Origin of the sequence: Citrobacter sp. Cpo074 (assembly GCF_030332745.1) — a bacterium.
GTDB lineage: Bacteria > Pseudomonadota > Gammaproteobacteria > Enterobacterales > Enterobacteriaceae > Citrobacter > Citrobacter portucalensis.
Genome location: NZ_JAOWHG010000034.1, coordinates 6215 through 121557, shown reverse-complemented (window position 1 = coordinate 121557; position 115343 = coordinate 6215). Strand labels below are relative to the sequence as shown.

At 52.5% G+C, this 115343-nt stretch carries 92 protein-coding genes, 3 tRNA genes and 1 CRISPR repeat array; of the genes, 67 read left to right on the top strand and 28 right to left on the bottom strand.

The window, feature by feature from the left end; translation table 11 throughout:
• The first annotated feature begins 441 nt into the window (after positions 1 to 441).
• The 12 genes from rppH (at position 442) to recD (ending at position 18831) form a co-directional block, all read left to right on the top strand.
• Positions 442 to 972 carry an RNA pyrophosphohydrolase gene (gene rppH / locus OGX83_RS18725; protein WP_003825602.1) on the top strand — a complete coding sequence of 177 codons (531 nt, stop codon included), beginning with the start codon at positions 442 to 444 and terminating at the stop codon, positions 970 to 972.
• Between the two features lie 12 nt (positions 973 to 984).
• Positions 985 to 3231, top strand: coding sequence for a phosphoenolpyruvate--protein phosphotransferase (gene ptsP / locus OGX83_RS18720; protein WP_003825604.1), 2247 nt, complete (start codon positions 985 to 987; stop codon positions 3229 to 3231).
• Between the two features lie 190 nt (positions 3232 to 3421).
• Positions 3422 to 4297, top strand: coding sequence for a prolipoprotein diacylglyceryl transferase (lgt, locus tag OGX83_RS18715; RefSeq protein ID WP_100271949.1), 876 nt, complete (start codon positions 3422 to 3424; stop codon positions 4295 to 4297).
• Between the two features lie 6 nt (positions 4298 to 4303).
• A complete protein-coding gene (thyA, locus tag OGX83_RS18710) occupies positions 4304 to 5098 on the top strand; it encodes a thymidylate synthase (protein ID WP_003033990.1) in 795 nt (264 codons plus the stop codon).
• A gap of 183 nt (positions 5099 to 5281) precedes the next feature.
• Positions 5282 to 5752 carry a prepilin peptidase-dependent protein gene (locus tag OGX83_RS18705; protein ID WP_286588884.1) on the top strand — a complete coding sequence of 157 codons (471 nt, stop codon included), beginning with the start codon at positions 5282 to 5284 and terminating at the stop codon, positions 5750 to 5752.
• Positions 5743 to 6306, top strand: a complete 564-nt coding sequence (locus OGX83_RS18700; RefSeq protein ID WP_153686798.1) for a prepilin peptidase-dependent protein — start codon at positions 5743 to 5745, stop codon at positions 6304 to 6306. The genes OGX83_RS18705 and OGX83_RS18700 overlap by 10 nt, the downstream gene beginning before the upstream one ends.
• On the top strand, positions 6303 to 6710 hold the full coding sequence (locus OGX83_RS18695) for a DUF2509 family protein (RefSeq protein WP_286588881.1): 408 nt from the start codon (positions 6303 to 6305) through the stop codon (positions 6708 to 6710). Before OGX83_RS18700 ends, OGX83_RS18695 begins: the two co-directional genes overlap by 4 nt.
• On the top strand, positions 6695 to 7018 hold the full coding sequence (locus tag OGX83_RS18690; protein ID WP_008785708.1) for a prepilin-type N-terminal cleavage/methylation domain-containing protein: 324 nt from the start codon (positions 6695 to 6697) through the stop codon (positions 7016 to 7018). The genes OGX83_RS18695 and OGX83_RS18690 overlap by 16 nt, the downstream gene beginning before the upstream one ends.
• Positions 7019 to 7030: 12 nt before the next feature.
• Positions 7031 to 10399 (top strand): exodeoxyribonuclease V subunit gamma, encoded by a 3369-nt coding sequence (recC, locus tag OGX83_RS18685; RefSeq protein ID WP_286588879.1) that lies wholly within the window; start codon positions 7031 to 7033, stop codon positions 10397 to 10399.
• Between the two features lie 179 nt (positions 10400 to 10578).
• Complete coding sequence (ptrA, locus tag OGX83_RS18680; protein WP_286588877.1) at positions 10579 to 13467, top strand: pitrilysin; 2889 nt, start codon at positions 10579 to 10581, stop codon at positions 13465 to 13467.
• Positions 13460 to 17005, top strand: coding sequence for an exodeoxyribonuclease V subunit beta (gene recB / locus OGX83_RS18675; RefSeq protein WP_286588875.1), 3546 nt, complete (start codon positions 13460 to 13462; stop codon positions 17003 to 17005). The genes ptrA and recB overlap by 8 nt, the downstream gene beginning before the upstream one ends.
• Positions 17002 to 18831: an exodeoxyribonuclease V subunit alpha gene (gene recD / locus OGX83_RS18670; RefSeq protein ID WP_153752328.1), complete on the top strand. Its 1830-nt coding sequence runs from the start codon at positions 17002 to 17004 to the stop codon at positions 18829 to 18831. The genes recB and recD overlap by 4 nt, the downstream gene beginning before the upstream one ends.
• A 97-nt stretch (positions 18832 to 18928) precedes the next feature.
• On the opposite strand, the gene argA is transcribed toward recD, so the two are convergent.
• Positions 18929 to 20260, bottom strand: a complete 1332-nt coding sequence (gene argA / locus OGX83_RS18665; RefSeq protein WP_079934181.1) for an amino-acid N-acetyltransferase — start codon at positions 20258 to 20260, stop codon at positions 18929 to 18931.
• A gap of 235 nt (positions 20261 to 20495) precedes the next feature.
• On the opposite strand from argA, the gene amiC reads away from it, so the two are divergent.
• Positions 20496 to 21749, top strand: a complete 1254-nt coding sequence (amiC, locus tag OGX83_RS18660) for an N-acetylmuramoyl-L-alanine amidase AmiC (protein WP_048215635.1) — start codon at positions 20496 to 20498, stop codon at positions 21747 to 21749.
• Between the two features lie 74 nt (positions 21750 to 21823).
• On the opposite strand, the gene OGX83_RS18655 is transcribed toward amiC, so the two are convergent.
• The 3 genes from OGX83_RS18655 to OGX83_RS18645 all read right to left on the bottom strand — a co-directional run bounded on the left by OGX83_RS18655 (position 21824) and on the right by OGX83_RS18645 (position 22239).
• Positions 21824 to 21900: transfer RNA gene (locus OGX83_RS18655), tRNA-Met, on the bottom strand.
• A 33-nt stretch (positions 21901 to 21933) separates the two neighbouring features.
• Positions 21934 to 22010 (bottom strand) — tRNA-Met (locus OGX83_RS18650).
• A 152-nt stretch (positions 22011 to 22162) separates the two neighbouring features.
• Positions 22163 to 22239, bottom strand: a tRNA-Met gene (locus OGX83_RS18645).
• Positions 22240 to 22444: 205 nt separating this feature from the next.
• On the opposite strand from OGX83_RS18645, the gene mltA reads away from it, so the two are divergent.
• Positions 22445 to 23542, top strand: a complete 1098-nt coding sequence (gene mltA, locus OGX83_RS18640; RefSeq protein WP_008785702.1) for a murein transglycosylase A — start codon at positions 22445 to 22447, stop codon at positions 23540 to 23542.
• A 108-nt stretch (positions 23543 to 23650) separates the two neighbouring features.
• A complete protein-coding gene (gene tcdA / locus OGX83_RS18635) occupies positions 23651 to 24457 on the top strand; it encodes a tRNA cyclic N6-threonylcarbamoyladenosine(37) synthase TcdA (RefSeq protein ID WP_286588871.1) in 807 nt (268 codons plus the stop codon).
• A 77-nt stretch (positions 24458 to 24534) separates the two neighbouring features.
• Here the strand turns inward: tcdA and csdE are convergent, their stop codons facing one another.
• Both csdE and csdA read right to left on the bottom strand, forming a co-directional pair.
• On the bottom strand, positions 24535 to 24981 hold the full coding sequence (csdE, locus tag OGX83_RS18630; protein ID WP_048236692.1) for a cysteine desulfurase sulfur acceptor subunit CsdE: 447 nt from the start codon (positions 24979 to 24981) through the stop codon (positions 24535 to 24537).
• Positions 24981 to 26186, bottom strand: a complete 1206-nt coding sequence (gene csdA / locus OGX83_RS18625; RefSeq protein ID WP_239605546.1) for a cysteine desulfurase CsdA — start codon at positions 26184 to 26186, stop codon at positions 24981 to 24983. Before csdA ends, csdE begins: the two co-directional genes overlap by 1 nt.
• Positions 26187 to 26378: 192 nt before the next feature.
• Between csdA and OGX83_RS18620 the strand changes: the two genes are divergently transcribed.
• The 4 genes from OGX83_RS18620 to rlmM all read left to right on the top strand — a co-directional run bounded on the left by OGX83_RS18620 (position 26379) and on the right by rlmM (position 29396).
• Positions 26379 to 26606: a YgdI/YgdR family lipoprotein gene (locus OGX83_RS18620; protein WP_003825635.1), complete on the top strand. Its 228-nt coding sequence runs from the start codon at positions 26379 to 26381 to the stop codon at positions 26604 to 26606.
• Positions 26607 to 26971: 365 nt separating this feature from the next.
• Positions 26972 to 27889 carry a glycine cleavage system transcriptional regulator GcvA gene (gene gcvA / locus OGX83_RS18615; RefSeq protein ID WP_003034035.1) on the top strand — a complete coding sequence of 306 codons (918 nt, stop codon included), beginning with the start codon at positions 26972 to 26974 and terminating at the stop codon, positions 27887 to 27889.
• An 18-nt stretch (positions 27890 to 27907) separates the two neighbouring features.
• Entirely contained in the window at positions 27908 to 28303 is a 396-nt protein-coding gene (locus OGX83_RS18610) for a DUF423 domain-containing protein (protein ID WP_003034037.1), read from the top strand.
• Positions 28296 to 29396 (top strand): 23S rRNA (cytidine(2498)-2'-O)-methyltransferase RlmM, encoded by a 1101-nt coding sequence (rlmM, locus tag OGX83_RS18605; RefSeq protein ID WP_003034040.1) that lies wholly within the window; start codon positions 28296 to 28298, stop codon positions 29394 to 29396. Before OGX83_RS18610 ends, rlmM begins: the two co-directional genes overlap by 8 nt.
• 35 nt (positions 29397 to 29431) lie before the next feature.
• On the opposite strand, the gene fucR is transcribed toward rlmM, so the two are convergent.
• The 5 genes from fucR to fucP form a co-directional block, all read right to left on the bottom strand.
• On the bottom strand, positions 29432 to 30160 hold the full coding sequence (gene fucR / locus OGX83_RS18600; RefSeq protein WP_003825642.1) for an L-fucose operon activator: 729 nt from the start codon (positions 30158 to 30160) through the stop codon (positions 29432 to 29434).
• A 57-nt stretch (positions 30161 to 30217) separates the two neighbouring features.
• Positions 30218 to 30640 (bottom strand): L-fucose mutarotase, encoded by a 423-nt coding sequence (fucU, locus tag OGX83_RS18595; protein ID WP_008785698.1) that lies wholly within the window; start codon positions 30638 to 30640, stop codon positions 30218 to 30220.
• 1 nt (position 30641) lies between these two features.
• Positions 30642 to 32060: an L-fuculokinase gene (gene fucK, locus OGX83_RS18590; RefSeq protein WP_008785697.1), complete on the bottom strand. Its 1419-nt coding sequence runs from the start codon at positions 32058 to 32060 to the stop codon at positions 30642 to 30644.
• 107 nt (positions 32061 to 32167) lie between these two features.
• On the bottom strand, positions 32168 to 33943 hold the full coding sequence (gene fucI / locus OGX83_RS18585) for an L-fucose isomerase (RefSeq protein WP_003825648.1): 1776 nt from the start codon (positions 33941 to 33943) through the stop codon (positions 32168 to 32170).
• Positions 33944 to 33974: 31 nt separating this feature from the next.
• Complete coding sequence (gene fucP / locus OGX83_RS18580; protein ID WP_008785696.1) at positions 33975 to 35285, bottom strand: L-fucose:H+ symporter permease; 1311 nt, start codon at positions 35283 to 35285, stop codon at positions 33975 to 33977.
• Positions 35286 to 35848: 563 nt separating this feature from the next.
• Here fucP and fucA point away from each other — a divergent pair.
• Together fucA and fucO are read left to right on the top strand one after the other, a co-directional pair.
• The gene (gene fucA / locus OGX83_RS18575) at positions 35849 to 36496 is read left to right on the top strand and encodes an L-fuculose-phosphate aldolase (protein ID WP_003825656.1); all 648 of its coding nucleotides are present in this window, start codon (positions 35849 to 35851) and stop codon (positions 36494 to 36496) included.
• A gap of 11 nt (positions 36497 to 36507) precedes the next feature.
• On the top strand, positions 36508 to 37656 hold the full coding sequence (gene fucO / locus OGX83_RS18570) for a lactaldehyde reductase (RefSeq protein WP_032944838.1): 1149 nt from the start codon (positions 36508 to 36510) through the stop codon (positions 37654 to 37656).
• Between the two features lie 76 nt (positions 37657 to 37732).
• Here fucO and xni read toward each other — a convergent pair whose 3' ends face one another.
• From xni to queF, 5 genes are all read right to left on the bottom strand, one after another.
• A complete protein-coding gene (gene xni, locus OGX83_RS18565) occupies positions 37733 to 38488 on the bottom strand; it encodes a flap endonuclease Xni (protein WP_286573841.1) in 756 nt (251 codons plus the stop codon).
• Between the two features lie 169 nt (positions 38489 to 38657).
• The gene (locus OGX83_RS18560) at positions 38658 to 40025 is read right to left on the bottom strand and encodes an L-serine ammonia-lyase (RefSeq protein ID WP_003034070.1); all 1368 of its coding nucleotides are present in this window, start codon (positions 40023 to 40025) and stop codon (positions 38658 to 38660) included.
• Positions 40026 to 40078: 53 nt separating this feature from the next.
• A complete protein-coding gene (locus OGX83_RS18555) occupies positions 40079 to 41368 on the bottom strand; it encodes an HAAAP family serine/threonine permease (RefSeq protein WP_003034073.1) in 1290 nt (429 codons plus the stop codon).
• 560 nt (positions 41369 to 41928) lie between these two features.
• Positions 41929 to 43293 carry a nucleotide 5'-monophosphate nucleosidase PpnN gene (gene ppnN / locus OGX83_RS18550; RefSeq protein ID WP_003034076.1) on the bottom strand — a complete coding sequence of 455 codons (1365 nt, stop codon included), beginning with the start codon at positions 43291 to 43293 and terminating at the stop codon, positions 41929 to 41931.
• Positions 43294 to 43406: 113 nt separating this feature from the next.
• Positions 43407 to 44255 carry an NADPH-dependent 7-cyano-7-deazaguanine reductase QueF gene (gene queF / locus OGX83_RS18545; RefSeq protein WP_003825665.1) on the bottom strand — a complete coding sequence of 283 codons (849 nt, stop codon included), beginning with the start codon at positions 44253 to 44255 and terminating at the stop codon, positions 43407 to 43409.
• 68 nt (positions 44256 to 44323) lie between these two features.
• Between queF and syd the strand changes: the two genes are divergently transcribed.
• From syd to OGX83_RS18505, 8 genes are all read left to right on the top strand, one after another.
• Positions 44324 to 44869, top strand: coding sequence for a SecY-interacting protein (syd, locus tag OGX83_RS18540; RefSeq protein WP_032944836.1), 546 nt, complete (start codon positions 44324 to 44326; stop codon positions 44867 to 44869).
• Between the two features lie 632 nt (positions 44870 to 45501).
• Positions 45502 to 45831, top strand: coding sequence for a YqcC family protein (locus OGX83_RS18535; RefSeq protein ID WP_003825670.1), 330 nt, complete (start codon positions 45502 to 45504; stop codon positions 45829 to 45831).
• A complete protein-coding gene (truC, locus tag OGX83_RS18530) occupies positions 45831 to 46613 on the top strand; it encodes a tRNA pseudouridine(65) synthase TruC (RefSeq protein ID WP_003825671.1) in 783 nt (260 codons plus the stop codon). The genes OGX83_RS18535 and truC overlap by 1 nt, the downstream gene beginning before the upstream one ends.
• Positions 46614 to 46632: 19 nt before the next feature.
• Positions 46633 to 47082 (top strand): flavodoxin, encoded by a 450-nt coding sequence (locus tag OGX83_RS18525; RefSeq protein ID WP_003825676.1) that lies wholly within the window; start codon positions 46633 to 46635, stop codon positions 47080 to 47082.
• 343 nt (positions 47083 to 47425) lie between these two features.
• A complete protein-coding gene (gene gudP, locus OGX83_RS18520) occupies positions 47426 to 48778 on the top strand; it encodes a galactarate/glucarate/glycerate transporter GudP (protein WP_048215647.1) in 1353 nt (450 codons plus the stop codon).
• A 2-nt stretch (positions 48779 to 48780) separates the two neighbouring features.
• Positions 48781 to 50121, top strand: a complete 1341-nt coding sequence (locus tag OGX83_RS18515; RefSeq protein WP_286588868.1) for an enolase C-terminal domain-like protein — start codon at positions 48781 to 48783, stop codon at positions 50119 to 50121.
• Between the two features lie 20 nt (positions 50122 to 50141).
• Positions 50142 to 51482, top strand: a complete 1341-nt coding sequence (gene gudD, locus OGX83_RS18510; protein ID WP_008785687.1) for a glucarate dehydratase — start codon at positions 50142 to 50144, stop codon at positions 51480 to 51482.
• 82 nt (positions 51483 to 51564) lie between these two features.
• Positions 51565 to 52707: a glycerate kinase gene (locus OGX83_RS18505; protein WP_286588866.1), complete on the top strand. Its 1143-nt coding sequence runs from the start codon at positions 51565 to 51567 to the stop codon at positions 52705 to 52707.
• 196 nt (positions 52708 to 52903) lie between these two features.
• Here the strand turns inward: OGX83_RS18505 and barA are convergent, their stop codons facing one another.
• On the bottom strand, positions 52904 to 55660 hold the full coding sequence (gene barA, locus OGX83_RS18500; protein WP_008785685.1) for a two-component sensor histidine kinase BarA: 2757 nt from the start codon (positions 55658 to 55660) through the stop codon (positions 52904 to 52906).
• Positions 55661 to 55717: 57 nt separating this feature from the next.
• Here barA and rlmD point away from each other — a divergent pair, with 57 nt between their 5' ends.
• The 8 genes from rlmD to OGX83_RS18460 all read left to right on the top strand — a co-directional run bounded on the left by rlmD (position 55718) and on the right by OGX83_RS18460 (position 65237).
• The gene (gene rlmD, locus OGX83_RS18495) at positions 55718 to 57016 is read left to right on the top strand and encodes a 23S rRNA (uracil(1939)-C(5))-methyltransferase RlmD (protein WP_008785684.1); all 1299 of its coding nucleotides are present in this window, start codon (positions 55718 to 55720) and stop codon (positions 57014 to 57016) included.
• A 100-nt stretch (positions 57017 to 57116) separates the two neighbouring features.
• A complete protein-coding gene (gene relA / locus OGX83_RS18490) occupies positions 57117 to 59351 on the top strand; it encodes a GTP diphosphokinase (protein WP_003825690.1) in 2235 nt (744 codons plus the stop codon).
• A 130-nt stretch (positions 59352 to 59481) separates the two neighbouring features.
• On the top strand, positions 59482 to 60273 hold the full coding sequence (gene mazG / locus OGX83_RS18485; protein WP_003825693.1) for a nucleoside triphosphate pyrophosphohydrolase: 792 nt from the start codon (positions 59482 to 59484) through the stop codon (positions 60271 to 60273).
• Positions 60274 to 60622: 349 nt separating this feature from the next.
• The gene (pyrG, locus tag OGX83_RS18480) at positions 60623 to 62260 is read left to right on the top strand and encodes a glutamine hydrolyzing CTP synthase (RefSeq protein WP_003034127.1); all 1638 of its coding nucleotides are present in this window, start codon (positions 60623 to 60625) and stop codon (positions 62258 to 62260) included.
• An 87-nt stretch (positions 62261 to 62347) separates the two neighbouring features.
• Positions 62348 to 63646 carry a phosphopyruvate hydratase gene (eno, locus tag OGX83_RS18475; RefSeq protein ID WP_003034129.1) on the top strand — a complete coding sequence of 433 codons (1299 nt, stop codon included), beginning with the start codon at positions 62348 to 62350 and terminating at the stop codon, positions 63644 to 63646.
• 195 nt (positions 63647 to 63841) lie between these two features.
• Positions 63842 to 64156 carry a hypothetical protein gene (locus OGX83_RS18470; protein WP_071445298.1) on the top strand — a complete coding sequence of 105 codons (315 nt, stop codon included), beginning with the start codon at positions 63842 to 63844 and terminating at the stop codon, positions 64154 to 64156.
• 12 nt (positions 64157 to 64168) lie between these two features.
• Positions 64169 to 64954 carry a DUF4225 domain-containing protein gene (locus OGX83_RS18465; protein WP_071445300.1) on the top strand — a complete coding sequence of 262 codons (786 nt, stop codon included), beginning with the start codon at positions 64169 to 64171 and terminating at the stop codon, positions 64952 to 64954.
• Between the two features lie 4 nt (positions 64955 to 64958).
• Positions 64959 to 65237 (top strand): hypothetical protein, encoded by a 279-nt coding sequence (locus OGX83_RS18460; protein WP_286588863.1) that lies wholly within the window; start codon positions 64959 to 64961, stop codon positions 65235 to 65237.
• Between the two features lie 286 nt (positions 65238 to 65523).
• On the opposite strand, the gene OGX83_RS18455 is transcribed toward OGX83_RS18460, so the two are convergent.
• Positions 65524 to 66348, bottom strand: coding sequence for a MurR/RpiR family transcriptional regulator (locus OGX83_RS18455; RefSeq protein ID WP_250671765.1), 825 nt, complete (start codon positions 66346 to 66348; stop codon positions 65524 to 65526).
• Between the two features lie 165 nt (positions 66349 to 66513).
• On the opposite strand from OGX83_RS18455, the gene OGX83_RS18450 reads away from it, so the two are divergent.
• The 3 genes from OGX83_RS18450 to queE all read left to right on the top strand — a co-directional run bounded on the left by OGX83_RS18450 (position 66514) and on the right by queE (position 69502).
• Positions 66514 to 68070 carry a maltose/glucose-specific PTS transporter subunit IIC gene (locus OGX83_RS18450; protein ID WP_048236901.1) on the top strand — a complete coding sequence of 519 codons (1557 nt, stop codon included), beginning with the start codon at positions 66514 to 66516 and terminating at the stop codon, positions 68068 to 68070.
• Positions 68070 to 68759, top strand: a complete 690-nt coding sequence (locus OGX83_RS18445; RefSeq protein ID WP_032944829.1) for an N-acetylmannosamine-6-phosphate 2-epimerase — start codon at positions 68070 to 68072, stop codon at positions 68757 to 68759. The genes OGX83_RS18450 and OGX83_RS18445 overlap by 1 nt, the downstream gene beginning before the upstream one ends.
• Before the next feature lie 71 nt (positions 68760 to 68830).
• Positions 68831 to 69502, top strand: coding sequence for a 7-carboxy-7-deazaguanine synthase QueE (queE, locus tag OGX83_RS18440; protein ID WP_003034139.1), 672 nt, complete (start codon positions 68831 to 68833; stop codon positions 69500 to 69502).
• Between the two features lie 91 nt (positions 69503 to 69593).
• Here queE and queD read toward each other — a convergent pair whose 3' ends face one another.
• Positions 69594 to 69956, bottom strand: coding sequence for a 6-carboxytetrahydropterin synthase QueD (queD, locus tag OGX83_RS18435; RefSeq protein WP_003825707.1), 363 nt, complete (start codon positions 69954 to 69956; stop codon positions 69594 to 69596).
• A gap of 429 nt (positions 69957 to 70385) precedes the next feature.
• Between queD and cysJ the strand changes: the two genes are divergently transcribed.
• The 3 genes from cysJ (at position 70386) to cysH (ending at position 74715) form a co-directional block, all read left to right on the top strand.
• Entirely contained in the window at positions 70386 to 72185 is a 1800-nt protein-coding gene (cysJ, locus tag OGX83_RS18430; RefSeq protein WP_286588860.1) for an NADPH-dependent assimilatory sulfite reductase flavoprotein subunit, read from the top strand.
• Positions 72185 to 73897 carry an assimilatory sulfite reductase (NADPH) hemoprotein subunit gene (gene cysI / locus OGX83_RS18425; RefSeq protein ID WP_191215451.1) on the top strand — a complete coding sequence of 571 codons (1713 nt, stop codon included), beginning with the start codon at positions 72185 to 72187 and terminating at the stop codon, positions 73895 to 73897. Before cysJ ends, cysI begins: the two co-directional genes overlap by 1 nt.
• Before the next feature lie 83 nt (positions 73898 to 73980).
• On the top strand, positions 73981 to 74715 hold the full coding sequence (cysH, locus tag OGX83_RS18420; protein ID WP_286588858.1) for a phosphoadenosine phosphosulfate reductase: 735 nt from the start codon (positions 73981 to 73983) through the stop codon (positions 74713 to 74715).
• Between the two features lie 44 nt (positions 74716 to 74759).
• Here cysH and cas3 read toward each other — a convergent pair whose 3' ends face one another.
• Entirely contained in the window at positions 74760 to 77459 is a 2700-nt protein-coding gene (gene cas3 / locus OGX83_RS18415; protein ID WP_286588855.1) for a CRISPR-associated helicase Cas3', read from the bottom strand.
• A 355-nt stretch (positions 77460 to 77814) separates the two neighbouring features.
• Between cas3 and casA the strand changes: the two genes are divergently transcribed.
• The 7 genes from casA to cas2e are packed head-to-tail and all read left to right on the top strand — an operon-like array spanning position 77815 to position 83701.
• Positions 77815 to 79350 (top strand): type I-E CRISPR-associated protein Cse1/CasA, encoded by a 1536-nt coding sequence (gene casA / locus OGX83_RS18410; protein WP_267452501.1) that lies wholly within the window; start codon positions 77815 to 77817, stop codon positions 79348 to 79350.
• A gap of 15 nt (positions 79351 to 79365) precedes the next feature.
• On the top strand, positions 79366 to 79968 hold the full coding sequence (gene casB / locus OGX83_RS18405; RefSeq protein ID WP_267452500.1) for a type I-E CRISPR-associated protein Cse2/CasB: 603 nt from the start codon (positions 79366 to 79368) through the stop codon (positions 79966 to 79968).
• Between the two features lie 22 nt (positions 79969 to 79990).
• Positions 79991 to 81049 carry a type I-E CRISPR-associated protein Cas7/Cse4/CasC gene (gene cas7e / locus OGX83_RS18400; RefSeq protein WP_267452499.1) on the top strand — a complete coding sequence of 353 codons (1059 nt, stop codon included), beginning with the start codon at positions 79991 to 79993 and terminating at the stop codon, positions 81047 to 81049.
• 9 nt (positions 81050 to 81058) lie between these two features.
• On the top strand, positions 81059 to 81784 hold the full coding sequence (gene cas5e, locus OGX83_RS18395; RefSeq protein WP_286588851.1) for a type I-E CRISPR-associated protein Cas5/CasD: 726 nt from the start codon (positions 81059 to 81061) through the stop codon (positions 81782 to 81784).
• Entirely contained in the window at positions 81784 to 82488 is a 705-nt protein-coding gene (gene cas6e / locus OGX83_RS18390) for a type I-E CRISPR-associated protein Cas6/Cse3/CasE (RefSeq protein WP_103284783.1), read from the top strand. The genes cas5e and cas6e overlap by 1 nt, the downstream gene beginning before the upstream one ends.
• Positions 82488 to 83405, top strand: a complete 918-nt coding sequence (cas1e, locus tag OGX83_RS18385; protein ID WP_103284784.1) for a type I-E CRISPR-associated endonuclease Cas1e — start codon at positions 82488 to 82490, stop codon at positions 83403 to 83405. Before cas6e ends, cas1e begins: the two co-directional genes overlap by 1 nt.
• Positions 83406 to 83407: 2 nt before the next feature.
• Entirely contained in the window at positions 83408 to 83701 is a 294-nt protein-coding gene (gene cas2e / locus OGX83_RS18380) for a type I-E CRISPR-associated endoribonuclease Cas2e (protein ID WP_286588848.1), read from the top strand.
• A gap of 84 nt (positions 83702 to 83785) precedes the next feature.
• Positions 83786 to 85280: a CRISPR direct-repeat array (repeat unit 29 nt; unit sequence GTGTTCCCCGCGCCAGCGGGGATAAACCG).
• A 91-nt stretch (positions 85281 to 85371) separates the two neighbouring features.
• Here the strand turns inward: cas2e and OGX83_RS18375 are convergent.
• Positions 85372 to 86418 carry an aminopeptidase gene (locus OGX83_RS18375; RefSeq protein ID WP_286588846.1) on the bottom strand — a complete coding sequence of 349 codons (1047 nt, stop codon included), beginning with the start codon at positions 86416 to 86418 and terminating at the stop codon, positions 85372 to 85374.
• A 254-nt stretch (positions 86419 to 86672) separates the two neighbouring features.
• Between OGX83_RS18375 and cysD the strand changes: the two genes are divergently transcribed.
• The 12 genes from cysD (at position 86673) to rpoS (ending at position 96499) form a co-directional block, all read left to right on the top strand.
• Entirely contained in the window at positions 86673 to 87581 is a 909-nt protein-coding gene (gene cysD / locus OGX83_RS18370) for a sulfate adenylyltransferase subunit CysD (protein WP_003034152.1), read from the top strand.
• Between the two features lie 9 nt (positions 87582 to 87590).
• Positions 87591 to 89018: a sulfate adenylyltransferase subunit CysN gene (gene cysN / locus OGX83_RS18365; protein WP_008785677.1), complete on the top strand. Its 1428-nt coding sequence runs from the start codon at positions 87591 to 87593 to the stop codon at positions 89016 to 89018.
• Positions 89018 to 89623 (top strand): adenylyl-sulfate kinase, encoded by a 606-nt coding sequence (gene cysC, locus OGX83_RS18360; RefSeq protein WP_003034157.1) that lies wholly within the window; start codon positions 89018 to 89020, stop codon positions 89621 to 89623. The genes cysN and cysC overlap by 1 nt, the downstream gene beginning before the upstream one ends.
• Before the next feature lie 47 nt (positions 89624 to 89670).
• Positions 89671 to 89994, top strand: a complete 324-nt coding sequence (locus OGX83_RS18355) for a DUF3561 family protein (RefSeq protein WP_286588844.1) — start codon at positions 89671 to 89673, stop codon at positions 89992 to 89994.
• A gap of 214 nt (positions 89995 to 90208) precedes the next feature.
• Complete coding sequence (ftsB, locus tag OGX83_RS18350) at positions 90209 to 90520, top strand: cell division protein FtsB (protein WP_003034163.1); 312 nt, start codon at positions 90209 to 90211, stop codon at positions 90518 to 90520.
• 18 nt (positions 90521 to 90538) lie between these two features.
• On the top strand, positions 90539 to 91234 hold the full coding sequence (gene ispD / locus OGX83_RS18345; RefSeq protein WP_008785675.1) for a 2-C-methyl-D-erythritol 4-phosphate cytidylyltransferase: 696 nt from the start codon (positions 90539 to 90541) through the stop codon (positions 91232 to 91234).
• A gap of 55 nt (positions 91235 to 91289) precedes the next feature.
• Positions 91290 to 91769 (top strand): 2-C-methyl-D-erythritol 2,4-cyclodiphosphate synthase, encoded by a 480-nt coding sequence (gene ispF, locus OGX83_RS18340; RefSeq protein ID WP_020996297.1) that lies wholly within the window; start codon positions 91290 to 91292, stop codon positions 91767 to 91769.
• Positions 91766 to 92815, top strand: coding sequence for a tRNA pseudouridine(13) synthase TruD (gene truD, locus OGX83_RS18335; RefSeq protein WP_286588842.1), 1050 nt, complete (start codon positions 91766 to 91768; stop codon positions 92813 to 92815). Before ispF ends, truD begins: the two co-directional genes overlap by 4 nt.
• Entirely contained in the window at positions 92796 to 93557 is a 762-nt protein-coding gene (gene surE, locus OGX83_RS18330) for a 5'/3'-nucleotidase SurE (RefSeq protein ID WP_003825728.1), read from the top strand. The genes truD and surE overlap by 20 nt, the downstream gene beginning before the upstream one ends.
• Positions 93551 to 94177: a protein-L-isoaspartate(D-aspartate) O-methyltransferase gene (locus tag OGX83_RS18325; RefSeq protein WP_003034172.1), complete on the top strand. Its 627-nt coding sequence runs from the start codon at positions 93551 to 93553 to the stop codon at positions 94175 to 94177. The genes surE and OGX83_RS18325 overlap by 7 nt, the downstream gene beginning before the upstream one ends.
• Before the next feature lie 184 nt (positions 94178 to 94361).
• Positions 94362 to 95444: a murein hydrolase activator NlpD gene (gene nlpD / locus OGX83_RS18320; RefSeq protein ID WP_223849051.1), complete on the top strand. Its 1083-nt coding sequence runs from the start codon at positions 94362 to 94364 to the stop codon at positions 95442 to 95444.
• A 62-nt stretch (positions 95445 to 95506) separates the two neighbouring features.
• Positions 95507 to 96499: an RNA polymerase sigma factor RpoS gene (rpoS, locus tag OGX83_RS18315; protein ID WP_000081498.1), complete on the top strand. Its 993-nt coding sequence runs from the start codon at positions 95507 to 95509 to the stop codon at positions 96497 to 96499.
• Positions 96500 to 96641: 142 nt separating this feature from the next.
• Here rpoS and OGX83_RS18310 read toward each other — a convergent pair whose 3' ends face one another.
• Positions 96642 to 97046, bottom strand: coding sequence for a MarR family winged helix-turn-helix transcriptional regulator (locus OGX83_RS18310; protein ID WP_079934204.1), 405 nt, complete (start codon positions 97044 to 97046; stop codon positions 96642 to 96644).
• A 160-nt stretch (positions 97047 to 97206) separates the two neighbouring features.
• Here OGX83_RS18310 and OGX83_RS18305 point away from each other — a divergent pair, with 160 nt between their 5' ends.
• Genes OGX83_RS18305 through OGX83_RS18295 form a run of 3 tightly spaced genes read left to right on the top strand, consistent with a single transcriptional unit; the run spans position 97207 to position 99474 of the window.
• Positions 97207 to 97800: a non-oxidative hydroxyarylic acid decarboxylases subunit B gene (locus OGX83_RS18305; RefSeq protein WP_048236666.1), complete on the top strand. Its 594-nt coding sequence runs from the start codon at positions 97207 to 97209 to the stop codon at positions 97798 to 97800.
• Complete coding sequence (locus OGX83_RS18300) at positions 97800 to 99227, top strand: non-oxidative hydroxyarylic acid decarboxylases subunit C (protein ID WP_003825816.1); 1428 nt, start codon at positions 97800 to 97802, stop codon at positions 99225 to 99227. Before OGX83_RS18305 ends, OGX83_RS18300 begins: the two co-directional genes overlap by 1 nt.
• A 10-nt stretch (positions 99228 to 99237) precedes the next feature.
• On the top strand, positions 99238 to 99474 hold the full coding sequence (locus OGX83_RS18295; RefSeq protein WP_032944812.1) for a non-oxidative hydroxyarylic acid decarboxylases subunit D: 237 nt from the start codon (positions 99238 to 99240) through the stop codon (positions 99472 to 99474).
• Between the two features lie 92 nt (positions 99475 to 99566).
• Here OGX83_RS18295 and mutS read toward each other — a convergent pair whose 3' ends face one another.
• The 3 genes from mutS to OGX83_RS18280 form a co-directional block, all read right to left on the bottom strand.
• Complete coding sequence (gene mutS, locus OGX83_RS18290; protein WP_286588838.1) at positions 99567 to 102134, bottom strand: DNA mismatch repair protein MutS; 2568 nt, start codon at positions 102132 to 102134, stop codon at positions 99567 to 99569.
• 206 nt (positions 102135 to 102340) lie between these two features.
• On the bottom strand, positions 102341 to 102853 hold the full coding sequence (locus tag OGX83_RS18285) for a YqeJ family protein (protein ID WP_286588836.1): 513 nt from the start codon (positions 102851 to 102853) through the stop codon (positions 102341 to 102343).
• On the bottom strand, positions 102853 to 103638 hold the full coding sequence (locus OGX83_RS18280) for a winged helix-turn-helix domain-containing protein (RefSeq protein ID WP_286588834.1): 786 nt from the start codon (positions 103636 to 103638) through the stop codon (positions 102853 to 102855). Before OGX83_RS18280 ends, OGX83_RS18285 begins: the two co-directional genes overlap by 1 nt.
• A gap of 455 nt (positions 103639 to 104093) precedes the next feature.
• Between OGX83_RS18280 and OGX83_RS18275 the strand changes: the two genes are divergently transcribed.
• The gene (locus tag OGX83_RS18275) at positions 104094 to 104699 is read left to right on the top strand and encodes a helix-turn-helix domain-containing protein (protein ID WP_008785664.1); all 606 of its coding nucleotides are present in this window, start codon (positions 104094 to 104096) and stop codon (positions 104697 to 104699) included.
• A gap of 41 nt (positions 104700 to 104740) precedes the next feature.
• Here the strand turns inward: OGX83_RS18275 and OGX83_RS18270 are convergent, their stop codons facing one another.
• From OGX83_RS18270 to OGX83_RS18260, 3 genes are all read right to left on the bottom strand, one after another.
• Positions 104741 to 106114: an HlyD family type I secretion periplasmic adaptor subunit gene (locus OGX83_RS18270; RefSeq protein ID WP_053069349.1), complete on the bottom strand. Its 1374-nt coding sequence runs from the start codon at positions 106112 to 106114 to the stop codon at positions 104741 to 104743.
• A complete protein-coding gene (locus OGX83_RS18265; protein WP_233899583.1) occupies positions 106101 to 108293 on the bottom strand; it encodes a type I secretion system permease/ATPase in 2193 nt (730 codons plus the stop codon). Before OGX83_RS18265 ends, OGX83_RS18270 begins: the two co-directional genes overlap by 14 nt.
• 89 nt (positions 108294 to 108382) lie before the next feature.
• Positions 108383 to 109726 (bottom strand): TolC family outer membrane protein, encoded by a 1344-nt coding sequence (locus OGX83_RS18260; protein WP_057068072.1) that lies wholly within the window; start codon positions 109724 to 109726, stop codon positions 108383 to 108385.
• A gap of 332 nt (positions 109727 to 110058) precedes the next feature.
• On the opposite strand from OGX83_RS18260, the gene OGX83_RS18255 reads away from it, so the two are divergent.
• Positions 110059 to 115343: retention module-containing protein (locus OGX83_RS18255; protein WP_286588827.1), on the top strand; the 5285-nt coding region annotated here is incomplete at its 3' end.

Genomic DNA, 115343 nt, shown 5'->3' with positions numbered 1-115343 from the left:
ACAGCCTTGACGTGCGACGAAAATCGAATTTTCACACAAATTGTGCCTAACTTATTGGCATAATCTGTGGATAAAACCAACGCTGGTCGATCTTTCATCAGCGTGAAGATCGTATGCGTGATGCACATCACATTTCTGTGTGTTTATCTGCGTGGATCGGTTTTAACTTTATGAATGTATAAGAGTATTTTTGATATGTGACGAATGTCTTATTCGGACTGTTCTGGGTTTTCCCATAGTAATTCCGTACTTCTTCACAACTATATCCACAGAAAAGGTGAATAAAATCGCCTTGCTTGCCCTTCTTCTGTTTATAACTCGGCCTTTAACTGTGAGTTATTCAATTGTTATTAGAATATCGCACCCTTAACAGAGTGGTTTACCGCCCCTCAGGAGTGTGAAACAATCGTTTGTATATAAGGTTTATGTTGAGGTAGTCCGGTGATTGATGACGATGGCTACCGCCCGAATGTAGGGATAGTAATTTGTAACCGCCAGGGGCAGGTCATGTGGGCCCGGCGATTTGGTCAGCACTCCTGGCAATTCCCACAAGGTGGGATCAACGCAGGAGAGACAGCAGAGCAGGCGATGTACCGGGAACTCTTTGAAGAAGTGGGTCTCAGTCGTAAAGATGTACGGATCCTTGCTTCTACTCGTAACTGGTTGCGTTACAAGTTACCGAAACGTTTGGTGCGTTGGGACACGAAGCCGGTTTGTATCGGCCAGAAACAAAAATGGTTTCTTCTGCAATTGGTCAGCAGCGATGCTGAAATCAATATGCAAACCAGCAGTACACCTGAGTTCGACGGCTGGCGCTGGGTGAGTTACTGGTATCCGGTTCGACAAGTGGTGTCATTTAAACGCGATGTCTATCGCAGGGTGATGAAAGAATTCGCAAGTGTTGTCATGGCGCTTCAGGAGAGCACTCCTAAACCGCAAAGCGCACCTGCGTACAGACGTAAAAGAGGTTAAGCTACGCAAATTATGCTCACCCGCCTGCGCGAAATAGTCGAAAAGGTGGCCAGTGCTCCGCGTCTGAACGAAGCGCTGAATATACTGGTTACCGACATCTGTCTTGCGATGGATACAGAGGTCTGTTCGGTTTATCTGGCCGATCACGATCGACGTTGTTATTACCTCATGGCGACCCGGGGACTAAAAAAACCACGTGGTCGCACTGTCGCACTCGCGTTTGATGAAGGTATCGTTGGCCTGGTTGGCAGGCTGGCGGAACCTATCAACCTCGCCGATGCGCAAAAACATCCCAGCTTCAAATACATTCCTTCGGTAAAAGAAGAGCGTTTTCGTGCATTCTTAGGCGTACCGATCATTCAGCGTCGCCAGCTTTTAGGTGTGCTGGTGGTGCAGCAGCGTGAACTGCGTCAGTACGATGAAAGTGAAGAGTCTTTCCTCGTCACGCTCGCCACGCAAATGGCGGCCATACTTTCGCAGTCGCAGCTAAACGCGCTGTTCGGCCAGTACCGTCAAACGCGCATCCGTGCGCTGCCTGCCGCTCCCGGTGTGGCAATAGCCGAAGGTTGGCAGGATGCGACGCTGCCGTTGATGGAACAGGTCTACCAGGCTTCAACGCTGGATCCTGTGCTTGAACGCGAGCGACTGACCGGTGCGCTGGAAGAGGCGGCGAACGAATTCCGCCGCTACAGCAAGCGTTTTACCGCTGGGGCGCAGAAAGAAACGGCGGCGATCTTTGATCTTTACTCGCACTTGCTTTCCGATACCCGTCTGCGCCGCGAGCTGTTTGCGGAAGTGGATAACGGTTCGGTGGCCGAGTGGGCGGTTAAAACGATCATTGAAAAGTTTGCCGAACAGTTCGCCGCGCTGAGCGATAACTACCTCAAAGAGCGGGCCGGAGATTTACGCGCGCTGGGCCAGCGTCTGCTGTTCCACCTTGATGACTCTATCCAGGGGCCGAATGCCTGGCCGGAACGCTTTGTGCTGGTGGCGGATGAACTTTCAGCAACCACGCTGGCGGAGCTTCCTCAGGACCGGTTAGTTGGCGTGGTTGTCCGGGACGGCGCAGCCAACTCTCATGCGGCAATTATGGTGCGTGCGCTGGGTATCCCTACCGTCATGGGGGCCGATATCCAGCCGTCGGTGCTGCATCGCCGTACGCTGGTGGTGGACGGTTATCGCGGTGAACTGCTGGTCGATCCGGAACCGGTATTAATCCAGGAATACCAGCGTCTTATCAGTGAAGAAATTGAGCTGAGCCGCCTGGCGGAAGACGACGTCAACCAGCCAGCACAGCTGAAAAGCGGCGAGCGCGTGAAGGTGATGCTCAATGCGGGCCTCAGCCCGGAACATGAAGAAAAGCTGGGTAGCCGAATCGACGGCATTGGCCTCTATCGCACCGAAATCCCGTTCATGCTGCAAAGCGGATTTCCTTCGGAAGAAGAACAGGTTGCGCAGTATCAGGGTATGCTGCAAATGTTTAACGACAAGCCGGTGACCCTGCGTACGCTGGATGTCGGCGCCGATAAACAGCTGCCCTACATGCCGATCAGTGAAGAGAACCCGTGCCTTGGCTGGCGAGGGATCCGCATAACGCTCGATCAGCCGGAGATCTTTTTGATCCAGGTTCGCGCTATGCTGCGTGCGAATGCGGCAACCGGAAACTTGAGCATTTTGCTGCCGATGGTAACCAGCATCGATGAAGTGGACGAAGCGCGACGTTTGATTGAACGCGCCGGACGCGAAGTGGAGGAGATGATCGGTTACGAGATCCCGAAACCGCGCATTGGCATCATGCTGGAAGTTCCGTCGATGGTGTTCATGCTGCCGCATCTGACAAACCGGATAGACTTTATCTCGGTCGGAACCAACGACCTTACCCAGTACATACTGGCCGTCGATCGTAACAACACACGGGTAGCCAGCATTTATGACAGCCTGCATCCGGGGATGTTGCGTGCGCTGGCGATGATTGCGCAGGAAGCCGAAAGAAGCGGTATCGATTTGCGCCTGTGTGGTGAAATGGCGGGCGACCCGATGTGTGTGGCTATTCTGATCGGTCTCGGTTTCCGTCATTTGTCGATGAACGGTCGTTCTGTCGCTCGCGTAAAATATCTGCTGCGTCATATCGATTTTGATGAGGCGCAAACGCTGGCGCAGCGCAGCCTGGAGGCACAGATGGCAACAGAAGTACGCCATCAGGTAGCGGCCTTCATGGAGCGTCGTGGCATGGGGGGCTTGATTCGCGGGGGATTGTAGGTCTGATAAGCGTAGCGCTATCAGGTATTACGGGGGATAGAGATTACCTATACAGATCTTTTACATCTTCCCGGCATCCGCTTCTAACCCCTTGTGCTATCATTCGCACCTTTGGAGCGCCTGCATTATGCAGGCGCGCTTATCAATTGCTGTCTGACTTCAGCGAAATAACAAGAACTTGTGGTGACAGATGACCAGTAGCTATCTGCATTTTCCGGATTTCGATCCGGTCATTTTCTCAATCGGACCCGTCGCGCTTCACTGGTACGGCTTAATGTATTTGGTGGGGTTTATTTTCGCGATGTGGCTGGCGACGCGCCGCGCGAATCGTCCGGGCAGTGGCTGGACCAAAAATGAAGTAGAAAACTTACTGTATGCGGGCTTCCTCGGGGTTTTCCTCGGTGGGCGTATTGGTTACGTACTGTTCTATAACTTCTCGTTATTCCTCGATAATCCCCTGTATCTGTTCCGCGTCTGGGACGGCGGTATGTCCTTCCACGGTGGACTTATCGGTGTGATCCTGGTGATGATCATCTTCGCCAAACGCACTAAGCGTTCGTTCTTCCAGGTTTCTGATTTCATTGCCCCGCTGATTCCGTTTGGCCTGGGTGCAGGGCGTCTGGGCAACTTTATCAACGGTGAGCTGTGGGGACGCGTTGACCCGAACTTCAAGTACGCCATGCTGTTCCCGGGCTCCCGTACCGAAGATATTTTACTGCTGCAAACTAACCCGCAATGGCAGTCTATTTTTGATACCTACGGCTCGCTGCCACGCCACGCCTCACAGCTTTATGAGATGGCGTTGGAAGGCGTTGTGCTGTTTATCATTCTGAACTTGTACATTCGCAAACCGCGCCCGATGGGTTCGGTATCCGGTCTGTTCCTGATTGGTTATGGCGCGTTTCGTATTATTGTTGAATTCTTCCGCCAGCCGGATGCGCAGTTTACCGGCACCTGGGTACAGTACATCAGCATGGGGCAGATCCTCTCTATCCCGATGATTGTCGCAGGCATTATTATGATGGTTTGGGCGTACCGCCGCAGCCCACAGCAACACGTTTCCTGAGGAACCATGAAACAGTATTTAGAACTGATGCAAAAAGTGCTGGATGAAGGCACACAGAAAAACGACCGTACCGGAACCGGAACGCTTTCCATTTTTGGTCATCAGATGCGTTTTAATCTGCAGGAAGGGTTCCCGCTGGTTACGACTAAACGCTGCCATTTACGCTCGATCATTCATGAGCTGCTGTGGTTCTTGCAGGGCGATACTAACGTTGCCTACCTGCATGAAAACAACGTCTCAATCTGGGACGAATGGGCGGATGAAAACGGTAATTTAGGCCCGGTTTATGGCAAACAATGGCGCGCTTGGCCTACGCCAGATGGTCGCCATATTGACCAGATCACCACCGTGCTAAACCAACTGAAAAATGATCCGGACTCTCGCCGCATCATCGTTTCCGCATGGAACGTCGGTGAGCTGGATAAAATGGCGCTGGCACCGTGCCATGCGTTCTTCCAGTTCTACGTGGCGGATGGCAAGCTCTCCTGCCAGCTGTATCAGCGTTCGTGCGATGTGTTCCTCGGCCTGCCGTTTAACATTGCCAGCTACGCTTTGCTGGTACACATGATGGCGCAGCAGTGCGATCTGGAAGTGGGTGATTTTGTCTGGACCGGCGGCGACACGCACCTGTACAGCAACCATATGGATCAAACGCATCTGCAGCTTAGCCGTGAACCGCGCGCGCTGCCGAAACTGGTTATCAAACGTAAGCCTGAATCAATCTTTGACTATCGCTTCGAAGACTTCGAAATTGAAGGCTACGATCCGCACCCGGGTATTAAAGCACCGGTAGCTATCTAACCTGTTTCATGCTGTCACAACCGACGCCCATGTGCGTCGGTTTTTTTTGTCTCAAATCGCGTTCTTCGGCGCGGATTCCTGAAATATTGCAACGGCCTGTAACGCGCTAAATATTCCCCATAGCTCGCCGTAGAAACCGAATTTCCCGCTCGTTATTCATTTTCCTCACGCCATACTGGCGACATGAAAAAACAACAAGGTTACACGCTTCTCGAAACCCTGATTGCGATGCTGATTGTCGCGGCGCTTGGTGCATCTGGGCTGTATGGTTGGCAGCGCTGGCAGCAGCAACAGCGGCTGTGGCAGACCGCCTGCCAGGTGCGGGACTACCTGGTGCAACTGCGTGAAGATGCTAACTGGCGTAACCGCGATCATGTGATAAGCGTGATTCGGGATGGCACATCATGGTGTTTTGTCAGCTCTGCGGCTTCGCAAACCACGTGTCGACCCGCTTCGTCTTTGGTTTTTACATCGCCCTGGGACGACGTCGAAATGGCAGAGATAACACCTTCACTGGCCTTTTTTGGACAGCGCAATACGGCATGGGCCGGACATATACGCCTGAAAAATGCGACTGGGGAATGGCGCGTGGTGGTGTCTGGCTGGGGGCGAATCAGGCTTTGCGAGCGCGATGAGGCCAGATTATGTCAGTAAACGAACGGGGATTTTCACTGCTGGAGATGCTCATTGCCATGGCGATTAGCAGTATTTTATTGCTTAGCTCAGCACGATTTTTACCGGCGCTACAGCGAGAGATTCTGCGTAACACGTGCCAGTTAGTACTGGAAGATGAAATATGGCAGCGGGTCTACACCGTGGCGAAGCATCTTCAGCGGGCGGGGTATTGCCGGGGAAACTGTGTCGGAGAGGGACTGGTGATATCGGCTAAGGGAGACTGTGTTATTGCCCGCTGGGATGCCAACAGCAATGGCGTTTGGGAAAGCGGTCCCGTGAAAGAGGCTGATTCTATTGGGTTTCGTTTACAGGACAAGGTGTTGGAAACCGTGCGTGGAGCCACCGGCTGCACTGGCAAAGGATGGGACAAAATGACCGATCCGGCCACGATGCAGATTGAGGCATTCCAGGTTGAAAGGCTGAATTTCAGCGGATATTCCCCGCTTCTTACGCTACGTTTGCGTGGAGTGAGCAATGACCAACCACAAAAAGTTGTTGAAGCGGTCTACAGCGTTACGGGATTCAACCTTTGAACCGTGAGCGAGGCGTATCTTCTCTGGCAATGGTCCTGTTGCTGCTGGTGCTCGGTAGTCTGCTGCTGCAAGGCGTTAGCAGACAGGAGGCCAGTTTTGCTGCGCGTGTGGCTACACAAAGTCAGGCGCTGCAGCGTCAGGCGGTAGTGCAATCCGCGATGGAATGGGGGCGTACGCAGCCCTGGCGCTTACAACCCGCCGTACAGTGTCGGCGCGATCCCACGCAGGATGCCGCGGTTTGCCTGCGTCGGCTTACCAATAATTTTGTTCTGCTTATTGCCCACTATGAAGGGATATCGTTATGGCGTCAGGGAGAGGTTATCGATGGCAATATCAAATATTCGCCGCATGGCTGGAGCGATTTTTGTCCGCTAAAGGAGCAGACGTTATGCCAGATCCCCTGAACAGACAGCGTGGCTTTAGTCTGCCGGAAGTGATGCTGGCAATGGTACTGATGATCATGATTGTGACCGCGCTGTCAGGATACCAGCGGGTGCTAATGAACAGCTTTATCATCAGAAACCAGTATCAGCAACTCTGGCGCCACGCCTGGCAGCAAACCCAGCTGTACCCGTTTTCATCGCCTGTGAACTGGCAGGTTAACCGAATGCAGACAACGAGAGCGGGATGTGTCAGCATCAACGTTATAATTTCTTCACCCCTCGGCAGGCAGGGTCAGATGACGCGTCTGCATTGCCCGAATCGTCAGTAGTCAGGAGTCGCTATGTTAAGGGTCTATCACTCCAACCGTCTGGATGTGCTGGAAGCGTTAATGGAATTTATCGTTGAGCGCGAGCGGCTGGACGACCCCTTTGAGCCTGAGATGATCCTGGTTCAAAGTACCGGTATGGCGCAGTGGCTACAAATGACTCTTGCACAGAAGTTTAGTATTGCCGCCAATATCGATTTTCCGCTGCCCGCGAGTTTTATCTGGGATATGTTTGTGCGCGTGCTGCCGGATATCCCGAAAGAGAGTGCGTTCAGCAAACAGAGCATGAGCTGGAAGTTGATGACGCTGTTGCCACAATTGCTGGATAGCGATGACTTCGCATTGCTACGCCACTATCTGACGGACGACACTGATAAACGTAAGCTTTTTCAGCTTTCCTCGCGCGCGGCTGACCTTTTCGACCAGTATTTAGTCTACCGCCCTGACTGGTTGACCCAGTGGGAAGCGGGGCGACAGGTTGAGGGACTTGGCGAGTCTCAGGCCTGGCAGGCACCGTTGTGGAAAGCGCTGGTGGAATACACCGCGGAATTGGGCCAACCGCGCTGGCATCGTGCCAATTTATACCAACGATTTATTCAGACGTTGGAAAACGCGTCCGAGTGCCCACAGGGACTGCCTTCTCGGGTCTTTATTTGCGGTATTTCGGCGCTACCGCCGGTTTACCTGCAGGCCTTGCAGGCGCTGGGTAAGCACATTGATATTCATCTGCTGTTTACCAACCCTTGTCGCTACTACTGGGGGGATATTAAAGATCCGGCCTGGCTGGCGAAGCTGATGGCACGTCAGCGTCGGCACAGCTTTGAAGAACGGCATCTGCCGCTGTTTCGTGATAATCAGAAAGCCGAAGGATTATTTAACAGCGATGGCGAACAGGATGTGGGCAACCCGATGCTGGCCTCGTGGGGCAAGCTGGGGCGTGATTACATTTATTTGCTTTCGGAGCTGGAAAACAGTCAGGAACTGGATGCGTTTGTCGATATTACGCCTGACAACCTTTTGCATAATATTCAATCGGATATTCTGGAACTTGAAAGTAATGCCGTGGCGGGCGTTACGCTGGAAGAATATTCCCGTAGCGACAATAAACGCCGGCTTGAGCTGAACGACACCAGTGTGACTTTCCATGTCTGCCATAGCCCACAGCGCGAGGTGGAAATTCTTCATGACCGGCTGTTGGCCATGCTGGAAGCGGACCCAACGCTGACGCCGCGCGATATTATTGTGATGGTGGCGGACATCGACAGCTACAGCCCATTCATTCAGTCGGTCTTTGGTAGCGCGCCAGCCGAGCGTTACTTACCTTATGCAATATCTGACCGTCGGGCACGCCAGTCTCATCCCGTCTTACAGGCCTTTATCAGCCTGCTGTCGCTGCCGGATAGCCGTTTTGTCTCAGAGGATGTCCTGGCGTTACTGGATGTTCCCGTGCTGGCGGCGCGTTTCAACATTGATGAAGAAGGGTTGCGCTATCTTCGCTTATGGGTCAATGAATCCGGGATTCGTTGGGGAATTGACGACGATAACGTGCGTGAACTGGAACTTCCACCTACAGGTCAGCATACATGGCAATTTGGTTTAACGCGTATGCTGCTCGGCTACGCGATGGAAAGCTCGCAGGGCGAGTGGCAATCGGTATTGCCTTACGATGAGTCCAGCGGCCTGATTGCCGAGCTGGTAGGGCATCTGGCCTCGTTGCTGATGCAGCTTAATCTCTGGCGTAGAGGGTTAGCGCAGGAACGTCCGCTGGAAGAGTGGCTACCCGTTTGTCGGGAAATGCTTAATGATTTCTTCCTACCGGACGCGGACACCGAAGCGGCAATGACGCTGATTGAACAGCAGTGGCAGGCCATTATTACCGAAGGTTTAGGGGCCGAGTACGGCGATGCTATACCGCTCTCTCTGTTGCGTGATGAGCTAGCCCAGCGCCTTGACCAGGAACGCATCAGCCAGCGCTTCCTGGCGGGGCCCGTTAACATTTGTACGCTGATGCCGATGCGCTCCATTCCGTTCAAAGTGGTGTGCCTGCTGGGTATGAACGATGGGGTTTATCCGCGTCAGCTTGCGCCGCTGGGCTTTGATTTAATGAGCCAAAAACCGATGCGGGGTGACCGCAGTCGTCGCGATGATGACCGCTATCTGTTCCTCGAAGCATTAATCTCGGCACAGCAGACGCTCTACATCAGCTACATTGGCCGCTCTATTCAGGATAACAGCGAGCGCTTCCCGTCGGTGCTGGTGCAAGAACTGATGGACTACATTGGACAAAGCCATTATCTGCCGGGCGATGAATCGTTGACCTGCGATCAAAGCGAGGCAAGGGTAAAAGCGCATATAACCCGTTTGCATACCCGTATGCCCTTTGATGCACAAAACTATTTGCCGGGCGAACAGCAAAGCTATGCCCGGGAATGGCTGCCTGCGGCGAGTCTGTCAGGAAAAGCGCACACGGATTTTGTGCAGCCTCTGCCCTTTGAAATGCCAGAAACGCTAACGCTGGAAACGCTGCAGCGATTTTGGGCACATCCGGTACGCGCTTTTTTCCAGATGCGTTTAAGGGTCAACTTCCGCTCTGAAGAGAGTGAGATCCCGGATACGGAACCTTTCACTCTTGAAGGGTTGACCCGCTACCAGCTTAATCAGCAATTGCTTAATACGCTGGTTGAAGAGAACGATGCTGAACGACTGTTCCGCCGTTTTCGTGCGGCGGGCGCGCTACCCTATGGGCCGTTTGGCGAAATTCTGTGGGATACGCAGCGTCAGGAAATGCAGTCGCTGGCTGAACGCATTATCGCCTGTCGTCAGCCCTGTCAGAGCATGGAAATCGATCTTAACTGTCACGGCGTGCAAATCACCGGTTGGCTGTCGCAGGTGCAAGAGGACGGTTTGTTGCGCTGGCGCCCATCTTTGATAAGCATTGCGCAGGGTGTGCAACTTTGGCTGGAACATCTTGTCTATTGTGCCAGTGGCGGTAGGGGAGAGAGCCGATTGTTCCTGCGTAAAGACGGAGAATGGCGTTTTCCGCCGCTGGATGCAGAACAGGCGCTGCTGTACCTGTCGCAACTCATTGAGGGGTATCGGGAAGGCATGTCGTCACCGTTGCTGGTATTACCCGAAAGCGGTGGTGCATGGATAAAAACCTGTTATGACGCCGCAAATGATGCCATGTTAGATGACGATGCAACGTTGCAAAAAGCGCGCAGTAAGTTTCTGCAAGCCTATGAAGGCAACATGATGGTACGTGGCGAAGGTGATGATATCTGGTATCAGCGTCTTTGGCGTCAACTAGATGCTGATACGCTGGAGGCTATTGTTTTACAGTCTCAGCGCTACCTGTTACCGATTTTTCGCTTTAATCAGTCATGATGATTGTATAAAAATTGCGCAATTCGATGGCTTCCACTATGATGCGCATTCTGTCACGGACTGATTCTTACAAAGAGAAGATGCTGGCTCGTTCAGCACATAGTCTTGCCCTGTTCAGATCATGTATTTATGCGTGGTTTGTAGTGAACAGGTGAATTCGTTAATGATGAGGTTTGTGAATGCCCCGCAGCACCTGGTTCAGCGCATTACTGTTGTTCGTCGCCCTTTGGGTTCCCGTAAGTCAGGCAGATACCGGTTGGCAGCCTTTAGCTGAAACCATCCGTAAAAGCGATAAAGACACCCGTCAGTATCAGGCCGTGCGCCTTGATAACGGCATGGTTGTGCTGCTGGTATCCGATCCTCAGGCCGTGAAATCCCTTTCTGCACTGGTAGTCCCCGTGGGCTCGCTGGAAGATCCGGACGATCATCAGGGACTGGCGCACTATCTCGAACACATGTGTCTGATGGGCTCGAAAAAATACCCACAGCCGGACAGCCTGGCTGAATTCCTGAAAATGCACGGCGGTAGCCACAATGCCAGCACAGCGCCTTATCGTACGGCCTTCTATCTTGAAGTCGAAAACGACGCACTGGTGGGGGCGGTGGATCGCCTGGCGGATGCTATTGCCGATCCATTGCTGGATAAAAAATATGCCGACCGCGAGCGTAACGCGGTTAACTCCGAGCTGACGCTGGCGCGTACCCGAGACGGGATGCGTATGGCGCAGGTGAGCGCTGAGACGATCAACCCGGCGCACCCAGGTTCGCGTTTCTCTGGCGGGAATCTTGAGACATTAAGCGATAAACCGGGCAACCCGGTGCTGCAAGCATTACAAAAATTTCATGAAAAGTACTACTCTGCGAACCTGATGAAGGCGGTGATTTATAGCAATAAACCGCTGCCAGAGCTGGCGCGGATAGCGGCTGACACCTTTGGGCGCGTACCGAACAGGAATATCGCAAAGCCTGAGATTACCGTCCCGGTCGTCACTGATGCGCAAAAGGGCATCATCATCCACTATGTTCCGGCAATGCCGCGTAAAGTATTGCGCGTCGAGTTTCGTATCGATAACAACAGCGCGCAGTTCCGCAGTAAAACCGATGAACTGGTGACCTACCTGATTGGCAATCGTAGCCCGGGCACTTTGTCTGACTGGCTGCAAAAGCAGGGCCTGGTTGAAGGTATTCGCGCAGACTCCGATCCGGTGGTCAACGGGAACAGCGGCGTATTAGCCATTTCCGCGACGTTAACCGACAAGGGGCTGGCGAACCGCGATGAAGTTGTCGCGGCAATCTTTAGCTACCTCAATTTGTTACGCGAGAAAGGTGTCGATAAACGCTATTTTGACGAGCTGGCGCACGTGCTGGATCTCGATTTCCGTTATCCCTCCATCACCCGTGATATGGACTATGTGGAATGGCTGGCTGATACCATGATCCGCGTTCCTGTCGAGCATACGCTGGATGCGGTGAATATTGCTGATCAGTACGATGCGAAAGCCGTTGAGCAACGTCTGGCAATGATGACGCCGCAGAATGCGCGTATCTGGTATATCAGCGCGAAAGAGCCACATAATAAAACCGCTTATTTTGTCGATGCGCCTTACCAGGTGGATAAAATCAGCGACAAAACCTTTGCCGACTGGCAGCAAAAAGCGCAGGGCATTGCGCTGTCGTTACCGGAGTTGAACCCCTACATTCCGGATGATTTCACGCTGATTAAGACGGATAAAAAATACGCTCACCCAGAGCTGATCGTTGATGAGCCGGATTTACGCGTGGTGTATGCCCCGAGCCAGTATTTTGCCAGCGAGCCGAAGGCTGACGTCAGCGTGATCCTGCGTAACCCGAAAGCCATGGACAGCGCCCGCAACCAGGTCTTATTCGCACTTAACGATTACCTGGCAGGGATTGCGCTTGATCAGTTAAGTAACCAGGCATCGGTAGGTGGAATTGGTTTCTCTACCAACGCTAACAATGGGTTGATGCTTAACGCCAACGGCTACACCCAACGTTTGCCGCAGCTTTTTCAGGCGCTGCTGAGCGGCTATTTCAGCTATACCTCAACGGACGAACAGCTGGAACAGGCGAAATCCTGGTATGCCCAGATGATGGATTCCGCAGAAAAGGGTAAAGCTTACGATCAGGCTATTATGCCGGTGCAGATGCTTTCTCAGGTGCCGTACTTCTCCCGCGACGAGCGACGTAAGCTGCTGCCTTCCATCACCCTGAAAGAGGTGATGACCTACCGCGACGCCTTAAAAACCGGTGCGCGACCTGAATTCCTGGTCATTGGCAATATGAGCGAAGCTCAGACGACGAGCATGGCGCGGGATATCCAAAAACAGCTTGGTGCGAACGGGTCACAGTGGTGTCGCAACAAAGATGTGGTTGTGTACAAGAAGCAGTCCGTCATCTTTGAAAAAGCAGGCAGCAGCACGGATTCAGCGCTGGCCGCGGTATTTGTACCAACCGGATACGATGAATACGCCAGTTCAGCCTACAGCGCTATGTTAGGTCAGATTGTTCAGCCGTGGTTCTACAATCAGCTGCGTACTGAAGAACAGTTAGGCTACGCCGTATTTGCTTTCCCGATGAGCGTTGGCCGTCAGTGGGGAATGGGGTTCCTGCTGCAAAGCAGTGATAAGCAGCCGTCTTACCTCTGGGAGCGTTATAAAGCGTTCTTCCCGACGGCGGAAGCGAAGCTGCGGGCGATGAAACCTGAAGAGTTCGCGCAAATTCAGCAGGCGATTATTGCGCAAATGCTGCAGGCGCCGCAAACGCTGGGGGCAGAAGCCTCACAGTTAAGCAAAGATTTTGATCGCGGCAATATGCGCTTCGATTCACGTGATAAAATAGTGGCTCAGATTAAACTGCTGACGCCGCAAAAACTTGCCGACTTCTTCCATCAGGCGGTGGTTGAGCCGCAAGGCATGGCGATATTGTCACAGGTTTCCGGCAGTCAGAATGGGAAAGCAGAATATGTGCACCCGGAAGGCTGGAAAGTGTGGCAGACCGTCAGCGCGTTGCAGCAAACCTTACCCCTGATGAGTGATAAGAATGAATGATGCCGCTGAGTCCCTTGATCCACTGCGCTTGCCCCTGACGGGCGAGCGCCTGATTGAAGCCTCTGCGGGCACCGGTAAAACCTTTACCATCGCCGCCCTGTATTTACGTTTACTGCTTGGACTGGGCGGCTCTGCCGCCTTTCCTCGTCCTCTGACCGTCGAAGAACTGCTGGTGGTCACCTTCACCGAGGCGGCTACCGAAGAGTTGCGCGGTCGAATTCGTAGCAATATTCATGAACTGCGAATTGCCTGCCTGCGTGAAACCACCGACAACCCGCTATATGCCCGTTTGTTAGATGAAATTGCCGATAAAAAACAGGCCGCGCAGTGGCTGCTATTGGCTGAAAGACAGATGGATGAAGCGGCGGTGTTTACCATCCACGGCTTTTGTCAGCGTATGCTCAGTCTCAATGCCTTTGAGTCAGGCATGCTGTTCGAACAGCAGCTGATAGAAGATGAATCGCTGCTGCGCTATCAGGCCTGCGCGGACTTCTGGCGTCGGCACTGCTACCCGCTGCCCCGCGACATTGCGCAGGTGGTTTTTGAAACGTGGAAAGGACCGCAAGCGCTGCTGAGAGATATCGATCGCTATCTGCAGGGGGAAGCGCCGGTTATCAAGGCGCCACCGTCTGATGACGAAACGCTGGCCTCCCGGCATGAACAAATTCTCGCGCGCATTAACCAGATCAAGCAGCAATGGCGTGATTCTGTTGATGAGCTGGATGGCCTGATGGAAGCCTCCGGAATTGACCGGCGTAAATTTAATCGCGGTAATCAGGGCAAGTGGTTCGAAAAGATCAGCGCGTGGGCGCAGGAAGAAACACAAAGTTACCAGCTTCCTGACGCGCTGGAGAAATTCTCACAGCGTTTTCTGGAAGAGCGAACCAAAGCGGGCGGGATAACCCCTCAGCACCCGCTGTTTGTCGCTATTGATGAACTGCTTAGCGAACCGTTAACTCTCCGCGATCTGGTGATCACCCGGGCGCTGGCGGAGATCCGCTCGGCAGTTGCCGAGGAAAAACGTCGCCGCGGCGAGCTGGGTTTTGACGATATGCTCAGCCGTCTGGATGCGGCGTTGCGCAGTGAAAGCGGCGATGCGCTGGCGACGGCTATTCGTACTCGTTTTCCGGTCGCCATGATCGATGAATTCCAGGATACCGATCCGCAGCAGTACCGTATTTTTCGTCGGATCTGGCAGCATCAGCCGGATACCGCACTGCTGCTAATTGGTGATCCGAAACAGGCAATTTACGCGTTTCGCGGCGCGGATATCTTCACCTATATGAAGGCGCGCAGCGAAGTCAGCGCACACTATACGCTTGATACCAACTGGCGTTCGGCCCCCGGCATGGTCAATAGCGTGAATACGCTTTTCAGCCAGATGGACGACGCCTTTATGTTCCGCGAAATCCCTTTCAGCCCGGTAAAATCCGCAGAAAAAAACCAGGCGTTACGGTTTGTTTTGCACGGCGAAACGCAGCCAGCTATGAGTATGTGGCTGATGGAAGGAGAAAGTTGCGGCGTAGGCGATTATCAGAGCTACATGGCCCAGGTGTGCGCCACACAAATTCGCGACTGGCTTAAGGCCGGGCATTCTGGCGCAGCGCAACTGGTCAGTGGCAAAGCATCCAGCCCGGTACGCGCGTCAGATATCAGCGTACTGGTGCGAAGCCGCCAGGAGGCGGCGCTGGTCCGTGATGCGCTGACGCAACTGGCCATTCCCTCTGTCTACCTCTCCAACCGTGACAGCGTATTTGAAACACTGGAAGCGCAGGAGTTGCTATGGGTGCTGCAGGCGGTGATGACGCCGGAACGTGAGAACACGTTGCGTAGCGCGCTGGCGACCTCAATGATGGGGCTGAATGCGCAGGATATTGAAGCGTTAAATACCGACGAGAATGCTTGGGATGCGGTGGTCGAAGAATTCGACGGCTATCGTCAGATCTGGCATAAACGCGGCGTGATGCCGATGCTACGTGCGCTGATGACGGCTCGACAGATTGCAGAGAACCTGCTGGCGACGGCGGGAGGCGAACGTCGACTGACCGACATTTTACATATCAGCGAACTGTTGCAGGAAGCGGGCTCGCAGCTGGAAAGCGAGCATGCGCTGGTGCGCTGGTTGTCCCAGCATATTCTTGAACCCGACAGCAACGCGTCCAGCCAGCAGCTCAGGCTTGAAAGCGACAAGCATCTGGTCAAAATCGTCACCATCCATAAATCGAAAGGGCTGGAGTATCCGCTGGTCTGGCTGCCGTTTATCACCAATTTCCGCGTTCAGGATCAGGCTTTCTACCACGATCGTAGCTCTTTTGAAGCCGTGCTGGATCTCAGCGATGCTGAGGAGAGCGTTGAGCTAGCCGAAGCAGAGCGTCTGGCGGAAGATCTGCGTTTGCTGTATGTCGCGCTAACCCGTTCGGTATGGCATTGCAGCCTTGGCGTTGCGCCGTTGGTACGACGTCGGGGCGATAAAAAAGGGGATACCGATGTGCATCAGAGTGCCCTTGGTCGCCTGTTGCAAAAAGGTGAGCCGATGGATGCCGTGGGTCTGCGTAGCGCGATTGAAGCGCTTTGCAGCAATGATATTGCTTGCCAGACACCCGCGCAGCCTGACGGTGAACCCTGGCAGGTTGCGCAGGCTGTTAGCAGCGAACTGAGTGCTAAAATACTGCAGCGTAAGCCCGGCGATAGCTGGCGCGTGACCAGTTATTCCGGTCTGCAACAGCGTGGACAGGGTATCGCGCAGGATCTGATCCCACGACTGGATATCGATGCCACAGGCGTCGGCGAGGTTATTGAAGAGTCAGGGCTTACACCGCATCAGTTTCCGCGCGGCGCTTCGCCGGGTACATTCTTGCATAGCCTGTTTGAAGACCTCGATTTTACGCAACCGGTGGATCCGCATTGGGTCGAGGAGCAACTGGCGTTGGGCGGTTATGACGCACACTGGACGCCGGTTTTGACCGAATGGCTGGACGCCATTTTGCAGGCGCCTCTCAACGAGACTGGCGTGAGTTTGAGCCAGCTATCCGCGCGTGAAAAACAGGTGGAGATGGAGTTTTATCTGCCGATTTCGCAGCCGTTGATGGCCAACCAGCTTGATGCGTTAATTCGCCAATACGATCCGCTCTCGGCGGGGTGCCCTGCGTTGGACTTTATGCAGGTTCGCGGCATGCTGAAAGGCTTTATTGACCTGGTATTTCGCCACCAGGGGCGTTATTACCTGCTCGATTACAAATCGAACTGGCTGGGTGAAGACAGCTCCGCCTATACGCAGCAGGCAATGGCCTCTGCCATGCAGGCGCATCGCTACGACCTTCAATACCAACTTTATACCCTCGCGCTGCATCGCTACTTACGCCATCGCATTGCTGATTACGATTATGAACGCCATTTTGGCGGCGTTATCTATCTCTTCCTGCGCGGCGTTGACAGTGAAAATCCGCAGCAGGGAATTTACGCGACCCGACCTGACGGAGAGTTGATTGCGTTGATGGACGAGATGTTTGCCGGTGCGGTGCAGGAGACGATGCTATGACAATCCAGAAACGATTTCTGGAGGCTGTTGAGCAAAAACAGCTCCGGCCTCTGGATGCTCAGTTCGCGCTGGCGGTTGCCGGAAATAACAACCCTGCCGTTGCGCTGGCTGCGGCGTTGCTCAGTCGTGAAGCGGGAGAAGGGCACGTCTGCTTACCGCTTTCACGGTTATCTCTGAGCGAGGACGCGCATCCTCTGTTAAGCGCCTGGCTCGCTGAAACGGGCGAGCCAGAAGACTGGGCGGAATGTCTGCTGGCTTCCAGTGCGGTAAGCCGTGGCGAGCAACCCACGCCGCTGGTGCTGTACGGCGATCGCTTGTATCTGAACCGGATGTGGCACAACGAACGTACGGTGGCTCGCTTTTTCAGTGAAGTGAACCACGCCATTGAAGTGGATGAACAACGGCTGACCCACACGCTGGCGGCGCTGTTTCCGCCATCGGAGGGGGTTAACTGGCAAAAAGTAGCCGCTGCTGTTGCGCTCACCCGCCGGATATCGGTGATCTCCGGCGGACCGGGGACGGGAAAAACGACAACGGTCGCAAGGCTGCTGGCGGCGTTGATTCAAATGGCCGACGGTGAGCGCTGTCGTATTCGACTGGCGGCGCCAACGGGAAAAGCGGCTGCGCGCCTGACCGCCTCACTGGGAGCGGCGTTACGAGAGCTACCGCTAACCGATGAGCAAAAGAAACGCATCCCCGATGACGCCAGTACGCTGCATCGATTATTAGGCGCTCAGCCTGGCAGTCAGCGCCTGCGTCATCATGCGGGAAACCCGTTGCATTTGGATGTGCTGGTGGTGGATGAAGCCTCGATGATTGATTTGCCGATGATGTCGCGCCTTATCGATGCGCTGCCGCCGCACGGACGGGTGATTTTTCTGGGCGATCGCGACCAGCTCGCTTCCGTCGAAGCGGGGGCCGTGCTGGGGGATATCTGTGCTTTCGTCGGTGACGGGTTTACCCCGGAACGCGCCCGCCAGCTCAGTCGCCTGACCGGGAGTGCTATTCCTGCCGGTTCGGGAATTCAGGCAGCAGCGTTGCGCGACAGTCTGTGCCTGCTGCAAAAAAGCTACCGTTTCGGCAGCGATTCCGGAATCGGTCAGTTGGCTGCGGCGATTAATCGCGGCGACAAAACTGCGATAAAAACGGTGTTCCAGCAGGGATTTAGCGACATCGAAAAACGCACGCTACACAGCAGCGAGGATTATGCCGCGATGCTGGATGAGGCGCTGGCGGGATATGGGCACTACCTGGATTTGTTGCACGAGGGTGCGGAGCCGGGGGCTGTCATTCAGGCCTTCAATGAGTATCAACTGCTATGCGCCCTGCGGGAAGGTCCGTTTGGCGTTAGTGGTTTGAATGAACGCATTGAGCAGGTGATGGCGCAAAAACGTAAAATTCATCGTTCGACGCATAGCCGCTGGTATGAGGGAAGGCCGGTGATGATCGCGCGCAATGACAGTTCGCTGGGATTATTTAACGGTGATATCGGCATTGCCCTTGACCGTGGACAGGGCCTGAGGGTGTGGTTTGCGTTGCCGGATGGTTCTATCAAATCGGTGCAGCCCAGCCGCTTGCCTGAACATGAAACCACCTGGGCGATGACGGTGCACAAATCGCAGGGATCTGAGTTTGACCACGCGGCGTTGATTTTACCCAGCCAGCATTCACCCGTGGTTACCCGCGAGCTGGTCTATACCGCCGTTACCCGCGCGCGCCGCCGCCTGTCGCTGTATGCCGATGAGCGGATATTGAGCCGCGCCATTGCCACCCGCACTGAACGCCGCAGCGGACTGTCAGCATTATTTAATGACGGCATGATGTAGATGTAGGCCGGATAAGCGTCAGCGCCATCCGGCCTAAAAAAGATGTGCCAGCGATGTAAGCCGGATAAGGCTGTTATGCTGCATCCGGCAACGACTCTTACCCCAAATCCGCCATCAGCACTTTTGACCGCCGCTGATAGTTGTACATCTCTTTCTTGCTTTCCGGCAGCAGGTCGATATCCACTGGCGTGAAGCCGCGCTCCTGGAACCAGTGGATGCTGCGTGTGGTTAACACAAACAGCTTGCTCAACCCCATTTGCCGGGCCTGCGCGGCGATTCGTTCCAGCAACACTTCCCCGCGTGACGAGCTACGGTAGTCCGGATGTACCGCCACACACGCCATTTCGCCAATTCTCTCTTCCGGGAAAGGGTACAGAGCGGCACAGGCGATGGTCAGGTTATCACGCTGAATAATCGTGAATTTGTCGATCTCCATTTCCAACTGCTCGCGCGAGCGGCGCACCAGAATACCTTGCTGCTCCAGCGGGCGGATAAGCTCCAGAATCCCGCCGATATCGTTAATGGTAGCGCGACGGATCTGCTCGGCGCTTTCCATTACGATCTGCGTACCGATCCCGTCGCGGGAGAACAGTTCCTGCAGCAATGCACCATCTTCCTGATAACTGATCAGGTGACAGCGACGTACGCCACTGCGACAGGCCTTCACTGCCCCACGCAGGAAGCGCACCGTGCCGGAGCTGTAATCGCCTTTCTCTTCCTGCAACTCAACGCGAGCCTGAGCTTCGTTAGGAAACAGCTCGGAAATAATATCGCCGTCATCGTTGGTGACACCCTGAGAGGAGCAAAAGCCGATCATTTTCTCGGCCTTCAGTTTGATAGCCAACTGCGTGGCGACCTCTTCTGACGTCAGGTTAAAGCTCTCACCGGTGACGGAAACGGCGACCGGGCCCATCAGCACAATTGCGCCGCTGTCTAACTGGCGGTGAATGGCCTCTTCATCAATACGACGAATACGCCCGCTATGGCAGTAATCTACGCCGTCATCAACGCCCAGCGGCTGAGAGATAATAAAATTACCGCTGACCACATTGATGTGAGCACCCTGCAATGGCGTATTATTCAGGCTCATCGACAGGCGGGCGGTAATATCAAGCTGAAGTAAACCCGCAGCCTGTTTGACCAGCTCCAGCGTTTTAGCGTCGGTAACGCGCGTATTTTTGTGGTACACCGGCTCATGATGATGCGCCGCAAGATTGGCATCAATCTGCGGTCGTGCGCCATAGACCACGACCAGGCGGATGCCGAGGCTATGAAGAAGCCCAATGTCATTGACGATACTGGAAAAGTTTTCATGCTCGATAGCTTCGCCGCCCAGCATAATGACAAACGTTTTTCCCCGATGGGTATTGATATAGGGAACAGAATGGCGGAATCCCTGTACCAGTTCGGTTCTACGCTCCTTCACCACGGCACACCCTCATTGCATGATTATTCGTAATTTGTGTATTTTTATTCTGTTTTTGCGCTGTGCGCAAGCGTAATTTTTACCCATGCCGAAGATTTTTCTCAGTAATGCCGTGAATATAAAAAGAATGTTTACCCTTTTATAGATGACAGATTATGCGTCATTCGCTAAAGTTTCCGGTCAATTCGGACGTTTTACGTATTACCTCTAAAAAAGATTTCTTTTGCTCGGGAGAAGCATGTCGGGATCCAATTCAGCAATCAGTCGCCGCCGTTTATTGAAAGGTGCGGGTGCTATGTGGCTTTTGAGCGTCAGCCAGGTGGGTCTGGCGGCCGTGAGTCAGGTCGTTGCCGTACGTATCTGGCCTGCGTCCAGCTACACTCGCGTCACGGTAGAATCTAACCGTCTGCTGAAATACAAACAGTTTGCCCTGAGTAATCCTGAGCGTGTGGTTGTGGATATTGAAGACGTTAATTTGAACTCGGTGCTCAAGGGCATTGGGACGCAGATTCGTCCTGACGATCCGTATATTAAGTCGGCGCGCGTTGGTCAGTTTGATCCAAAGACCGTGCGGATGGTGTTCGAGCTGAAACAGAATGTGAAGCCGCAACTTTTTGCGCTGGCTCCGGTGGCAGGCTTTAAAGAACGTCTGGTGATGGATCTCTATCCCGCGAATGCCCAGGACGTTCAGGATCCGCTGCTGGCATTGCTGGAAGATTACAACAAGGGCGATCTGGATAAACAGGTGCCACCTGCACAAAGTGGCCCGCAGCCGGGTAAAGCGGGGCGCGATCGTCCCATTGTCATTATGCTCGATCCAGGCCACGGCGGAGAAGACTCCGGTGCGGTGGGGAAATACAAGACGCGTGAAAAGGATGTGGTGCTGCAGATTGCCCGCCGCCTGCGAGCCCTCATAGAGAAAGAGGGCAACATGAAGGTCTTTATGACACGAAATGAAGATATCTTCATTCCGCTTAAAGTCCGCGTGGCGAAAGCGCAGAAGCAGCGTGCTGACCTGTTTGTCTCTATTCATGCCGATGCCTTTACCAGTCGACAACCCAGCGGTTCGTCGGTGTTTGCGCTCTCGACCAAAGGCGCGACAAGTACCGCCGCGAAATATCTGGCGCAGACCCAGAACGCCTCGGATCTCATTGGTGGCGTCAGTAAGAGCGGTGACCGCTACGTCGACCACACCATGTTCGACATGGTGCAGTCGCTGACCATCGCCGACAGCCTGAAGTTTGGTAAAGCGGTATTGAGTAAGCTTGGCAAAATCAACAATCTGCACAAGAACCAGGTTGAACAGGCCGGGTTTGCGGTGCTAAAAGCGCCGGATATCCCGTCTATTCTGGTCGAAACGGCTTTTATCAGTAACGTTGAGGAAGAGCGCAAACTCAAAACGGCGACCTTCCAGCAGGAAGTTGCAGAGTCGATTCTGGCAGGGATTAAAGCCTACTTTGCCGATGGGGCGACGCTGGCGAGAAGGGGATAACAAAAAAGCGCTGAAAAGCGCTTTTTTTATGGGCGACAGAAACAAAAAAACACCCGTTAAGGTGTTTAATGTGTTGGTTGCGGGGGCCGGATTTGAACCGACGACCTTCGGGTTATGAGCCCGACGAGCTACCAGGCTGCTCCACCCCGCGTCACCGTACTGCTTATATTTTATCAAATTTGATTGGTTGCGGGGGCCAGATTTGAACTGACGACCTTCGGGTTATGAGCCCGACGAGCTACCAGGCTGCTCCACCCCGCGTCCGTCTTTTTGCTTCGTATTTCAAACCACATCAGCGTTGGCTTTCCTCGTTCACCTCAGTCACTTACTGGAGTAAGCTCCTAAGGATTCACTGCGTCGCCGCCTTGCTGTGATTCGAACTACTTTGCAAAAATCTTACATCAAATTTTAATTGGTTGCGGGGGCCAGATTTGAACTGACGACCTTCGGGTTATGAGCCCGACGAGCTACCAGGCTGCTCCACCCCGCGTCCGTGGATGCGCACTATACTCTGCTCGCATTTTCATGCAACCCTTTTTTCACCTTGATCACATTTTTAGGGTGAAAATGAACAAAAACAACGCATTCTGGATTATTTTTTGCTCAAAATTTGCGTTCGGGTATGTATACGCATTTCATTAGGTTCGGGGGTTTGTTATCTTCGTCTCGCATTCAGGCAACATAAGACGAGAACAATGAAAGGACGTTGGGCAAAATATCTTCTGGCGGGAGCTGTAGTCGCGATGCTCGCCGCGTGTTCCTCAAAACCCACCGATCGTGGGCAGCAGTATAAAGACGGGAAATTTACCCAGCCTTTCTCACTGGTGAACCAGCCTGATGCGGTTGGCGCGCCAATCAATGCCGGTGATTTCGCCGAGCAGGTTAATCAAATTCGCAGCGCTTCGCCACGTTTGTACGGCAACCAGAGCGACGTCTACAACGCTATCCAGCAATGGTTACGTGCGGGCGGTGATACGCGCAGTATGCGCCAGTTTGGTATTGATGCCTGGCAAATGGAAGGGGCGGACAACTACGGTAACGTCCAGTTTACTGGTTACTACACACCGGTTATCCAGGCGCGCCATACGCGCCAGGGCGAGTTTCAGTATCCTATCTATCGCATGCCGCCAAAACGTGGGCGCTTACCCTCTCGTGCCGAGATCTACGCGGGCGCACTAAGCGACAATTATATTCTGGCATACAGTAACTCCCTGATGGATAACTTCATTATGGATGTTCAGGGCAGTGGTTACATCGATTTTGGCGATGGCAGCCCGCTCAACTTCTTTAGCTATGCCGGGAAAAACGGCCACGCCTATCGCAGTATCGGTAAAGTGCTTATCGACCGTGGCGAAGTGAAAAAAGAAGATATGTCGATGCAGGCTATTCGCCACTGGGGTGAAACGCACAGCGAAGCCGAAGTGCGTGAGCTGCTGGAGCAGAACCCATCGTTTGTCTTCTTTAAACCGCAATCTTTTGCTCCGGTGAAAGGGGCCAGCGCGGTGCCGCTGATTGGCCGCGCGTCCGTAGCTTCTGACCGTAGTATCATTCCTGCGGGCACAACGTTACTGGCGGAAGTCCCGTTACTGGACAATAACGGCAAGTTTACCGGCCAGTACGAACTGCGCCTGATGGTGGCGTTAGATGTGGGTGGGGCTATTAAAGGGCAACACTTCGACATCTATCAGGGTATTGGCGCTGACGCCGGACACCGTGCCGGGTGGTATAATCACTACGGTCGCGTATGGGTACTAAAAACAGCGCCGGGTGCGGGTAACGTGTTCAGCGGTTAATTGCCGGATAGCGCTTCGCTTATCAAGCCTACATTATTGAGTAGGCCTGATAAGGCGTAGCCGACATCAGGCAGTCAGACTGCTCGGTATTAATGAATTTGAGGTTCTATGTTTGTGGTTATTAGCGATGCCTGGCGCCAACGTTTTGGCGGTACGGCACGTCTGTATGGCGAAAATGCGTTGCAGCTGTTTGCCCAATCGCACGTTTGCGTGGTTGGGATTGGCGGAGTAGGGTCATGGGCGGCGGAAGCGCTGGCGCGAACCGGTATTGGCGCTATCACACTCATCGATATGGATGATGTGTGCGTCACCAATACAAACCGCCAGATCCATGCGCTGCGTGATAACGTCGGTCTGGCAAAAGCTGAAGTGATGGCGGAGCGTATCCGACAGATTAACCCGGAGTGCCGGGTGAACGTGGTCGATGATTTTGTTACGCCAGATAACGTTGCTGAATATATGAATGCGGGATTTTCGTACGTCATCGATGCGATTGATAGCGTGCGCCCAAAAGCGGCACTGATCGCGTACTGTCGGCGTAACAAAATTCCGCTGGTGACCACCGGTGGTGCGGGCGGACAGATCGATCCTACGCAGATTCAGGTCGTTGATTTGGCAAAAACCATCCAGGATCCGCTGGCGGCCAAGCTACGTGAGCGGCTGAAAAGCGATTTTGGCGTGGTGAAAAACAGTAAAGGCAAGCTGGGCGTGGACTGCGTGTTCTCGACCGAAGCGCTGGTTTACCCGCAGGCGGATGGCTCGGTATGTGCGATGAAAGCGACGGCGGAAGGGCCGAAGCGTATGGATTGCGCGTCCGGGTTTGGCGCGGCCACCATGGTGACAGCCACCTTTGGCTTTGTTGCTGTCTCCCATGCGCTGAAGAAGATGATGGCGAAGGCCGCGCGTCAGGCCTGATTGTGTCGGATGTTGCTGTGCTTATCCGACCTACAGTTCGTGCAGTGTTGTAGGCCGGATAAGACGTATCTGCGTCGTCATCCGGCTTTCTGGGCCGCCTCGAGAATCGCCTCGTTCAGAGCATGTAGTCCCTGGCTACGCGAGGCGCTGAGCTGAGCGCGTAAACCCAGTTCGTCAAATAACGCCATCGGAGAACGCGCCAGTAACTCGGCTGCCGTTTTACCTTCGACCGCGGTGAGTAATACCGCCAACAGTCCACGTACTATTCGACCTTCGCTGTCGCCGAAGAAATGCAGAGTGCCATTCTCATGAAGAGTATGCCCCAGCCAGACGCGGTTTTCGCAGCCCGCAATTTCTTTGGCCTGCGCCTTTAGCGCATCCGGGAGTGCCGGCAACTGCTTACCCAGCAGAATCAGCTGGCGATATTTATCTTCCCACTGAGTAAGCGGGATAAAGGTATTGCGTAACGTCTCTTCGGTTACGGTTGTGCCAAACGGGTGTCCGGCGAACTGAGGGCTTGTCATTAATCCACCAATATTTCCAGCGCGCGGTCGACGGCTGCGACCAACGCATCCACATCGCTTTGGGTATTATAAGGGGCAAATGAGGCGCGTAGTGTTCCGGATACGCCAAGTTCCGCCAGCAGCGGTTGTGCGCAGTGTTGCCCCGCGCGCAGCGCAATGCCATATTCGGCCAATAGAGTGACCATATCGCTGTGATGAACACCCGCGAAATCAAAGGCTAACAGACTGGAGTCCTGGCAGCGGAAGGAACGAAAGCCAGGGCGTTTCGCCAGGGCATCTTCTGCCAGCGTCGCCAGACCCCGGCTCCAGTTTTCGGCCTGCGCAACGTCGACGTCCGCCAGCCATTCGAGCGCCGCGCTTAGCCCGATAACGCCTGCAACGTTAGGCGTACCGGCTTCCAGCTTCCATGGTGCGGGCTGAGTGGTGAAACCGTCAAAACTGACTTCGCTAATCATCTTACCGCCCCCAAGCCAGGGAGACATGGCTTCCAGCAGTTCCGGCTTACCGTACAGCACGCCAATACCGGTGGGGCCATATAGCTTGTGGCCTGAAAACGCATAGAAATCAATATCTAACTGCTGTACATCGGCAGGGTAATGCACAATCCCCTGGGCACCATCAACCATCACCACCATGCCAGCCGCATGGGCGAGCGTAATGGCGCGGGCCAGATCCGGGCAGCCACCGGTGACGTTCGACATTTGCCCGAGCGCCAGAATGCGGCTGCGCGGGGTGATGAGCTGCGTGAGGCGCTCAACGTCTGGCAATAAATGGGGGGTGAGTGGGAGTTTGACAACCTTAGCCCCCGTTTGCTCCGCGACCATCAGCCAGGGAACGAGGTTGGCGTGATGTTCCGCTGCGCTAACGATAATCTCATCACCCGGTTGAAGGCGTGGACGCGCATAGCTTTGGGCAACCATGTTGATCGCTTCCGTTGTGCCGCGGGTCCAGACGATGGTTTTGTCATCCGACGCATTAATCAGGTGTGCGACTTTTTCCCGCGCGGCTTCATAGCGTGCGGTCAGGCGCTGGGCTTCAGCAAACTGGCTGCGATGGACGTTCCCGGCACTCAGGCTATAAAACTGATGGGTAGCTTCAATGACCGCCTGTGGCTTTAGCGCCGTAGCAGCGCTGTCGAGATAAACGCCAGCATCGTTGAGTGCGGGAAATTGTGCGCGAAAGTGGGCGGGGTTAAAAGCGTTCATGGTATTCCTCAGTTCAGTAAACCGATCGTGGCGCAAAAAGGGCATTGATACAAGGGTTGTGCTAACCATCGGAATACTCTGGATATCCTGGCAAAGCCCGTTCAGTGTCTTATGCTAAATAGCGTTAGGCGAACAATTTTGCCTGTTACGGAGTATGTTTTTAATAGCATAAATCGCTTTAAGGAGAAGAAGATGAAAAAGACTGCCGCCATTATTTCTGCCTGTATGCTGACTTTTGCCCTGAGCGCCTGTTCTGGTTCGAATTACGTGATGCACACCAATGATGGCCGCTCAATCGTAGCTGATGGTAAACCACAGACCGATAATGAGACGGGGATGATTTCGTATAAAGACGCTAACGGCAACAAACAGCAGATTAACCGCACTGACGTGAAAGAGATGGTAGAACTGGAGCAATAACAGCCGGTCGGCCATCGACGAAATGTGGACAAAAAAAAGCACCGCAATTTGGCGGTGCTACATTAATCACTATGGACAGACAGGGTAAATGTACAGGAAGTGAAAAAGGGTAGCTTTGCTACCATGGTCTGAATCGCAGACCAATTGCAAACACAACAACACAACATCACAACCGTAAGCCAAAAGCCCACCAGAACACGCATTCCGATAAAACTTTTCGTTCCGGCTTCAGGAAGTGCCGCCACTATAGGTATTTGCTGGTAGAACCTCAACGGACAATTTATAATGGCTCAGATAAAAAAAACTAATAGGTTACGGCCTGTTAGCTAATTGTTAAATTCATTTAACATCAAAGCCTAAAAGTCATGTCAAAACGATTACCACCCTTAAATGCGTTACGTGTTTTTGATGCTGCAGCGCGTCATTTAAGCTTTACTCGCGCAGCAGAAGAGCTTTTTGTGACGCAGGCCGCAGTAAGTCACCAAATCAAGTCACTTGAGGATTTTTTGGGGCTAAAACTGTTTCGTCGACGCAATCGATCTTTGCTGTTAACGGAAGAAGGTCAAAGCTACTTTCTCGACATTAAAGAGATTTTTTCGCAATTAACCGACGCGACGCGTAAACTTCAGGCACGCAGTGCAAAAGGTGCGCTTACCGTTAGTTTATTGCCCAGTTTTGCGATCCAATGGCTGGTGCCCAGACTCTCTAGCTTTAACTCAGCTTATCCGGGAATCGATGTCAGGATCCAGGCGGTGGACCGTCAGGAAGACAAACTGGCTGATGATGTTGATGTGGCGATTTTCTACGGACGCGGCAACTGGCCGGGTCTGCGCGTTGAAAAATTGTACGCAGAATATTTATTGCCGGTCTGCTCTCCGCTGTTGCTTACCGGTGATAAACCGCTAAAGACACCGGACGACCTGGCAAAACACACTTTATTGCATGATGCGTCGCGGCGAGACTGGCAAGCCTATACGCGCCAGCTTGGCCTGAATCATATCAACGTGCAGCAGGGACCTATCTTCAGCCATAGCGCCATGGTGCTACAGGCTGCAATCCATGGACAGGGGATCGCGCTGGCTAACAACGTCATGGCGCAGTCCGAAATTGAAGCCGGACGTCTGGTCTGTCCGTTTAACGATGTTCTGGTCAGCAAAAACGCATTTTATCTGGTTTGTCATGACAGTCAGGCAGAACTGGGTAAAATAGCCGCCTTCCGTCAGTGGATTCTGGCGAAAGCGGCCACGGAACAAGAAAAATTCCGCTTTCGTTATGAACAATAATTTACGTAGGGTATTCAAATGACCAGCCGTTTTATGCTGATTTTTGCCGCCGTAAGTGGCTTTATCTTTGTGGCGTTGGGCGCCTTTGGGGCACATGTTCTGAGCAAAACCCTCGGTGTTGTTGAAATGGGGTGGATTCAGACCGGCCTTGAGTATCAGGCGTTTCATACGCTGGCTATCTTTGGCCTGGCCGTCGCCATGCAACGGCGCATTAGTATTTGGTTTTACTGGAGTAGCGTGTTTCTGGCATTAGGTACAGTGCTGTTTAGCGGCAGCCTGTATTGTCTCGCGCTCTCTCATTTACGCCTGTGGGCGTTTGTTACCCCTGTCGGCGGCTTCAGCTTCCTCGTAGGCTGGGCGCTGATGTTAGTGGGCGCTATTCGATTGAAACGTAAGGGCGTTAGCCATGAATAAGGTTGTATTGTTGTGTCGCCCAGGTTTTGAAAAAGAGTGCGCCGCAGAAATTACGGATAAAGCAGGACGCCGGGAAATCTTCGGTTTTGCCCGCGTGAAAGACAATGCGGGTTACGTCATCTTCGAATGCTATCAGCAGGACGATGCTGAAAAGTTAGTGAAAGAGCTGCCGTTTAGTTCGCTGATTTTTGCTCGTCAAATGTTTGTGGTGGGCGAGCTGCTGCAATACTTACCGCCGGAAGATCGTATTACACCGATCGTTGGCATGTTGCAGGGCGTGGTGGAAAAGGGTGGCGATCTGCGAGTAGAAGTTGCCGACACCAATGAAAGCAAAGAGCTGGTTAAATTTTGCCGTAAATTTACCGTACCGTTGCGTGCAGCGCTGCGCGAAGCGGGCGTACTGGCAAAGTATGAAACGCCAAAGCGTCCGGTGGTTCACGTCTTCTTTATCGCCCCAGGCTGTTGTTATACCGGTTATTCCTGGCCTGACAATAACTCACCGTTTTACATGGGGATTCCGCGTCTGAAGTTTCCAGCCGATGCGCCGAGCCGTTCAACGCTCAAGCTGGAAGAAGCGCTGCACGTGTTTATCCCTGCCGATGAATGGGATGAGCGTCTGGCGAACGGAATGTATGCGGTGGATTTAGGCGCCTGCCCTGGCGGATGGACCTATCAGCTGGTTAAACGCAACATGTGGGTTTATTCCGTGGATAACGGCCCGATGGCGCAAAGCCTGATGGATACCGGACAGGTCACCTGGCTACGTGAAGACGGATTTAAGTACCGTCCGAATCGCAATAACATTTCGTGGATGGTCTGTGACATGGTGGAGAAGCCGGCGAAGGTTGCCGCGCTGATGGCACAATGGCTGGTCAACGGCTGGTGTCGTGAGACGATCTTCAACCTCAAGCTGCCGATGAAAAAACGCTACGAAGAGGTATCACAGAACCTGGCTTACATTCAGGCCCAGCTTGATGAACATGGTGTAAATGCCCAGATTCAGGCGCGTCAGCTGTATCATGACCGTGAAGAAGTAACCGTTCACGTACGTCGTCTGTGGGCTGCCGTCGGCGGTCGTCGCGACGAGCGATAAGGCTACAACCCAGGCCGGATGGCGGCATAATTGCCCTATTCGGCCTGGATTGCTTCAATCAGCTGTGTATCTGAAACAATATGCGTCACATCATCCAGATGCCCAATTCTGGCCTCTCCCGAACGATTAAATTTACTTTTATCGATCAATAATAAAGACTGCGATGCACGCTTAAGCAGAATGGATTTGAAGTCTGCGTTGGTTGCATTTGAGTCCCAGAGCGCACCGTCGCTGTCGATCCCTTCGCAGGAAAAAATAAACAGGTCAATCTCGAGTGGTTTTAGCTGCGAGATAAGCGAGGGATTAACGTAGCAACCGTATTTGCGCTCAAGGCGACCGCCGGAGCTGATAAGCTGAATATGTTCACGTTTAGCCAATTCCTGGCAGATGGGCTGGCTGTTGGTAAAAACGTGAATGTTGATGTCCGGTAACTGTCGCGCAAGATACCAGCAGGTAGAGCTGGCATCTAAGGCAATCACCATACCTTCTTCGATCCATGCCAACGCTTCACGGGCGATATCCGCTTTGTGCGCATAGTGGCTTTTGAGTCGAATATGAAATGGGTCACCGCTGTCCTGATTTTCCCGGTGAATAACTTTGGCCCGACCGTGGTTGCGTAACACTTTTCCCTGGGTCTGTAACTCGCTGAGATCGCGGCGGATGGTCTCTTTGCTGACGTTAAGCTGCAAAGCCAGGGCTTCGGTTGTCAGGCTTTTGTGGTTAGTAAGCAGATCTACGATTGCCTGCTGGCGCGCCGCTTTCATGTTCTGATCCTCATCTTATGATGAATGCCCGTACCTGACGGGCATTCTGACCAGAGATTACGGCGTTACCCCTTTTTTTAAAAGAATATTCCCGTACTTTGCCCGCTCTCCTGTGATAACGATCGCAAACGCCTTTTGTGCTCGTTCGTAAAAGGCATAGCGGTCAATACGCGTGATGTCCGGGCAGGGGGTCTGTAATGAAAGTGCCTGACGATAGCGAGTCTCAACGTCAGGATCGAGAGTGTCGCCTTCAACCGCAGCCATCATCACCAGCGGTGGGGCGTAGCTGTCCAGTTCAAATAGCGGAATAAGCGCCCGCAGCAGATCGCTGACCAGCAGACCGTCAGCGCGGATGACCTGTGGCCCCATGCTGTTGGCCGGGAAGTGGGCATCGGAAAAGATAATCTCATCGCCGTGTCCCATTTCGGCCAGCACTTTCAGTAAGTCGGGGGAAATTAAGGGAGATATCGTTTTAAGCATGTTACTCGACTCCTGTGAGTTCGGATTCGGTTTGCGGATAGAAGTAACGGTACTGATAGCGCACCTGTTCGCGCGCCTGCTCCGGGGAGGTAAATTCCCCGATGCCTGACCATGCAAACATTGCGGCGCCTGCCACGGTGGTTTCGGCATCATCCAGCACTTTGACAGGGATCCCGAGAACGTTCGCTTTGATTTGGTTCCACAAGATGTTGCGGCTGCCCCCGCCAACTAATAGCAGTTCAGTGGCCTGGAAATGGCCGATTTTTTCCAGCGTTTGCAGATTTCGCTGCAGCTGTTCTGTCAGTCCTTCCAGCGCGGCGCGATAAAAGTGTCCACGGGTAGTATTGAGGGTAACCCCTTGCCAGCCCGCATTCTGACAGGCCAGCAGGTCGCAGTGCATCTTCACCCCTTCGGCACCAGCGGGAATATCCCGAGCTTCATCAATCAACGTTTGCCAGGGCGTGTCCGCGGTCCATAACAGCTTTCGAACCCATTCAAGCACGCCGGAGGCCAGCCACTGCATTCCGGGATTGTTAAGCCCAGCCTGACTATCCAGCTCACAGGTGGAGCCCGCATAATGGCTGAGCAGGGAGGTATTTACCTGCGCACTGCGCACCATCAGAATTTCCCATGTGCCGGAAGAGAGTACCGGTTCATCCTGTTGGGCTCCTGCGCCAAATAGCGCAAACTGTGTGTCGTGTCCGGCAGAGATGACTGGAATACCCTCTGGAAGTCCGAGCTGGCTGGCGGCCTCGCGTTGCAGTACCCCAATTTGTTCGCCTGCTTCAACCAGACGCGGAAACAGGCGACGCGGTATGCCTGTTGCCTGCAAAATATCCTGGCTGAAATCACGTTGCTGGATATCCAGCATCTGGCTGGTTCCCGCCATGGTGATGTCAGTTGTGAACTCGCCGGTTAAACGTTGGTTGATAAGCGACGAGATAAACAGCCAGGCGTGCGCCTGTTCCAGTAATTGTGGGTGGTTCTCTTTCAGCCACACCAGTTTGTACAGCGTATTGAAGCTAAACGCCCCAACGCCGGAGATTTCCTGCAGTTGCTGCGGTGACATGTAGCGATGGATATTCTCCATTACCGCTGCGGTACGTGGGCATTTCCAGCTGATCACCGGATACAGTTGTTTGCCGTTCTTATCCACCAGCGCGCCGTCCACGCCGAAGGTGGTGACGGCGATCCCGCGAATTTGGCAGGCGGCCAATTGTGAGGAGAGCCGCTGACAGCAGTCGGCAAAGCGTTGCAGAATGGCCTCCAGCGACCATTGGTGCCAGGCACTGTTTTCTGCGGCGATATCACTGGCGTTCGGGGTCGCTGCGCGGGCGACAATCTTCCCCTGTCGGTCAACGGCAATGGCCCGTACGTTGGTCGCGCCACAGTCGAGAACCAGAATAACCTCTTGTTTCATAATTGCTCCTGGGAGATTACCTATTACCTGATGGCGGCTTCGCCTTATCCGGCCTACAAAACCGTGTGCTTCGTAGGCCGCGCCGCCATCAGGCAATCGCTCGATGTTTAACGCTTATACAGCGGGCCGTAGTTCTGACAAGCGCGGTAATCCTGACCTTCCGTATCCATACCGTGGGCGGCCCAGGAGGAAGGACGATAAATTTTCTCGTCTTCCACGTTGTGCATGCACACCGGGATACGCAGCATGGCAGCCAGAGTGATAAAGTCCGCACCTACGTGACCAATCGTCAGCACCCCGTGGTTAGCGCCCCAGTTAGCCATGACGGAATAGACGTCGCTGAACGGGCCCTTGCCGGTTAAGCGCGGAGCAAACCAGGTGGTTGGCCATGTGGAGTTGGTACGCGCATCAAGCTGGTCGTGCATATCTTTCGGCAACTCCACGCTCCAGCCTTCCGCGATTTGCAGCACCGGCCCCAACCCTTTGATGATGTTGATACGGCTCATGGTGAACGGCACACCGCCTTCAGTCAGGAAGCGAGATGAGTAACCGCCCCCGCGGAAGTATTCGTGAATAGCCGGGCACCATTCGGTTGCCGCCAGGCATTCATCCGCCTCTTTCTGCGAGATTTCCCAGTGTGGTTTCATGGTCGGTTTACCTTCGCTGTCGCGCTGTTTGCAGGAACCGTCCAGTGCCGCAGAACCGGAGTTAATCAAGTGAATAATGCCGTGCTCAGCAAGACCGGTCAGCGGTTTACCCGTGACGCGTTCAACCGCCTCTGGCGACCAGTAGGTACGCACATCGGCAAAGACCTGGGCCGTGCCGGTGAGTTGATGGCCGAACAGCATCGCCACGCCGTTCAGGCTGTCGTTTTCGGTTGCGACAACGAACGGTTCACGAACGCCATTCCAGTCAAAGGAGCTGTTGAGCAACGCTTCGGCGGTATCGCCATTTGGGTATTGATCGGTCCAGTGACGCTGGCCCTGGAAGCCTGCGGCGATCGCGTTATAGCCCAGGGATTCTTCGACCAGACCTTTGTCTGCCAGCTTTTTGTTACCCTGCATCATGTCGCGAATGCACATAGCCATCAGCAGGCTTTCTTTCAGCACTGCGCGGCTTTGTTCTGCGTTACGTTTATATTGTTGTGCGTTCTGATCTTCGCCGTAGCGGAAGTTTTTGTCCGCCCACGCCAGCGCCATTTCCAGCTCGGTTTCATCATAGATTTTCTGGTCAATGCGACGACGCAGCTCGGTCATATCAACCGCCTGCACCTTCATACCCAGCCAGGATTCAAAGAAGTTATGGTCGACGATAGAACCGGCGATGCCCATTGATACACCACCGACAGACAGGTAGCTTTTCCCTTTCATACTGGCGACCGCTAAGCCGGCACGGGCAAAGCGCAGCAGTTTTTCTTCAACATCGGCAGGGATAGATGTGTCGTCTGCATCCTGTACGTCATGACCATAGATGGAGAAGGCAGGAAGGCCTTTTTGGCTGTGAGCTGCCAGTGCGGCGGCCAGGTAAACCGCCCCCGGACGTTCCGTGCCGTTGAAGCCCCAGATCGCTTTCGGGCGCATCGGATCCATGTCGATGGTTTCACTGCCGTAGCACCAACATGGGGTAACGGTAATCGTCACGCCAACATTCTGGCTGCTGAATTTTTCTTCACAGGCTGCGGATTCCGCCATGCCGGCGATACAGGTATCGGCAATCACACATTCAATTTGTGCGCCGCAGGCATGACGAAGTTTTTCAGTGATAAGCGCTGCGGTAGCTTTAGCCATATTCATGGTTTGCTCTTCGAGCGACTCACGTACACCCATACGACGTCCGTCAATAACCGGGCGAATACCAATTTTTGGTAAGCTGATTTTTTTCATCACAGATTCCTCACGTTATTCGGATAAATATTCAGTTGGCTGCCGTTTGTGAACGGAAGCGGGCAAAAATAAAGATGATGGCGAAGCAAAGCGCCGGGACCAGTTCAGCGGTCGGGATATTGCCAGCGGCATCGCTGACAAAGCCCATCACCGGGGTCACAATGCCGCCGCCAATGATGGTCATGACGATAAAAGACGAGCCGTATTTGGTGTCTTGTCCCAGATTTTTGATCCCCAGAGAAAAAATGGTTGGGTACTGAATCGACATAAATGCGCTGCACAACGTCAGGGCCAGCAGGCCGATCTGGCCACCGGTGAAGGCGGAAATCAGGCACAGAATCATGGCAAGCAGGGCATATGCGGCCAGCACCTTATGCGGCGCAAAGCGACTGATAAGCCAGGTGCCGGAGAAACGACCGATAAAGAAGCACACCATGGTGCCGGTCAGGTAGTTGGCGGCGAAACCTGGCGTCATGCCTGGGATCTCTTCGATTGCGTAGCGAATCAGGTAGCTCCAGCAGGCAGTTTGTGCACCGACGTAGCAGAACTGCGCCAGCACCGCCCAACGCCAGTGGCGAATGCGCACCAGGCGGGAAAGGGACGCGGAGAATGAACTCTGAGCGTTGTCACTGTGATCGTCACTTTGCAGGGTCGGAAACTTGGTAAACATGATCAGCAGGGCGACCAGCAAAACGACCGCGACGATGATCATATAAGGGGTTTGAACCGATAACACCAGGCTGTGCTTGTAGGCACTTAGCTGTTCTGGCGCCATCTTATCGAGTACGTCTTGAGATTGATGTGGCACATTAGACAAAATAAGACTTTGCCCAAAAACAACCGCAATAATGGCACCAAATGAGTTAAAAGTTTGCGCGAGATTTAATCGGAAATGACCGCCGCTTTCCGGGCCCAGTACGGTTACAAAGGGGTTGGCAGCCGTTTCCAGACAACCTAAGCCCGCCGCAATAATAAATAGGCCAATCAGGAATAAGGTGTAATTCATTACCTCAGCCGCTGGCCAGAATAATGCTGCACCGATGGCATATAAGAATAATCCGGTAATAATGCCTGCTTTATAACTTAGTTTTTTCATCAGGATCCCGGCTGGGATTGGAATGACGAAATAACCAAAATAAAAAGCAGATTGAATCAGACCAGCCTGAAAGTTTGTTAATGTAAAAGCTTGCTGAAATTGTGGTAATAAAATGTCATTAAGATTATTGGCAACCGCCCAAAGAAAAAACAGTGAACAGAGTAACGCGAAGGGAATGACATAATTTTTTGTCTGCCCCCGCTCTACCGCATGAAAACTTTGTGTTTGTATTGATGTGTTTCCCATAGCATCCTCATCAGTTCATAAGCATGTTCAACAGCTTAAGAGTACGATTGGTGATTTTCACCAACCTGCTAATCCAGGTGAGTTCCGGTAACCTGCCAGATAAAATTGGCCTTCATGAATGAACTCATGAATTCATTTTCAAATAAAAACCGGCCATTAATATGATGGTGGTCACATTTATGCTCAGGGTGTGGGTTTATGTGATTATCATCACTTTAATTTCTTTAAAACAATGACCGTTTGAGAAAAATAAATTAAAAAGCCACAGGGATAATGCCCGAATTAATTAGTTAAGTGGAAAACGGGCAATGGTAACAATTTATTCGCAAATGACCGTTTTACAATGGTTTTATTAAGAACGGACATTTTGTAATTGTAATATTATGCCTGCATGTTTTTATTCAGCGTTATTAGTTGATGAACATCACAAAATCCAGTGCTAAAAATTCCCTTCTCTTTATTCAGCATGATGATAGTTAGCAAATACCCGCTTAAATCAACAGAGCGTCGAGGTATTAGCAATGTTCTGTTGTCGCATTTTGACTCACTGAGAGAGGTAAGTAATGGAACGAAATACGCTGGCACGGCAGATTATCAATACCTGCCTGGAAATGACCCGTCTGGGGTTGAATCAGGGGACTGCGGGTAATGTAAGTGTGCGTTACCAGGACGGGATGTTAATTACCCCGACGGGTATTCCGTATGACAAACTCACCGAATCCCACATTGTGTACATCAACGCTGAGGGGCAGCACGAAGAAGGGAAATTACCTTCCAGCGAGTGGCGGTTCCATATGGCCGCTTATCAGACGCGTCCCGATGCTCAGGCAGTGGTCCATAATCATGCCGTGCATTGTACTGCTGTTTCTATTCTCAACCGGCCAATCCCGGCAATCCATTACATGATTGCGGCGGCTGGCGGTAACTCAATTCCCTGTGCGCCATATGCGACGTTTGGCACGCGTGAGCTTTCCGAGCACGTTGCGGTAGCGCTGAAAAACCGAAAAGCAACGCTGTTGCAGCATCATGGGCTGATCGCCTGCGAGGAAAATCTGGAAAAAGCCCTGTGGTTAGCGCATGAAGTGGAAGTGCTGGCGCAGCTTTATCTCAGCACGCTGGCGATTACCGATCCGGTTCCGGTACTGGACGATGAGGCTATCGCTATTGTGCTGGAAAAATTCAAAACATATGGATTGCGTATTGAGGAATAGGAGATAAAACGATGGCGAACAGAATGATTCTGAACGAAACGGCATGGTTTGGCCGGGGAGCTGTTGGCGCATTAACCGATGAAGTTATTCGTCGTGGTTATCGCAAAGCGTTGATTGTGACTGATAAAAATCTGGTGCAGTGTGGCGTTGTTGAGAAGGTGACTTCCCGAATGGATGCTGCAGGTCTGGCATGGGAAATCTATTCAGGCGTTGTTCCTAATCCAACCATTGCGGTAGTGCAGGAAGGATTGAGTGTCTTTCAGCAAAGCGGCGCAGACTATCTGGTCGCCATTGGCGGCGGCTCCCCGCAGGATACCTGTAAAGCGATTGGCATTATTAACAATAACCCGGAGTTTGCGGATGTACGCAGCCTTGAAGGGTTATCGCCGACACGCTTCCCGAGCGTGCCAGTTATGGCTATACCAACCACTGCGGGAACGGCGGCGGAAGTGACCATTAACTACGTGATCACTGACGAAGAGAATCGGCGTAAGTTTGTTTGTGTCGATCCACATGACATCCCGCAGGTGGCGTTCATTGATGCTGACATGATGGACGGCATGCCTGCTGCATTAAAAGCGGCTACTGGCGTAGATGCACTGACTCATGCCATTGAAGGCTACATCACGCGGGCTGCGTGGGCGCTTACCGATGCGCTGCACATTAAAGCCATCGAAATTATTGCCGGGTCATTACGCGGTTCCGTTGCGGGCGACAGCCAGGCGGGGGAAGCGATGGCTCTGGGCCAGTACGTTGCCGGGATGGGTTTCTCCAACGTAGGTCTGGGATTAGTGCATGGCATGGCACACCCGTTAGGCGCGTTCTACAACACGCCGCACGGCGTCGCGAATGCCATTTTGCTGCCACACGTGATGCACTATAACGCCGAATTCACCGGGGAAAAATTCCGCGATATCGCCCGGGTAATGGGGGTTAAGGTTGAAGGACTGACGCTGGCAGAGGCACGCAAAGCGGCGGTGGATGCCGTCTTCGCCCTTAATCGCGATGTAGGTATCCCACTGCATCTACGCGATGTTGGCGTCCGTAAAGAGGATATTCCTGCGCTGGCGCAAGCCGCATTTGACGATGTTTGTACCGGGGGAAATCCGCGTGAAGCGAGCCTTGGGGATATCGTTGAGCTGTACCATACCGCCTGGTAATCACCTGGCGCTTATCCGGCCTACAGGGTTGTACAATAAGTAGGCCGGATAAGCGCAGTGCCATCAGGAAATAAGGCTACCGCGCCAGTCGTAGCTGCTGTAGGTTTCCGTCGATATGTAAGTCTGTTTGCAGCCGCGCGATATCGCGGCACAAAAATGCCATCTCCCGATGTTCTTCGAGTTTCTTGCGCCATTTCTCCGGTACATCATCCAGGTGTTCATACAGCGCTTCCAGCGTTGGAAACTGTGCCAGCAGTTGTGTGGCGCTTTTAGGACCAATACCGGCAACCCCCGGTATTTTAGAACTGCTGATCCCGGCCAGTCCCCAGTAATCAGGCAGCAGTTGCGGCAGTACGCCAAACTCTTTCTCGATAAACGGCGCATCCAGCCAGCGTTTCTGGAAATAATCACGAATACGCAGCGTCGGGGAGAGTAGCTGACAGTAGCCTTTATCGGTTGAGACGATAGTCGCCTGGTGTCCCGCCTGGCTAACTTTCACCGCCAGAGTGGCGGCTAAATCATCGGCTTCATTCCCGCTGGATACCCAGCAGCAGACGCCGCGCTGTTCAAAAGCGGCGCGTAAGGCGGGCATTTCCTGGTGTAAATCGTCAGGCATCGGCGGGCGACCGGCTTTGTAGTCAGGTAACCGTTGGTGACGCCAGCCGCTGTTACGCGCTTCGTCATCAAATACCGCCACGGCGTGCGTGGGCTGACTGTGCACAATCAGCTGATCGAGCGCGTGCTGGCATGTCTCCACGCAGGGGGAGCCCTGTACGGCGTGAATACGGCGGATGAGATTCAGTGCATCAACAATGAGCAGGTGGACGGCCACGGTGTTCTCCCTAACAAATTAGTCTGTAGGGTAACATTCACGACGAGTGGAGACGAGCATTGCGAAAGAGCGCTATCCGTAAGCCTGATAAGCGAAGCGCCATCAGGCAATAAAAGCCGGATGCGGCGAGCGCCTTATCCGGCCTACAGATACGAAAATGTGCTGAGAATTAATCGCAGGTGACAATCTTCATCGCCAGACCACCACGAGAGGTTTCGCGGTATTTGGCGTTCATGTCTTTACCGGTTTCGTACATGGTCTCGATAACTTTATCGAGGCACACGCGTGGTTCACTGGTACGGCGCAGCGCCATACGTGCAGCGTTCACCGCTTTAACCGAAGCAATGGCATTACGCTCAATGCACGGTACCTGAACCTGGCCGGCAACCGGGTCGCAGGTCAGACCCAGGTTGTGTTCCATGCCGATTTCTGCCGCGATGCACACCTGCATTGGGCTACCACCCAGCAGTTCAGCCAGACCAGCCGCTGCCATGGAGCAGGCGACGCCAACTTCACCCTGACAGCCGACTTCGGCACCAGAGATAGAGGCGTTCATCTTGTACAGTGAACCAATGGCGCTTGCGACCAGCATGTAGCGTGCCAGCGAGTTAGCGTTCACTTCACGGATAAACTTGTCGTAATACGCCAGTACGGCAGGAACAATCCCGCATGCACCGTTGGTTGGTGCAGTCACCACGCGTCCACCGGCTGCGTTTTCTTCGTTCACGGCCAGCGCGAACATGTTGATCCAGTCAACAACCGCCATCGGGTCGGTGGTGGTTTTGTCGCTGCTGACCAGCATGCGACGCAGCGCAGCAGCACGACGCGGAACGCGCAGTTTGCCCGGCAATACACCTTCGGTGGTGATGCCGCGTTCAATCCCGCTACGCATCACTTCCCAGACGTTAGCAAAGTGCTGTTCCAGCTCTTCTTTGCTGTGCAGCGCCAGTTCGTTTTGCATCATCAGACCGGAAAGTGACAGGCCGGTTTCCTGGCAATGACGTTGCAAATCAGCTGCGGATTTATACGGATATGGCACGTTTACCGGAGAGTTGTTCGGTAAACCAAAATGTTCTTCATCAACGATGAACCCACCGCCAATGGAATAGTAAGTCTGGCTGTAAATAGCCTTTTCGCCCGCCAGTGCGGTAATGCGCATCCCGTTTTCGTGCAGGGACAGATTGTCCGCATGGAAATTCATGCACTTGTCGACCGGGAACTCGACCTCATGTTGACCGTCCGCCAGCAGCAAACGCCCATGAGTATTCACATCCTGGATAAAGGATGGAATGGCATCAATGTCTACGGTATCCGGCAGATTACCCGCCAGGCCCATAATAATCGCGATGTCGGTATGGTGACCTTTCCCCGTCAGAGATAAAGAGCCATAGACATCAACCACTACGCGGGTTACGTCAGTGAGAATTCCGCGTGCAATCAGGTCATCCGTGAATTGTTTGCCTGCTTTCATCGGGCCAACAGTGTGGGAGCTGGAAGGGCCAATGCCGATTTTGAAAATATCGAATACGCTAATCATGAGGCGTCCATTGTGTATCGAGGTGCGCCGCCCCGAGGAGCGGCGCAGGGGAATTAACTGAACAGAGAGTAGAAAATAGCGGAGATAGCGATCAGGCCCATAATCACAACGAAGACGTTGCTGATATGGCCGCTGTACTTACGCATTGCCGGTACTTTCTGAATGGCATACATCGGCATCAGGAACAGAATCATCGCGATGATTGGGCCACCCAGGGTCTCAATCATGCCGAGGATGCTTGGGTTCAGCGTCGCCACAATCCAGGTGGTTACCAGCATGAACAGCGCAGTGATTTTGTTCAGTTTGTTGATTTCGATGGATTTGCCTTTGCCACGCAGAGACTTAATCACCATACCATTGAAGCCTTCACGTGCGCCCAGGTAGTGGCCCAGGAAGGATTTGGTGATAGCGATAATCGCGATGATCGGTGCCATCCAGGCAATAATCGGCGCGTTAAAGTGGTTCGCCAGGTAAGACAGAATCGAGATGTTCTGCTCTTTCGCTGCTGCCAGGTCCGCCGGAGTCAGGCTGAACACGCAGCTGAAGACGAAGAACATAACGGTCAGTACCATCATGATGTGAGCGAATGCCAGAATCTTGGAGCATTTTTTCTCTGCTTCATCACCGTACTCTTCACGCTTCGCCACGGCGAAGGAGGAGATGATCGGGGAGTGGTTGAAGGAGAACACCATTACCGGAATTGCCAGCCACAGGGTCAACAGCAGGCCGTTGCCGGTGGTTGCCGCAGAGTCAAATGACATGGTTTCCAGAATCGCACCGCTCCACTGAGGGATCAGGTACAGCGCCAGCAGCATCAGAGCCGCAACAAACGGGAATACCAGGATGCTCATCGCCTTAACGATCATCTGCTCACCGAAGCGCACGATGGTCATCATGCCGACAATCAGGATCAGTGACAGGATTGCGCGCGGCGGCGGCGTAATCGCCAGCTGGTGGGTCAGGAAGCTTTCAACCGTGTTGGTGATTGCTACGCTGTAAACCAACAGAATCGGGTAGATAGCGAAGAAGTAGAGCAGGGTAATCAGTTTACCTGCACCAACACCAAAGTGTTCTTCTACAACTTCGGTGATGTCTTCACCCGGATTTTTACCGGACAGCACAAAGCGAGTCAGACCGCGGTGTGCAAAGAAGGTCATTGGGAAGGCAAGGATCGCCATGATGATCAGCGGGATCATACCGCCTACGCCTGCGTTAATCGGCAGGAACAATACACCCGCCCCAATCGCCGTGCCGTAAAGGCCCAGCATCCACATGGTGTCTGTTTTGCGCCATGCGCTGCGGGTCTGACCCGTAACGATAGTGCTGGTTTGAGTGTTTTCCATCTATTTCTCCTGGAGGAAGCTTAAAAAGTCGGGTTTGGGGTCAATCCAATGAGAAAGTACCCGACTGTAAATCGAAATTCGTTGAGCGATTTTTATATAATTTTTCGCCGTAATAATTTTCGGGCGGAAAGATACATTTTAGTAATGAATGTATCAGTGATCGGGATCCCAAATGCAATAATCCACCTTTTATGTGGATAAATTTGGGCCATTAATCTGTTAAAAAATAGTCAAAGCGAATTTACGGGCGCGAAGGCTAACATTAACGACATATCTCATGAAAGCGAAGGCGCGAAGATAGGCGTGTTCAGCTGTAAAAACTGTTGTTTTTAGATGATTTCGGCGACTAATAATAATTTTCTAAGATAAATCACGGTTGGTTTTTCAAGGTAATCGTTTGCGTGACGCGCTGTTTTTAATGAATCATCACTGGTATTTATATGATTGTCGGGGCTATGTGACTGGTATCACTAAAAAAAGCCGGGAGGCAAGTGCGCCAAACCCGGCTTTGATATGGACAAAACTGTCACCGCTATAGCGCTGCTAGCGGGTGTTGAAGGTTAGGCGCAGATCTCGTAGCAAGGGATATACGCAGTGCCCGGTAACTTCATACGATGTTGTGCAACAAAGCCCTGCAGGAGATCGTCCATGCGGCGCATCATTTCGCGGTCACCGTGGATTTTGTACGGGCCAAACTCTTCAATAGCGCGGATCCCGACTTCCTTCACGTTACCTGCCACAATACCGGAGAATGCACGACGTAAATCGGCGGCCAATACTTCAACGGGTTGATCCGGGTACAGCTTCAGGTTGGCCATGTTTTCATGGGACGGCTCGAACGGCATCTGCAGATCGGGCGCGATACGAATCGACCAGTTAAAGCTGTATGCATCTCCTGTGTCGCGACGGTTTTCTTTCACCAGCGGCATCGCTTTTTTCATCAGACGCGCCACTTCGGCCGCATCGTCAATGATAATGCGATAGTGGCGACGCGCATCTTCCCCTAGCGTGTGCACGATAAATTCGTCCAGCACGCGGAAGTAATCCGCACTCTCTTTTGGTCCGGTCAGGATCAGCGGTAGAACCTGATCTTTGTTGGCCGGATTCATCAGGATCCCCAGCAGATACAGCAGCTCTTCTGCTGTCCCTACGCCACCCGGGAAGATGATAATACCGTGAGCGATACGCACGAACGCTTCCAGACGTTTTTCAATGTCCGGCATGATGATCAGTTCGTTTACCAGCGGGTTAGGCGGTTCAGCGGCGATGATTGACGGTTCGGTCATGCCAATAAAGCGGCTGTCTTTGTATCGCTGCTGGGCGTGACCGACCGCAGCGCCTTTCATTGGCGCTTCCATCGCCCCCGGACCGCAGCCGGTACAGATGTTCAGTTCGCGCAGACCCAGTTGGGTGCCGACGCGACGGGCATACAGGTACTCATTTTCGTTGATTGAGTGACCGCCCCAGCAGACGACCATGTTCGGCGCTTCACCAACGTGTAGCGCCCGCGCATTACGCAGGATCGAGAATACGAGGTTGGTAATATGTACCGAGCTTTCGAGATCCAGATGCTGAAAACGACCGGCGTTATGGATCTGGCCATTGACGAACAGAATGTCGCGCAGTACGGCAAACAGGTTAGCCTGTAGCGCACGAATAATGCGTCCATCAACAAACGCATCTTCAGGTGGGTTGATCAGTTCCAGCTTCACGCCCCGTTCGCGGCGCAGTACGTTAATATCGAAACTTTCAAAGCGGGACAGCAGTTCTTTACTGTTGTCGGTCAAACTGCCGGAGTTCAGAACGGCAAGCGAACAGTTACGAAACAGTTGATACAGGTCGCTGCTGGCCGTGCGTTTAAGCATATCGACTTCCAGCTGCGACAACATGTCCATTGAGCCAAGCGGGCTAATATGTGTAATCAAGTAAACTCCTTATGGGACGCAACACGTCATTCCCTATTGATTACAATAGCCCTGGCTTATGACCTTTCACAACCTTGCGCGCGGAATCCGGCACGCAAAATTGAGAAAAAAGATTACTGACGTACCAGACGACCGGTTGCCGGAGTGAAATCGGTGTTGGTGCGCCATGGGTTAATGTCCAGGCCGCCACGTCGCGTGTAGCGTGCATAGACGCTCAGTTTCTCTGGCTGGCAGAAGCGCAGAATGTCATTGAAAATACGTTCCACGCACTGCTCATGAAATTCATTATGGTGGCGGAAGGAGACCAGATAACGCAGCAGCTTCTCTCTGTCGATTTTCCGTCCACGATACTGAATTTGTATGGAGCCCCAGTCGGGCTGGTGGGTGATCAGACAGTTGGATTTCAGTAGATGGCTGACCAGCGTCTCTTCGACTGCCTTTTCACCGCTCACGGCATTTTCCAGATACGCAGTGCTGAACTGATAGTTGTCGATGACGATATCCTGATTGTCGATACAGGTCCCATTAAAGTGGGCTATCGGCTGCCCTTCCAGTTCGTCAAGGCGGTACAGCGCCACGCTGACATCGCCCTGAGCGCAGGCGCGCAGATCGTTTTCCAGCGTCTGGCGTACCGCGTCCCAGGAATCAAAACGCGTCTGGTTAAAACTGTTCAGGTACAGCTTAAAGCTTTTCGATTCAATCAGATTTACGCTGGTGTAATCCAGCTCCACATGACCGACCGCAACCTGCGGTAAGCCGTTGGCATTCAGCCACGACAGTTCATATAGCGTCCAGATATCCGCACCGTGAAAAGGCAAGTTATCGGCCTTTAAATCCAGCGGGTCGCGATTCAGGCTGCGCGGAACGCCCTGCAACAGACTTGCATCGTAATTGTCTCGGTAATCCGTTGATTTACCGAGTGTCAGGCCGTTAAGCGCCTGATGATTTTCATAAGAGGACATGTTTCACCGTCATAAACCAGATACACTATGCGACAAGTGTATCCTGGCTTTTGTGAAGAGAGAAATCAGTGGACGAATTGACAGCGCAGGCGTTGATAGCCTTTACGACGCGTTATTGCGACGCATGGCATGAAAAAAACAACAGTTGGCCGCTCAGCGAAGAGCTGTATGGCGTACCTTCTCCGTGTATCATTTCTTCCACAGACGATGCGGTATTTTGGCAGCCTCAACCTTTTGTCGGCGAAAATAACCTCAATGCGGTTGAACGGGCCTTTGATATTGTGGTACAACCTGCCGTTCACGCTTTTTACACCACCCAGTTTGCTGGTGATATGCACGCGCAGTTTGCGGATGAAAAGCTCACGCTGCTGCAAACCTGGAGTGAAGATGACTTCAGGCGCGTTCAGGAAAACCTGATTGGTCATCTGGTAACGCAAAAGCGCCTCAAGCTATCACCTACGCTTTTTATTGCCACACAAGATAATGAGCTTGACGTCATTTCGGTGTGCAATCTGTCCGGTGAAGTGTGCAAAGAAACGCTGGGAACCCGTAAACGAACGGTGCTGGCGGCCTCACTTGCGGAATTCCTCACTCAACTTAAGCCAGTTCTGTAATCCAGTTTGCCCTGAATCTTGTGAGAGATCTCTTACAAACCCTGTAGGACATTGCCAGGTGATAAGTAAAGACTTAATGAATTGATAAAATAATAATTTATTATTATTCAATTGGTTAGTGTTTTATTGTCAACTTTCATACGAAAATAATCGTAAGGGTAAGCCTGTAAGCATCTTGTAAGACAAAGCGAAACAGGCGATTCTATATCTGTCGACAAGGAGTCGCACAACGAAGAGAACATCAGGATGATGGCTCTTCGCCAGGACACACCAGGACGGTGTTGCAAGGACAGGCTTCAGGACGAAGCAAAGAGGAAGACGCTGGATGCGTTAAAGGACACCTCCAGGATGGAGAATGAGAGCCGGTCAGGATGTTCGGCGGGTCTGGATGGCCAGGATACTTCAGGATGAAGTTTTCACATCGGGGTGATGTGAGCAGGATGCAAAAGTTCAGGATGAACACGGTCGCAAGACCACAGGAAAAGTTGTCAAGGATGAGCAGGGAGCACTAAAAGTAGCTGGAATGCTGCGAAACGAACCGGGAGCACTGTTTTTACAGTGCTCCCTTTTTTTATTTCCCTTCACTAGTGCTATTCTTCGCGCCAGATTTTTTCATCATTGAGGTTAATTTCATGACGACTCATGACCGTGTGCGCCAGCAGTTACACGCACTTGAAGCTCTACTGCGTGAACATCATCACTGGCGGATGGATGAGCCAGCAGAGCATCTGTTTACCAGTACGCAGCCTTTTTGTATGGATACCATGGAACCGGTCGAGTGGCTGCAGTGGGTGTTGATTCCCCGCATGCATACGTTGATTGATAACGCGCAGCCGCTTCCGCAGGCTTTTGCCGTCGCACCGTATTACGAAATGGCGCTGGCAGCCGATCACCCGCAACGCGACATTCTTCTGGCGGCATTGCAGGAGCTGGATGCGCTGTTTACAAGTGATAACGCCTGATGCTGGAAATTCTTTATCAGGACGAATGGCTGGTCGCCGTCAATAAACCTTCGGGCTGGTTGGTTCACCGCAGTTGGCTCGACCGGGATGAGAAAGTGGTGGTGATGCAAACGGTGCGCGACCAAATTGGTCAGCACGTATTTACCGCCCATCGACTCGACAGACCAACCTCCGGCGTGCTGCTGATGGGACTGTCCAGCGAAGCCGGGCGTTTGCTGTCCCAGCAGTTTGAACATCATCAAATTCAGAAACGCTATCATGCGATTGTGCGTGGCTGGCTGATGGATGATGCCGTGCTGGATTACCCGCTGGTCGAAGAGCTGGATAAGATTGCCGATAAGTTTGCCCGCGATGATAAAGGCCCGCAGCCTGCTGTCACCCATTATCGTGGCCTGGCAACGGTAGAAATGCCAGTAGCGACCGGGCGTTATCCGACTACTCGTTACGGGCTGGTGGAGCTGGATCCTAAAACCGGTCGCAAGCACCAGCTCAGACGCCATCTGGCGCACTTGCGCCATCCGATTATCGGCGACAGCAAGCACGGTGATTTGCGGCAAAACCGCAGCGCCGCAGAGCATTTCGGTTGCCAGAGATTGATGCTGCATGCCAGCCAGCTTGCGCTGACCCATCCTTTCACCGGCGAACCGCTGGTTATTCGCGCCGGACTGGATGACGTCTGGATGCAGGCGTTATCACAGTTTGGCTGGCGTGGACTTCTCCCTGAGAATGAAAGGGTTGAGTTCAGCGGGCTGTCAGGTCAGGATGAGCAGATAGATTCTTAAGTCCCAGGAGATTACGGTTATGGCGGAAATTGGAATTTTTGTCGGCACGATGTACGGAAACGCGCTGCTGGTTGCCGAAGAGGCCGAAGCTATTTTGACGGCGCAGGGTCATAAAGCTACGGTGTTCGAAGATCCGGAGCTTAGCGACTGGCAGGCATATCAGGATAAATATGTGCTGGTAGTGACTTCCACGACCGGGCAGGGCGATCTGCCGGATAGCATCGTGCCGCTGTTTCAGGGGATCAAAGATAATCTCGGTTTCCAGCCAAATCTGCATTACGGGGTAATTGGGCTGGGCGACAGTAGCTACGTTAATTTCTGCAATGGCGGCAAGCAGTTCGATGCGCTGTTGCAGGAACAAAGCGCCCACCGTGTAGGAGAAATGCTGCTGATTGATGCCAGCGAGCATCCTGAACCGGAAAGCGAATCCAATCCCTGGGTAGAAAACTGGGGAACCTTGCTTAAATAACCCCCTCGCCCGTACGGGCATGCAACCCCCATTTGAACCGCAAGCCGGGCCAGGCGAAGCCGCCACCCGGCAATAAAACCCCAATTACGTGAACTAACTTCCACTACTTTGGGCTTATGCCCCAAACAACTTCTCACTGTCTCCCTAATGTTGTGTTCATGCACGGTGAGGGCAAGTGGCACTCCTTCATATACTTTTCCCGTCAGTTCCCGGAATGGCAGCGAGTCAGAATAAAACGGCCCTGAGCTGTACCAACACTGCCACACACTAACCTCTCATTCTGATCACCCTACAGGTGCTGTACAGAATGAACTGGCGAAAGCCAGGATTCAGGAGTGCAACAATGAGTTCATTAAGTCAGGCGGCGAGCAGCGCGGAAAAACGCACTAACGCTCGCTACTGGATAGTGGTGATGCTGTTTATCGTCACATCCTTCAACTACGGCGATCGCGCCACCTTATCCATTGCCGGTTCGGAGATGGCCAAAGACATTGGTCTGGATGCGGTAGGGATGGGGTATGTATTCTCCGCTTTCTCATGGGCCTATGTTATCGGCCAGATCCCCGGCGGCTGGTTGCTCGACCGCTTTGGTTCAAAACGCGTTTATTTCTGGTCCATCTTTATTTGGTCCATGTTTACCCTGTTGCAGGGTTTTGTCGATATCTTCAGTGGTTTCGGCATTATCGTTGCGCTGTTTACTTTGCGCTTCCTCGTTGGTTTAGCTGAAGCGCCCTCTTTCCCCGGCAACAGTCGTATTGTGGCGGCGTGGTTCCCGGCACAGGAAAGGGGCACAGCGGTCGCTATCTTTAACTCTGCGCAATACTTTGCCACTGTTATCTTTGCGCCAATCATGGGTTGGCTGACCCACGAAGTGGGTTGGTCGCACGTGTTCTTCTTTATGGGCGGTCTTGGGATTGTTATCAGCTTCGTCTGGCTGAAGGTGATTCATGAACCTAACCAGCATCCAGGCGTAAACCAAAAAGAGCTGGAGTACATTGCCGAAGGTGGGGCGCTGATCAACATGGATCAGGCGGCAGCCAAAACAAAAGTGCCGTTTAGCGTGAAGTGGGGGCAAATCAAACAGCTGCTGGGTTCACGGATGATGATCGGGATTTACATCGGCCAGTACTGCATTAACGCGCTGACCTACTTCTTTATCACCTGGTTCCCGGTTTATCTGGTGCAGGCTCGCGGTATGTCGATTTTGAAAGCTGGCTTTGTTGCTTCGGTTCCGGCCATTTGCGGATTCGCCGGCGGCGTGCTCGGCGGCATTATTTCCGACTGGTTGATGCGCCGTACCGGTTCGCTGAATATCGCCCGTAAAACGCCAATCGTACTCGGTATGCTGCTGTCGATGGTGATGGTGTTCTGTAACTACGTCAATGTGGAGTGGATGATCATCGGCTTTATGGCGCTGGCCTTCTTCGGCAAAGGTATCGGTGCGCTGGGATGGGCAGTGATGGCTGATACCGCACCTAAAGAGATCAGCGGTCTGAGCGGCGGTTTGTTCAACATGTTTGGCAACATCTCCGGCATCGTCACGCCAATTGCTATCGGCTACATCGTCGGGACTACCGGCTCGTTTAACGGCGCGTTGATTTACGTCGGGGTACATGCGCTGATTGCGGTGGTGAGCTATCTGGTGCTGGTGGGCGATATTAAACGTATCGAACTGAAACCTGTCGCAGGACAATGATGATGACAACACAATCGAGTCCCGTTATTACCGATATGAAGGTCATCCCGGTGGCCGGTCATGACAGCATGCTGCTCAATATTGGCGGCGCGCATAACGCATACTTTACTCGTAATATCGTGGTGCTCACCGATAATGCCGGAAACACCGGTGTCGGTGAAGCGCCTGGTGGCGAAGTGATTTATCAGACGCTGGTGGATGCGATTCCGCAGGTGTTGGGCCAGGAAGTGGCGCGCCTGAATAAGGTGGTGCAGCAGGTGCATAAAGGCAACCAGGCCGCTGATTTTGACACCTTTGGCAAAGGCGCCTGGACCTTTGAACTACGGGTCAATGCGGTAGCGGCGCTGGAAGCCGCATTGCTCGACCTGCTGGGTAAGGCGCTGAACGTGCCGGTTTGTGAACTGTTAGGGCCGGGCAAGCAGCGCGATGCGGTCACCGTACTCGGCTATCTGTTCTACGTGGGCGATCGCACAAAGACCGATTTACCGTATCTGGAAAGTACGCCGGGAAACCATGAGTGGTATCACCTGCGTCATCAGCAAGCGATGAACAGTGAGGCAGTGGTACGTCTGGCTCAGGCTTCGCAGGATCGCTACGGCTTTAAAGATTTCAAACTCAAAGGTGGTGTACTGCCTGGCGAGCAGGAAATCGACACCGCTCGTGCGCTGAAAAAATGCTTCCCGGATGCGCGTATTACGGTTGATCCCAACGGTGCCTGGCTGCTGGATGAAGCCATCTCCCTGTGTAAAGGGCTGAACGATGTTCTGACCTACGCCGAAGATCCATGCGGCGCTGAACAGGGTTTTTCTGGCCGTGAAGTGATGGCCGAGTTCCGCCGTGCAACCGGTCTGCCGGTAGCAACGAACATGATAGCTACCAACTGGCGTGAAATGGGCCATGCGGTGATGCTGAATTCAGTAGATATTCCGCTGGCCGATCCGCACTTCTGGACCCTTTCTGGCGCGGTACGCGTGGCACAGTTATGCGATGACTGGGGCCTGACCTGGGGCTGCCATTCTAACAATCATTTTGATATTTCGCTGGCGATGTTTACCCACGTCGGTGCGGCTGCACCGGGTAATCCAACGGCTATTGATACCCACTGGATCTGGCAGGAGGGCGATTGCCGCCTGACCAAAAATCCGCTGGAGATTAAAAACGGAAAAATTGCGGTACCCGATACGCCCGGTCTGGGCGTGGAACTGGACTGGGATCAGGTACAGAAAGCGCATGAAGCCTATAAGGCGCTGCCCGGCGGCGCGCGTAATGACGCAGGCCCAATGCAGTATCTGATCCCCGGATGGACTTTTGACCGTAAACGTCCCGTTTTCGGCCGCCACTAATTTTGAATAAGGACTTAATTATGAGCGCACAATTTTCTACCCCATTGGTTACCTCTATGCAGGTTATTCCGGTTGCGGGTCATGACAGCATGTTGATGAACCTGAGCGGCGCACATGCTCCGTTCTTCACGCGCAATATTGTGATTATTAAAGATAACTCCGGTCATACCGGCGTGGGTGAAATTCCCGGCGGCGAAAAAATCCGCAAAACTCTGGAAGATGCGATCCCGTTGGTGGTAGGTAAAACGTTAGGTGAATACAAAAACGTGCTGAATGCAGTACGCAATACTTTTGCCGATCGTGATGCGGGCGGTCGCGGTTTGCAGACCTTCGATTTACGTACCACTATTCATGTGGTTACTGGGATCGAAGCGGCCATGTTGGATCTGTTAGGTCAGCATTTGGGCGTAAACGTCGCCTCTTTGCTGGGGGATGGCCAGCAGCGTAGCGAAGTTGAAATGTTGGGTTACCTGTTCTTCGTGGGTAACCGTAAGGCAACGCCGCTGCCGTACCAGAGTCAGCCGGATGATAAATGCGACTGGTATCGTCTGCGTCATGAAGAAGCGATGACCCCGGATGCGGTAGTGCGCCTGGCGGAAGCCGCGTATGAGAAGTATGGTTTCAACGACTTTAAACTGAAAGGCGGTGTGCTGGCCGGGGAAGAGGAAGCAGAATCTATCGTTGCGCTGGCGAAGCGTTTCCCGCAGGCCCGCGTCACGCTGGATCCGAACGGTGCGTGGTCGCTAAATGAAGCGATTAAGATCGGCAAATATCTGAAGGGTTCTCTGGCCTATGCGGAAGATCCGTGCGGTGCCGAGCAGGGCTTCTCTGGTCGTGAAGTGATGGCGGAGTTCCGCCGCGCCACCGGTCTGCCGACCGCCACCAACATGATCGCCACCGACTGGCGTCAGATGGGGCATACGCTGTCGTTGCAGTCTGTGGATATCCCACTGGCGGACCCGCACTTCTGGACCATGCAGGGTTCTGTCCGTGTGGCGCAGATGTGCCATGAGTTCGGGCTGACCTGGGGATCGCACTCTAACAATCACTTTGATATTTCGCTGGCGATGTTTACGCATGTCGCGGCGGCGGCTCCGGGTAAAATAACCGCTATCGACACCCACTGGATCTGGCAGGAAGGCAACCAGCGCTTGACCAAAGAGCCGTTTGAAATCAAAGGCGGCATGGTGCAGGTTCCGGCAAAACCGGGTCTGGGCGTGGAGCTGGATATGGATCAGGTCATGAAAGCGCATGAGCTGTACCAGCAACATGGACTGGGTGCGCGTGATGATGCGATGGGTATGCAGTATCTTATCCCGAACTGGACGTTTGATAATAAGCGTCCGTGCATGGTTCGCTAAGTGATCCAGGACCGCTCCTATAGAGTGAGCGGTTTTGCTCCTGGTGTATGCTTAACATAATCAACATGCGTAAGGATGCTTTATGAAAATAGTAATCGCACCCGATTCCTATAAGGAAAGTTTGAGTGCGCTTGAGGTGGCAACGGCTATAGAGCTGGGGTTTCGTGAGATCTGGCCCGATGCGGATTACATGAAGATCCCGGTTGCAGATGGCGGTGAAGGAACGGTCGAAGCGATGGTTGCCGCAACGCAAGGTCACCTTGTGCATGTTGATGTTACCGGCCCTTTGGGCAACACAATTCAGGCATTTTATGGTTTATCTGGCGATGAGCGCTCGGCGTTTATAGAAATGGCGGCCGCCAGCGGACTGGAACAGGTTCCTGTGGGTTTACGCGATCCGCTGAAAACGACATCCTGGGGAACCGGGGAGTTAATCCGTCATGCGCTGGACGCTGGCGTTGAGCATATCATCATTGGGATTGGCGGTAGCGCCACCAATGATGGCGGTGCCGGGATGGTGCAAGCGCTGGGAGCAAAACTGCTGGATGCGCAAAATAACGAAATTGCGCAAGGCGGGATCGGTCTGGAATCTCTGTCCCGAATTGATATTTCTCAGTTAGACAGCCGTCTTGCCGGGTGCCGTATTGAAGTGGCTTGCGATGTGACCAACCCGTTGACTGGAAAAGAGGGCGCATCTGCGGTTTTTGGTCCGCAAAAAGGGGCTACGCCGGAGATGATTACCCGCCTGGATCGGGCGCTCACGCACTATGCGCGACTTATTGCCCGCGATCTGGACGTCAACGTGCTGGATCTGGCCGGTGGTGGTGCGGCGGGTGGTATGGGGGCGGCACTGTATGCGTTTTGCGGCGCACAGTTACGCTGCGGTATTGAGATAGTGACCGATGCGTTACACCTTGATGCCTGCGTTGCGGATGCGGATTTAGTGGTCACAGGTGAAGGGCGCATTGATAGTCAGACTATTCACGGTAAGGTTCCGGTTGGCGTGGCGAAGGTCGCAAAGCGTTACAACAAGCCGGTTATCGGTATCGCAGGTAGCCTGACGGCCGATGTGGGGGTCGTACACGAGCATGGGCTGGATGCGGTTTTCAGCGTCATCTACTCCATTTGTACCCTGGATGAGGCGCTGAAGAACGCGAGCGACAACGTACGAATGACGGCGCGAAACGTAGCCGCAACGCTCAAAGCAGGGCAGCAATTACGCTGAGTTGTAGATCGTATAAGGCGTTTACGCCGCATTCGGCGATGTGCCCGATGCGCGACGCTTATCGGGCCTACGGTAAACAGCGAAGCCTGTAGACCGGATAAGGCGTTTACTGCCCGATGCGCGACGCTTATCGGGCCTACGGTAAACAGCGAAACCTGTAGACCGGATAAGGCGTTTACGCCGCATCCGGCGAATATCACCCCAATATCCGTTTCGCTTCGCGCGCAACGTTGTCCATTTCATCCAGAAGCTCTAAAAATTCAGGTTCCAGCTCTTCTTCTTTGGTTCCACTGCGTAGCTGTTGTTCAATGAGCTGACACAGGTTTTTCATGCGGGGGACACCACTATAGCCGCAACTGCCGTGCAGCTTGTGAATCATATCCACCAGCCCTTCGGGGTTCTCTCCGACCAGTTGCTCTTCGATTTTGTTACGCACCTCAGGCAGAAAATCGATCAGCATTTGCAGCATATCCCGCGCCAAATCGTTCTTACCCGCGGCTTGCCTTAATGCCAGTTGCCAGTCGAGCGTCGTGTTCGGATTGACGACCGGCTCAAGAGGTTCTGCGGTGAGTGCCCGCAGCGATGTGCTTGCGCCCGGTTTGTAACGTAACAGCAGATTATGCAGCTTATCTTCCTCGATAGGCTTCGCCAGGTAATCGTTCATCCCGGCGCTGAGCAGCTTCTCTTTCTGCCCGGCCATGGCGTGTGCGGTGACCGCAATGACCGGTGTCTGCTGTTGATGAGGAAGCTGGTGGATCAGTTCGCAGGCACGAATACCGTCCATGTCTGGCATCTGAATATCCATCAGGATCAGGTCAAACGGCATTTGTCTGGCGCGATCCACCGCCTGATGCCCGCTGTCACACAGCACGACGTGCTGTACCTTATCTTCCAGCAATGCGCCAATCAGCTTGAGGTTCGCCGGGTTGTCGTCTACCGCCATGACGGTCATCGCAATTTTGCTTTCATCTAACAGCAGCGGATCCGCGCTGTGGTTTAGCTGACAATACTCTGTCAGCGCAGGCAGTAAGCGGGTTGAGGTGAGAGGTTTCAACAGACACGCCGCCGCGCCGCCCTGTTTCAATTTCTCAGCGTTAATTTGTGCATGACAAGGCAAGGCTAGCAACAGGAAGTCGGTCATCGCTGCTGCGCTCGCCAGCCGCTCATGCTGCATGGTGAGTGGTTCGCGCAAAGTGACCGGAATGCCCAGCAACAGAATGTCGTAGTGCTCCGCTGGCAACCCGGAGAACGAAGGGCTGTAAATCACCTCCAGCGGTGTTTCACTCAAGATATCTAACGTGCATTGTGCGGCGGTGGCGTTAGGTTCGACGTAGGCCAGTCGTTTACCGGCAAGACAGAGCGTGGTTGAGCGGTCAACGATAACGTTAGGGTTGAGATCGAGGCTGATATGGAACCAGAACGTGGAACCCCGGTTTGGCTGGCTGTGGAAGGAGATATCTCCACCCATTTCGTTGACCAGTTTTTGCGTAATGACCAGACCTAGCCCGGTTCCGCCATGACGCCGGGAAATACTGGCATCCGCCTGACGGAAAGCCTGGAACAGGCGGGATTGATCGCGCTCAGGAATACCGATCCCGGTATCGCGGATTTGTACTTCAATTTGCACTTTCGTGTTACTAAGGGCTCGCTTCTCGACCAGAATGTCGATGTTGCCGCCCTCGGTAAATTTGATGGCGTTGCCGACCAGATTGGTGATCACCTGCTGTAAACGCAACGGGTCACCGATGACGTTGTCCGGTACGTCATTCTTAATATTCAGCGTCAGCTCAAGCCCTTTATCATGGGATGAATGCGCTAACAGTGTAACGACGTCATCCAGCGTGCTGCGCAGCGGGAACGGAATGCTTTCCAGAATCAGCTTGCCCGCCTCAAGTTTGGAGAAGTCGAGTACATCATTGATGATGGCCAGCAGATTGTTAGCCGAGCGTTCAATGGTATTCAGGTGATCGCGCTGTGTGGTGTTGAGCTCGGTTTTTAGCGTCAGACGGGTGAAGCCAATCACGCCATTCAGCGGTGTTCGCAGCTCGTGGGACATGTTTGCCAGAAACTCAGACTTAATACGTGCCGCTTCCTGGGCGCGTTTCTTCGCCAGATCCAGCTCGACGTTCTGGATTTCCATCTGCTCCAGCGTTTCGCGCAGGTCAGAGGTGGCCTGATCGATGTTGTGCTGCATCTCTTCATGGTAGGCCGCGAGAGACATAGCCATCGAGTTGATGCCATTTTTAAGCATATCCAGCTCGCCCAGCATGAAACCTTCCACGCGGCTGTCGAGCTGTCCTCTACGTATTCGGTCAACGGTATTCACCATATTGCGAATCGGGCCGGTCACGTCGCGCATCAGACGCCAGCCGAAAATTAACGCAATACCAATACAAAACAGCATCATTACGCTGGAGATAAAGATCTCTTTGTACTGCTGCAATCGTACGGACTTAAGGTCCAGCTCAAGCGCCACATACCCCAGCATATTTTTGGTGTTTTTGGCGTCGCTTACGGCGGATTCATCCGGTGAATAGCTTTCCGATATAATAGGGGTTCGCAGGATCATGATATCCCCGTGCCGGGTGACGCTCAGCTTTCGGGGAAACGGTGAACCTGTCGCCAACTGCATTTCAGACGGATCGAGATGAAAATTAGAGGTGACGAACAGTCGGTTATTTTCGTCATAAACAGAAATAGCCCGCACGATATCGGAATGGCGACGATGCAGCACGCTGATAAGCTGGCCGATGGATTCCCTGTTTTGCAGGTTCATGCCATATTCGCTGGAGACCGCGAGTGGTTCAATGATGCTGGCACCAGCATCTTCCAGTTGACGCTGCAAGTCGTTATAGCGATGCACAACAAAAAAGATACTGAGCAACAAACCTATCAGGACGGTCGGGGCCAGGATCAGAATCATCATGCGTGCGCGCAGGCTGTAGTTGGTCATGGAGTTCCGTTATGGGACAATTAGGGTCACACTGTTAAATAGAGAAATATCTCGTCGATGGCGCAATTCTACTCTGCAAAACGACGCGTGACGACGCGTCAGATCATAACCGTTACCGTCAATGACCTCGATCCTTTTGGTCAGGGCGTCGCTCGCCATAACGGAAAGGCGTTGTTTATACCGGAATTGCTACCCCAGGAAAGCGCCGAGGTGGTGATTACCGAAGATAAAAAACAGTTTGCCCGCGCGCAAGTAAAACGACGTTTAAACGACAGCCCACAGCGTGAAGTGCCACGTTGCCCGCATTTTGGCGTGTGCGGTGGTTGCCAGCAGCAGCATGCCAGCATCTCATTGCAGCAGCGTAGCAAAAGCGCGGCGTTGTCGCGTTTAATGAAATGTGAGGTGTCGGATGTTATAGCTGATGCCCCGTGGGGCTATCGTCGTCGCGCGCGTTTGAGTCTGAACTATCGGCCAAAAGAACAAAAATTGCAGATGGGGTTTCGCAAATCCGGTTCCAGCGACATTATCGATGTCAAACAATGCCCTATTTTGGTGCCCCAGCTTGAGGCGTTATTGCCCCATCTTAGAGCGTGTCTGGAAAGTCTGCAAGGGTTACGCCATCTAGGCCATGTTGAGCTGGTACAGGCGGGAAGCGGAACCCTGATGATTTTGCGCCACACGGCGCCATTGAGTGCTGCGGATAAAGAAAAACTGGAATGCTTTTCGCATTCTCAGGGGCTGTCTTTGTTTCTGGCCCCGCAAAGCGAGATACTGGAATCAATATCAGAAGAATCGCCCTGGTATGATTCAAATGGACTACGGTTAACCTTCAGCCCGCGCGATTTTATTCAGGTCAATGAAGGGGTAAACCAACAAATGGTCGCCCGTGCGCTGGAATGGCTCGATGTGCAACCTGAAGATCGTGTACTCGATCTGTTCTGTGGCATGGGAAATTTTACCCTACCGCTGGCAACTCGGGCAGCAAGCGTGGTTGGCGTAGAAGGTGTTCCTGCGTTGGTGGAAAAAGGCCGAGAAAACGCGCTGAATAACGGATTACACAATGTGACATTCTTTCATGAAAACCTTGAGGAAGATGTTACCCGACAGCCGTGGGCGAAAAACGGATTCGACAAAGTATTGCTCGATCCTGCGCGTGCGGGGGCTGCAGGTGTGATGCAACATATTATAAAATTAGAACCTATACGCGTTGTTTATGTATCCTGTAACCCAGCAACGCTGGCTCGTGACAGCGATGCTTTGCTCAACGCTGGATACGCCATACGGCGACTGGCGATGCTCGATATGTTTCCGCACACTGGACACCTGGAATCAATGGTCCTGTTTGAGCGTTTGTAATGAATTTTGTACCCATTGGATTTCGGGTTGTAATGCAGCATGAAAGACAATGGGTAGGGCTTGTCGACTTCGACAGGCCTGGCCCCTTAAGGAGAGGACAATGGTTGCGGTAAGAAGTGCACATATAAATAAAGCTGGTGAGTTTGATCCAAAGAAATGGATCGCGAGTCTGGGGATCTCCAGCCAGCAGTCGTGTGAACGCTTAGCCGAAACCTGGGCGTACTGCCTCCAGCAGACACAGGGGCATCCGGATGCGGATCTGCTGCTGTGGCGTGGCGTGGAGATGGTAGAAATTCTCTCTATGTTGAGCATGGATATCGACACGCTGCGTGCCGCAATGCTGTTCCCTCTGGCTGATGCCAACGTGGTCAGTGAAGACATCCTGCGCGAGAGCGTGGGCAAATCCATTGTTCATCTTATCCACGGTGTGCGTGATATGGCGGCAATACGCCAGCTTAAAGCCACGCATACCGATTCAGTTTCTTCCGAGCAGGTCGATAACGTCCGTCGCATGCTGCTGGCAATGGTGGATGACTTCCGCTGTGTGGTCATCAAGCTGGCAGAGCGGATTGCCCATCTGCGTGAAGTGAAAGATGCGCCGGAAGATGAACGCGTTCTGGCGGCAAAAGAGTGCACCAATATCTATGCACCGCTGGCCAACCGTTTGGGAATCGGGCAATTAAAATGGGAGCTGGAAGATTATTGCTTCCGTTATCTGCACCCGGCTGAATACAAACGCATTGCCAAGCTGCTGCATGAACGTCGTATCGACAGGGAACATTACATTGATGAGTTCGTCGGTCATTTGCGCTCAGAGATGAAAACGGAAGGCGTCAAAGCCGAAGTGTATGGACGTCCGAAGCATATCTACAGCATCTGGCGCAAAATGCAGAAAAAGCAGTTGGCCTTCGATGAACTGTTCGATGTACGCGCAGTGCGTATCGTGGCAGAGCGTTTACAGGACTGCTATGCCGCACTCGGGATAGTACATACTCACTATCGCCATCTGCCGGATGAGTTCGATGATTACGTTGCAAATCCGAAACCCAATGGCTACCAGTCAATCCATACGGTTGTACTGGGGCCGGGCGGGAAAACCATCGAAATTCAGATCCGTACCAAACAGATGCACGAAGATGCCGAACTGGGCGTCGCGGCGCACTGGAAGTACAAAGAGGGCACCGCTTCAGGCGCGGCGCGTTCTGGTCATGAAGATCGCATTGCGTGGCTGCGTAAGCTGATCGCCTGGCAGGAAGAGATGGCGGATTCCGGTGAAATGCTGGATGAAGTCCGTAGCCAGGTCTTTGATGACCGCGTGTACGTCTTTACGCCAAAAGGCGACGTTGTAGACTTACCTGCGGGCTCCACGCCGCTCGATTTTGCTTACCACATTCATAGCGATGTGGGGCATCGATGCATTGGCGCGAAAATTGGCGGGCGCATCGTACCGTTTACCTACCAGCTGCAGATGGGCGATCAAATTGAAATTATCACCCAGAAACAGCCAAACCCAAGCCGCGACTGGCTGAATCCTAACCTTGGCTACGTAACCACCAGTCGTGGGCGTTCGAAGATCCACGCCTGGTTCCGTAAACAGGACCGCGACAAAAACATCCTTGCTGGTCGCCAGATCCTCGACGATGAGCTGGCGCATTTAGGTATCAGCCTGAAAGAGGCGGAAAAACACCTGCTGCCGCGCTACAGCTTCAATGAGCTGGACGAGTTGCTGGCGGCGATTGGTGGGGGAGACATCCGCCTCAACCAAATGGTGAACTTCCTGCAGGCACAGTTTAATAAGCCCAGTGCTGCCGAACAGGATGCCGCCGCGCTGAAACAGCTTCAGCAGAAAACGCAGGCACCGCAGAGTCGTCGTAAAGACGACGGTCGTGTGGTGGTGGAAGGGGTAGGTAACCTGATGCACCACATCGCCCGCTGCTGCCAGCCGATTCCGGGCGATGAGATTGTCGGATTTATTACCCAGGGACGCGGTATTTCCGTGCACCGGGCGGATTGTGAACAGCTGGCTGAGCTGCGCTCCCATGCACCGGAACGTATTGTTGATGCAGTCTGGGGCGAAAGCTACTCGGCAGGGTATTCGCTGGTGGTTCGCGTCCAGGCCAACGATCGCAGCGGCTTGTTACGTGATATCACCACGATTCTCGCCAACGAGAAGGTGAACGTGCTGGGAGTTGCCAGCCGAAGTGATACCAAACAACAGCTGGCCACCATCGATATGACCATCGAAATTTATAACCTGCAGGTGCTCGGGCGCGTGCTCGGCAAGCTGAACCAGGTACCGGATGTGATCGACGCACGTCGCTTGCACGGTAATTAATGATTTTGTAGGCCGGATAACCTTGTAGGCCTGATAAGACGCGTTAGCGTTGCCATCAGGCATTGCTATGTTGCCGGATGTCGGCTATCGCCTTATCCGGTCTACTGTATTGAAATCTCAGGATATCCCAATGAATCAAATCGACCGACTGCTCGGTATTATGCAGCGCCTGCGCGACCCGGAAAACGGCTGTCCGTGGGACAAAGAGCAGACATTCTCCACTATTGCCCCATACACCCTCGAAGAAACCTATGAAGTGCTGGACGCGATTGCGCGTGAAGATTTTGACGACCTGCGCGGAGAGCTGGGCGACCTGCTGTTCCAGGTGGTGTTTTACGCCCAGATGGCGCAGGAAGAAGGGCGCTTCAACTTCGATGATATTTGTGCTGCGATAAGCGATAAACTTGAACGCCGTCATCCACATGTTTTTGCTGATGTTTCTGCCAGTAACAGTACTGAGGTTTTGACCCGTTGGGAAAAAATCAAAAGTGAAGAACGTGCCCAGAAGGCACAGCATTCCGCACTCGACGATATTCCCCGCAGTTTACCGGCATTAATGCGCGCCCAAAAAATCCAGAAACGCTGCTCAAATGTTGGTTTCGACTGGAAAACATTAGGACCGGTTGTCGACAAGGTTTACGAAGAGATCGACGAAGTCATGTTTGAGGCTAAGCAGGCTGTTGTCGACCAGGCTAAACTGGAGGAGGAAATGGGCGATCTGCTGTTTGCTACGGTTAATATGGCCCGGCATTTAGGCACTAAAGCAGAGACCGCATTGCAGAAAGCGAACGAGAAGTTTGAGCGGCGTTTTCGTGAAGTTGAGCGAATTGTGGCTTCGCGCGGTCTGGAAATGACTGGTGTTGATCTGGAAACTATGGAAGAAGTCTGGCAACAGGTAAAACGGCAGGAAATTGATCTCTAAGGGATTTCGTCGGTCAAGGGCGATTTGTGTGATTTTTTAAATAACAAGCGCTTGATTTACGTCAAAAACATTTACCCAAAAGAGGCTATTTTCTCTTCCCGTTATGTTGATGAAACACCTTGTATACTGCCTCTTCGAGTTATTCGAGTCGCAACAAGGCGGCGACTGAAAGAATCCCAGGAACATAGAAATGCTATGTTCCTGGGGTGAGTGAAGGAAGCCAACACCGGTGCGGCTTGAAGAACGAAGGAGAGGGGATAATGAAAGTTTGTGGCGCTCGTCATGTTCGGGTATACTACTTTCCCGTCTTGGTAATTCCATCGTTTCACCCTAACTTCTCAGGTCCAGCATGACAACGAACTATATTTTTGTGACCGGCGGGGTCGTATCCTCTCTGGGAAAAGGCATTGCCGCAGCCTCCCTGGCAGCCATTCTTGAAGCCCGTGGCCTCAATGTAACCATGATGAAACTGGATCCGTACATCAACGTCGATCCAGGTACTATGAGCCCAATCCAACACGGGGAAGTGTTCGTTACCGAAGACGGCGCTGAAACCGACCTGGACCTGGGTCACTATGAGCGTTTCATTCGTACCAAAATGAGCCGCCGCAACAACTTCACTACGGGTCGTATCTACTCCGACGTTCTGCGTAAAGAGCGCCGTGGCGACTACCTGGGCGCAACAGTTCAGGTTATCCCGCACATCACGAATGCCATTAAAGAGCGCGTTCTGGAAGGCGGTGAAGGTCATGATGTTGTTCTGGTCGAAATCGGCGGAACCGTTGGGGATATCGAATCTCTGCCGTTCCTTGAAGCGATTCGCCAGATGGCCGTAGAAATTGGCCGTGAGCACACGCTGTTTATGCATCTGACGCTGGTTCCGTACATGGCGGCGGCTGGTGAAGTCAAAACTAAACCGACTCAGCACTCTGTAAAAGAGCTGCTTTCTATCGGTATTCAGCCAGATATCCTGATTTGCCGCTCCGATCGCGCAGTTCCGGCTAATGAACGTGCAAAAATTGCATTGTTCTGTAACGTTCCGGAAAAAGCGGTGATTTCTCTGAAAGATGTCGATTCCATCTATAAAATCCCGGGCCTGTTGAAATCTCAGGGCCTTGACGATTATATTTGTAAACGATTCAGCTTGAACTGTCCGGAAGCTAATCTGTCAGAATGGGAACAGGTTATCTACGAAGAAGCGAATCCGGCAGGCGAAGTGACTATCGGTATGGTCGGCAAGTACATTGAACTGCCGGATGCCTATAAGTCAGTTATCGAAGCGCTGAAGCACGGTGGTCTGAAGAATCGTGTCACCGTCAACATCAAGCTGATCGATTCGCAAGATGTCGAAACGCGTGGCGTTGAGATCCTGAAAGGTCTTGATGCAATCCTGATCCCAGGCGGCTTCGGCTACCGTGGTGTTGAAGGTAAAATCGCGACGGCGCGCTTTGCGCGTGAGAACAATATTCCTTATCTGGGCATTTGCCTGGGTATGCAGGTTGCGTTGATTGAGTTTGCACGTAACGTAGTGGGTATGGATAACGCCAACTCCACGGAATTTGTGCCAGACTGTAAGTACCCGGTGGTGGCCCTGATTACCGAATGGCGCGATGAAGACGGCAACGTCGAAGTCCGTACCGAGAAGAGCGATCTGGGCGGCACAATGCGCCTTGGTGCGCAGCAGTGTCAGTTGAGCGACGATAGCCTGGTTCGTCAACTGTACGGCGCGCCGACAATTGTTGAACGCCATCGCCACCGTTACGAAGTCAACAATATGCTGTTGAAACAGATTGAAGCTGCGGGTCTGCGTATTGCAGGCCGTTCCGGTGATGATCAGTTGGTCGAGATCATTGAGGTACCGAATCATCCGTGGTTCGTGGCCTGTCAGTTCCACCCGGAATTTACTTCCACGCCACGTGATGGGCACCCGCTGTTTGCCGGCTTTGTGAAAGCCGCCAGTGAACATCAGAAGCGTCAGGCGAAGTAAGAAGTAAATAAGTTAGAACGGCAATGCACCCATTAGGGTGCATTGTTTGTCTGGAGTTTTAGTTTAACTTGTACTGAGGAAAATCTAATGTCCAAAATCGTTAAAATCATCGGTCGTGAAATCATCGACTCCCGTGGTAACCCGACTGTTGAAGCCGAAGTACACCTGGAAGGTGGTTTCGTTGGTATGGCAGCAGCTCCGTCAGGTGCTTCTACTGGTTCCCGCGAAGCACTGGAACTGCGCGATGGCGATAAATCCCGTTTCATGGGTAAAGGCGTACTGAAAGCTGTTGCAGCTGTTAACGGCCCAATTGCTCAGGCTCTGCTGGGTAAAGATGCTAAAGATCAGGCTGGCATCGACAAGATCATGATCGATCTGGACGGTACTGAAAACAAATCCAACTTCGGTGCAAACGCCATCCTGGCTGTGTCCCTGGCGAACGCCAAAGCAGCAGCAGCTGCAAAAGGCCTGCCGCTGTATGCACACATCGCTGAACTGAACGGTACTCCGGGTAAATACTCCATGCCGGTTCCGATGATGAACATCATCAACGGTGGTGAGCACGCTGACAACAACGTCGACATCCAGGAATTCATGATTCAGCCGGTTGGCGCTAAGACTCTGAAAGAAGCCGTTCGTATGGGTTCTGAAGTGTTCCACAACCTGGCTAAAGTTCTGAAAGCTAAAGGTATGAACACTGCAGTTGGTGACGAAGGTGGCTACGCGCCGAACCTGGGTTCCAACGCTGAAGCTCTGGCTGTAATCGCTGAAGCGGTTAAAGCAGCTGGCTACGAGCTGGGCAAAGACATCACCCTGGCGATGGACTGTGCAGCTTCTGAATTCTACAAAGACGGTAAATACGTTCTGGCTGGCGAAGGCAACAAAGCATTCACCTCCGAAGAATTCACTCACTTCCTGGAAGAACTGACCAAACAGTACCCGATCGTGTCCATCGAAGATGGTCTGGACGAGTCTGACTGGGACGGTTTCGCATACCAGACTAAAGTACTGGGCGACAAAATCCAGCTGGTTGGTGACGATCTGTTCGTAACTAACACCAAGATCCTGAAAGAAGGCATCGAAAAAGGCATCGTTAACTCCATCCTGATCAAATTCAACCAGATCGGTTCTCTGACCGAAACTCTGGCTGCGATCAAAATGGCGAAAGACGCTGGCTACACCGCTGTCATCTCTCACCGCTCTGGCGAAACTGAAGACGCTACCATCGCTGACCTGGCTGTTGGTACCGCTGCAGGCCAGATCAAAACTGGTTCTATGAGCCGTTCTGACCGCGTTGCTAAGTACAACCAGCTGATTCGTATCGAAGAAGCTCTGGGTGAACAAGCACCGTACAACGGTCGTAAAGAGATCAAAGGTCAGGCGTAATCCTGTTCTTTAACTCTTAACGTAAAAACCCGCTGCGGCGGGTTTTTTTATGTCTGTAATTTATTCTTAATTGAAAATTTTGATGAACAATTTGATCTTTCTCACTTTGTTATTATTTTATTAAGAGTAATTTAATGATGTGGTTATTTTGTATGTATTTTTTATATTTATCATTAACAATAATAGAAATATTGAATGAATAACGAATTGGAAGACATACTGGCGAAAGCGGGCATGAAAAAAAAGGATGCTGCTATCCTGATAAAGTTGGCAAAACTGAAAAATATCAGCTTAAGTCGGGCATTTTTTCTCTATGCCTGGAAATATTATGCCTGGTGTGCGGCTTTGCTATTGGCTGTGATTTTTTCATCACTTTCTGAGGGTATAGATTTCTTCATAGTAAACGTTCTCTTCTGTATTGGTGTAGGTCTCATTTCACTCTTCTTTACGCCCTTTGTCACAAATTTAATCTGGAGCATTAAGATTCAATATAAATTGTTCGGGAAATAACAGGAGGTTATTTTGAGTAGTTATGGATTAATGAATTTGCAACGTGAAAAAGAAAAGATTGACCGGCTTGTCTATGATATCAGTTTTCAATATATTCATGATCCGGCTATAGGTTCAAAATATATGATTGAGGAACATAGATTTACATCAGATTGCCTTGATGAATATCGGTATGGGAAATTAGATTTCGGTAGGGCGATGGATAGATTACGTGAATACCATATGTCTTTAACTAAATATCATATGCAATTAAGGATGGGGGCTATTAAATTATATGCAATAGCTGAACGAGAAAGAGGACGGCACTCTTCGCTTACAATAACATTAAAGCGAGTTGGATTCATTAGTGGAGCAATGCAAGTTATCGGTGGGTTTGGTTTGTGTAAAGCAAGCCTTGATGCTGCATGTAAAAGTTATGGGATCCCTTTAATGATGCAGGGAAGTGAGAATGTTTGGGAAAATGGTTATTATTTATTATATCATGAGGATCCTAAGAGAATGCCTTTGAGGTATGCCTACCGCCAGGCAGCAAAGCTTTTGGGTGGGGATGACAAGGATGGTGATATTGCTTTTTCAACGGGAGATCTTATTCTGTCTTTCGGTTCAGCTTCAACGCGGATGTTGAGAACAGATTCATGGAAATTATTCCACTATATACAGGAAGATTATATTCGCAGCTGGAGAAACCTGGGAGTTGTTGGGGGGACTAATGAGTTAATTGGCGATACAGTTAGCGGATTCACTATTTATCAACTTCTTGGTGGAGAAAGTACTAACTGGACCGAATTGAGGGAATAAGGAAATGTTCTTCAAAACATATGATCAGAATGATAAAGCTTTAATTGAAAGTATTAAACTTGCGGGTTTAAGTGAATATAAAGTACAGAAACTTATCCGCTTTGCTAATGAAAATAAAGTAAATATACAAAAAGCCTATTTATTGACAGATGCAAATATCATTAAAGTTGATGTTATTCTGTTTTTAGTTATATCTTTTTTTGTCTTTTCGATTGCACAAGAATCTTCCAGGGAACTATGGGCTTTTTTTTTTAATATTCGGCTTATCGTTTTTTGTTATTGAGTTAACCTGTCGGTTTCATAAAAATTATTTTAAAGTATGGAAAGTTTATATCAAGTTACGAGGGATTTAAATGAGAACCGGGGAATCTTACCTTAAACGGTCGCAGCGTATAACCCGTTCCCGGAGTCTGTGAGAATTTTTGCTTATTTTCAGACTGAGAATGCTAGCAGCATTCAGTCATGAGATGTTCCAGACTTAGCAAGAAGAGGGGGAACTTTGCCGGCGTCCCCATCATTATTGTTTGTAATCCTGTTCTTTGACTCTTAACGATAAAACATCGATGGCTTCAAAGCAGTAGCGGTAGGGTTGCACTCGCCGTTTGCTGACTCACATCGCTGTACTGATCATCCAGCGCAATCAGCGACGTGGTGAGCAGTTCTACTAACAGCATCACTCCCACCTTGGCATTTAGCGCGCCAGCACTCAACGGACCTTCCGGTTTGGCTGCGACCAGCTGAATATCACTCAGCGAAGCCAACGGGCTGCGCGGCGTATTACTTAACGCCAGTACGCGCACGCCTTGCTTACGCGCCAGTTTAACGACATGCAGTAGATCGCGCGTCGAACCTGAACTGGAAATCGCTACCACCAGCGTGTCTTTGTTAAGCGTTGCGGCGTTCATGGCTGCACGATGCATGTCACTGAACAATTGTGCAGGTTTGCCGAGGCGCAGGAGTTTGTAATGTAAATACTCACCCAGAATAGCGCTGGCCGCTACGCCATAAATCTGTACCGACTGGGCCTGATGCAGCGCCAAAGCGGCGGATTCCAGTAATGTCCTGTCGAGTAATTTTGCTGTGTCCTGCAGCGCTTGTACGGATTCATTGACCACATTGTCAATCTCATCTCCGCTGTGCTCTACCGGCTGTCCTTGCTGGAGATCGAGTGCCAGCGCCATTTTGAATTCGTTATAACCCTTACACCCTAGTGCGCGGCACAGACGTGTGACGCTCGCCTCGCTGGTGTCGCTTTCACGCGCCAGTTCGGTAATCGTCAGGTAGACAACTTTTGCCGGATCGCTGAGCACAAACTCTCCCAGCTTCTGCTGTGTTCGGCTATATCCGTCAACGCCCTGGCGCAATCTCAGCAGCAGGTTTTCATTTTCTGACATGCAAAATCCTTAATGCGTTTCTCTGTTGATAGTGTGGCGGAAAGCAGGGGAGAGATGCCAGTCATTTTAAAAAAGTATGATCGGCTTCCTGGATTTTGATGATAATTTTCATTTTATAAATTAAATGTGGTAAAAATTTTCATCATTAATCGGGGAGATGAAAAAATGATGCAAATGTTTAGCGGCGCTTCATCGGGCGCATGGTTCGAAAAGGCACAGCGGTTCGGCAAATCGTTCATGCTGCCGATTGCGGTACTGCCCGCTGCGGGGCTGTTGTTAGGGATTGGCGGCGCGCTGTCGAATCCAAACACATTGACTGCTTATCCGTTTTTGGACGTTGACTGGTTACAGGCAATCTTCACGATCATGACCAGCGCAGGTTCTATTGTGTTTGCCAACCTGTCGGTGCTCTTTGCGGTGGGTGTTGCAGTAGGACTGGCTAAAACGGATAAAGGCACCGCTGGGCTTGCGGCATTGCTGGCATTTCTGGTGATGAACGCCACCATCAACGCTTTATTGACGCTCAACGGAACGCTGGCACACGAGAATCCCGGTGCCGTAGGCCAGGGGATGACGCTGGGTATTCAGACACTGGAAACGGGTGTGTTCGGTGGGGTGGTGATTGGGCTTGTCACCTGCGCGCTGCATAGCCGTTTCAATAAAGTCTCATTACCTCAGTTCCTTGGTTTCTTCAGCGGTTCGCGCTTTGTACCGATTATTAGCTCCCTTGCCGCGATTGTCGTGGGTGCGGTCATGACGGTGGTTTGGCCGCATTTCCAGAAACTCATTTTTGGACTGGGAGGTCTGGTGGATGCGACAGGCTATCTGGGGACGCTGTTGTACGGCTTCATCCTGCGTATGCTTGGCCCACTGGGTTTACACCATATCTTTTATTTGCCGTTCTGGACGACAGCGCTTGGCGGTAGTGAAATCGTCAACGGCCAGTTAGTTGAAGGTACGCAGCGTATTTTCTTCGCGCAACTTGCCGATCCGAATACGCAGCAGTTCTATGCGGGCACCTCGCGCTTTATGTCCGGGCGCTTCATTACCATGATGTTTGGCCTGCTTGGCGCATGTCTGGCGATGTACCACACCGCCAAGCCTGAGAACAGAAAACTTGTCGCCGGTCTGCTGTTGTCTGCGGCACTGACCTCTTTCCTGACAGGGATCACTGAGCCTATCGAGTTCTCCTTCCTGTTTGTCGCACCCGTGTTATACGTCATTCACGCCTTCTTCGATGGTCTGGCGTTTATGATCGCGCATATTTTACATATCACCATCGGGCAAACCTTTTCGGGTGGGCTTATCGATTTCCTCCTCTTCGGCGTGCTACAGGGGGAAGCTAAAACCAACTGGATGTACGTCCCCATGGTGGGGATCCCGTGGTTCTTCCTTTACTACTTCACCTTCCGCTATTTGATTAACCGCTTTAACTGGTTGACGCCTGGTCGTGAAAACGCAGCACCGACTGAATCCGGCCTGCCGCAGAGTGAGCGAGCTGCGGCAGTGATCGCCGGGCTGGGAGGCAAAGAGAATCTGGAAGAGGTGGATTGTTGTGCCACACGCCTGCGCGTGACGGTGAAAGAGAGCAGCAAGGTCGATGAAGCGGCGCTGAAAGCGACCGGGGCCCGTGGCGTAATTATTCGCGGCAACGGGGTTCAGGTGATTTATGGCCCGCATGTCACCATCATTAAAAACGAAGTCGAAGAGATCTTATCGTAATGAAAACTGTACTGGATTCCCTGAAAGGTAAATTAATCGTCTCCTGCCAGGCGCTGGAAAATGAGCCCCTGCACAGCCCGTTTATTATGTCACGTATGGCGCTGGCGGCAGCGCAGGGCGGTGCGGTAGGTATTCGTGCGAACAGCGTGGTGGACATTCGCGCGATCAAAGAGAGCGTCTCCCTGCCGGTGATTGGGATTATCAAGCGTGATTATCCGGGTAGCGATGTGTTTATCACGGCCACTTTACAGGAAGTCGATGAACTGATGACCGTTGAGCCGGAAATTATTGCTCTGGATGCGACAGCGCGCCCGCGCCCCGGTGGGCAAACGCTGGAAGAACTGGTCACGCAGATCCGTGCTCGCTATCCGTCCGTACTGCTGATGGCGGATATTGCCACCGTAGACGAAGCGGTGACCGCTGAGCGCCTGGGTTTTGACTGTGTGGGCACTACGCTCTACGGTTATACCGCTGACACTGCCGGGCATGTGCTGGCGGAAAACGACTGCGGTTTTTTACGTGATGTGTTGGCTGCGGTTAGCGTACCGGTTGTGGCGGAAGGGAACGTTGATACCCCTGAGCGTGCTGCACGATGCCTGGCATTAGGTGCCCATACCGTGGTGGTTGGTGGGGCTATCACGCGTCCGCAGCAGATAACGGCACGCTTTGTCGCAGCGATCGCCTCGTAAAGCATCGATGGGGCATGATACTTTGGCGGGGATCTGCGATAATTATCGTTTATCCCCATATTGAGAGCGCTATGCAGTACCCGATTAACGAGATGTTCCAGACCCTGCAAGGTGAGGGTTACTTTACCGGCGTCCCCGCCATTTTTATTCGTTTACAGGGATGCCCGGTTGGCTGTGCCTGGTGCGATACCAAACACACCTGGGATAAGCTTGAGGATCGGGAAGTCTCCCTGTACAGCATCCTGGCCAAGACCAAAGAAAGCGATAAATGGGGTGCTGCGAGCAGCGAAGATCTGCTGGCGGTCATTTCGCGTCAGGGCTATACCGCCCGTCACGTGGTGATCACCGGTGGCGAGCCCTGCATTCATGACCTGATGCCGCTGACTGACCTGCTGGAAAAGAACGGCTTTAGCTGCCAGATTGAGACCAGCGGCACGCACGAAGTACGCTGTACGCCGAATACCTGGGTGACCGTATCGCCGAAGGTGAATATGCGCGGTGGCTATGATGTGCTGTCACAGGCGCTGGAGCGCGCGAATGAAATCAAGCATCCGGTTGGCCGCGTCCGCGATATTGAAGCACTGGATGAACTGCTGGCGACGTTGAGTGACGACAAACCGCGAATCATCGCCTTACAGCCAATCAGCCAGAAAGAAGATGCGACGCGTTTGTGCATTGATACCTGTATTGCGCGTAACTGGCGTCTGTCGATGCAGACCCATAAGTATCTGAATATTGCCTGATAACTGTGCCGGGGGCGTTTCGCTTACCCGGCCAGAGTTTGTTGCTCGTTGCAGGCCGGATAAGACGCATTGCCATCCGGCAAGCCTATAATCACTCGCCGCGGTATACGCAGCCCGCTGTGCAGGTCTCTTTCACCATTACGGCACTCAGCAGAGGGACCACAGGTTTAACCTGATCCCAAATCCATTTGGCCAGCACTTCGCTGGTTGGATTTTCTAAGCCAGGAATATCGTTCAAATAGTAGTGATCGAGTCTGTCGTAAGTCGGCTTAAACGCGGCTTTTAACTCAGCAAAATCCATGATCCAACCGGTATGCGGATCGACTTCACCGGTAATTTCAAGACGCACCATAAATGAGTGACCATGCAGGCGGCCACACTTATGCCCTTCCGGTACATGCGGCAGGTGGTGAGCGGCTTCGAAGGTGAAATCTTTAAACAAGGTGGTGGACATTTTTTACTCTCAAGAATGCGAAAAACCGCGGTAGGGTACCGTAAAGAGCAAATTTTATCATTATTTATACACGTCATTCTTTAAGCTGCTTCTTTGTTGGCTGCCTTTGCTCGCCCCAGTCACTTACTCATGTAAGCTCCTGGGACTTGCTCAGTTGCCGCCTCGATGCATCTTAAATTATTTAGTGTATAAAAGGGTGCTGAGTATCAGAACGATTTATTCATGACGTTAATATTTGGTAATTATTTATATATCAAATGCTTATATAATCTGTTTTGCAGTTAATAACTATAACTAAAACAGGTTAGTCCATTTGGTTATTTGTTATTTCCATCCCTTCTTTAATTGTTACTATCCCCGCCGTTAACCTTATCTTCAGTTTGGGTTTTATTGCTGAAATCCGCTTTGCTTACTGGAACATGACAACGCATGACGACACAGGCCCCACCTTCCGCTTTGCTACCGCTAAACCCGGAGCAACTGGCACGCCTTCAGGCGGCCACGACCGATTTCACTCCCGCACAGCTTGCGTGGGTTTCTGGCTATTTTTGGGGCGTGCTGAATCAGCAGCCTGGCAGCAACGCGGTGGCGACTGCGCCTGTCGCTGAAATGCCTGGCATTACGCTTATCTCCGCCTCGCAAACCGGTAATGCGCGCCGTGTGGCGGAAGCCCTGCGCGATGATCTGATCGCCGCGAAGCTCAACGTCACTCTCATCAACGCTGGCGACTATAAATTCAAACAAATCGCCAATGAAAAACTGCTGATCGTGGTGGCGTCGACGCAAGGGGAAGGTGAACCGGCGGAAGAAGCCGTGGCGTTGCATAAATTCCTGTTCTCGAAAAAAGCGCCGAAGCTTGATAACACCGCTTTTGCCGTGTTTGGTCTTGGCGATACCTCTTATGAGTTTTTCTGCCAGGCAGGAAAAGACTTCGATGCGAAATTGGCTGAGCTGGGCGGTGAACGTCTGCTCGACCGCGTCGACGCCGACGTCGAATACCAGGCCGACGCCGCGCAGTGGCGTGCTCGTCTGGTTGATGTCCTGAAAGGGCGTGCGCCTGCGGCACCGTCTGTGCAAGTTGCCGCGAGCGGTGCAGTAAATGAAGTACACACCAGCCCATACACCAAAGAAGCGCCGCTGACGGCGTCGCTTGCGGTGAATCAGAAAATTACCGGCCGCGACTCTGAAAAAGACGTGCGCCATATTGAAATTGATTTAGGCGATTCCGGCCTGCGTTATCAGCCGGGCGATGCGCTGGGCGTCTGGTATCAGAATGACCCGGCTCTGGTTAAAGAACTGGTTGAACTGCTGTGGCTGAAAGGTGATGAGCCGGTCACGGTTGAAGGCAAAACCCTGTCGCTCGCTGAAGCGTTGCAGTGGCATTTCGAGCTGACGGTTAACACCGGCAATATCGTAGAGAACTATGCCACCTTAACCCGCAGCGAAACTTTGCTGCCGTTAGTGGGTGACAAAGCACAGTTGCAGCATTACGCCGCAACCACGCCCATCGTCGATATGGTGCGCTTCTCTCCGGCGCAACTGGATGCTCAGGCGTTAGTTGATCTTCTGCGTCCGCTGACGCCGCGTTTGTACTCCATTGCTTCTTCCCAGGCGGAAGTGGAAAGCGAAGTGCATGTCACCGTGGGCGTGGTGCGTTATGAGATAGAAGGTCGCGCCCGTGCTGGTGGTGCTTCCAGTTTCCTCGCCGACCGCGTGGAAGAAGAAGGTGAAGTTCGCGTGTTCATTGAACACAACGACAACTTTCGTCTGCCTGCGAACCCACAGACGCCGGTAATTATGATTGGACCGGGTACGGGGATTGCGCCGTTCCGTGCATTCATGCAGCAACGTGCGGCTGACGGAGCCGAAGGCAAAAACTGGCTGTTTTTTGGTAACCCACACTTTACCGAAGATTTCCTGTATCAGGTGGAATGGCAGCGTTACGTCAAAGAGGGCGTACTGAGCCGTATCGATCTCGCCTGGTCCCGCGATCAAAAAGAAAAAGTCTACGTACAAGATAAACTGCGCCAACAGGGCGCGGAACTGTGGCGCTGGATTAACGACGGTGCGCACATTTATGTCTGCGGCGACGCCAATCGCATGGCGAAAGACGTTGAGCAGGCGTTGTTGGAAGTGATTGCCGAATTCGGTGGTATGGATATCGAAGCGGCGGATGAATTTTTAAGTGAGCTGCGCATTGAGCGCCGTTATCAGCGAGATGTCTACTAATGAGCGAAAAACATCCAGGACCATTGGTGGTCGAAGGCAAACTGTCCGACGCTGAGCGTATGAAGCTGGAAAGCAACTATCTGCGCGGTACCATTGCCGAAGATTTAAACGACGGCCTGACCGGCGGATTTAAAGGCGACAACTTCCTGCTGATCCGTTTTCACGGTATGTACCAGCAGGACGACCGCGATATCCGTGCCGAACGTGCCGAGCAAAAGCTGGAGCCGCGTCACGCGATGCTGCTGCGCTGTCGTCTGCCAGGTGGGGTGATCACCACCAAACAGTGGCAGGCGATCGATAAGTTCGCCCATGACAACACCATTTACGGCAGCATTCGTCTGACCAACCGTCAGACCTTCCAGTTTCACGGCATTCTGAAGAAGAACGTTAAGCCGGTACACCAGATGCTGCACTCCGTCGGCCTGGACGCGCTGGCGACAGCCAACGACATGAACCGTAACGTGCTGTGCACCTCCAACCCGTATGAATCTGAGCTGCACGCGGAAGCCTACGAGTGGGCGAAAAAGATCTCCGAACATCTGCTGCCGCGCACCCGCGCCTATGCAGAGATCTGGCTGGATCAGGAAAAAGTCGCGACTACCGACGAAGAGCCGATCCTCGGTCAAACCTATCTGCCGCGTAAGTTTAAAACCACGGTCGTGATCCCACCGCAGAACGACATCGATCTGCACGCCAACGACATGAACTTTGTGGCGATTGCGGAAAACGGCAAGCTGGTGGGTTTTAACCTGCTGGTGGGCGGTGGTTTGTCCATCGAGCATGGCAACAAGAAAACTTACGCCCGCACAGCAAGCGAGTTTGGTTATCTGCCGCTAGAGCATACGCTGGCCGTGGCGGAGGCTGTGGTGACCACGCAGCGTGACTGGGGTAACCGTACCGATCGTAAAAACGCCAAAACCAAATACACGCTGGAACGCGTAGGCGTTGAGACCTTTAAAGCTGAAGTTGAGCGCCGGGCGGGGATCAAGTTTGAGCCGATCCGTCCGTACGAGTTTACCGGTCGCGGCGATCGTATCGGCTGGGTGAAAGGGATCGACAATAAATGGCATCTGACGTTGTTTATTGAAAACGGCCGTATCCTCGATTATCCGGGCCGACCGCTGAAAACCGGTCTGCTTGAGATCGCGAAGATCCACAAAGGTGAGTTCCGCATTACCGCGAACCAGAACCTGATCATTGCCGGTGTTCCTGAGAGTGAAAAGGCGAAGATCGAGAAGATTGCGCAGAAGAGTGGCTTAATGAACGCGGTCACTCCGCAGCGTGAAAACTCGATGGCCTGCGTCTCGTTCCCGACCTGTCCGCTGGCGATGGCGGAAGCCGAGCGCTTCCTGCCAACGTTTATCGACAACATCGACACGCTGATGGCGAAGCACAGCCTGAGTGATGAAAATATTGTCATGCGTGTGACCGGCTGCCCGAACGGTTGTGGTCGTGCGATGCTGGCGGAAGTTGGTCTGGTGGGTAAAGCACCCGGGCGTTACAACCTCCATTTAGGGGGCAACCGTATCGGAACTCGCATTCCCCGGATGTTTAAAGAGAACATCACCGAGCCGGAAATTCTGGCATCGCTGGATGAACTGATTGGGCGCTGGGCGAAAGAGCGCGAAGTGGGTGAAGGCTTCGGTGACTTTACGGTGCGTGCGGGCATTATTCGCCCGGTGCTCGATCCCGCCCGGGATTTCTGGGAATAATGTGAAATTGACTTATCGGGTCTGCTGAATCGGTAGGCCTGATAAGCGCAGCGCCATCAGGCAAGGCAAACAGTGAGGAACTTATGTCCAAACTCGATCTCAACGCGTTGAACGAACTGCCGAAAGTTGAACGCGTTATGGCGTTGGCACAAACCAACGACCAACTGGAAAAATTGAGCGCCGAGGATCGCGTAGCGTGGGCGCTGGAAAACCTGCCTGGTGAATATGTACTGTCATCAAGTTTTGGTATCCAGGCGGCAGTGAGCCTGCATCTGGTAAATCAGGTTCGCCCGGATATCCCGGTGATCCTCACTGATACTGGCTATTTGTTCCCGGAAACCTATCAGTTCATTGATGAGTTAACGGATAAGCTTAAGCTAAATCTGCAAGTCTACCGGGCAAAGGAATGTGCGGCCTGGCAGGAAGCACGCTACGGCAAACTGTGGGAGCAGGGCGTTGAGGGCATTGAAAAATACAATGACATCAACAAAGTCGAGCCGATGAACCGGGCGCTGCAGGAGCTGAACGCGCAAACCTGGTTTGCCGGTCTGCGTCGAGAGCAATCGGGCAGTCGTGCGCATTTGCCGGTGCTGGCTATCCAGCGCGGCGTGTTTAAAGTTCTGCCGATCATCGACTGGGATAACCGTACGGTTTACCAGTATCTGCAAAAATACGGTTTGAAATACCATCCGTTGTGGGATCAGGGCTATCTGTCGGTAGGCGATACCCACACCACCCGCAAATGGGAGCCGGGTATGGCGGAAGAAGAGACGCGTTTCTTCGGATTGAAGCGTGAGTGCGGACTGCACGAAGGGTAAATTACCCGTGATGAGCCAGCATTGTACAAATGCTGGCGTTATCGTTAGTTTCCCAACCCTGTCCGTTTATTGTAATAACCCGCTTCACCTTCTGGCGAAACCAGAATCATCTGCGCCGCTGGGCGATGTTGTTTCTTACGGAACAGCTCAAGCTGTTCATCGTTGGGGAGTAAAAAGTCGCCTGATTGTTTACGCCACCACGACAGGCGTACTGATAACCGGCTCATTTCCCATCGGAAATCGCCTTCATCGACGACGGGATGAAACTCACCCTCCTCATTTTGCCATGCGAGGTAAACATCCACGCTCTCTTCGCCCAGGCGAGTCGAAAATTCTCTGTCTTTGTCCCATAAAAAATCGCTGGCTTCCCGATCATAACCGAGATCGTGACGTAACAGATTTTGTGCGGCAACTGATCGTTGGCTAAGTACTTTACCGAAGGCAATATCGGAAAGTGTCTGTAAGCCCGCCGGAGCAGCTATCTCCTGCTTGTAGACGCCATCCACTAATGCTCTGGCGTTTTCTGGCATACGGATTTCTCCGTGCTGGCGCAGCACTGCCTGGGTACGCCACAAACAGGCATGATCGGCATAAACAAAGCCGGTTCCTTTTAGTTCTTGCCCCAGCCAGCCCTCTTCAGCTTGTTCCTGCCATTCCGGCACCAGAATATGCAATACCGGCGGCTGGCGACCATCAGGCAATGTGGGTTTACGCTGCCCATCAGCATCGCGAATATGACGTTGCAGACGACCAGCGCGCTGGATTAATAAATCAATGGGGGCCAGATCGGAGATCATCCAGTCAAAGTCCAGATCGAGGCTCTGTTCAACGACCTGCGTGGCGATCAATACTTTACCCCGTCGTTCTGAAACGGGAGCGTTATTACCGAACCAACTGAGCGTTTTATTTTCAATATCAATACGATCGGTAAAAGCGAAGCGACTGTGGAAAAGTAACAGATCCTGTTCTGGCAGCATTCCTTCGTGAAGTAACTGCTGGTAAACGTCTCGCGCATCATCCACCGTGTTACGAATCCAGCAAACACATTGCCCGGCTGCCACAACACGATAAATAATATCCAACGCTTGCTGGCGTTGTTGTATCCATTTTATGGTTACGGTACGTTGGACCTCGGGGCGCGTATCCAGCGGTTGCTCCAGCAGACCGCTGGAAGATAGATGGCTTAGCCAGGGGTAGCCCGCATCCTCGTTGGTTTCAGTAGCCGTAAAATCGGCACCGTCATTGAATGCGTGGAGTAGTTTCTCTCGTAAGGCGGCAGGAAGCGTCGCACTCAGAATAATGGCGCTGCCCCCCTGTGCGGCATGGAATCTCAATAGCCCTTCCAGTAATTTCACCATATAGCCATCGTAGGCGTGGACCTCATCCAGCAACAGAATTTTATCGCGCATTCCCAGCAGGCGGAGCGACTGGTGGCGAAAAGGCATGACGGCCATTAAGAGTTGATCAAGCGTTCCGACGCCAACTTCTGCCAGCAGCGCTTTTTTGCGTGAATCGGCAAACCATGCGTGGCACTCACTGTTCGCGTTACCATCATTGTGAGCATAATCTTTCGCCGTATCTCCATCTGGTTGCCAGATAGATTGTCGGAAGGCGTCAGTCATTTCTCGCCCACCGTGCGCCAGAATTAGCGAGGGTCTGGAATCATCGGTAAAAAGCGCGTGATAGGCCGCGGCCAGACGTTTATACATGGCGTTTGCAGTGGCCATAGTCGGTAGTCCAACGTAGAGACCGTGGCCTTTATTGGCTGACATTAAACGATGAGTCAGGATCAGCGCAGCCTCTGTTTTGCCGGCTCCGGTAACGTCTTCCAGAATAACCAACTGTGGGCCGGGGGCTGAGATATCTAATGTGGTTGCCCGCTCCTGCAGTGGGGTCAGCGTATGAATGAACGGAAATAATGCCTGGTGGCTCTGATAATGGCTATGCTGCGATAACGGGGGCATTTTAAGAATGGCCTGCTGCGCTTTTTCACAAGCAAGAGGCCAATAATCGACCAATGGCATAGGCTGGCTAAGCAGAGGGAACTGCGTTTCGTCAGATCCCATCCAGTCAGTGAGGGTGACGAGACCTGCAAAAAACCAGCTATGTTGCTTTAAGCATTTTCTGCCTGCTTTAGTCTTCCATTCCTGCGGGATCGTAAAGGGGAATAACTGACTTAATGCTTCCAGATAATGTGTTGCTGCAACAATATCTTCATCAGCGAATGCCAATGAACTTCTGTTCTTCATGGTTTCCGGTGGGATGCCATGATGTCCGGTGCTAATGAGCATCCAGGTATTTAAGGGGCTTTCAAATCTGGCACGGTTTTCAGATTCAATGCCTGCGATAATTTCATTACTACCTGAACACCACGCTTCAAATAATTTCCCCCACAAATAGAATCCTAAGGAATCATGTCTCTCAAATGTGGAAATCCCACTAACAGGAGGAAATAAAGGGGAGTCGGGGAATTCTGCATATCTTTGAAATCCTCTGGCGAATTTTCCAATATCATGACTGGCAAGAAACCAGATTAACCAGTTTTCGGCATCCGTGCCAGTAATGCCGCATTTCTGTAATATATTTTTAGAGTCAAATATATTGTTTTCAATTATGTAATACCCGCATGCGGCAACATCGAGGCAATGGTATGCCAATAAATGATAATTATTAATTATGTTTTTAGTTGATTTATTGGTTTTCCCCCAATATCGGAGGTAGTCAATGTTTTCTATTTGCGTCATCTTTTTACTGTAAGGAGGAAGATAAATGATGTCCATTTTAATACAGAGTAAGTAAATTATTGGGCTTTTTGAGAAAAACTGAGGTTACCCCCGCTGGCGCGGGGAACGTTTTGCTATTCAGACTGTATCTACGGTTTATCCCATAACTTAAGGGAACGTATTAAAGATAACAAATAATAATAAAAAATACATTGTATGATTTAAGACTGTATCTACTTTTTATTTATGTTTTCGTTTTTGAAATAATGGAGTATAACTCCAATGGAAGTATTAAATGGAAATCTCAGAACGGAGCTTACCTGTGGGTAGGTAATATTTCAATTGGCTTGAGAAATAGTCTTACAGGAGTAATTCTATGGATTTAACCAGAGAGAAATGGCTTCCCGTCATATTCTCAAGCGGCGAGAAAAAGAGAATATCATTAAGCGAACTTCTGGATAACAATATTCAGGATCTTGCATACCCTCGGGCCGATTTTCAGGGGGCGGCATGGCAAATGCTGATTGGTATTTTGCAATGTACCGTCGCGCCGGAAGATAAAGAAGAATGGGCTGATATCTGGCATGACGGTATCGAATTCGAACAATGGGAGAAGACGTTAACAACGATCTCTCTGGCTCTACAGTTCGGCGAGCAAAAGCCCTCCTTCCTGCAAAGTTTCGATCCTCTGGATAGCGAATATGGATCTATTGCCGGGTTGTTAGTCGATGCGCCTGGCGGCAATACGCTTAAGCTCAATAAAGATCATTTTGTTAAACGCGGCAATGTGGAGCAAATTTGCCTACACTGTGCGGCGATAGCGCTGTTTGCGATTCAAGCCAATTCACCTGCCGGTGGGGCGGGCTACCGGGTCGGAATGCGCGGCGGTGGCCCGCTCACCACGCTGGTGGTACCGCAGGAAGAAGATAAATACCCACTCTGGAAAAAACTCTGGCTCAACGTCTTACCGCAGGAGGCTAAGCCTACCGTCGCACAGTATCCCCTTATTTTCCCGTGGCTTGCGCCGACAAAAACCAGTGAAAATACCGGAAATGTGGTGACGCCGGAAAATGCCCACCCGTTGCAAGCTTACTGGGGAATGCCGCGGCGAATCGAGCTGGATTTCTCCCAGACTATGGCAGGTATCTGCGATTTGTGCGGAGAACATCATGAGTCGCTGTTACTGCAAATGCGCAGTAAAAACTATGGCGTTCAGTATGACAGTTGGCTGCATCCCTTCTCTCCTTATCGGCAGGCGCTGAAAGATCCTTCTACGCCATGGCTGGCGTTAAAAGGGCAACCTGGCGGGTTAAGTTATAAAGACTGGCTGGGGCTGATGCTCAATCGCGAGGATAAGTTCAACAAAATGCAGCCTGCGAAGGTAGTTCGTGCCGCCGGTCAGCGGAACAACATGAGCCTGTGGTGTTTTGCATTTGATATGGAGAACGCCAAGGCTCGCTGCTGGTATCAGAACCGTATTCCCCTCATTAGTGTTTCCCATGAAGAGCAATTTCTTGCCGCGCTGAATACCGTGTTGGTGCTGGCTAGCGAGGCGTTGTCGTTATTAAGGAATGCCTTAAAGAGCGCCAAATTCGAGACGCCGAAAGAAGCCAAAATGGATTTCAGCATGGTTGATATCGCCTTCTGGCAGGAAACTGAGCCTGCTTTTCGGGTGCTGCAAGAGGCGCTGGTTGCTGACCCATTACGTCAAAATCCGCTGACTCACCGCGCAGTTCGCCAGTGGGAGCAGGAATTAGCGCGTTATTTATTTCACGTTTTTGACCGTGATGCCCTGACCAACCCCGATTGCCCGGACGATATCCTGTTGCGCCAACTGACGGCCAGGCAGGATTTTGCCAGCAGCTATCGTAAACATAAAGCGCGCAAGGATGTGTTGGCGCTGGTCGAATAACCGAAGGATCTAAATATGCTGAACAGTAATACCGCAGCGTTATGCAGAATTCTCAACTCTGACGCGCAGAAAGCGCTCCTTGACTGGTTTACCACGCTGTCTGAGCGCTATGAGCGCAAAGATGATAAACGAATCAACGGTCGAGCCTGGCGGGCTGAGTTGAAAAGAATGGCGCCGCCTTATGGCGTGATGATGTGCGAGGGGTATGACGCGCTTCGTCAGGCGCTACTGAAACATATGCCGCTGCAACCTCTTGATGAAATGGCGCTGGCGCTGTTTGTCAGCGTTGCCGCACATATTAAGAGTCATAAGGAAAAAGCCAGTTTTGCCGCGCAACTGGGGGAAAAGCTAAAAGGTTCCACGCCGTGCGTTTCTGCATTGCGTTTTGAACGTTTACAAAAAGCGTCCGACCCGGAGACGTTTTGTCTGTTGTTGATTCAGGCGGTGAAAATTCGTGGAACAGAAGGGGTGAATGTTCTGTCGCTGGCCGATGGAATATTCCTGTGGATGGAAGAGTGGCAACGACGCGAAAACCATCAGCCGGAATCCGCCAATCCCTTTGAACGCAACCGTACACGTTGGGCGAATGAATACCTTTCCATGTCGCGCGGCAAATAATCATTTTTAGAAGGATTTAACGATGACCACTTTTATTCAACTGCATTTATTGACTGCTTATGCGCCTGCTAACCTGAACCGTGATGAATCCGGACGCCCGAAAACGGCTTATATGGGCGGTGTAGAGCGCCTGCGCGTTTCGTCGCAAAGCCTGAAACGCGCCTGGCGTGTGTCGGAAACCTTTGAGGGCGCGATGGATGGATTTATGGGTAAGCGTACCCGCCGAATTGGCGTGGATTATGTTTATCGCCCGATGACTGCCGCTGGCGTTATTGGGAAAACAGCGAAAAGCGCAGCGGAGAAAATTGCGGCGCAGTTCGGCAAACTGAAAAGTGACAAAAACGCGCCTGAAGAAAAGAATCTTGAAATTGAACAGATCGTTCACGTCAGCAACCATGAAATTAGTTTGATCAAACAGTTGGTCGATACGCTAATTGCTGAAAAACGCGAACCCAGCGATGAAGAAGTGAAGCTATTACGCAAAGAGCAGCGAAGCGTAGATATGGCGCTGTTTGGGCGTATGCTGGCGTCATCACCGGAGTTTAACGTAGAGGCGGCCTGTCAGGTCTCGCATGCGCTGGGCGTAAGCGCTGTGACCGTTGAATCTGATTTTTTCACCGCCGTTGACGATCTGAATAATAAAGAAGAAGACGCAGGCTCCGGACATATGGGCGAACAAGGTTTTGCCTCAGCGCTTTTCTATACCTATGTCTGCATCAGCCGCGATCTGTTGGTGGAAAACCTCGGCGGTAATGAAGATCTGGCGAAACGCGCCATCGCCGCGCTTACCGAAACGGCGTTAACGGTCTCTCCGACCGGAAAGCAAAACAGCTTCGCTTCTCGCGCCTACGCAACCTATGCGCTGGCGGAAATCGGTCAAAAACAACCGCGTTCTCTGGCGGCGGCGTTCTTCCAGCCAGTGCGTGATACCGATCAAATTCCCGCAGCAATCGCCCGTTTAACACAGCAGCGCGCGAGTTTCGATAGCGTATACGGGAATTGTGCTGATGATTATCGCGAGCTGAACGTTCAGGAAGGCACGGGTTCTCTGGCGGAATTACTGGCCTTTGTCAGCCAGTAAGGATGAATAATGAAGGAATATCTGGTTTTCCAGCTCTATGCACCGCTGGCGTCGTGGGGGGAAGAAGCATCTGGCGAGATTCGCCATTCTGCAACGGTTCCCACGCGATCCGCATTATTGGGGATACTTGCCGCTGCGCTAGGAATTCGTCGTGACGAAGAAGAGCTGCTGAATAGCTTTAATCAGCATTACCATCTGGCGGTACACGCGCTAGCTTCACAAGATCGCTGGTTGCGGGATTATCACACGGTTAGCGCGCCGCGAGAAAATAAAAAGTATCGCTACTACACGCGCCGGGATGAATTGACTCTCGCGCCGGATGAAGCGGGGACGCTTATTTCGCAGCGGGAATATCGCTGCGACGGCTACTGGCATGTGGCAATAAGTGTAACGCCCGATGCACCGCATACGCTTAGCGAAATGCGAGCGGCGCTACTGACCCCACATTTCCCTCTCTATTTGGGGCGAAAATCTTGCCCTCTGGCGTTACCGTTGGCACCACGTTTAATGACGGGCACGTTAAAAGAGATATTCACTCAGGCTGTTGAGGAGCTGTCCGCTGCGGAGTTAAGCAGCTTTACCCTGCGTGAAGGCGTTTGTTACTGGGACGATCCTGACGAAGCGAGTTTGGTCTGGCAGCAAAAGCAGCATAGCAATAATCAACCTGTTAGCCGCCAGCGCTGGCAGTTTGGTAGCTATACCCGGTTCTATGGCCCCTTACAGGAGAGAACATAATGTATCTTTCTCGTATCCAGCTTCGGTTTAATCAATTGCGACCGGAAATGCTGGAAAAATGGCATTCAGCCAGGCCTTATGCCAGCCACCAATGGCTATGGCAGCTTTTTCCTGAACAAGAGTCACGTCAGTTTTTATTTCGTGAGGAAGCGCATGGCGGTTTTTTCATGCTTTCGGCGATACCGCCGTTAGCTCAGCATTCCCTGTTTCTCGTTGAAACCAAAGCGTTTAATCCACAGCTGACCAATGGTCTTATGCTTGATTTTCAACTTCGCGCAAATCCTGTCATTACTCGTAACGGTAAGCGCAGCGATGTGATGATGGATGCGAAGTTTCAGGCAAAAACGCAGGGAGTCGCGCAGGAACAATGGTGGGAGCTGCAACAGCAGGCTGCACAGGCCTGGCTGGAAAGGCAAGGGCAGCAGCATGGTTTCCGTTTGCTTGAGGAGGAGACTGATGATTTCGCCCAGTGGGCAGGCGCGGAACAGAGTGAAATGCAGGCGCGTTGTGGGTGTGTGCAAGCCTATCAACAACATCGTTTTGTCCGTAACGATCGGGAAGAGTCGATTGCTTTCAGTAGCGTTGATTTTAGTGGAACGCTTTGCATTACTGATGCCTCACGATTTGAACAGGCGCTGTATTCTGGATTAGGTAAGAGTAAAGCGCTGGGCTGCGGAATGCTGATGGTGAAAAGGAAGCGCTGATGGCCTGGCTACCGTTGAACCCCATCCCGTTAAAAGATCGCGTATCGATGATTTTTCTCCAGTATGGGCAGATTGATGTTATCGACGGCGCGTTTGTATTGATCGATAAAACGGGCGTTCGTACACATATCCCCGTTGGCTCGGTTGCCTGCATCATGCTAGAACCGGGGACGCGTGTTTCCCATGCGGCAGTACGTCTTGCCGCGACGGTGGGGACATTGCTGGTGTGGGTGGGGGAAGCAGGCGTTCGTGTTTATGCTTCGGGGCAGCCGGGCGGGGCTCGTTCAGACAAATTGCTTTATCAGGCGAAACTCGCACTGGATGAGGATTTGCGGCTGAAGGTAGTGCGTAAAATGTTTGAGTTACGTTTTGGCGAACCCGCGCCAAGCCGTCGTTCCGTTGAACAATTGCGCGGCATTGAAGGTAGTCGCGTACGGGCAACCTACGCATTGCTGGCGAAGCAATATGGCGTGAAGTGGCAGGGGCGTCGTTACGATCCGAAAGATTGGGAAAAAGGCGATGTGATTAATCAATGCATCAGCTCAGCAACTGCCTGTCTTTATGGTGTGACGGAAGCGGCGACATTGGCAGCTGGGTATGCGCCTGCGATCGGTTTTGTGCATACGGGGAAGCCACTATCTTTTGTTTATGACATCGCTGATATCATTAAATTTGATACCGTCGTACCGAAAGCATTCGAAATAGCAAAGCGTAATCCTACCGATCCCGATCGCGAAGTCCGCCTTGCTTGCCGGGATATTTTTCGTAGCGGTAAAACGCTGGCTAAATTAATACCTCTTATCGAAGATGTTCTCGCAGCAGGTGAAATCCAACCGCCGTTACCTCCTGAAGATTCACAGCCCATCGCAATCCCACTTCCTGTTTCTGTGGGGGATTCTGGCCATCGGAGTAACTAACGATGAGTGTGCTGGTTGTTGTTACAGAAAACGTACCACCTCGCTTGCGAGGCCGACTTGCCGTCTGGTTGCTGGAAATTCGAGCTGGTGTATACGTTGGTAATGTTTCAACGAAGATCCGCGAGATGATATGGCAACAGGTCTCCGTTCTGGCAGAAGAAGGGAACGTTGTCATGGCGTGGGCAATGAATACGGAGTCGGGCTTTGAATTTCAGACGTGGGGTGAAAACCGACGTATTCCGGTGGATCTCGATGGATTACGATTAGTGTCGTTTCTGCCTGTTTTAAATCAATGAGTTAGCGATCTTTAAAAATACGGAAAAGTTGGTGGATTTCTTGTATGCCAAAAAAGGCTTAAAATTCAGTTGGGTAGTTTTAGAGTGTTCCCCGCGCCAGCGGGGATAAACCGATACAGAAATGCGAGCGATGTACACGCCCCATGTGTTCCCCGCGCCAGCGGGGATAAACCGGACGCTGAATCCCCCGCTCCATGCGACTTAGAGTGTTCCCCGCGCCAGCGGGGATAAACCGCGCTCCAACATCAGCTGCTGTTAATTGTACGGCGTGTTCCCCGCGCCAGCGGGGATAAACCGAACGCGTCCCCTCATGGCTCGCCTGTCGCTGTGTGTTCCCCGCGCCAGCGGGGATAAACCGCTATCCTCTTTACCTAAGTTGACCATTGATACGTGTTCCCCGCGCCAGCGGGGATAAACCGGCCTCGTAAAACGGGGCCTTTGATTTGGTGTGGTGTTCCCCGCGCCAGCGGGGATAAACCGTCTCGCCGTTTATCGTTATTTCACCTGTTCCCGTGTTCCCCGCGCCAGCGGGGATAAACCGGTCATGCTTTCGACCAAATACTACCGCGACAAGTGTTCCCCGCGCCAGCGGGGATAAACCGGAATGGGTTGACGAACGCCAGCTCGCGACGCTGTGTTCCCCGCGCCAGCGGGGATAAACCGCTGAATTATATAACGCAGCGTTGCACCGCTGGGTGTTCCCCGCGCCAGCGGGGATAAACCGAAATCACCACACTGGAATTACAAGACCCAACGGTGTTCCCCGCGCCAGCGGGGATAAACCGCACTACGTTATGCAGGTCGGTAACGTAGAGAAGTGTTCCCCGCGCCAGCGGGGATAAACCGGGGTCGTTCTGTTGGATGATTTCGCGGAATGGGTGTTCCCCGCGCCAGCGGGGATAAACCGTTTCACCCGCTTTTTCAGGATCCGGGCGTGTTCGTGTTCCCCGCGCCAGCGGGGATAAACCGTGCCGGGCCTCAGTCACCCATTTAGGCTCACTGTGTTCCCCGCGCCAGCGGGGATAAACCGCTGATCATCGTGAGCGAGAACGAACGCCTGTTGTGTTCCCCGCGCCAGCGGGGATAAACCGGCAGGTTTACACTGTTTTCTCGCGTCGCGAGTGTGTTCCCCGCGCCAGCGGGGATAAACCGGTGGCAAACGAACAGGGATTTGTCGGCAGTTTGTGTTCCCCGCGCCAGCGGGGATAAACCGAGCAGGAAAAGGCGGCAGCGGATAAAGCGGCGGTGTTCCCCGCGCCAGTGGGGATAAACCGATTCGCCTCGAAACCTGCGCGGAGCCACGCTGGTGTTCCCCGCGCCAGCGGGGATAAACCGATACCTCTACCGCAAATTTTCGCGTATTCCTCGTGTTCCCCGCGCCAGCGGGGATAAACCGCCCCGGTCATTTCCTCTGATATCGACTAGTTTGTGTTCCCCGCGCCAGCGGGGATAAACCGTTTTATGCGACCGTTTAAACAGGCAGCGTGGCGTGTTCCCCGCGCCAGCGGGGATAAACCGAAAAAGATCTTGATAATGATGCTGATGTAAAAGTGTTCCCCGCGTCAGCGGGGATAAGGTAATTTTAGCGTTACGTATTGAGCCGATGATGTCGTATTCTCTGCTGGCACAGGGACGAAAATGATAGCCCAACGTCTTCATCTAAAAAGGTGCTAAGAGTTTTTACCCGCTTTTGCCAGTTCTTTTACCAGCGGCAGCATAATGCGTACCACGTCGCGGCTACGGTGCTCTATCCGGCCCGGTAACGCTTTATCAATGTGCTGCTGGTTATCCAGTCGCACATCGTGCCAGCTGTTGCCTGCCGGGAACGAGGCGCTTTTGGCGCGCTGTTGATAGCCATCTTTCTTGCCCAGGTTCCAGTTGGTCGCTTCAACGGAGAGAACGGAAATGCCCGCGTTGTCGAAGACCTCTGCATCGTTACAACATCCAGTGCCTTTCGGATAGTCTTTGTTCAGACCTGGATTGGTGCTGGCAACGATACCGCGGCTGTGCGCGATAGCCAGTGCCCGGTCGCGCGTCAGTTTTCGCACCGCTTCCGGGGTTTTCTTACCGCTATTGAAATAGAGCTTATCGCCGACGATCAGGTTATCGAGGTTGATAACCAGCAGCGTGTTTTTCTTCTCGGCGGCGCTCATTCGCTTCAGGATGTTCTCCGCGCCCAGTTTGCCTTCTTCCTCGCCGCTGGTGGCGATAAATCGAATACCGTACTGTGTCGGCACGTTTTTGAGTTTTTCCGCCAGTTCCAGCATTACGCCAACACCTGCAGCGTTGTCATCGATACCTTGCAGGGTTAATCCACCCAGATTGGCATCGGAATCGGCGTCGCTTTGTGCGGCGTAGGTGTCGAGGTGCGCCATAATAATAATCTGTTGCGGCGCTTTGCCTTCATGTGCAGCAATAACGGTGCTTCCCGTTACGTTATGCCAGTTTTTACGGTTATCTTTGGCGGTATAAACATAACGGCTATTAAACGTCCGAATATCGCTGCTATAACCCATCTGCTGAAATTGTTGACGTATATAATCAGCAGACAACATTTCTGCCGGAGATCCCGTCACGCGGCCTGGGAAAAACGTTGCGATATATCGAGCCTGGGTATTTGCGATATCTCCGGGCTTCGAAGATGTTGCCTGTGCGGGAAGGATGAAGCACGCGCCGAGCGCCAGGGCGGTAGTCAGGTGGCGCAATGCGAGAAACATGATGAGTCCTTAAATACCAAGCAGAAATTTTCAGCCGCTAGTATGAAACCGTGATCGAGGTAAAACAATTTCATTTGCTCCTAAATGCCCGAACTCCGGTAGCTTAAGCACTTTTTGATATTTGCTTTTCCGGATCGTTATTCCTTTGAGGAACTACTCATTCCAATTCGTAATTTCATTCGCCCCCTTGCCCTCCCTATAGTCAGGTTATCTGAGCATCGTTAGCAAAATAACGGCATTACATAGGAACGGTTATGGATCAAAAACGACTTACCCACCTGCGGCAACTGGAAGCGGAAAGCATCCATATCATTCGTGAGGTGGCCGCCGAGTTTTCTAATCCGGTGATGATGTATTCCATCGGCAAAGATTCCAGCGTAATGCTGCATCTGGCGCGTAAAGCGTTTTATCCGGGCACGCTGCCGTTCCCATTGCTGCACGTTGATACCGGCTGGAAATTCAGCGAAATGTACGAGTTTCGTGACCGCACGGCGAAAGCCTACGGCTGCGAACTGCTGGTGCATAAAAACCCGGAAGGGGTGGCGATGGGCATCAACCCGTTTGTCCACGGTAGCGCCAAGCATACCGACATTATGAAAACTGAAGGGCTGAAGCAGGCACTGAATAAATACGGTTTCGATGCCGCGTTTGGCGGTGCTCGTCGTGACGAAGAGAAATCGCGTGCCAAAGAGCGTATTTACTCTTTCCGCGATCGTTTTCATCGCTGGGATCCTAAAAATCAGCGCCCGGAGCTGTGGCACAACTACAACGGGCAGATTAACAAAGGCGAAAGTATTCGCGTCTTCCCGCTCTCTAACTGGACTGAACAGGATATCTGGCAGTACATCTGGCTGGAAAATATCGACATCGTGCCGCTGTATCTGGCGGCGGAGCGTCCGGTGCTGGAACGCGACGGCATGCTGATGATGATTGATGACGACAGAATCGATCTGCAACCCGGTGAAGTGATTAAAAAACGCATGGTGCGTTTCCGTACGCTCGGTTGCTGGCCGCTGACAGGCGCGGTGGAGTCGAATGCGCAGACGCTGCCGGAAATTATCGAAGAGATGCTGGTCTCAACCACCAGTGAACGTCAGGGCCGCGTGATTGACCGCGACCAGGCGGGCTCCATGGAGCTGAAGAAACGTCAGGGGTATTTCTAAGGAGCCGCCATGAATACGACACTTGCACAACAAATTGCTAATGAAGGCGGCGTTGAAGCCTGGATGGTTGCCCAGCAACACAAAAGTCTGCTGCGCTTTTTAACCTGCGGTAGCGTGGATGATGGGAAAAGTACCCTGATTGGCCGCCTGCTGCACGACACGCGTCAGATTTATGAAGACCAGCTTTCATCGCTGCACAATGACAGTAAACGTCACGGCACTCAGGGCGAAAAGCTTGATCTGGCGTTATTGGTTGACGGCTTGCAGGCCGAGCGCGAGCAGGGCATCACCATCGACGTGGCGTATCGTTATTTCTCTACCGAGAAGCGTAAATTTATTATTGCGGACACTCCCGGGCATGAGCAGTACACCCGTAACATGGCGACCGGCGCGTCGACCTGCGACCTGGCGATCCTATTGATCGATGCGCGTAAAGGCGTGCTGGATCAGACTCGTCGTCATAGCTTTATCTCCACGCTGCTTGGGATCAAACACCTGGTGGTGGCGATCAACAAAATGGATCTGGTGGACTTTAGCGAAGAGACATTTAACCGCATTCGCGAAGACTATCTTACTTTTGCTGAACAACTGCCGGGCAACCTGGATATCCGGTTTGTGCCGCTCTCTGCGCTGGAAGGCGATAACGTGGCTTCGCAAAGCGCCAGTATGCCGTGGTACAGCGGTCCGACGCTGCTGGAAGTGCTGGAAACCGTTGAGATCCAGCGCATTGTTGATACTCAGCCGATGCGCTTCCCGGTGCAGTATGTGAACCGACCGAATCTGGATTTCCGTGGTTATGCCGGAACGCTGGCCTCCGGTAGCGTGAAGGTTGGACAGCGCGTCAAAGTGTTGCCGTCCGGCGTGGAGTCGAGCGTGGCGCGGATCGTAACCTTTGATGGCGATTTACAGGAAGCGCATGCGGGTGAAGCGATCACCCTGGTGCTGAAAGATGAGATCGATATCAGCCGGGGTGACCTGTTACTTGATGCCGGTGAAACGCTGCCGACAGTACAAAGCGCTGCCGTTGATGTGGTGTGGATGGCGGAACAACCGTTGTCGCCAGGGCAGAGCTACGACATCAAAGTCGCAGGCAAGAAGACCCGCGCACGCGTTGATAGCGTGCAGTATCAGGTCGATATAAACAACCTGACCCAGCGTGACGTTGAAGCGCTACCGCTGAACGGCATCGGTCTGGTTAATCTGACTTTTGATGAGCCGCTGGTGCTGGATACCTATCAGCAGAACCCGGTTACGGGCGGGCTGATTATCATTGACCGCCTGACCAACGTTACCGTTGGCGCGGGACTGGTGCGTGAGCCAATCGTCCAGGAGCTTGCCACAGCTTCTCAGTTCAGCGCGTTTGAGCTGGAGCTTAATGCACTGGTGCGTCGCCACTTCCCACACTGGGGTGCGCGCGATCTGCTGGGAGGAAAATAATGGCGCTGCATGACGAAAACGTCGTCTGGCATGCCCATCCTGTTACACCGCAACAGCGGGAACAACGCCACGGTCATCGTGGTGTTGTGCTGTGGTTTACCGGGCTGTCAGGTTCCGGTAAATCCACGGTAGCAGGGGCGCTGGAAGAGGCGCTGCATAAGCTAGGGGTGAGCACCTATCTGCTGGATGGCGATAACGTGCGTCACGGTCTGTGCAGCGATCTTGGGTTTAGCGATGCCGATCGTAAGGAGAATATTCGTCGGGTTGGTGAAGTGGCTAACCTAATGGTAGACGCCGGCCTGGTGGTGTTGACTGCGTTTATCTCTCCACATCGCGCCGAGCGAAAAATGGTTCGCGAGCGCGTGGGTGAAGGGCGTTTTATTGAGGTTTTTGTCGATACGCCATTAGCAACGTGCGAAGCTCGCGATCCAAAAGGGCTGTATAAAAAAGCGCGAGCGGGGGAGTTGCGCAATTTCACCGGAATTGACTCGGTTTACGAAGCGCCTGAATCGCCAGAGATTCATCTTGATGGTGAACAATTGGTAACAAATTTGGTTCCTCAATTATTAGACCTGCTGAGGCAGGAAGATATTATCAGATCCTGAGACACCCGAGCTTGCATGCCCGGTCAGTCACGGTCACAGGATTAGATATGCGTAACAGCCATAACATTACTATTACAGAGTCAGATACCTTCGCTGCCGACGACGAAACTACCTGGTCACTCCCAGGAGCCGTGGTCGGTTTTGTCGCGTGGTTGCTGGCGCTGGGATTCCCATGTCTGATGTATGGCCCTAACACACTGTTTTTCTTCCTCTATACCTGGCCCTTTTTCCTCGCGTTGTTGCCCGTGGCGATTGCCGCGGGTATTGCCCTGCATTCGCTATTGAAGGGGAGATTGCTGCTGAGTATTGCCTGTACCCTGCTGGTGGTTGGCGCAATGTTTGGCGCACTGTTCCTGTGGCTACTGGGTTAGGCATACGTCCTTTCACGCGATCGCCGCTGTTGTTCACTCTCTGGCCATAATTCAAACCGTAACCAACAATGAGATTATGTTCTCCTTACATGGGGTATACGTAACAACGGGCAAATGTGGTACATTTGCCCGCGTTGTCGCGGCATTCCCGTCCGTTGATGTAAAGTTGTCAGCGGAGTTTATGGGATGTTGATGCCGTTTTTCAGGGGGCAGGATGGGTAAACTTACGTTGCTGTTGCTGGCTTTATTAGTCTGGCTACAGTATTCGCTGTGGTTCGGTAAGAACGGCATACATGACTATAGTCGCGTCAACGATGATGTTGCGGCGCAGCAAGCTACAAACGCGAAACTGAAAGCGCGTAACGATCAGCTTTTTGCCGAAATTGACGATCTCAATGGCGGGCAAGAGGCTATCGAAGAGCGCGCGCGTAACGAACTCAGTATGACTAAGCCAGGCGAAACCTTTTATCGTCTGGTGCCTGACGCGTCTAAACGCGCTCAGACTGCAGGGCAAAACAATCGATAAACCGTCCAGGGATTTAACATGGCAGCCACTTTAATGGACGTTTGCGCCGTGGTGCCGGCTGCCGGGTTTGGCCGCCGAATGCAAACAGAGTGTCCTAAGCAGTACCTCTCTATTGGCAATAAAACCATTCTCGAACACTCGGTTGATGCGCTGCTGGCTCATCCCCGGGTGACGCGAGTCGTCATCGCTATTAGCCCAGGCGACAGTCGCTTTGCCCAACTTCCACTCGCAGCGCACCCGCAAATTACCGTGGTGGATGGTGGCAACGAGCGTGCCGATTCTGTCCTTGCTGGTTTGCAAGCCGCAGGTGAGGCCAGTTGGGTTCTGGTGCATGATGCCGCGCGTCCGTGTCTGCATCAGGAAGATTTATCTCGTTTGCTGGCAATAAGTGAAACCAGCCGCATCGGCGGGATCCTTGCTGCGCCGGTGCGCGACACGATGAAACGCGCGGAGCCGGGCCGAACAGACATCGCCCATACGGTCGATCGCACCGATTTATGGCATGCGTTGACGCCGCAGTTTTTCCCTCGCGAGCTGTTGCATGACTGTCTGACCCGTGCGCTAAACGAAGGCGCAACCATTACGGACGAAGCCTCGGCGCTGGAATATTGCGGTTTTCATCCGCAGCTGGTCGAAGGACGCGCTGACAACATCAAAGTCACCCGCCCGGAAGATCTGGCGCTGGCGGAATTTTATCTGACCCGAACTATCTAGATACATCATTCTTCAGGCTGCCTGGAGGATGTTGTGTATATCAGGAGAAGGCATAATGCGAATTGGACACGGTTTCGACGTACACGCTTTTGGCGGAGTTGGCCCAATTATCATTGGTGGTGTGCGCATCCCGTATGAAAAAGGATTGCTGGCGCATTCTGATGGCGACGTGGCGTTACACGCGTTAACCGATGCACTGCTGGGCGCGGCTGCGCTGGGGGATATCGGTAAACTCTTCCCGGACACCGACCCGGCCTTTAAAGGTGCAGATAGTCGTGAATTATTGCGTGAAGCCTGGCGGCGTATTCAGGCCAAAGGCTATACGCTTGGTAATGTGGATGTGACGATTATTGCTCAGGCGCCGAAGATGCTGCCGCACATTCCGCAAATGCGCGTGTTTATTGCCGAAGATCTCGGCTGCCATATGGATGATGTTAACGTGAAAGCGACCACCACGGAAAAACTCGGTTTTACCGGGCGTGGGGAAGGGATTGCCTGTGAAGCGGTGGCGCTACTCCTTAAGGCAACGAAATGACTGCGTTTGAAGATCTGACGTATCTCCATGGCAAACCACAAGGCCATGGCGTTCTGAAAGCGAATCCGGAAGACTTTGTCGTCGTCGAAGATTTAGGCTTCGAACCGGATGGCGAAGGCGAGCACATTTTGGTGCGTATCCTGAAAAACGGCTGTAATACCCGTTTTGTGGCTGACGCGCTGGCGAAGTTCCTGAAAATTCACGCCCGTGAAGTGAGCTTTGCTGGCCAGAAAGACAAGCATGCAGTCACTGAACAGTGGCTGTGCGCGCGCGTGCCGGGCAATGCAATGCCTGATTTAAGCAAATTTGAACTCGAAGGCTGTAAAGTGCTGGAGTACGCGCGCCACAAGCGTAAGCTGCGTTTAGGGGCGCTGAAAGGTAACGAATTTACGCTGGTGCTGCGTGAAGTGAGCCAGCGAAATGACGTTGAAGCGCGTTTGCAGGCGATTAGCGAGCGCGGCGTACCGAACTATTTTGGCGCTCAGCGTTTTGGTATTGGCGGCAGCAACCTGCAAGGGGCGCTGCGCTGGGCGCAAAGCGATGCGCCGGTGCGCGATCGCAATAAGCGCAGTTTTTGGTTGTCGGCGGCCCGTAGCGCGTTGTTTAATCAGATAGTCAGTGAACGCTTGAAAAAAACAGAATTTAATCAAGTTGTTGACGGCGATGCGCTACAATTGTCGGGACGCGGAAGCTGGTTTGTCGCCACGCAGGAAGAACAGACCGAATTACAGCGTCGCGTCGATGATAAAGAATTGATGATTACAGCGGCATTACCGGGCAGCGGTGAGTGGGGAACTCAGCGCGACGCGCTGGCGTTTGAAGAAGCCGCTATTGCTGATGAAACCGCGCTGCAGTCGCTGTTGTTGCGCGAGAAAGTCGACGCATCGCGTCGTGCTATGTTGCTGTATCCACAACAATTAAGCTGGAACTGGTGGGATGACGTAACCGTTGAGTTACGTTTCTGGCTACCGGCAGGTAGCTTCGCCACCAGTGTTGTAAGGGAACTTATTAACACAATGGGTGATTATGCGTATATTGCTGAGTAACGATGATGGGGTCCACGCACCCGGTATACAAACGCTGGCGAAAGCGCTGCGTGAGTTTGCTGACGTACAGGTGGTTGCCCCGGATCGTAACCGCAGTGGCGCGTCTAACTCGCTGACGCTGGAATCCTCACTTCGCACGTTCACCTATGATAACGGTGATATCGCCGTACAAATGGGTACACCTACCGATTGCGTCTATCTGGGCGTGAACGCATTAATGCGTCCGCGTCCGGACATTGTCGTGTCTGGTATTAACGCAGGTCCTAATCTGGGCGATGATGTTATCTATTCCGGTACCGTTGCGGCGGCGATGGAAGGTCGTCACCTGGGCTTTCCTGCGCTGGCGGTCTCACTTGATGGGCATAAACACTACGATACTGCTGCCGCAGTAACCTGCCGTATCTTACGGGCGCTGAGTCGCGAACCGCTGCGCACCGGGCGCATTTTGAATATCAACGTGCCGGATTTACCGCTGGATCAGATTAAAGGTATCCGCGTCACCCGCTGCGGTAGCCGCCATCCTGCGGATCAGGTGATCCCACAGCAGGACCCGCGCGGTAATACGCTGTACTGGATCGGGCCGCCGGGCGAAAAGTGCGACGCTGGACCGGATACTGATTTTGCCGCTGTCGATGAAGGCTATGTTTCCATTACGCCGCTGCATGTCGATTTAACCGCCTACGGCGCGCATGAAGTTGTTTCTGACTGGTTAGACAGCGTGGGAGCCGACACGCAATGGTAAGCAGACGCGTACACACTCTTCTTGAACAATTACGTGCGCAGGGCATCAGAGATGAGCTTGTTCTCGATGCACTTGCCGCCGTGCCGCGCGAAAAATTCATTGATGAGGCGTTTGAACATAAGGCCTGGGACAATATTGCCCTGCCGATTGGTCAGGGGCAGACGATTTCGCAGCCCTATATGGTTGCGCGGATGACCGAGCTGCTTGAGTTAACGCCGCAGTCCCGGGTGCTGGAAATTGGTACCGGCTCTGGCTACCAAACGGCGATTCTGGCGCACCTGGTGCATCATGTGTGCTCTGTTGAGCGCATTAAAGGTTTGCAGTGGCAGGCGCGTCGTCGACTTAAACAGCTTGATTTACATAATGTTTCTACCCGTCATGGTGATGGATGGCAGGGCTGGCAAGCGCGAGCCCCGTTTGACGCTATCATTGTTACGGCAGCGCCGCCTGAGATCCCAACTGCGCTAATGATGCAGTTGGATGAAGGCGGCATTCTCGTCTTACCCGTGGGCGACGAGCACCAGTTTCTGAAACGGGTGCGTCGTCGGGGAGGCGAATTTATTATCGATACCGTGGAGGCCGTACGTTTCGTTCCCTTAGTAAAAGGGGAGCTTGCGTAGATACTGGCTCTGAATACCTGGAGTTTTCCTGGATATTCTGGAATTAGTAAGCGTATCGTGGTCACGTTTCCAGTGCCCAGTCCGATGCCTTGCACGGTGATTACGTCACTGGTTTTAACCAAATTTTCCTGGGGGATAAATGAGCGCGGGAAGCCACAAATTTACCGTTCGCCGCATTGCGGCATTGTCACTGGTTTCATTATGGCTGGCAGGTTGTTCAAATACCTCGAATCCACCTGCACCGGTCAGTTCCGTTGATGGCGGTGCATCAACGAACACCAATTCCGGCATGCTGATTACGCCTCCACCAAAAATGGGCTCGACGTCGACAGTACAGCAAACGCCACAGATCCAGCCGGTGCAGCGTCCGACCACACAGTCAACCCAGATCCAGCCTGTCGCGGAACAGCCTGTGCAGATGGAAAACGGTCGTATTGTGTACAACCGTAAGTATGGGAACATTCCGAAAGGTAGCTATACGGGCGGCAGTACCTATACTGTTAAGAAGGGCGATACCCTTTTCTATATCGCCTGGATTACCGGGAACGATTTCCGTGATCTCGCACAACGCAATAACGTTCCGGCCCCGTATGGTCTGAATGTCGGTCAAACTCTGCAAGTGGGCAACGCGTCGGGTACACCGATTACTGGTGGGAATGCCATCACCCAGGCGGATGCAGCACAGCAAGGAGTTGTGACCAACCCTGCACAAAATTCCACCGTTGCTGTTGCTTCGAAACCAACAATTACGTATTCTGAGGATTCAGGTGAACAAAGTGCTAATAAAATGTTGCCGAACAACAAGCCTGCTGGGACCGTTGTCACAGCGCCTGTAACGGCTCCAGCAGTTAGCGCAACCGAATCAACTGCAAGCTCAACGTCAACCAGCTCGCCAATCTCTACCTGGCGCTGGCCGACTGACGGCAAAGTAATCGAAAACTTCGCGGCTACTGAAGGTGGCAATAAAGGGATCGATATTGCAGGCAGTAAAGGACAGGCTATTGTCGCGACCGCAGATGGACGCGTCGTATATGCCGGTAACGCACTGCGCGGTTACGGTAATCTTATTATCATCAAACATAACGATGATTACCTGAGTGCCTACGCCCATAACGATACAATGCTGGTCCGGGAACAACAAGAAATCAAGGCGGGGCAGAAAATAGCTACCATGGGTAGCACCGGAACCAGTTCAACACGCTTGCATTTTGAAATTCGTTACAAGGGGAAATCCGTAAACCCGCTGCGCTATTTACCGCAGCGATAATTCGGCGGAACCAGGCTTTCACGTGCTAGTTCCGTTAGGGATCACGGGTAGGAGCCACCTTTATGAGTCAGAATACGCTGAAAGTTCATGATTTAAATGAAGATGCGGAATTTGATGAGAACGGAGTAGAGGCTTTTGATGAAAAAGCCTTGAGTGAAGAGGAACCCAGTGATAACGACCTGGCTGAAGAAGAGCTGTTATCGCAGGGGGCCACACAGCGTGTGTTGGACGCGACTCAGCTTTACCTTGGTGAGATTGGTTATTCACCACTGTTAACAGCCGAAGAAGAAGTTTATTTTGCGCGTCGCGCACTGCGTGGGGATGTCGCTTCTCGCCGTCGCATGATTGAAAGTAACCTGCGTCTGGTGGTGAAAATTGCTCGTCGTTATGGCAATCGTGGTCTGGCATTGCTGGACCTGATTGAAGAGGGCAATCTGGGACTGATCCGTGCAGTCGAGAAGTTTGACCCGGAACGCGGGTTCCGCTTCTCAACATACGCAACCTGGTGGATCCGCCAGACGATCGAACGGGCGATTATGAACCAAACCCGTACGATCCGACTGCCGATTCATATTGTAAAAGAGCTGAACGTCTATCTGCGTACCGCGCGTGAGTTGTCGCATAAACTGGACCACGAACCGAGCGCAGAAGAGATTGCTGAACAACTGGATAAACCGGTTGATGACGTCAGCCGTATGCTCCGACTCAACGAGCGTATTACCTCGGTAGACACCCCGCTGGGTGGCGATTCCGAAAAAGCGTTGCTGGATATTCTGGCCGATGAAAAAGAAAACGGCCCGGAAGACACCACGCAAGACGATGATATGAAACAGAGCATCGTCAAATGGCTGTTCGAACTGAACGCCAAACAGCGTGAAGTGCTGGCACGTCGTTTTGGTCTGCTGGGGTACGAAGCTGCGACACTGGAAGATGTGGGCCGTGAAATTGGTCTCACCCGTGAACGTGTTCGCCAGATTCAGGTTGAAGGTCTGCGTCGTCTGCGTGAAATCCTGCAGACTCAGGGACTGAATATCGAAGCGTTATTCCGCGAGTAAGCACAAGTTCTATCAAGAAAGGCCAGTCTCATTGGGACTGGCCTTTTTCTATGTTTGTTGCCTGATGGCACTGCGTTTATCAGGCCTACGGGGAGCTGGACTTTGTTGGCCGGATAAGACATTTATGTCGCCATCCGGCAGATTAGTTCATCATCTTACGCACCAGACGTGTGAACTGCTCACGTTCTGCATCAGATAATCGCCCCAGAAACTCATCATCCACGCTATCGCCTAACGGAGTTGCGCTGGCCAGTAACGCTTCTCCTTGCGCGGTCAAATAAACAAACCGTCGACGCTTATCTGCCGGGTCATGTTCACGCCTGACCAGCTCCCGTTTTTCCATTCGGCTCAGCATTTCCGCAAGGGTTGCCTTGGTACAGACTGCGGCTTCGGTCAGGTCAACCTGCTCAATGCCGGGACGTTCAGCAATGGCGCGCATTACCGCATACTGTGGTTTGGTCAGGTCCGGTAATTCATGTTGCCAGCGGGACGTATGCTGCTGGAAGAGCTGACGTAAAAGGTGAAATGCTTTATTTCGTAACGGCATGAGCGCTCCGGAATTCCTGTCAGTCTCTATCATAGCGGGTTACGCATCTTTTTTTAACAATTGCGGCTTTAGCGATCTGTGCTCGATGACCTTGCCCGAAATGTTATGTGAGAGTATTTTAATCAAAATGTTCGTACACGAACAAAAATAGAGAGACTAAATGAGACTGATTGTCGGAATGACCGGGGCAACCGGTGCGCCCCTTGGTGTGTCGCTATTGCAGGCGCTGCGGGAAATGCCCGAGGTGGAAACCCATCTGGTGCTGTCAAAGTGGGCCAAAACCACTATTGAACTGGAAACACCGTACAGCGTCCGTGATGTGTCTGCGTTGGCCGATTTTTGCCACAACCCGGCGGACCAGTCGGCAACCATCTCCTCTGGATCGTTTCGTACTGACGGCATGATCATTATCCCCTGCAGTATGAAAACCCTGGCCGGTATTCGTGCAGGCTACGCGGAAGGGCTGGTGGGGCGCGCTGCTGATGTGGTGCTGAAAGAAGGGCGCAAGCTGGTTCTGGTTCCGCGTGAAATGCCGCTTAGCACGATTCATCTGGAAAACATGCTCGCACTTTCCCGCATGGGCGTGGCGATGGTCCCGCCGATGCCCGCGTATTACAACCACCCGCAAACGGTCGATGACATTACGCAGCATATCGTTGCGCGTGTGCTCGATCAGTTTGGTCTGGAACACCCCAACGCCCGTCGCTGGCAGGGTTTACGGCAGGCGCAGAATTTTTCACAGGAGAATGAATAATGGCATTTGATGATTTGCGCAGCTTTTTACAGGCGCTGGACGACCAGGGGCAATTGCTGAAAATCAGTGAAGAAGTTAACGCCGAGCCGGATCTGGCTGCGGCAGCCAATGCGACCGGACGCATTGGTGACGGTGCGCCAGCGCTGTGGTTTGACAATATTCGTGGTTTTACCGATGCCCGCGTGGCGATGAACACTATTGGTTCGTGGCAGAATCACGCCATCTCTTTAGGCCTGCCGCCAAATACCCCAGTGAAAAAACAGATTGATGAGTTTATTCGCCGTTGGGATAAATTTCCGGTTACGCCGGAGCGTCGCGCCAATCCGGCGTGGGCTGAAAACTGTGTTGATGGTGATGAGATCAACCTGTTTGATATTCTGCCGCTGTTTCGCCTGAACGATGGCGACGGCGGTTTCTATCTTGATAAAGCCTGCGTGGTGTCGCGCGATCCGCTGGATCCGGACAACTTTGGCAAACAGAACGTCGGCATTTATCGTATGGAGGTGAAGGGCAAACGCAAGCTTGGCCTGCAGCCGGTGCCGATGCACGATATCGCGCTGCACCTGCATAAAGCCGAAGAGCGCGGTGAAGATCTGCCGATTGCCATCACGCTGGGTAACGATCCGATCATCACCCTGATGGGGGCCACGCCGCTGAAGTACGATCAGTCGGAATACGAAATGGCGGGAGCGCTGCGTGAAAGTCCGTATCCGATCGCTACCGCGCCGCTCACCGGCTTTGACGTGCCATGGGGTTCGGAAGTGATCCTCGAAGGGGTAATTGAAAGCCGTAAGCGTGAAATCGAAGGGCCGTTTGGCGAGTTTACCGGGCACTATTCCGGTGGACGTAATATGACGGTCGTGCGTATCGATAAAGTCTCTTATCGCACCAAACCTATTTTTGAATCGCTGTATTTGGGGATGCCGTGGACGGAGATTGACTACCTGATGGGGCCGGCAACCTGCGTACCGTTGTATCAACAGTTGAAAGCCGAATTCCCGGAAGTGCAGGCGGTGAATGCCATGTATACCCACGGTTTGCTGGCGATTATCTCCACCAAAAAACGCTACGGTGGCTTTGCCCGCGCGGTGGGGCTGCGCGCAATGACGACGCCGCATGGCCTGGGTTACGTGAAAATGGTGATTATGGTTGATGAGGATGTTGATCCGTTCAACCTGCCGCAGGTGATGTGGGCGCTGTCTTCGAAGGTCAATCCGGCGGGCGATCTGGTGCAATTGCCGAATATGTCGGTGCTGGAGCTTGATCCGGGTTCCAGTCCGGCGGGGATTACCGACAAGTTAATTATTGATGCGACCACGCCGGTTGCGCCGGATAACCGTGGGCACTACAGCCAGCCGGTATGCGATTTACCGGAAACGAAAGCCTGGGCAGAAAAACTGACCGCCATGCTGGCCAACCGTAAATAAGGAGTAGCAGATGATTTGTCCACGTTGTGCCGATGAACATATTGAAGTGATGGCAAACTCGCCGGTAAAAGGTGTCTGGACGGTATATCAGTGCCAGCATTGTCTATACACCTGGCGTGATACTGAGCCGCTACGCCGTACCAGCCGCGAGCACTACCCGCAAGCGTTTCGCATGACGCAGAAGGATATTGATGACGCACCGATGGTGCCGAGTATTCCACCGCTGCTGGCAGAAGATAAGCGCTAATCAACACGCCGGGTGCGGCTTTGCCTTACCCGGCCTACATATAGTGATATTTTATAGGCCCGATAAGCGTATCACCATCGGGCATTACGGCGTTACACCAGACTCTTCAACCGGTAGATCCACTCCAGCGCCTGGCGAGGCGTTAGCGAATCCGGGTCGAGATTTTCCAGTGCTTCAACGGCGGGCGACGTTTCTTCCGGAGCTGACAGGAGCGACATCTGTGTGCCGTCGACCTGAGTTGCAGCAACATTCGGCGCGATGCTTTCCAGTTCGCGAAGTTTTTGCCGCGCGCGTTTAATAACCTCTTTTGGTACACCTGCCAGGGCAGCTACCGCCAGACCATAGCTCTTGCTCGCCGCACCATCCTGTACGCTGTGCATGAAGGCGATGGTATCGCCGTGCTCTAACGCATCAAGATGCACATTTGCTACGCCTTCCATTTTCTCCGGTAACTGAGTCAGTTCGAAGTAGTGGGTGGCAAACAACGTTAATGCTTTGATTTTATTGGCCAGATTTTCCGCGCACGCCCACGCCAGCGACAGGCCGTCGTAGGTGGAGGTGCCGCGTCCAATCTCATCCATCAGCACCAGGCTGTTCTCGGTGGCGTTATGCAGAATGTTGGCGGTTTCGGTCATTTCTACCATGAAGGTAGAACGACCGGAGGCCAGATCATCCGCCGCGCCCACGCGGGTAAAGATGCGGTCGATAGGCCCGATCTCCACTTTCTGCGCCGGAACGTAGCTGCCGATGTAGGCCAGCAGCGCAATTAACGCAGTCTGGCGCATATAGGTACTTTTACCCCCCATGTTCGGGCCGGTGATAATCAGCATCCGTCGCTGAGGCGAGAGGTTAAGTGGGTTGGCGATAAACGGCTCGGTCAGCACCTGTTCAACCACCGGATGACGTCCCTCGGTAATACGAATACCAGGCTTGTCGGTGAAGGTCGGGCAGGTGTAATTCAGGGTATAAGCGCGTTCCGCAAGGTTGACCAGTACGTCCAGTTCTGCCAGCGCGCTGGCGCTTTGTTGCAAATCAGCCAGGTGCGGCAGCAGCATATCGAACAGCTCATCGTACAGCTGTTTTTCCAGCGCCAGCGCTTTGCCTTTTGATGTCAGAACTTTGTTTTCGTACTCTTTCAGCTCCGGAATAATGTAGCGTTCGGCGTTTTTCAGCGTCTGGCGACGCACATAGTTAATCGGCGCCAGATGACTTTGCCCGCGACTGATCTGAATGTAGTAGCCGTGAACGGCGTTAAACCCAACTTTCAGCGTATCCAGACCGGTGCGCTCGCGCTCACGAATTTCCAGTCTGTCCAGATAGTCAGTTGCGCCATCAGCCAGCGCTCGCCACTCGTCCAGTTCTTCGTTATAGCCGGGGGCGATGACGCCACCGTCGCGAACCAGCACAGGTGGAGCTTCCACTACGGCACGTTCCAGCAGTTCACGCAGCTCAGCAAACTCACCCATTTTCTCGCGCAGCATCTGTACGGGGGCACTGTCTACGCTTTCCAGTTGTGCGCGCAGTTCCGGTAATTGCTGGAATGCATGACGCATACGGGCCAGATCGCGCGGACGCGCGGTACGCAGGGCCAGACGTGCCAGGATACGTTCAAGATCGCCGACCTGACGCAGCACGGGTTGCAATTCACCGGTGGAATCCTGTAGCGCGCCGATGGTCTGTTGACGCTCAGTGAGGACTTTGGTGTCGCGGACCGGCATATGCAGCCAGCGCTTGAGCATACGGCTGCCCATCGGCGTCACGGTGCAGTCGAGTACTGAAGCCAGCGTGTTTTCAACGCCGCCCGCCAGGTTCTGGGTAATTTCCAGATTGCGGCGCGTGGCGGCATCCATAATGATGCTGTCCTGCTGACGTTCCATGGTGATGGAACGAATATGCGGCAGCGAGGTACGCTGGGTATCTTTTACGTATTGCAGCAGGCAGCCAGCCGCGCATAATCCACGCGGGGCGTTTTCTACGCCAAAGCCAATCAGATCCCGCGTGCCAAACTGCAGGTTTAGCTGCTGGCGAGCGGTATCGATTTCAAATTCCCATAGTGGACGACGACGTAATCCGCGACGTCCCTCAATCAGTGAGGTTTCAGCGAAATCTTCGGCATACAACAGTTCAGCGGGATTGGTGCGCTGCAATTCTGCGGCCATGGTCTCGCGGTCGGCGGGTTCGCTAACACGAAAACGCCCGGAGCTGATATCCAGCGTGGCGTAACCATAACCTTTACTGTCCTGCCAGATAGCGGCCAGCAGGTTGTCCTGGCGTTCCTGTAACAGCGCTTCATCACTGATGGTGCCTGGCGTGACGATACGCACCACTTTGCGCTCGACCGGACCTTTGCTGGTCGCCGGATCGCCAATCTGTTCACAAATAGCGACGGATTCACCCTGGTTGACCAGCTTGGCGAGGTAGTTTTCTACCGCATGGTGAGGAATGCCCGCCATCGGGATTGGCTCGCCCGCAGACGCGCCGCGTTTGGTCAGGGAGATATCAAGCAGCTGAGACGCACGTTTCGCATCGTCATAAAACAGTTCGTAAAAGTCGCCCATGCGGTAAAACAACAGTATCTCCGGGTGCTGGGCTTTCAGCTTGAGATACTGCTGCATCATTGGGGTGTGGTTCGTGAAGTCCGTATCAAGTGACTCTTTCATATCGCTTTTGCTCTTTTTTTAATCTTTTTGGGGACCTGGGCAGTCTCACGTGAGCCCCTGGAAACTCACATAAACCCACAAATTTGTCATTCGAAAGCCGCCTGATGGGCAGTAACGACGAGCGTTGGCTCTACCTGAATGGTCTATCTTATCACCGACAACGACCGAGATTCATCCGTAGGTTTTACCGCCAGGGTGCTGACGGATTATTGATTTTCCGGCAAAGCATAATTCTGGCAGTACAGATAGGGGATCCCCTCTTTGGTAATCAGGTATGTCTCGCTGTTCAGTGCAAAAAAATCGACGTTGGATACGCTGGTGTTGGTCAGGAAAAAATCGGGGAGGAGTTCCTGAATAAGGCTGGCGGGAGCTGTTTCGCGATTGGAAATTTGGATTTTCTGTGAAATCCAAACCGGGCTTGAGCCGTAGCTGGATTGTGTAAAAAGTACCATGCGTTGCACGGTTTGCTCATTATTTTCGGCATCTTTGATAATACCATCAATATTCACAATACCTTTACTGCCCCCGGTTTTAATATCAATAATCCCTCGGAACGAGCTTGTATTGCGTACAATTTCGATCGCAGAGCGGCAGGTGAGATCATGTAACTCGCCATTGTTCTTACTGTACCGATAGACGACAGTAAGAATAAGCGCAGCAAAACAAAGCAGCAGGATAATACCTGTCTGGATGCGGGACGTTCGGGAATATAAGTTCATTAGCTATCATACCGTGGGTAATATACCGACTGACAGGCATTTTCTTGCCTGGCTTTTATCGGTGAGCGACACACCAGTACGGACAGTTTCTTAGACTCAGGATAGGTCGTGATATAGATAAATTTATGGCTCTGACACAGTCCTGGGTTTTTGTCGATAAACGCGGTATGCCGGGAGAAATTACTGGCATCGTTATTGAAATAATACTGACAGCCAGTGGGTGCTTTATCCGCAGTGATATAGCCGGAGAAATAATCATCGCTGGCTTGCCACGGATATAATATAAGCACACAAATTATCAGGGTAAGTGCCAACATTACTCTTTCTGCAGCCGTTATCAAAGGTTGGCGCGGTGTGTCAGCCAAAAATTCCTCAATGGTGGCATCTGGCGCTAAGGATTCTTCAGCAGAAGCAGAGTTCTCCTCCGGTGTTTCAATGACCTGAATATCAAACTCTTCCTGAATGATCAGCCCTTTGCGGGGGATCGTTGTGATCAGCGGTTGTTCAAGCTCCAGCTGCAGTAAGCTTTTACGCAACGAGAGAATGCTTTGATAAAAGGCGTTGAAACTCACCTGCCGGTGATTTTTACCCCAACCGAATTCCAGCAATTCGTTTTGAGAAACCACTTGCCCGCGATGTTGAATAAGTAATAAAAGACATAGCGACGCTGAGTGTTTGAGTTTTATCCGCTGATTGGGGTGATCTACCCGCGCCAGACATTGTGTGGCTGGCGTAAATATTATTCTATTTTCAATCAGATAACTGACATTGCCAGTCTCAGACATATTGTCTCTACTCTTGATGATGCGTCTGGTGGTTGTTTAGTCATGATACCACTGAGCCTATAAAGACCACCAGCATGGACCTGATTCCACAGCGAGAACCGCGAAGTGTTGCAATTTGGTATCATGATATAACAAGAATGATAACTTTTTAATGAAAATAAAACCCATTAAAATCAATTGATTGTATCTTTTTGGCTACTCTGCAAAGAACAGAAAGATGAAAAAATGTCGACAAAGATGATTGCCATTAATTCTTTATGGACAGCGCCATATACTGCCTGACACCACCACGCGAAAACAGCATGAACCTTAACGCGTCAATGGCACCAGGGAATGCCGGTGGTAGATGTAGATGGGAATAAATGTCAGCTTGTTTGCGAGCTGACATTTATTTTTAGTGCCGAGTAAATTTAACCATCTTTTTGACTAAGCCATAATTTGCGGTAGAGAGTCCCATGTTCCAGAAAGAAATTGAAAATGCTGTAGTGCTCGTTGGCGATGAAATGAAGAAGTCGGATAATGCCTGGCTGTCGTTACGTAAAAAACGTCAGCGTATTGATTTGAAGACCGATGGACAAATCTTATTTCTGGAGAAAGGGACTGTCTCTGTTTATCGTGTGGAAAACGATTTAGTCACCGTGAGTATTTCTGCACCTGCTATTCTCGGCCTGCCACAAATGCGTACGGAAGTGGCTGGCCACTATTTGCGTTGTGATACCGATTGTGAAATGTGGGCGATGAGCGTACAAAATGCCGATCACCTGTTTACGACCAAAAACTTATGGAAGCAGGCGTTTGATATCTTAACGCATCATCTTCAACGTTATTTTCAGCGTGAAGCGTTGCAGTCGCACCGTACTATTCGTGAGCAGATTATTGAACACGTAAAATATATCTGGTCGATGGAGCCAGAGGTTCGCGAGAAAACATCCGTGTATACTTTTATTTTGACCCGTAACCATATTTCACGTAGTGCTATCCATAAGGTGTTACAGGAGCTGGTTAATGACGGGAAAATCACCCTGAATCGTGGAAAGCTCTCTTTTTGCACGCCGTTATAAATTCATGCGCTCCCCGGCAAAATGTAAGGGAGCGCAACCGATCAACGTTCTCTGAGTGCTTCCGCGCGTGCGCGAATAATCGGTTTTAACAGGTAGCTCAGAATCGTTTTCTTGCCGGTGAGAATATCGACGCTCGCCACCATGCCGGGAATGATCAGCATCGGATGCTCTTTTGTTCCCAGGTAATTTTTATCCGTCTGCAAACGCACAATATAAAAGCTTCGCCCCTGCTTATCGGTAACGGTGTCCGGGCTTATCTGCACTACTTCGCCTTGCAGACCGCCATAGATGGTGTAATCGTAAGCGGTAAATTTCACCATCGCATGTTGACCCGGATGGAGGAAGGCGATATCGCGCGGCTGGATTTTGGCTTCGATTAACAGTTTGTCATCCAGCGGAACGATTTCCACCAGATCGCTGCCCGGTTGAATGACGCCGCCGATAGTATTCACCATCACCTGCTGGACGATACCCCGCACCGGTGAGGTGACCATGGTACGGTTCACCCGATCCTCCAGTGCTTTAACGCTTGCCTGGGTTTTACTCAGATTGGTGCGAGCTTCATTGAGTTGGGCCAGCGCATCGCTCTGGAAACGGCCACGGCTTTCACCGATTTTATTCTCAATCTCTTTAATTTCTGACGTAGCCTTGGGCAGCGACAGGCTAATAGAATTGAGCTGCCCGGCGGTTTCCACTTCGGTACGACGCAGTCGCAACAGTTCGACTTTTGAAATGGCGCCTGAAGCGAGCAGCGGCTCGGACATTTTGATTTCCTGACGGATTAACCCGAGGCTGTGCTTAAACTGATCCTCCTTTGACTCAAAGTCGCGCAGTTCCTGTTTTTTCTGCACCAGCTGTTCTTCGAGCCCGGAAATTTCGTTGTGAAATTGTTCCCGGCGGCTGTTGTACAGCTCGGTTTCTCCCCGGGCGACTTCCGGCGCCTGGCTGGCTATCTCGGGTGAAATCACAAAGTCCCGGTTTTCAACTTCCGCCGTCAGGCGTTCTACCTTGGCGCGCAGACCGAGTTTGTCGGCTTCAGTTTCACCCACGTTGGAGGCGAAGCGCGTGTCATCGAGGTGCAGTAGTGGAGTTCCGGCGTTAACGATTTGCCCTTCATGCACGTACAGCTCGGTGACAATGCCCCCTTCCAGGTTCTGGATTTTTTGCAGTTTTGATGAAGGGATCGCTTTGCCTTCACCGCGTGTCACTTCATCAATTTTTGCAAAACCAGCCCAGATGAAGGACAGCACCACCAGCGCGAGGATCACCCACAACGTCAGTCGTATCACTCTTGGGGCGTCATCAATTATGGCCTGACTGACCTCATTAATACTGTCGGTTTGATTTTCATCACGACCGCGAAAATAGTGCTGCATATAGCTGCGGGCACGAGTCAGGAGATCAGCGAGACGCATTAATTTGCCCCTTTTTCAACGCATCCATCACTACCCCTTTCGGACCGTCTGCGATGATGCGACCTTTATCAACAATAATCAGACGGTCAACCAGCGACAGCATGGAAGCGCGGTGCGTGACCAGTAATAACGTTTTTCCCGCAATACAGGGGGCCAGCGCGTGTTTGATCTTCTCTTCGCTGGTGTTGTCCATCGAACTGGTGGGTTCATCCAGTAGCAGGAGAGGGGGATCAAGCAACAGTGCGCGCGCGAGCGCCACCGCCTGCCGTTGCCCACCGGAAAGCTGGGAGCCGCGTTCGCCGACCTGCAGGTTATAGCCGTCGGGATGCAGGCGTGCGAATTCGTTGACGCCAGCCAGTTCTGCCGCTCGCAGCATGGTTTCGTCATCGACATAGCGCGCTCCGCACAGCAGGTTATCGCGCAGCGTGCCGTTGAATAGCTGGATGTCCTGTGGCACGTAGCCGATGCTGTGGCGCAGATCGTTCACATCCAGCTGGCGAGAGTCGATACCATCGATCAGCAGGTTCCCGGCGCTCGGCTGGTATAAATTGACGATTAGTTTACTCAACGAACTTTTACCGGAACCGCTGCGCCCGATAATGCCGATGCGCTCACCGGGCTGAATGGTCAGGTTAATTTTGTGCAGCGACAGGTTTTGTTGCTCCGGATAGCTGAAATCCACATCGCGAAATTCAATACTGCCCTGTAACTGTTCACGCTTGAGTGGGTTTTCATCCGCACGGCGCTCCTGCGTCAGCGACATCATTTTCTCAGTGTTTTTGATGGTCAGTTTCGCCTGCTGATAGCGGGCGATAAGGCCAGTGAGCTGACCCAGCGGCATGAGTGCCCGGCCGTTAAGCATGTAGCAGGCGATCAAGCCACCCATACTCAGTTTGCCGTCGATAATCATGTACACCCCGACGATGATCATCACCACGCCTGAAATTTGCTGGAACCAGCCGGTAAGGTTGCTGGCCAGGCTGGACAAGGTTTTCACCCGCAGTTCGAGACGGCTCAGGCTGCCCAGCGTTTGTTCCCACTGGAACTGGCGTTCGCTTTGGGCATTATTCACTTTGATGGCATCCAGACTGCTCAGGGTTTCAATCAGTAGTGCCTGACGTTCGCTGGCGAGGCTCATGGTTTTTGCCACCGCAGCGTTGACCGGCTTTTGTAGTGCCCAACTGCACAATAGGGCAATCGGTAATGTCAGTACCGGGATCCATGCCAGCGCGCCGCCGATAATGCCAATAACAACCAGCAGTAACAGGGTGAAGGGCAAATCGATAATTGTCGTCAAAGTGAGGGATGAGAGGAAATCACGCAGTGACTGAAACTCGTGAATGTTTTGTGCAAAGCTGCCCACGCGTGCCGGGCGCTCTTTCATCTCCATACCGACAATGCGCTCAAACAGGGTCGAAGAGATGATGAGATCGCTTTTCTTACCTGCAATATCAAGGCAGATACCGCGCAGCATTTTTAAAATCAGATCAAAGACAAAAGCCAGGCAGATGCCGACTGCCAGCACCCATAATGTGACCGTTGCCTGGTTTGGCACGACGCGGTCATACACATTCATGGTAAAGAGCGGTGTGCCGAGCGCAATCAGGTTGATTAACAGACTGGCCAATACCGCATCCATATACAGAAAACGTGACAGCTTCAGCGTGTCTTTAAACCAGGATTTGGTGCGCGGCAAAAAGGCCTCTGCCTGCAAATCGAATTCGTGGCGCGGATGCGCAAAAATGACTTTGCCCGCATAGTTTTGCTCAAGCGTGGCAGCATCAACGCAAATTTCCCCACCTTCGCTTTCGCTGGGCATAAAACGGGCGCTACCGTCATCGTTCCAGGCCAACAACACCCCGGTTCCCCCTGCATTCAATAACAAGACAGCAGGCAGAGACATTGCCGGAATTTTATCGAGCGTGCGCGTGACGACTCGCGCCTTTAAACCGGCCCTTGCCGCTGCGCGTGGAAATATATTCAGCGTGAGCCGATCGTTTTCTAATGGCAGGCCACTGCTTAATGTTGAACGACTCGCCGGTTTACCGTGCAGAGAACACAGAATCAGTAAGCTATCTAATAACGGGTCGTCATTATGGCTACGTGGGTCGTGATGTTGAGAATTAGGACGAGCGTAATTCTCAGGGACGTCATTTAATAATTCGGCTTGTGCACTCATTTTCGCAACCATTCTGACCGTGCACGGTTAAATAATAGCAAGCTAATTATAAGCGTGCAGGTCAGGGATTTATTGGGGATTAATAATTATTAATGAAGTTCCGGTAAGCTATTTTCTTCTGCTGAATCTACCGGTTGCCCCGAAGGCGGCGGTGTGATTTTTAGAATATTCATTAATTCCCCGGTGCGTTCGCTAATACGATAGCCACTGGTCATGGCCAGATAACGTAATTCAACAAGACGGCGTTTAGAGGAGAACACTTCATTTTCACTATCGAGTAAATCCAGCAGCGTACGCTCGCCAAGACTAAATTGATCCTGATAAGCCGTGCGCACTTTGACGCTGCGGTCGGCATATTCTTCCGCCGAAGGAAGCTGGGCGCGAGCGTTTTGCAGTGCGGTCCAGGCCAGGCGTAGCTCCTGATTCAGCTGGCGCAGCGTGTTATTACGTACATCCTGAGCCTGCTTGTGCAGATAAGCGCGGGAGTTCATGTTGGCTTTGTCGCTGCCGCCCTGGTACAGGTTGTAATGCAGTTTGACCATCGCTTCCCACTCTTCGGTGTGTGCGCTGGTGGTATCGGTGTTGTTGCTAATCCCTCGGGAAAGCTCAACGTCCACACGTGGATAGAAGGTTGATTTCGACGCTTCATACTGCTGGTGCGCAGCTTCGATGTCCGCATTGGCAGACTTCAGTAATGGATTATTTTTTTCCATCCGACTTTTGGCATCTTCCAGCGAGGTTGGCAGCTGAGAGTCAATGCTTTCTGGCTGGCTTAAGCCCTGCGGATCCATGCCCGTCACGCTGACAAAGGTGGTTTTCGCGTCTTCAAGGTTAGTCTGCTCGGTCAGCAGGTTGTTTCGCGCCTGCGCCAGACGCGCTTCGGCCTGCATAAAATCCCCGGAGCGCCCAACGCCCTGATCGGTACGCAGTTTTATCTGGTCGTAAATGCGCTCGTGGTTCGCCAGATCGTCTTCAGCAAGGCGAACAAACTCTTCGCGTTGCAGCACGTCGAAATAGGCCTGAATCACCGCATAAGCGGTGCTTTCACTGGTGTTCATCACACCATAGGCGCGTGAGTCAACGGTCGCTTTTTGTCGCGCCACTTCGCTGTTGGTCGCAAAGCCGTTAAACACATTCTGCTCGAGGCTGATAGTCGCCTCGTTAGGTGATTGAGTCAGACCGTTATTGCGTCCTGCAGCGCGGGTAGTTGCATCATCAACATTTTTGCGCCCGGCCTCGGCATTTAAATTCAGTGATGGCAAATAGCCACCTTGTGCCGCCCGCAGATCTTGCTCCGAGGAATAACGGCTATTTATTGCAGCATTAACTTCAGGATGATTCGCTAATGCATCTTTAACGGTATTTTGTAAGTCTTCTGCGTTTACTGCATTTATTGAAAAACATGAAAGCAGAAAAACTAAAAACTTCTTCATGACATGAATGCCCTATATCTCACGGTTATGACATCCAGGTGTCGTCGCTATCATCCATTTTTACAAACACGTTATATTAATTAACAAATATGAATTGTCTTAATTGATGACTGTAATCAGCTATTCAGCGACATGTTTTGTCACATCGTGTTTTATTTTTGGTTATTTTTTATTATATTCATTTGTCAGTCAAGTCTCATGTAATTGCATTCTATAAAATGTGTTTTTTTCTACATTGAGATATTAATGTTTACATTAATTGAATGTGATATTTGTTCGTTAATATATTAACGAGTTTATAAAAATAATGATGGTAATTAAGTGAGGTTACGGTGAGCAAATTACTCGGTGTGATCAAAGCAATTATTGGACAGGTTTACGTAGTTGATGCCAATGGTGCACAACGACTGGTTCATGAAGGCGACAGGGTATATAGCGGTGAAGAAATTGTGACCGGTGCCAGCGGCGCGGTAAGTATCTCTTTACCAGACGGAAAAACGCTGGATATAGGCCGTAATAGCCATTGGGGTGAGCACGGGTTACAGGTTAGCCATCATCCGGAAAGTAGTGCTCAGGATATTGCCGCCGCACAAAAGGCCATTGCCGATGGCGCTGACCCGACGCAGGTGCTGGAAGCCACCGCGGCGGGTAATGAAGCACCGGTAACATTAGAAGGTGGCGGCGGGGGGCACACTCTGGTTCAGCTTGAATTGACCGGGCAGGTGGTTGATCCGACAGCAGGTTTTAACACCAAAGGTCTGGGAAGCCCGAACTGGGATATCAATCTGCCGATAGGGGGAGTTACCGCAGGTTCCGCGAGTGTTTTCCCGCCTGAGGTACAAATTACCGAGTTTGCCGGCAACGACGGTTTCATTAACAAAAGCGAATTCCATCAGACCCATTTAAGCGGCACCAGTAATCAAAATCACATCACACTCACCTTCACCGATAGCCAAAAAAACACATTCACCGTTACTGTTCCGGTGAGCAACGGGCACTGGAATATTGATACCGATCTGGGGGGACTGGTCCCGGGAAATGTAACAGTGGTGGCAATAGCCACCGATGTGACGGGACGGACGGCAGAAAGTTTTGATCATGCGCTGATTGATATTACCGGACCACACATCGACATTACCGTTGATAATGTCACGCCGGATAACCTCATTAACTACGAAGAGTCACGTCAGCCGCAAACCCTGATCCACGGGTCGGTCGGCGGCGACACTAAACCCGGCGATATCGTTACTTTATTGGTTGATGGTAAAGAATATACCGGTGTTGTTACCGACCCCGGAAATGGGACTCTGACTTATACCATCCCGGTACTGACCCAGGGGTTACTGCATGACCCGAACATCCACGCCACGTTAACCTCTACTGACGACGCAGGAAATACCACCATTGTTTCCACGGATCATCATGTCGATAACGACCTGTATGCGCAAAATGCCGTGACCATTGAAACGGTGGCGAATGATGATGTCGTCAACGCTAATGAGTTTCGTATGCCGACCATTATTTCTGGCATTGCCAGCGGTGATGCGAAAGCGGGTGATCCGGTCACGTTGACCATTCAGGGCAAAGCGTTTCACGGTACGGTTTTCGACGATCATGGCCAGCTACGCTATGAAATCGTTGTGCCTTCCGCAACCCTCAACGAGGGGGCTAACGATGTGCAGGTGACGCTGGTAAGCCATGACGCGGTAGGTAATGAAGCCACTGCTGTGACGCACCGCACCGTGGTGCTGGACACCCAGGCACATAACGTCCTCACGATTGATGATGTCACGACAGATAACACCCTGAATCGTGCTGAGCTGTATATGCGTAACCAGGTGATTTCCGGAACCGTCAGCGGGGAAGACGCGAAAGCGGGCGACCCGGTACTGGTAGAGATCAACGGTCACCAGTACAACGGTCAGATCATCGATCTCGGCAATAGCACGCTGGGCTATCGTATTGCGGTGAACGCTGCCGATTTTGCCAACAACGTTGCAAAAGTCGATGGTTATATGGACGTGAAGGTAACGGTCACCTCTCACGATGCGGCGGGCAACCTGGCGATTGCCACCGATACCCACAGCGTGCATATCGATAACTTCGCGGAAAACACGGTGCATATCGACACCGTCGCGAACGACAATGTGGTTAACGCCATTGAAAACCGCATGACGACGCTGATTAGCGGCGTGGCAGGCGGCGATGCGGCGGTCAATGATGCCGTGACCGTCCGCGTGCAGGGTCAGGACTTTACCGGAACGGTGGTCGATGTTAACGGCGAGCTGCGCTATGAAATCGCGGTGCCGGTCGGCACGCTGCGCGAAGGTAAAAATGATGTGCAGGTGACGCTGGTCAGCCATGATGCCGCGGGCAACGAAGTGACTGCGCTGGCGCACCGTACCGTGGTGCTGGACACTAAAGCGCATAACACCGTCAATATTCATGATGTCACCGCCGACAACACCCTGAACTTTACTGAGTTGTCGGCGGCGAAGCAGACGATTACCGGAAACGTGCGCGGGGAAGATGCGAAAGCGGGCGACCCGGTTCTGGTGGAGATTAACGGCCACCAGTATCACGGCCAGGTGATTGATACCGGGAAAAATACCCTCGGTTATCGCATCGAGGTGGATTCTGCGGCGTTCTCTGACAACGTCGGTCATGTGCTGAAAGAGGTGACGGTCCATGTCAGCATCACCTCCCACGATGCGGCGGGCAATCTGGCGATTGCCACCAGCAGCCACGAAGTGCATGTCGACAACTTCGCGGAAAACACGGTACATATCGATACCGTCGCGAACGACAATGTGGTCAACGCCATTGAAAACCGCATGACCACGCTGATAAGCGGCGTGGCAGGCGGCGATGCCAAAGCGGGCGATGCTGTGACCGTCAGCGTGCGGGGGCAGGGTTTTACCGGAACGGTGGTCGATGATAACGGCGAACTGCGCTACGAAGTGGCGGTGCCGGTCGGCACGCTGAAGGAAGGTAAAAATGCGGTGGTGGTGACGCTGGTCAGCCACGATGCGGTGGGTAACGAAGTGACCGCGCTGGCGCACCGTACCGTGGTGCTGGACACTAAAGCGCATAACACCGTCAATATTCATGATGTCACTGCCGATAACACCCTTAACTTTACTGAGCTGTCGGCGGCGAAGCAGGTGATTACCGGAAACGTGCGCGGGGAAGACGCGAAAGCGGGCGACCCGGTGCTGGTAGAGATTAACGGCCACCAGTATCACGGCCAGGTGATTGATACCGGGAAAAATACCCTCGGTTATCGCATCGAGGTGGATTCTGCAGCGTTCTCTGACAACGTCGGTCATGTGCTGAAAGAGGTGACGGTCCATGTCAGCGTCACCTCCCACGATGCGGCGGGCAACCTGGCTATTGCCACCAGCAGCCATGATGTGCATATCGACAACTTCGCGGAAAACACGGTACATATCGATACCGTCGCGGGTGATGACCTTATTAATATTAAGGAGTTTTCCGCGAACGGCGGCTTTACGCAGATCGCCGGTACCGTAACCGGCGTGGATGCGAAGGTGGGGGATGCGGTTACCCTGGCACTGAAGGGCGGCGAGGTGATTCACAGTGTGGTTATCGCGCTGGCGGGCGGTGGACTGGGCTATAGCATCCCGGTAAATAGCCATAAGCTGGTAACTCATCCGGAATTTACGGTTTCTGTTACCTCTACGGATCCGGCAGGGAACAGCATCACGCATTCTGAAACCAAAACCATCAGCGCCGATCTGTATACACAGTCGTATATCACCATTGATGACGTGACGGCTGATAACTTTATCAACATCAAGGAATCGACGGACAATCACGGCAAGACCACCATCAGTGGCACGGTGAGCGGAGATGCAAAAGAGCATGACACCGTTCAGCTGGTGATTAATGGTCAACACTATTCGGGGGAAGTGGAGAAGCTGGCGAACGGCAATCTGGTCTACCATATCCCGGTGGATACCCAGAACCTGGTCAACAACCCGGTGATTCATGCCAGCATCCATACCACGGACGAGCATGGCAACGAAATGACGGCGGTGACGAAACACCACGTTGGGCTGGATCTGGACGCCAGCGCCTCTATCGGCATCGATACCGTCGCAAGTGATGACATTATCAGTAAAGCCGAGTCCAACCTGCATAAGACGATCATCACGGGGCCGGTTGGCGGCGATGCGCAGAAAGATGATGTTGTCACCTTAACCTTCAATGGCAAAACCTATAGCGGCAAGGTTATTGAACTCTCTAACCACTCGCTGGGCTACAGCATTGAAGTCAGCACCGATAATCTGAAAGATGGCAGCGACCAGAAGGTCCATGTCTCCATTTCAACCGTCGATGAACACGGTAACCCGTCAACGGTAACGCACGACCATATGGTGCATATCGATCTGCACGCGGAAGCGAGCATTACGATTGATAAGGTGACCGCCGATAACACCCTGAACCATAGCGAACTGAATATGGCTCAGCAACTCATCACCGGCACCGTCGATGGTGATGCGAAGCTTCACGACGTTGTCAGCCTTGAGATCAATGGCCACACGTTTACGGGTGAAGTCATTACGCTGAATAACGGTCAACTGGGCTACCAAATCCCGGTCGACTCGTCGGCGTTCAGCAACAACCAGGGCCACCAGGATAAAAACGTCAACATCAAGGCGACGGTTGTCTCGCATGATGCGGTAGGCAACGAAGTGACGGCGATCAGCAACTACAGCGTGCATATCGACAACTTTGCGGTAAACCAGGTGCATATTGGTACCATTGCCGGTGATGACGTTATTAATATCAAGGAGTTTTCCGCAAACGGCGGTATCACGCAGATCGCCGGTACCGTCACCGGCGTGGATGCGGCGGCCGGGGATGTGGTGGAGTTGCAGCTGGATGGCGTCCCGGTGATGCAAGGCGTTGTTGTCACGCTGGCGGGCGGCAAGCTGGGCTATAGCTTCCCGATGAATACCCATATGCTGATGAGTCATCCGGAAATTACCATTTCGGTCACCTCCAGCGATGCGGCAGGGAACAGCGTCACGCATTCTGCGACGAAAACCATTAGCGCTGATATGTACACCCAATCGCATATCACCATTGATGGCGTGACGGATGATAACTTCATCAACATCAAAGAATCGACGGACCATAACGGTAAGACCACCATCAGCGGCACGGTAAGCGGCGATGCGAAAGAGTACGATACCGTTGAGCTGGTGATTAATGGTCAGCACTACTCAGGCACGGTGGAGAAGCTGGCGAACGGTGGCCTCGGCTATCATATCCCGGTGGACACCCAGAACCTGGTCAACGATCCGGTGATTCATGCGAGCATTCACACCACGGATAGTCATGGTAACGAAACCACGGCAACCGCGGATCGTACCGTGGGTCTGGATCTGGACGCCAGCGCCTCTATCGGCATCGATACCGTCGCAAGTGATGACATTATCAGTAAAGCCGAGTCCGACCTGCATAAGACGATCATCACGGGGCCGGTTGGCGGCGATGCGCAGAAAGACGATGTTGTCACCTTAACCTTCAATGGCAAAACCTATAGCGGCAAGGTTATTGAACTCTCTAACCACTCGCTGGGCTACAG

What these genes read in the sequence shown, in the direction of transcription:
- OGX83_RS18265 (WP_233899583.1), bottom strand. Translation starts at nt 108,293, where the DNA reads ATGAGTGCACAAGCCGAATTATTAAATGACGTCCCTGAGAATTACGCT.
- OGX83_RS18280 (WP_286588834.1), bottom strand. Translation starts at nt 103,638, where the DNA reads ATGTCTGAGACTGGCAATGTCAGTTATCTGATTGAAAATAGAATAATA.
- queF (WP_003825665.1), bottom strand. Translation starts at nt 44,255, where the DNA reads ATGTCCTCTTATGAAAATCATCAGGCGCTTAACGGCCTGACACTCGGT.
- queD (WP_003825707.1), bottom strand. Translation starts at nt 69,956, where the DNA reads ATGTCCACCACCTTGTTTAAAGATTTCACCTTCGAAGCCGCTCACCAC.
- gudD (WP_008785687.1), top strand. Translation starts at nt 50,142, where the DNA reads ATGAGCGCACAATTTTCTACCCCATTGGTTACCTCTATGCAGGTTATT.
- cysD (WP_003034152.1), top strand. Translation starts at nt 86,673, where the DNA reads ATGGATCAAAAACGACTTACCCACCTGCGGCAACTGGAAGCGGAAAGC.
- cas5e (WP_286588851.1), top strand. Translation starts at nt 81,059, where the DNA reads ATGAAGGAATATCTGGTTTTCCAGCTCTATGCACCGCTGGCGTCGTGG.
- tcdA (WP_286588871.1), top strand. Translation starts at nt 23,651, where the DNA reads ATGTTTGTGGTTATTAGCGATGCCTGGCGCCAACGTTTTGGCGGTACG.
- ptsP (WP_003825604.1), top strand. Translation starts at nt 985, where the DNA reads ATGCTCACCCGCCTGCGCGAAATAGTCGAAAAGGTGGCCAGTGCTCCG.
- fucR (WP_003825642.1), bottom strand. Translation starts at nt 30,160, where the DNA reads ATGAAAGCGGCGCGCCAGCAGGCAATCGTAGATCTGCTTACTAACCAC.
- OGX83_RS18270 (WP_053069349.1), bottom strand. Translation starts at nt 106,114, where the DNA reads ATGCGTCTCGCTGATCTCCTGACTCGTGCCCGCAGCTATATGCAGCAC.
- OGX83_RS18515 (WP_286588868.1), top strand. Translation starts at nt 48,781, where the DNA reads ATGACAACACAATCGAGTCCCGTTATTACCGATATGAAGGTCATCCCG.
- OGX83_RS18460 (WP_286588863.1), top strand. Translation starts at nt 64,959, where the DNA reads ATGTTCTTCAAAACATATGATCAGAATGATAAAGCTTTAATTGAAAGT.
- OGX83_RS18470 (WP_071445298.1), top strand. Translation starts at nt 63,842, where the DNA reads ATGAATAACGAATTGGAAGACATACTGGCGAAAGCGGGCATGAAAAAA.
- amiC (WP_048215635.1), top strand. Translation starts at nt 20,496, where the DNA reads ATGTCGGGATCCAATTCAGCAATCAGTCGCCGCCGTTTATTGAAAGGT.
- OGX83_RS18705 (WP_286588884.1), top strand. Translation starts at nt 5,282, where the DNA reads ATGAAAAAACAACAAGGTTACACGCTTCTCGAAACCCTGATTGCGATG.
- OGX83_RS18560 (WP_003034070.1), bottom strand. Translation starts at nt 40,025, where the DNA reads ATGATTAGCGTATTCGATATTTTCAAAATCGGCATTGGCCCTTCCAGC.
- truC (WP_003825671.1), top strand. Translation starts at nt 45,831, where the DNA reads ATGCTGGAAATTCTTTATCAGGACGAATGGCTGGTCGCCGTCAATAAA.
- OGX83_RS18375 (WP_286588846.1), bottom strand. Translation starts at nt 86,418, where the DNA reads ATGTTTCTCGCATTGCGCCACCTGACTACCGCCCTGGCGCTCGGCGCG.
- OGX83_RS18450 (WP_048236901.1), top strand. Translation starts at nt 66,514, where the DNA reads ATGATGCAAATGTTTAGCGGCGCTTCATCGGGCGCATGGTTCGAAAAG.
- barA (WP_008785685.1), bottom strand. Translation starts at nt 55,660, where the DNA reads ATGACCAACTACAGCCTGCGCGCACGCATGATGATTCTGATCCTGGCC.
- cas6e (WP_103284783.1), top strand. Translation starts at nt 81,784, where the DNA reads ATGTATCTTTCTCGTATCCAGCTTCGGTTTAATCAATTGCGACCGGAA.
- rlmD (WP_008785684.1), top strand. Translation starts at nt 55,718, where the DNA reads ATGGCGCAATTCTACTCTGCAAAACGACGCGTGACGACGCGTCAGATC.
- cas7e (WP_267452499.1), top strand. Translation starts at nt 79,991, where the DNA reads ATGACCACTTTTATTCAACTGCATTTATTGACTGCTTATGCGCCTGCT.
- ispF (WP_020996297.1), top strand. Translation starts at nt 91,290, where the DNA reads ATGCGAATTGGACACGGTTTCGACGTACACGCTTTTGGCGGAGTTGGC.
- gcvA (WP_003034035.1), top strand. Translation starts at nt 26,972, where the DNA reads ATGTCAAAACGATTACCACCCTTAAATGCGTTACGTGTTTTTGATGCT.
- thyA (WP_003033990.1), top strand. Translation starts at nt 4,304, where the DNA reads ATGAAACAGTATTTAGAACTGATGCAAAAAGTGCTGGATGAAGGCACA.
- mutS (WP_286588838.1), bottom strand. Translation starts at nt 102,134, where the DNA reads ATGAAAGAGTCACTTGATACGGACTTCACGAACCACACCCCAATGATG.
- relA (WP_003825690.1), top strand. Translation starts at nt 57,117, where the DNA reads ATGGTTGCGGTAAGAAGTGCACATATAAATAAAGCTGGTGAGTTTGAT.
- OGX83_RS18505 (WP_286588866.1), top strand. Translation starts at nt 51,565, where the DNA reads ATGAAAATAGTAATCGCACCCGATTCCTATAAGGAAAGTTTGAGTGCG.
- pyrG (WP_003034127.1), top strand. Translation starts at nt 60,623, where the DNA reads ATGACAACGAACTATATTTTTGTGACCGGCGGGGTCGTATCCTCTCTG.
- csdE (WP_048236692.1), bottom strand. Translation starts at nt 24,981, where the DNA reads ATGACAAGCCCTCAGTTCGCCGGACACCCGTTTGGCACAACCGTAACC.
- cysN (WP_008785677.1), top strand. Translation starts at nt 87,591, where the DNA reads ATGAATACGACACTTGCACAACAAATTGCTAATGAAGGCGGCGTTGAA.
- OGX83_RS18285 (WP_286588836.1), bottom strand. Translation starts at nt 102,853, where the DNA reads ATGAACTTATATTCCCGAACGTCCCGCATCCAGACAGGTATTATCCTG.
- fucK (WP_008785697.1), bottom strand. Translation starts at nt 32,060, where the DNA reads ATGAAACAAGAGGTTATTCTGGTTCTCGACTGTGGCGCGACCAACGTA.
- OGX83_RS18295 (WP_032944812.1), top strand. Translation starts at nt 99,238, where the DNA reads ATGATTTGTCCACGTTGTGCCGATGAACATATTGAAGTGATGGCAAAC.
- surE (WP_003825728.1), top strand. Translation starts at nt 92,796, where the DNA reads ATGCGTATATTGCTGAGTAACGATGATGGGGTCCACGCACCCGGTATA.
- csdA (WP_239605546.1), bottom strand. Translation starts at nt 26,186, where the DNA reads ATGAACGCTTTTAACCCCGCCCACTTTCGCGCACAATTTCCCGCACTC.
- recC (WP_286588879.1), top strand. Translation starts at nt 7,031, where the DNA reads ATGTTAAGGGTCTATCACTCCAACCGTCTGGATGTGCTGGAAGCGTTA.
- OGX83_RS18275 (WP_008785664.1), top strand. Translation starts at nt 104,094, where the DNA reads ATGTTCCAGAAAGAAATTGAAAATGCTGTAGTGCTCGTTGGCGATGAA.
- recB (WP_286588875.1), top strand. Translation starts at nt 13,460, where the DNA reads ATGAATGATGCCGCTGAGTCCCTTGATCCACTGCGCTTGCCCCTGACG.
- lgt (WP_100271949.1), top strand. Translation starts at nt 3,422, where the DNA reads ATGACCAGTAGCTATCTGCATTTTCCGGATTTCGATCCGGTCATTTTC.
- fucA (WP_003825656.1), top strand. Translation starts at nt 35,849, where the DNA reads ATGGAACGAAATACGCTGGCACGGCAGATTATCAATACCTGCCTGGAA.
- truD (WP_286588842.1), top strand. Translation starts at nt 91,766, where the DNA reads ATGACTGCGTTTGAAGATCTGACGTATCTCCATGGCAAACCACAAGGC.
- OGX83_RS18445 (WP_032944829.1), top strand. Translation starts at nt 68,070, where the DNA reads ATGAAAACTGTACTGGATTCCCTGAAAGGTAAATTAATCGTCTCCTGC.
- ftsB (WP_003034163.1), top strand. Translation starts at nt 90,209, where the DNA reads ATGGGTAAACTTACGTTGCTGTTGCTGGCTTTATTAGTCTGGCTACAG.
- OGX83_RS18455 (WP_250671765.1), bottom strand. Translation starts at nt 66,348, where the DNA reads ATGTCAGAAAATGAAAACCTGCTGCTGAGATTGCGCCAGGGCGTTGAC.
- mltA (WP_008785702.1), top strand. Translation starts at nt 22,445, where the DNA reads ATGAAAGGACGTTGGGCAAAATATCTTCTGGCGGGAGCTGTAGTCGCG.
- OGX83_RS18700 (WP_153686798.1), top strand. Translation starts at nt 5,743, where the DNA reads ATGTCAGTAAACGAACGGGGATTTTCACTGCTGGAGATGCTCATTGCC.
- cysH (WP_286588858.1), top strand. Translation starts at nt 73,981, where the DNA reads ATGTCCAAACTCGATCTCAACGCGTTGAACGAACTGCCGAAAGTTGAA.
- cas3 (WP_286588855.1), bottom strand. Translation starts at nt 77,459, where the DNA reads ATGACGCAAATAGAAAACATTGACTACCTCCGATATTGGGGGAAAACC.
- recD (WP_153752328.1), top strand. Translation starts at nt 17,002, where the DNA reads ATGACAATCCAGAAACGATTTCTGGAGGCTGTTGAGCAAAAACAGCTC.
- gudP (WP_048215647.1), top strand. Translation starts at nt 47,426, where the DNA reads ATGAGTTCATTAAGTCAGGCGGCGAGCAGCGCGGAAAAACGCACTAAC.
- fucO (WP_032944838.1), top strand. Translation starts at nt 36,508, where the DNA reads ATGGCGAACAGAATGATTCTGAACGAAACGGCATGGTTTGGCCGGGGA.
- mazG (WP_003825693.1), top strand. Translation starts at nt 59,482, where the DNA reads ATGAATCAAATCGACCGACTGCTCGGTATTATGCAGCGCCTGCGCGAC.
- OGX83_RS18620 (WP_003825635.1), top strand. Translation starts at nt 26,379, where the DNA reads ATGAAAAAGACTGCCGCCATTATTTCTGCCTGTATGCTGACTTTTGCC.
- OGX83_RS18525 (WP_003825676.1), top strand. Translation starts at nt 46,633, where the DNA reads ATGGCGGAAATTGGAATTTTTGTCGGCACGATGTACGGAAACGCGCTG.
- fucU (WP_008785698.1), bottom strand. Translation starts at nt 30,640, where the DNA reads ATGCTTAAAACGATATCTCCCTTAATTTCCCCCGACTTACTGAAAGTG.
- OGX83_RS18305 (WP_048236666.1), top strand. Translation starts at nt 97,207, where the DNA reads ATGAGACTGATTGTCGGAATGACCGGGGCAACCGGTGCGCCCCTTGGT.
- eno (WP_003034129.1), top strand. Translation starts at nt 62,348, where the DNA reads ATGTCCAAAATCGTTAAAATCATCGGTCGTGAAATCATCGACTCCCGT.
- cas1e (WP_103284784.1), top strand. Translation starts at nt 82,488, where the DNA reads ATGGCCTGGCTACCGTTGAACCCCATCCCGTTAAAAGATCGCGTATCG.
- OGX83_RS18310 (WP_079934204.1), bottom strand. Translation starts at nt 97,046, where the DNA reads ATGCCGTTACGAAATAAAGCATTTCACCTTTTACGTCAGCTCTTCCAG.
- fucI (WP_003825648.1), bottom strand. Translation starts at nt 33,943, where the DNA reads ATGAAAAAAATCAGCTTACCAAAAATTGGTATTCGCCCGGTTATTGAC.
- OGX83_RS18260 (WP_057068072.1), bottom strand. Translation starts at nt 109,726, where the DNA reads ATGAAGAAGTTTTTAGTTTTTCTGCTTTCATGTTTTTCAATAAATGCA.
- OGX83_RS18690 (WP_008785708.1), top strand. Translation starts at nt 6,695, where the DNA reads ATGCCAGATCCCCTGAACAGACAGCGTGGCTTTAGTCTGCCGGAAGTG.
- OGX83_RS18535 (WP_003825670.1), top strand. Translation starts at nt 45,502, where the DNA reads ATGACGACTCATGACCGTGTGCGCCAGCAGTTACACGCACTTGAAGCT.
- cysI (WP_191215451.1), top strand. Translation starts at nt 72,185, where the DNA reads ATGAGCGAAAAACATCCAGGACCATTGGTGGTCGAAGGCAAACTGTCC.
- OGX83_RS18300 (WP_003825816.1), top strand. Translation starts at nt 97,800, where the DNA reads ATGGCATTTGATGATTTGCGCAGCTTTTTACAGGCGCTGGACGACCAG.
- cas2e (WP_286588848.1), top strand. Translation starts at nt 83,408, where the DNA reads ATGAGTGTGCTGGTTGTTGTTACAGAAAACGTACCACCTCGCTTGCGA.
- rlmM (WP_003034040.1), top strand. Translation starts at nt 28,296, where the DNA reads ATGAATAAGGTTGTATTGTTGTGTCGCCCAGGTTTTGAAAAAGAGTGC.
- cysC (WP_003034157.1), top strand. Translation starts at nt 89,018, where the DNA reads ATGGCGCTGCATGACGAAAACGTCGTCTGGCATGCCCATCCTGTTACA.
- fucP (WP_008785696.1), bottom strand. Translation starts at nt 35,285, where the DNA reads ATGGGAAACACATCAATACAAACACAAAGTTTTCATGCGGTAGAGCGG.
- OGX83_RS18355 (WP_286588844.1), top strand. Translation starts at nt 89,671, where the DNA reads ATGCGTAACAGCCATAACATTACTATTACAGAGTCAGATACCTTCGCT.
- casA (WP_267452501.1), top strand. Translation starts at nt 77,815, where the DNA reads ATGGATTTAACCAGAGAGAAATGGCTTCCCGTCATATTCTCAAGCGGC.
- OGX83_RS18325 (WP_003034172.1), top strand. Translation starts at nt 93,551, where the DNA reads ATGGTAAGCAGACGCGTACACACTCTTCTTGAACAATTACGTGCGCAG.
- OGX83_RS18555 (WP_003034073.1), bottom strand. Translation starts at nt 41,368, where the DNA reads ATGGAAAACACTCAAACCAGCACTATCGTTACGGGTCAGACCCGCAGC.
- queE (WP_003034139.1), top strand. Translation starts at nt 68,831, where the DNA reads ATGCAGTACCCGATTAACGAGATGTTCCAGACCCTGCAAGGTGAGGGT.
- ispD (WP_008785675.1), top strand. Translation starts at nt 90,539, where the DNA reads ATGGCAGCCACTTTAATGGACGTTTGCGCCGTGGTGCCGGCTGCCGGG.
- cysJ (WP_286588860.1), top strand. Translation starts at nt 70,386, where the DNA reads ATGACGACACAGGCCCCACCTTCCGCTTTGCTACCGCTAAACCCGGAG.
- casB (WP_267452500.1), top strand. Translation starts at nt 79,366, where the DNA reads ATGCTGAACAGTAATACCGCAGCGTTATGCAGAATTCTCAACTCTGAC.
- OGX83_RS18610 (WP_003034037.1), top strand. Translation starts at nt 27,908, where the DNA reads ATGACCAGCCGTTTTATGCTGATTTTTGCCGCCGTAAGTGGCTTTATC.
- ptrA (WP_286588877.1), top strand. Translation starts at nt 10,579, where the DNA reads ATGCCCCGCAGCACCTGGTTCAGCGCATTACTGTTGTTCGTCGCCCTT.
- rpoS (WP_000081498.1), top strand. Translation starts at nt 95,507, where the DNA reads ATGAGTCAGAATACGCTGAAAGTTCATGATTTAAATGAAGATGCGGAA.